This window comes from Streptomyces sp. NPDC012466 (assembly GCF_042955215.1).
In the GTDB taxonomy this organism is placed as follows: Bacteria; Actinomycetota; Actinomycetes; order Streptomycetales; family Streptomycetaceae; genus Streptomyces.
In genome coordinates, this window is sequence record NZ_JBIBEQ010000008.1 from 335,897 (window position 1) to 451,239 (window position 115,343).

Consider the following 115,343-nt stretch of genomic DNA (forward strand, 5'->3'; position numbering starts at 1 on the left):
TCATGGTGGTCTCGAACCGCCGGTCGCTCAGACGCGCCCGGAGGATCAGAGTGTGGTGGCCGCGGTGTACCTTGCCGTCCTCGGTGAGGGTGACCGGGACCCCGGTGGTGGTCAGGTCGTCCAGGCTCTGCGCCAGGCTCGGCCGGTTGAGCGCCTCCCGCACCTGACGGTCGTTGTGCAGCGCGGTCCGCATCCGCCCGTCGCCGTACCAGAACTTGGCCAGCCGAGGGTGGCGCAGCATCAGCGGCGGGACGAACAGCGACGGGTACGAACGGTGCAGCGTGTCCAGGACGGTGTCGGCGAAGGCACGCATCGGGTCCTGCGGTGCCGGTTGCCCGGCCGGGTCCTGTGCGGGTGCGGGTGCGGGTGCGGGTGCGGGTGTCGGCGGCGCAGGTGCGTGGGCGGGGGGCTGAACCTGTGGCCCGTTCTGCCCCCGCGGCTGGTTCCGTCCCTGGGGCCGGTTCTGTCCCTGGGGCTGGTCCCGGTCGAGCAGGCGGTCGTTCTGCGGGCGGTCGGGGCGGAAGCCCTCGGCCCGGACCTGGCCGCTGAGGTGGACGGGGTTTTCGCGGGTGAGGTACCACGGCACGGGCGGCTCGGCGTCCGGGTTCGGCCCGGCCTGGCCGGGCGTGCGGCTGTCCCAGCCCGCGAGGCGGCGGGCGTCCTGGGTGGACATCCAGTCCAGGCTCACCACCCGGACCGGACGCGCCGCCGACGCCGGCTCGCCGGGCTTGCGCACCATCAGGGTGCGCTCCACCCGGTAGAGCGCCACCGGGTGGTTGCGGACGCGGCCGGTGGTCTTGCGCGCCGCGTCCGCACCGAGGTAGTGGCCGCGCCCGCTGGTGAGGTCCGCGCGGACCAGCGGACCGCCCTGGAAGCGTACGTCCGTCTCCGGGCCGACGAAGGTGTGATTCGGCCCGGCGGTGACCTGGATGCCGAAGCGAGTGTCACGGACGTGTCCGCGTTCGTTCTGGTAGGTGGTCTGGGTGAGGTCGCGCAACTCGGCCTTGACCGACTCGGCGACCAGGGTGGCCCGGTGCGGCACCGACCGCTCCACGATCAGGTGCCCCAGCGGGTGCCGGCCGCCGCCCCGGGTCAGCTCGGGCCCGGTGACGGGGCTGGTCATCCGTCCGAACAGCGCGAGCAGCCGCGTCGGCCGGACGTACGAGACCACGGTGCGGTGGGCGGAACTGCCGGGCCGGGCGCCCGAGATGGCGAGGGCCAGGTCCTCCGGCGGGTCGGTCAGGTGCAGGCCGGTGATGTCGGTGACCCGCGGCTCGGCACCGTCCGGGAAGGCGAGCGTCCGGGGAGCGCGCCGGGGTCCCTTGAAGGGCACGGTGAGGTCGTCCGGCAGCCGCCAGCTGAGCCCGTCGCGCAGAGCGAAGCCCGCGGTGTGCACCTGGGTGCGCCGCCAGGCGGGCGACACGGGCGCGTCGGACGGCGTGGCGGACCGGGTGTTCCCGCCGTTGCTGTCGACGGGGCCGGAGGGGGGCTTCGGCCCCTCCGTGACGCGGTCCACCCGCACCCGGTAGTACACGTCGTCCAGGTGCAGGTGCGAGCCCTCGTGGGCGCGCCACTCGGACTGGTTGTACGCCTGCGTGCCCTGGGTGTAGTCGGTCCTGCGGGTCCAGCCGAGGGAGACACCGATCTTCAGCAGCCAGTTGAGCGGGGGACCCATGCTGAGCGCGCCGGCGATCCGGCGCCCGAATCCGACGCTGCGCCCTCCGCCCGTGCCGGCCTGGCCGCGCCGCATGGTGTCGACGCGCACGGTGGCGCCGTTGACGTCGGAGAAGCGCTCCCAGCGGTGGTACGGGACGGCTTCGACCGTCATCTCCAGACCGACGCCGGACTTCTCCCGCCCCACGAAGCGCGCACCGCGCGGGGCGGTGAAGGCACTGGGCTGATCGGTCAGCAGGCGCAGCAGCTCCGCCTCGTCGAACCGGGCGCGCAGGTGCTTGGGAAGTTTGTCGAAGATCTCGCGGGTGACCAGCTCGGGGGAGCGCAGTGTGGTGACGCCGGGGCCGTTGAAGAGCCCGGTCGCGACGTTGCCCGTGGTCCCGTCCGTCCGGCTGCCCGGGGTGCTGTCCCCGGGGTCGGCGTCGGGGCTGATCAGGACCGTGGGCAGGCGGCTGCCGTCCTCGAAGGTCACGGTGCGCGGCGCCGGATCCGGTGGTGGAGCGTCCTGGCCGGTCAGCAGGCGTGCCGGGCGGTGCCGTTCGAGCTGGGTCTCCAGCGGTACCGGTTCGCCCCGGTCGGCGGCCTGGGACTCCGGGTCGGTGCTCGGCTTCTGCGTGGCGGGGGCGGGCCCGACGGAATCCTGCGAAGGAAGGACAGGGGAGACGGAGTCCTGCGGAGTCGCCGGGTCCGGTACGGGGGTGAGCGGGGCCGAGGCCGGGACCAGGGCGTCGTAGTGATCGGTGCCGTTGTAGGCCAGGTGCAGGGTGCCGCCGCTGCCCCCGGGGTGCAGCGAGGTGACGAGTGAACGACCCGGCGACCGCAGGTCGGGCCGTACGAGCCGCAGGTCCAGGTCCAGGGTGTGGGCCAGCGCCTCCGGGAGCAGGTCGGCGAAGGGGGACGCCCACAGCCCGGGGCGCTCGGCGGCCGCCGCGACCAGGGCCCCGGAACCGAGCCGCCGCGCCTCCGCGGGCGTGGGTGCCACGTCGGCGAGCTGAGGATAGTCGCTGTCGCGCAGAAGCTGCCGCCACCGGCCGGGATCGCCGTCGGTGACGACCGCCTGCGCGATCCGGTTCCACTCATCGGTGATCCGGCCGCTCTCGTCGGCGTCGCGCGCTCCCGCGAGGGCGCGCACGCGCAGGTCGTCCACCACGGCGAACACCGGATCCGGGATCGCCGTGGCCGCGGCGGCGCCGAGTTCGGTGCCCGCGATCCGGTCGCGCAGCAGTCCACGCAGACCCGCGACGTTCCGCGCGGCCCAGGCGGGCGGGATCGTCCGACCGCGCGCGCTGTCGAGCAGCGCGCGGAAGAGGCAGTTGCCGCCGCCGGGGGTGTCCAGTCGCGCGAAGGCGAGTCCGTCCGCGTGCACCGTCTCCAAGGGACCGGGTGTGGTAGCACCCTTGCTGAGGAGGGTCAGATCCTCCGCGGGGCTCTCCGGCCGGCTCGGCGCGGGGGCCAGATCGGGTCTGCGGCGCGCGAGTTCCGCGGTGTCCTCGGGGCTGAGGGACAGCTCGGAGAGCGGCAGCGGGGTGTCGGAGAGCGACCAGGTGATCTGCGCGGAGGGCGCGTAGGTCAGTCCGCGTACGTCCTCGGGCGAGACCATGGTGGTCGGCGGGAGCGCGGGGGGTGGCGGTGGCAGCAGGGTGTCGAGCGTGGCGTCGGGACCCGTGGTGGAGCGCAGCCGGGCGGCCTCACGCAGGAAACGCGTGTACTGCTCGGGCGTGGGATCGGTCGCCGGATCGGTCGTGCCGCCCGTGGGGTCGGCCCAGTGGGTGACCATCCGGCGCAGCAGGCCGGGGGTCATGCGGCCGTCGCCGTAACGTGCCGCGGTGTCCGGGCTGAGCCAGCGCAGGTTGTCGACCAGGGCGAGCCCGGCCAGCAACTCCCGTACCCCCGGTCGCCGTTCGGCGTCGGGGCCGAAGACGTCGCGCAGGGTGCGGATCTGCTGGAGGGTGCGCGCGCGGGTGAAGGCGTCGGCGGGTTCCGGGCCCGCGTGCAGCCCTGCGTCACGGGCCAGGTCGTCGAGGTCGGCGCCGACGGGCTCGGGGGTGAACAGCCGCCAGCGACCCGGCCCGTCCGAGCCCTCGGTGAGCACCGCGCGGACGTTGCCGTCGCGGTCGCGGGCCGTGCCGACCTCGGTGGTCGGCGCGTACACCGGCCGTCCGGTGCGGTTCGCCACGTGCTGGGCCACCGGCAGGCCCGCCACTTCCGGCTGCCGACCGGTCTCGCAGGAGAACAGCACGATCGGCCGGTCCGGATCACCGTCCTCCGACCAGGACTTGAGCACCTCGCCGAACTGCACCCCGCTCACCTTCACGGTGGGGTGCGCGGCGTCGTCGGTGCCGAGCGTGACGGTGCGGGAGGTGCCGTGCCCGGCGAAGTAGTCGGCGCCCTCCTGCGTACCGGAGCCGGGCAGCGCGGTCGGCGGGCCGGTGAAGACCGTACGGGAGACGGTCGGCGTGGCGCCGGTGTCCTGGGCCGGGGGAGTGGAAACGGTGCGCACGCCCCGGAACGAGTCCTGCCCGAGCAGCGCGCGACGCCCCTCGCTGTGCGCCGTACCGTCCTCGGCCGGGCTCTGGGAGATGGTCAACGTCCGCACCGCACGCCCGGGTTGCGGCGTCATGGCGGTGTCGGGCATCCAGCGCCGCAGCTGCGCGACGGGCACGGTCTGGCCGGCGAGGGTGGTGACGACGGGCCGGCCGCCGGGACGTGCCGCGCCGTTGTCGGCGTCGGCCGTGTCGCCCGCCGGCCGCACGATGATCCGCCCTGGCGCCGGAGGCGCCACCGGAGAAGTCTGGGCGGAGTCATCCGGCGTGTCCGGCGTGTTCGGTATATCCGACGTATCCGATGTATCCGGAGTGTTCGCTGGGGGTGAGAGCTGAGGTGGTGGCGGGGGCGGGGTGCCCCCGCTGCCGAGTCCGCGGCCGCCGCCCGGACCGTCCCCGCGACCGGCGGAGCCTTCGCCGTCGCCCGACTCCAGGTGCAGATCGGTGGCGGTCTCGGTCCACGGGCGCGACAGGGTGGCGAGCTTGGCCGCAGCGGGCACGGTGAGCGTGGTGTCCGGTCCCGTCCCGCTGCCCTGTGCGGGAGGCGTCACCCCCGACAGCGCCTTGGCGGACGACGCATCCGCGCCCAGGGGCGCCGACTCGGTACGGACCGGCTTCTCACTCGGCGAAGGCGCGGCCGGGCTCCGGGTGCCGTCCGCCGGGGCGGCAGGGACCGTGGTCCGGGTGCCGTCGGAGGGCGCTGCGGGGCCGGCGGCCCGGGTGCCGTCGGCGGTCGGGCCGCTCTGGGTGGCGGGACGGGGAGCCGGCCCGGCAGGGGCGGGCGGGCCGAAGGCGTCGGACAGCGGCAGCAGCACGTCGGAGCCGGAGAAGCCGGCACCGGCGGTGCCGTCCGGCGCCGTGGCGGGCGGCAGGCCGCTGAGCGGGCGCACCTCGACCGGGTGGCCCGGCCCCTCGCGGGTCAGCTCGACGGCCGCGCGTACCGGATGCCCCACCTCGTCCACCGAGGTCGGTGGCCCGAGCACCACGGCCCGGTCGGTTCCGGCCCCGTCCAGCAGCTCGGTGGCTTCGGAAGAGCCCTGTACCGGCGGCGGCAGCTCCGAGACGACGATGGTCAGCGGGGGCGCCTCGGACGGCGCGGAGCCCACCGTGGAGACGGGACCGGCCTTCGCCTCGCCCGCGCCGCCGTCCGTCTCGCCGCTGTCTCGCACGCTCGGCGCGTCACTGCTGTCCTGTCCAACAGGAAGGTCCGGTACGGCCTCTCCCCGCGACGTACCCCACTGCGGCATGCCGTCCCGGCCGTCCGCCGTCGACTGTGAACTGTCCGGTGTACGGGTGCCCTGCGACGGCGCGCTGGAAGGCGCTGACGAGGCTGATGTCCCTGGCGTGGAGACACCACCAGACCTGCCGCCGGAGTTGGTTCCAGGGGAGGCGGACGCGGCGGAGCCACTGTTGGTGACGGGACCCGCCGCCCCCTGATCCGGAGGCGTCTCCGTGCGGTCGCCGACGACGGAGGCATCCGTCGAGAGCGAGGTGTCGCCGGACAGGGGCGCGTCCACCGTGACCGGCACGCCGAAGGAGTCGAGGGCGCGGCGGACAACGTCGGCGTCGATCTGTGCGGCCGGGCCGCTCCCCGTGGGCACCACCCGCACCTCGGGCAGCTGCGACAAGTTGCTGTGCAGCGTGTCACGGACCCCGATCTCGGTGCTGCCGGGCGGCTGGGAGCCACGCAGACCGGCGAGGTCGCGCAGCGCCTGCTCACGTATCTCCGGCGGGCCGTTGTGGACCTGCTGCCACAGTTCGTTCTCGGCGGCGGTCACCGGCAGCGGGCCGGGGGAGTAGGGCGGGGGGTCAACGGTCGTGTACGGCGGCGGGGGAGGGCTCTGCGTGAAGTCGGTGGCCGGCGACGGGCTGCCGGCGAAGTCGCCCGAGCCGGTGGTCTGCCGGGTGACGGGCGGCGGAGAGGCGAGGGTGGGCCTGTTGACGCCCGCACCGCCTCGTGAGGGGTCACCGGTGCTGTCGGCGCCGCCGCCGTCGCCGTCACGGGAGCGCGGCGAGTCGGCGGAGTCGCGGTCGCCGGAACCGGCGTCGGTGCCCGAAACTGTGGGCGGCTGGAGGCGCAACTTGTCGATGGCGTGCCGGAGTTCGGCGCCGCTGTTCAGCGCGATGTCCGTGAGGGTCGCCTCGACCTGGCTGCTGATGCCCGCACCGACGAAGGTCGACCAGCTCGTGGACCAGTCGCCGTCGAATGCTCCCTTGATCAGGATCTCCGCGAGGGCTTCGCCGGAGCCGGCAGCGAGGAAGTCGGCGGTTCCCTTGAGGCCGTAGTGGCCGGCCAGCGCGCCCGGCCGGTCGGCGTTGTTGCGCAGGAGCTGGTTGTTGCGCCACAGGTTGGTGTTGTTCCGGAAGGAGAGCGGGTCGTTCCGGAAGGTGGTCGGGGTGTCGCGCGGAGGGGTCGGGCCGTTCGGGGAGGGGGCCGGATCGGGTCGGCCGCTCGGGGTGTTGTCGCCGTGGGGGCCGGGGTTGGTCTTGAGGTCGAGATCCGGGTTGTCGCGTATTTTCGGGGGGTTCTTGAAATCGAGGTCGGGGCCGTTCTTGAGGAAGTTGTTGTCGTAGCTCTTGACGATGTTCTTGGCGAAGTCGTCGAAGACGCTGGTGAGGAAGCCCGCTGCCGCGCCGAACGCGGCGGACTTGAGGATGTCGTTCCAGTCGAAGCCGTCCGGGCGGCGGCCGTTGGGTGCGAAGTTCATCATGGCCAGCCGCACCGCGAAGGTGGTGAACGCCTCCGCGAACGCCTCCGTCAGGGACGGCGCGAGGTGCAGCCGCTGCAGCAGGTGGCTGAGCGTGGTGAGGATCATGAACCGGCTGCGCAGCTTGGCCATCATGATCTGGCTGGCCGAGGCGCCTCCGGTGAAGAAGGACATCGCCAGATAGATGGCGATCTCGATGAGCAGCCGGATGACCTCGGCGATGACCTGCCACTTGGACTCCATGATGTCCATGGAGGTCTTGCGCCGGCCCTCGGCGATCTTGTCGAGCTGCTCGGCGAACTCGCGCAGGTAGTTCTTGCCGTCGTCGTCGATGAGCATGCCCATCGCCTTGGCGTACGACTTGGACAGGTCGTCCGGCATGGACTCGGCGATGTCGTGGATCGACTTGTCGATCAGCGAGGAGAGCCGGTCCAGTTTGCGGCCCAGGCCGGAATAGGGTTTGCGGCTGTCGTAGGCCAGGTCCTCGTCCGCGTCGATGAGCTCCTCCCCGGTGAGGATGAAGATCATCGCGTTGACCTCGGGCGATGCCTGCAGGCTCATCGGGGGCCGTCCTCGAGGGTGTGCGGGCAGCGCGGAGCCGCCGCTCCCGGGGCGGTGCGGGAGCGGCAGGCGGTGGTGCTAGGGTCAGCGGCGGCCATGCCCGCCCGGGCCTCCGTCGCCGTTCAGTCCGTCGGTCTCGATCCGGCTGTTGCGCTGCTCGATGCCCTCGATGTTGCGGTCGCGGGTGTCCTTCATCATCCGGACCTGGCTGAGCGTGGCGTCGGTGATGCCCACCAGGGCGTCACGGATGGACATCATCGTGTCCTTGGTGGTCTGCCGCTCCTTCTGCTCCTGTGGCCTGGCCTTGTCGGCGAACTCCCCTTCAGTGCCGGGCCAGCGGACCGTGGGCGCCAGCTCGTCGAGGAACTCCTCGGTCATGCTCCTGGCGAGGGAGCCGATCTCCTCCAGCTGCCCGGCCAGGGCCTCGATGCGGTGCGGGTCGACGTAGTACCGCTGTCCCACCGTCAGTCCTCCCCGTCCTCGTCGAGCGCGTCCCGCCAGGCAGGGGCCTGCTCGTCGCCGCGTGCCGTGTCCTCGTCGTCGCGCAACACCTCGGGGCCGAAGATCCGCTCCCAGTCGAGCTCGAAGCCCTTCAGTTCCGGCACGTTGCTGCTGGGCTCGGTGAAGGGGGCCATCGCCTTCATCACGTGCCGGTTCATCTTCACGCGTGCCGCGCCGGCCGCTTCCAGGACGCTGGCGGCCAGCTCCTGCGGTGACATGTCACGGTACTTGCCGTCCAGGAACTCGATCCCGGTCAGCTCACCCTGCGGGCCCACGGTCGCCCTGACCGCACGGTCGGAGGAGAGCACCGCGAACGACGCCTGCCGCAGCTCGCGTTCGGTCCGTGCCACCGCCTCCTGGGCGGCCTGGAGCTCGGCCATCGCCTTCTCCAGGCGCTTCTCCAGCGGTTCCGTCACGCTCGCCCCTCCCTTCTCCGTAGGTCTGTCTGTCCGTGCGGCCGGCGCTCCGGCCCGTCACTCGTTCCGGCCCTGCGGACCGTCAACTGCGTTGCCGATCTTGCCTGGTGGCGGTCCCGGTGCGAAAGCCGGGGGCCGTACGGCGCCGTCGATCCGCGCCGGTCACCGGCCGATGACGGCCGGTGCGCCGCCCTCGTCGGTGCCCCACACGTCCGCGTCCTCCTCCAGGTAGTCGGCCGAACTGGTCGGCCTCCGGCCCGGCTGCGCCTCCTCCTCGGGGGACTCGCCACCGGTGGTCGCCACCCGGGAGGCGGGGGCGAGGAAGGTGTCGTCGTCCTCCTGGCGGTTCCACGGGCTGCGCCGCCGGCGGTTGCGCCGCTCGCTCTCCTCGGCCGCGTCGACGAGGACGGCGCGTACCCGCTCGCCGTTGCCGCGCTCTCCGCCCGCGCCCATGCCGCCCATGCCGCCGCCCATGGGCATGCCGGGGCTGCCCGGCATGCCGGGGGCGCCCGGGGTACCGGCCGGGGCGGCAGGGCTGAGCGGTGTGGCCGCGCTCTCCGAGAGCGGCGCGGCGCCGGAGCCAACCGTGGAGAACGAGTCGCCCGGGGAGAGACCGCCACCGGGTATCGCGGTGCTCGTGGTGGCTCCGTTGCCGCCACCGAGTCCCAGTTCGGACAGCGGAACGTCCCGGGAGGTCGTGGAGTTGTTCCCGCCGGCCCCGTTCAGGTCGCCCAGACCGTCGAGGATGTCGGAACGGTCCCATTCCGCGGGCGAGTTGAGGTCGTGCAGATCGACGGTCTCCGTACGGCCCTGCGGGTCGGTGACCGTGGCGATGCCCGTGTCCGGGTCGATGACCTGGGTGCTGCCGTCCGGGAAGGTCGTGGTCAGCATGCCGTTGTCCAGGACCGTGGTGGAGCCGTCCGGGTTGGTGACCTTCGCCCCGTGGGTGAGGTCGGTTGTCGTGGTGGAGCCGTCCGGTCGGGTGGTGGTGAGCATCCCGTCGTCGGGGTCGAAGACGCTTTCGCTGCCGTCCCGGAACGTGGTGGTGAAGTCGCCGTCGCCGTCGAGCGAGGTGTGCCCGCCGGTCGGCGTCTCCAGGCCGGACTGGTCGGTGTGGAGACCGCCCAGGTCTCCGAGGTCGCCGATCGACTCGGTCGTCACGTCGGGGTTGATGTCCCCGAGGTCGCCCAGATCGCCGAGCTGGTTGTGAGCATTGAGGTTCCCCAGGTTGCCGAGGTTCTCGGTGGTGGTCGTGCCGTCCGGGCGGGTGGTGGTCGCCTGGCCGGTGGTGGGGTCGACGGTCTGGGTGGTGCCGTCGGGGAAGGTCGTGGTCAGCTTGCCGCCGTCGCCCAGGGTGGTCGTGGAGCCGTCGGGGTTGGTCACCGTGGCGCCGTTGCCCAGGTCCGTGGTGGTGACGGAGCCGTCCGGGAGGGTGGTGGTGAGCGCCCCGGTGTCCGGGTCGAAGGAGGTGCGTCCCCCTTCGGGGAAGTCGGTGGTGAGCTCGCCGCCGCTGGTGAGCTGCGTGCTGCCTCCGGTCGGGGTGTCGAGCACCCCGTCGCCGCGGTTGATGCCCTCGAGGCTGCCCAGATCCGTCGTGGTCGTCGTGCCGTCCGGGTCGGTGGTGGTCGCCTGGCCGGTGGTGGGGTCGACGGTCTGGGTGGTGCCGTCGGGGAAGGTGGTCGTCAGCTTGCCGTCGTCGCCCAGGGACGTGACCGAGCCGTCGGGGTTGGTCACCTTGGTGCCGTTGCCCAGGTCGGCGGTGGTGACGGAGCCGTCCGGGTGGGTGGTGGTGAGCACCCCGGTGTCCGGGTCGAAGGAGGTGCTGCTGCCGTCCGGGAAACCGGTGGTGAGCTTGCCGTCGCCGAGTTGGGTGGTGCCGCCGGTCGGGGTGCGCAGCGCAGCTCCCGGGCCGTTGTTCAGCTGGCCGAGGCTGCCGAGGCTCTGGGTGACGGCGTTGTTGGCCGCGTCGTCGTCCGTCCCGCCGGGACCGTTGTTCAGTGCGCTGAGGTTGCCCAGGTTCGCGGTGACCGGGGGAACGTCACCCGCCGGACCCTGATCGCCGCCGCCGGTGCCGTTCAGGTTGCCGAGGCTCTCGGTGACCGGGATGTTCTGGTTCAGCAGCTCGTCGAGATTGCCGAGGTTCTGTTCCCTGAGCGCGTTGGGGTCGTTGAGACCGCCCAGGCTCTCCTCCATGGCCTTGCGCTGCTCCTCGGCCTCGCGCTTGGCCTCCTCCTGCTCGCGCCGCTGCTCCTCGCGCAGCTCGTCGGCGTACTTCTTGTCCTCGTCGCGTTGCTGGTTCTGTTCCTTGCGCAGCTCGTCCTGGTACCGCTTGGCCTCTTCCTGCTCGCGCTTCTGCTCGGCGCGCAGTTCATCCTGGTACTTCTTGTCCTCCTCGCGTTGCTGGTTCTGCTCCTTGCGCAGCTCCTCCTGGTATCTCTTGTCCTCTTCGCGCTGCTTCTCCTGCTCCTTGCGTAGGTCGTCCTGGTACTTGCGGTTCTCCTCGTTCTGTCGGTTGATCTCCTTCTTCTCGTCCTCCAGCTTCCGCTTCTCGTAGTCGTCCGCGGCCGTGGTGGTCGACTTCGGCTCGGGCAGGTTCTCCGAGAAGTCCTTGCCCAGGTCGAGGAAGTGGTTGTTGAGGCTCGACTGCACCTGGGCGGCGGGCTTGCCCAGGTACTCGTCGACGCCCTGGCTCCAGATCTTGACCGCCTTGTCACCGACCTTCGCCCAGTTGGCGATGTCGGTGAGGTCACCGTACTCCGGGTGCTCCTGGAGGAAGCCGGCCTTGGGCGAGTGGTAGGTGGAGCTGCCGTAGCGCGAGTACGTGACCTTGATGTCGGTCTCGGCGACGTTGTTCGCGTCGACCCACTGGGCGAGGTCGTCCAGGACGTAGCGCAGTACCTGGTGCGGGTCGTAGTAGGGCGACTTGGCCCAGTCCAGCCACGCCTTGAGCAGGGTGTCGGCGGCGTCCTCCAGGTACTTGCGGCCCAGGGACAGGGCGCGGGAGTAGACCGTGTTGCCGGTGCCGGTCTCACCGCCGGACCCGGCGGTGGAGTTGAAGGTCTCGACGTAGTTGTCGTAGTTCTCGCGGATCTTCTTCAGCAGGCTGCGGAAGACCTCGGCTGCCTCGCCCTTCCAGCTCGCGTCGTCCCGGCCGAAGCGGTCCTCCCAGTCCTTCAGCACCACCGCGTGGTCCTTGAAGAACTTGGCCGCGTAGTCGAAGGACTCGCCGGTGGTGTTGAAGGAGTTGAGGTCGACCACATCGCCGCCGCCCACGCCCAGGTTGCTGAAGCGGGCGTCCTGGGTGCTGCCGCCGAGCAGGGCGAGGAGCGCCGCCCGCGGCCCGTTCATGTAACGGGCGAGGGGGATGGTGCTCATCTTGTCCTTGTTGTAGTCCGTGAACTCGTTGCCCTCACGGACCTGGGCGTCGCGCACGTTGTCGGAGCCGGGGCTCGCGAAGATGATCTCCTCGCCGGCCTTCACCCGGCCCTCGAAGACGATCCGGGCCTGCTTGATCTGTGTCTTCTTGCCCCTGTCGAAGAACCAGATGTCGTAGTCCTCGCCGGTGTTCGTCAGGAAGCCGGAGTCCTTGACGAGCAGGCTGAGGCTGCGGTCCTTGATGTCCATCCGGAACAGCTTGCCGCCGTGGTCGGAGCGCAGGGTGTCGAAGATCGTGCTGCGGTCGGGGACCGGGTAGCCGGTGATGTGGGTGACCAGGGTGGCCCAGGTGTCGGACGACGGGTCGCTGGCGTTGTCGAACTTGTCGAGGTTCGCAACGGAGTTGGGATCGTACCGATCGGCCACCGGGCGCCCTTTCTGGTCGGTGCCTGTCATCCGTGCCGGTGCACGGCGTCCTCATGCCGGTGTGCAGCCGGGCATGCCGTACCCGGACCGGGCCGGCACGCGCGGCGCGATGTCAGGTGTCGTCGTTCGTCCCGCCGGAGCTGCCGGCGGTGAGGGAGTCGACCTCTTCGAAGGTCATGAGCAGCGTCTGCGCGTCGATCGCGCCGAGGTTCTTGTCCTTGGTCTTGTTGGCCTCGTCGATGGTGTCGCCGAGGGCCTCTTTGAGCTCCTTGAAGAGCTCCATCTGGTCACCGAGCAGCTTGTCGATCGACTCGGCCGCCGCGCGGATGTCCTCGATCAGCTTCGGCCCCGAGACCAGCGGTTCGGTGACCATCTTGCCGATGCGCAGGAGCTGCTGGTTCTGGTCCAGGTTGCCCGGGGTGGTGTGCCCGTCGATGAGCTGGCCGAGCGGGCGGATGTGGGAGCCGTCGCCTTCCTCGCGGTGCTTCTTGGCGGCGGTGTACACCGGCTGCACCTCGTTGTCCCGGAAGTTCTCCATCTGCTTGAGGTCGAAATGCTTGACGTCGGCCTTCTCACCGGCCATGGGACGTCCTCCTGGGGCTTGGTACCGGACGGGGTGGTGAGCGGCACCGGTACGGCCGGCCGGTGCCCGGGGCGCGGACGGCCGTACCGGTGGGTGGCCGGCCCGGTGCTGACGGGCCCGGACAGTGGTGCTAACGGGCCCGGACGTTGCCCCAGTTGTCGGCGCTCCTGCGCTCGTCGCGGGAGTGGTTGTCGTGGATGCTCTGGATCAGCTCACCGCTGTCGCCGAGCAGCATGGCCATGTTCTTGGTGGCCTGGTCCCACTCCGCCTGGACCTGGAGGTACATCTGCTGGTCGGAACCCTCCCAGGAGCTGACGAGCGGCTTCAGCTCGTCCTCCAGGTTGTTGAGGGTGTTGATGATCTGCTGGGTCTGGTCCTTCAGGTCCTCGATGGCCCGCTGAACCACGGGGTACTGCACGTCGATGATGCCGTCGGCCATGACGTCTCCTCTCGGGTGGCCGGGCGCCACGGCCCGGGAAGCTCACGGGGTCCGGCCTCGTCCGGGAGGGCCGACGCCGGTGGGGAAGTCAGAGCAGCGCTTGGAAGACGCCCTGGGTGGTCTTGCTGTTGAGGACCTCGGTCAGGTCCTGGTTCTCCTTCGCCAGACGGTCGGCGGAGGTCACGTTCTCCTGGAGCGCGTCGATCATCTTGCTGATCTGGACGACGACCTTCTGCGCCTCGGAGTTCCAGCTGCGGAACAGCTTCAGGAGGGCCTGGCCCTCGTCACCGCCGACGCCCGAACGCGAGGCCAGCTCGGCCACGTTGTTCTGGATCTTCTCGACCTGGGTCCGGGCCGACTCCAGGGACGAGACGCCCCCCAAGCCCTTGGCGTAATCCGCTTTCCTCGCGGCACTGTCCGCCATGTCGCGCTCCCTTCGTTCGAGCAAGCCTGATCGCCATGTGGCTCGCCGAGGCTAAAGAGAACCCCGCGTTCCGCGCAACGCGAGCGGGGTCGATTTTGAGCTTCGGTCCGCTTGCCCAAGAACCTTACATACCAGTGGAGTTGCGAGATGGTTTCACCGGGATGAAGGCATCGTGCTCTCCGGCCGACGAGTAACCGGTCATCATTCCGCCGGGCAGCGTGATTCGGGCGGGAAACGGGCACGCGGAGGCGGCAAACGGTCACGGCGACGGCTCGTTTCCGAAATGTCCGCGTCGCCCGCGGTGATTCCGAGGGGCCGTGCGCCGGTATTCTCTGAGCTTTTCTTGAGGTTCCTTCGCGGGCTCGGACATTCGTGTGCCGACTATCGGCGGGCAGGGGTCCGGCCGCGGTTGTTTTTCCCGCGGTCGGACCCCACCCCAGGCCCTGCCGACTACTGGCCACTGGAACTCAATTCGGCTGGATTTCGTCCCCGCCGTCGCCCCATTCCTTTTCGTTCGGTGCGTACGTGTTCCTTGTCCGACTCACTCGGCTGTGCCGACTGTGTCGGCCTTGTCCTGCCCGTTGTCCGCCGCGCGCTTCCCCGACTGCTGCGCGGCGCCGCACTCGGGGGCCGTGACCCTGGTCCGCGCGGCGCCCGAGGCCGCCGCCGGGTCCAGATCCGCCCCGGTCGGGAAGGCGGCGAGCAGCGGAGCCGGCACCGAGTCGATGTCCCCGGTCCCGTACCCGAGCGCCGAGAGGGCGTCCTTGGAGGGAAGCCGGTACTTCACACCGTTGTCCGCCACCAGGTAGGTGGTGCCCGCGTGGGCGGCGCCGCTCGCGTGCAGCGCCCGGACCAGCGCCCCGTGCCCGGGCCGTACGACCGCCGCGTCCGGCGGCGCGCAGGCGGGCTCCAGCGGCTGGTCGGTGCCCTCCGGCACCGCCACGGGGCCGAGCTGGGACAACGGGACCAGCACCGAACTGATCCGCACGCCGCCGTCGTCGCCGTCCACCTTCGCGCACAGCGCGGTGCCCCGCGGCACCGACCGCGGCGCGGGCGGCGCGCCCGGCAACTCGGCGGACCCGGCCGAAGGCGCGTCCTTCGCCCGGTGCTCGCGCAGGGTGTCCGCGCCGACCGTGCGCACCTCGGGCGACTGCCCCTGGTAGGCGTCCTCCTGAGTGGCCGGATCACCCAGCACCAGGGCGGCGCCGAGCCGGGTCAGCGGCACCAGGCCGTCCCTCCGGAGCAGGTGGTACGTGCTCCCGCCGCCGGGGACGCTCACCTTGAACACCTGGCCGACCCGGCTCGCCTCGCCGCCGAGTGCGGGGCCCTCCTCGCCGCGCCCCGGCACCTCGGGCGGGCTCAGGACAGGACCGGGGGCCAGCGCGTCCAGGAAGGCCGCGGAGACCGGCATCGGCCGTTCGGAGCCGTAGCCGAGGGCGTTGCGGGCGTCGGAGGCGCGGTCCAGCGGCAGCCTGCTGCCCCGCCACACCAGGTACTCGGTGCCGTCCGGGCCGCGCACCAGCACCGCTCCGTCGGCGTCCATGCCGCGGGAGTTCACGGGCGCCCCGGCGACGACCGTGGTGGCACCCGGCTTGTTCACCCCGGTGTCCGTCGCGGCCGCGGCGGTGCTGGGCAGCGCCCCCTCCGGACCGGTGACGCACATGTGCCAGGCCCCGCCGTCGAGTTGACCGGCCTCGGGCACGGTGTCCGGGGCGCCGGGGATGCCGACCGGGGCGCCCAGCGGGGTGTCCCGCAGCGAAGCGGTGCCCACGTCGCTCGTCTCCAGGTCGGAGCCGCCGATCAGCCGCGCGGAGGCGTAGTTGCGCACCGGGTGCAGCACGCCGTCGGTGCCCGTCCACAGATAGCGGGCACCGGTGTCGCGGTTGATCACCAGGTGCTCACCGTCGCGCCAGCCGTCGTTGCCGCCCGGGCGCAGCAGGCCGTAGACGGTGGCGCCCGCGCCGATCAGGACGGTGAACAGCACGCCGAAGACCACGCCGCGGGTGGTGCGCCCGAGCGGACTCTCCGGGGCGTCCGGGTCGGCCGTCAGCAGGCCCGAGCTGAGCCTGCCCATCATGAATGCGTGGGCCTGCACCTGGTCGCGTTTGGACTGCACAGCCTCTCCTCAACTCGTACTCGATGAAACGGCGTTCGGAGGTCTCAGCCGAACAGGCCGCGCAGCCAGCCGAACAGGCCCGCCACCCACAGGCTCAGCGGCAGCAACGCCACGGCGAGGCCGGTGTGCGCCAGCTCCGCCGCCCGGCCCCAGTACGGCAGCACCCGGCGGCCGGGCACCACCCAGGCGGCCACCACGAGGGCGGCAGCGGCGGCGAGCAGGACCGCGCAGACCACCGTGCGTCCGTCGCTGCCGCTGTCGACCGCCCAGGCACGGGCCAGCAACAGCAGACCCCACACCCCGGGCACCGCGAGGGCCAGCCGCTGGGCGATGTGCACCAGGCCGCGGCCGTGCAGGAGCAGCAGCATGCTCAGCGCGAGGGCGGTCAGTACCTCGGGCAGGTTCGGGTGCTCGGCGAGGACGGCCAGGGCGGCCGCGGCGACGACCCCGGTGGCGGCGAACAGCGCGGTGACCCAGCGCCCGGCCAGCTCGGTGCGCTCGGCGACCTCGCTGCCCGCGTAGGGCTCGATGCCCTCCTGGAGCTGGCCGGCGGACGACGGCAGCGCGGGCATCCGCATCCCGGCCAGCTTGAAGGCGAAGGGTGCCACCGCTCCGGCGCCGAGCGCGACCACCGTCGCCACCAGCGCCACCGTCGCCGGCACGTCCAGGCCGCTGTAGCCGATCAGGGCCCCCGCGGCCGCGGTGGCCCCCGCGACCACGGCGGTGGCCACCAGCGCCGGGGCACCGACCGCGGTGGCGGCCAGCGCGAGCACGGCCCCGCCCGCCCCCGCGGCGCCCGCCGCGAGCAGCCGCGCCCCGACGACCCGCGCGGCGTCCGGGCCGGTCAGGTCACCGCCGGGCAGCACCCAGCCGGCCAGTGCCAGGCAGGGCGCGACGAGCAGGCCGAGCGCCCTGGCCGAGAGCCGGTCGCCGACCGCGCGGCTGGCCGTGCCCGCGCCCGCCAGCAGCAGCAGCCCCGTCACCCCCGCGTGGGCCGGCCGCACGGACGCGCTCACCCCGGGCCAGAACACCAGCAGCAGGGCGGTCACCACGGTGGCCACCGCGGTACCCACCAGCAGGCCACGCGCCGCCCCCGGGTGCCAGTTGTGCAGCCGACGGCCGGCGGTGTCGGCTATCCCGTCCACGAGGTCGTCGAGGCGGGCCTCGGGCAGCGCCTCGGTATGGGGGCGCAGATAGAGCACGTCGCCGTCGGTGAGTCCGCAGTGGGCGAGCGTGGTCTCCTCGTCGAGCGGCGCGTCACCGAGGCGCTGGAGCACCCAGCCGGCGTGGTCGAGACCGGCCTCCTCGGCCTCCTCGCCGACGTAGCGCAGGAGCGTGGGCAGCAGATCGGCGACCGGCACGTCGGCGGGCACCGCCAGATCGACGGAGACGCTCGGCGCGCGTACGGTCAGGCGGCACAGTTCGGCCACCGCACTGTCGGTCATCAGCTGAACTCTCGTCTTCCGTGGGGGGCTTGGCAGGGAGACGTCCCCCGGGGAAAGGGGAACGGGTGAAGAGTACGTAAGCCATATGCGGCCAAGAACAGGGGGCCAGGGCACGGGAATTGGGCCCGCGGGTCCGGTAACCGCCCCTGTCACGTGGACAGGTCGCGTTCGGTGAATGCAGACTACTGCCGACGCCCGCCGGATTGTGCTGCGGACCGGACCTGCGCCCGGTACGGAGCCGATCGGCACGGGAGTTGCCCGCCCCTCTCCCCGCCCGGAACACGCAACCCGATTTCGCCGCCGGCCGGGAACCGCACGAGTCGGTACGGTGCGGCACTTTCCCGCTACCGCGTGTAGCGGTATTCGGTGCGGGCCGGAAAGTCCAGCGAACCCGGAGGTTCTGTCCCTTGAGCGTGGTGCTGTTTCGCCGGCCTGCCCGCAGGCGCGGACCGGAGATGCCCGAAGGGCAATTGACCCTCCAGGAACCACCGGTGCTGTCCGAGACGGTTCCGGACACCTCGGCGATATGGACTTATTTGCCGATGGCGCTGATGTCGGTGTCGATGATGCTGATGTTCCTGCGCCCCGGCGGCGGCAACGGCGTCTTCATCTACCTGGCGATGGGTGTGATGGCGCTCTCCGCAGGCGCCATGCTGCTGGGCCAGCTGATGCGCCGCTCCAGCGAGCGCAAGCAACGCCTCAGGGGTGAACGCCGCGACTACCTCCGCTACCTGGCACAGATCCGCAAGCGGGTCCGGGCCACCATCGTGGAGCAGCAGCGGGCGCTCGCCTGGCGCCACCCGGAACCCGCCTCGCTGCGCTCGCTGGCCCGCACCTCGCGGCTGTGGGAACGCCGCCCCGCCGACGAGGATTTCGGCGAGGTGCGGCTCGCGGTCGGTGAGCAGCAGCTCGCGCTCACCCTGCAACCCGTCTCCACCCGCCCCGTGGAAGACCTCGAACCGCTCTGCGCACACGCCCTGCGCCGCTTCATCCGCGCCTACTCCACCATTCCGGAGCAGCCCCTCGGCCTCTACCTGCGCTCCTCGGCCCGGATCCTGCTGCGCCCCGAGGAGGACTCCGGCGAGGTATCGGGCGAGCCGGGCGTGACGCCCCACACGGCCGGCACCCGGGGCGGCCGCGCCCCGGCCGGGGACGTGGGCGGCGAGGCCGTACGCGCCCTGGTGCGGGCGGCGCTCGGCCAGCTCGCGGTCTTCCACGCCCCCGAGGAGCTGTGGCTCGCGGTCTGCGTCAGCGACGAACGCCGGCCCGACTGGGAGTGGGTCAAGTGGCTGCCGCACGCCCTGCACCCGCACGAGGAGGACGGCGCCGGGCAGGTCCGCCGCATCACCGCCGACCTCACCGAGCTGGACGACCTGCTCGGCGCCGAGTTCGCCGAACGCCCCGGCTTCGACCCGGACGCCCGACCCGGCCGCGACGAGCCCTACACCGTCGTCGTCCTGGACGGCGTCACCGTCCCCGAGGGACACCGCTGGGAGGGGCACGGCTACCGCAACGCGGTGGTCCTCGACGTCTCCGGCGCACTGCGCTGGCGGCCCGGCCGCAACACGCTGCGGATGACCGTCGGACCGGACCGGGTGAGCCTGGTGCGCACCGACCGCAGCCGCAAGGAGCGCTCCGTGCCGCTCGGCCGCCCCGACCGGCTCGGCCCGCTCGGCGCGGAGTCGCTGGCCCGGCTGCTCACCGCACGCCGCATCAGCCTCGGCACCGACATCGCGCAACCCCTGGACACCGATGTCGAACTGACCACCCTGCTCGGCATCACCGACCTGCACCGGCACGACCCGCAGACCCTCTTCGCCCGGCACACCGGCTCCGCCCGGCTCCGGGTGCCCGTCGCGGTCGGCGTGGACGGCCGCCCGGTGGAACTCGACATCAAGGAGTCCGCGCAGGGCGGCATGGGCCCGCACGGCATGCTCATCGGCGCCACCGGCTCCGGCAAGAGCGAACTGCTGCGCACCCTCGTCCTCGGCCTGGCCCTGACCAACTCCTCCGAGACGCTCAACTTCGTCCTCGTCGACTTCAAGGGCGGCGCCACCTTCCTCGGCCTGGAGGAACTCCCGCACACCTCCGCCGTCATCACCAACCTCGCCGACGAAGTCGCCCTCGTCGAGCGCATGCAGGACGCCCTGCACGGTGAACTCATGCGCCGCCAGGAACTGCTGCGCGCCGCCGGCAACTACACCTCCGCCCTGGAGTACGAGCGTGCCCGCGCCGCCGGTGCCGACCTGACTCCGCTGCCCAGCCTGTTCGTCGTGGTCGACGAGTTCAGCGAACTGCTCTCCGCACACCGCGAGTTCATGGACCTGTTCGTCATGATCGGACGCCTCGGCCGCTCCCTCGGAGTGCACCTGCTGCTCGCCTCGCAGCGCCTGGACGAAGGCCGCATGCACCAGCTGGAGAGCCACCTGTCGTACCGCATCGGCCTGCGGACCTTCTCCGCCATGGAGAGCCGCGGCGTGCTCGGGGTCCCGGACGCCTACCAGCTTCCCGCCCAGCCCGGCAGCGGCTACCTGAAGTCCGGTGTCGAGGCACTGACGCGGTTCCGCGCGGCCTACTCCTCCGGCACCTACCGCCGTCGCACCGGCGCGGTGGTACAGGCCCGGGTGGCCAGCCAGGTCGTGCCCTGGACCAGCGGCTGGGTCGTGCCGCGCACCCTGGAGGCGGCACCCGAACCCGAGCCGGAGACCAAGGAGACCGGCGACGAGGAGCCCCTCCTCGACGTGGCCCTGGAGCGGCTGCGCGACTCCGGCCCCGCCGCCCACCAGGTGTGGCTGCCGCCGCTGGACGAGCCCTCCCCGCTGGACGCCCTGCTGCCCGGCATCACCCCCGACCTCGAGCGCGGCCTCACCGCCACCGGCTGGCCCGGCACCGGCAGGCTGCGCGTCCCCGTCGGCCTGGTCGACAAGCCCTTCGAGCAGCGCCGGGACCCGCTGATCGTGGACCTGTCCGGGGCCGGTGGTCACGTCGCCATCGCGGGCGGCTCGCAGAGCGGCAAGTCCACTCTCGCCCGCACCCTGATCAGCGCCCTCGCCCTCACCCACACCCCCGCCGAGATCCAGTTCTACTGCCTCGACTTCGGCGGCGGCGGCCTCTCCCAGCTCGCCGGTCTGCCGCACGTCGGCGGCGTCGCGGCGCGGCTCAACCCGGAGCGGGTGCACCGGGCCGTCGCCGAGGTGATGACGCTGCTCGCCCGCCGCGAGCAGTTCTTCGTCGACCACACCCTCGACTCCATGCAGTCCTACCGGCGCCGCCGGGCCGCCGGGGAGTTCCCCGACGAGCCCTTCGGTGACGTCTTCATGGTGGTCGACGGCTGGTCCACGGTCCGTCAGGACTACGACGACCTGATCCCGAAGTTCAACGAACTGGCCGCCCGTGGCCTGAACTACGGCATTCACCTGCTGATCACCACCACCCGCTGGGTGGAGCTGTCCGCCCAGGTCCGCGACCAGGCCGCCACCCGCCTCGAGCTGCGGATGGGCGACCCGATGGACTCCGAGGTCGACACCCGCAAGGCCCGCTCGGTGCCGCGCAGCGGCGGCCGCGGCATCACCGCCGACACCAAGATGCACTTCCTGGCCGGTCTGCCCCGCCTCGACGGCAGCGGCTCCCTCGACGACCTCGGCGACGGCGTCGCCCACCTCGTCGCCGAGGTCTCGCGGCACTGGTCCGGCGCGTCCGCCCCGCAGATCCGGATGCTGCCCCACCGGCTGCCGCTGGCGGAACTGCCCGCGCCCGAGGCCACCGAGGGCGGCGGCATGCGCCTCCCGCTCGGCATCGACCAGGACGCCCTGGAGCCGGTCTGGCACGACTTCAGCCGCACCCCGCACCTGATCGTGGTCGGTGACACCGAGAGCGGCAAGACCAACCTGCTGCGCCGCGTCACCGCGGGCATCACCGCCCGGTACGCCCCCGACGAGGCGAAGATCATCGTGGTGGACTACCGGCGCACCCTGGTGGACACCGTCCCCGCGGAGTACCGCATCGGGCACGTGATCTCCCTGGACAACCTCAAGGAGACCGTCGAGGGCGCCGCCCGCGCCATGAAGACCCGCATCCCCGGCGCCGACATCGCCCCGGCGCGCATGCGCCGGTGCGACTGGTGGACCGGTCCGCGCCTGTTCATCCTCGTCGACGACTACGACATGGTCTCCGGCAACTCCTTCCAGAGTCCCTTCGAGCCGCTCTTCGAACACCTCACCCTGGGCTTCGAGATGGGCCTGCACCTGGTCGTCGCCCGCAGCGCCATGGGAGCCGGCCGCGGTCTGGGCGACGGCCTGCTGCGCCGTCTGGACGAGGCCAACAACCCCGCCGTCCTGCTGTCCTGCCCGCCCACCGAGGGCCGGCTGTTCGGCAACGCCAAGCCGCGCAACCTTCCCCCGGGCCGGGCCCTGCACATCGCCCGCCGCCGCGAGCGGCTGATGCAGACGGCACTGGTGGAGGGGACCGAGGGACAGCAGGCCTGAGACGGCCCGGACACGGGGAGAACGCACGGACAGCGGGGGCCACCAAGGTGGCCCCCGCTTCGGGGTTCAGTGCCCTCGTGGCCGGCTCACCGACGGCCCGCCTCGTCCGGACCCGCCGGGCGCCACCCGCGGGCCCGGGCGCGGGGGAGGGCGAAGAGGGCCCACAGGACGGAGAGGACGGCGGCGCCGCCCAGGAGGACGAAGAGGGCGGCGCGGCCGGAGGCACGATCGGCGGCGGAGGTGTCGCGCAGGACCACGGGGCGCGCGCCGCCGTCGGCGCGGGAGGACCGAGGGGAGTCGCCGAGGACGGTGGAAACGGCGGCGTAGGGATCCAGTTGGGGGAGGTCGGCGGGGTAGGCGCTGGCGGTCAGCCGGCGGGTGACGGCCGCAGGGGAGGCGTCGGGGTGCGTGGCGCGCACGACCGCCGCGGTCCCGGCGGCGTAGGCGGTGGCCACCGAGGCACCCCCGCCGAGATAGTGACCGTCGCCGCGCGGACCGCCGGAGACCACGCCGGCACCGGGGGCGGCCAGGTCGATGCCCCCGGTGCGCAGCGAGCCGTCCGGGCGGGCCCCGTTGGGAAGCATGTCGGCGACCGACAGGACACCGGGTTCACCGGCCGGCCAGTAGGTGCGGGCCGGGATGTCGTCGCCTGCGCCCCGGGACGGCGGGTCCGGCGTGGCGGCCGCGAGGACCACCGCGCCCGCGCGGCGGGCGCCGGCCACCGCGCGGGTCAGCTCGGCGTCGCGGCGGGGCAGGGCGACCGCGACCGCGATCACCTCGGCATCGGCCCGGGTCGCGTCGCGCACCGCGGCCGCGACCAGGCCCGCGTCCGCCCGCCCGCGTTCGTCGGTGCCCCGCAGGGCCAGGACCCTCGCACCCGGGGCGACGCCGGCGAGGCCCGGCGTGTCCCCGCCGGTTCCGGCGATCAGCCCGGCCAGGAAGGTGCCGTGCCCCACGCAGTCGGCACCGGCCGCGCCCTGGGCGGTGACCCGGCCGTCGAGTCCGGCGGCGTCGGCGACCACCCCGGTGTCGATCAGGGCGACCGTCACGCCCGCGCCGGTGCCGTGCCGGTGCAGCCGGTCCAGGTCCAGTCGCTGGCGCGACCAGTCCTGCTTCTTCGCCCGCTCGTCGGAGGCGGGGGTGCAGGCCGCCTGACCGGCGTCCGGATCGAGCACGGAGGGCATGCCGGGCAGTCGCTGACCCTTCCCGTCGGCCGCGGGCGGCAGGGAGGGCGGTACGGCGTGCGCCGGGCCGGCCAGGGGCAGCAGCAGGGCGGCGGTGAGGCCGGCTCCGGACAGCAGGCGGGCGGTCCCGCGCACGGACGACTTCACCGGGGTGCCGCCTTCGAGGCCGCGGCCGTGACGTCCTCGGGCAGGAGGATGCGCAGGTCGTCCAGGGTGGGCGCGGCCAGTGAACTGAGCCGTCCCGCCTGGCGGGTGACCATCGACTCGACCACCTGGCGGGCCAGACGGGCGTTGCCGAAGGAGCGGTCCCGGGGCAGCGCGTCGAAGTACTCCTTGAGCAGCGGCCCGGTGCCCGGACCGCACTCGTAGCCCATGCTCGCGGCCTGGGTGCGCACGATGGTGACCAGTTCCTCGGAGGAGTAGTCGGCGAAGGCGATCCGGCGCGGGAAGCGCGAGGACAGGCCGGGGTTGGAGGCGAGGAAGCGTTCCATCTCGTCGGTGTAGCCGGCGACGATGACGACCACCTCGTCGCGGTGGTCCTCCATCAGCTTCAGCAGGGTGTCCACCGCTTCCTGGCCGAAGTCGGCACCGCCCTCGCGCGGGGTGAGGGTGTAGGCCTCGTCGATGAACAGCACCCCGCCCCGGGCCCGTTCGAAGACCTCACGGGTCAGCTGCGCGGTGTGGCCGATGTAGCGGCCCACCAGGTCGGCGCGGGCCGCCTCGACCAGCTGGCCCCGTTCGAGGATGCCGAGCTGGGACAGGATCTCCCCGTAGAGCCGGGCGACGGTGGTCTTGCCGGTGCCGGGCGGGCCGGTGAAGACCAGATGGTGGCTGAGCGAGGGCACGGGCAGTCCGGCGGCCGCGCGATGGCGGGCGGTGGTGATGAGGTTGACCAGGTCCGCGACGTCGCGCTTCACCTCGGCCAGACCGACCATGTCGCCCAGACGGGTCAGCGGGTCGTCCTCGGCGGCGGTGGTGTCGGTGGCCTTCGCGGCGGCGGTGGCGGAGACGTCCTCCGGCAGCAGCAGCCGCAGGTCGTGCTCGCCGACGTGCTGCTGGGAGGCGAGCCGGACCGCCTGACGGTCCACCATCTCCTCGAACACCCCGCGCGCGGCACGACCGTTGCCGAAACCCGCGTCGCGGGGCATCGCCTCGAAGTGCGCGGCCAGCGCCTCCGCGGTGCCCTCACCCAGCTCGTACTGGTGCTGGGCGCACATGTTCTCCATGATCGCGACCAGTTCGGGCACCGAGTAGTTCTCGAACTCCACCGTGCGCGAGAACCGCGAGGCCAGGCCCGGGTTGGAGCTGAGGAAGGACTCCATCTCGCGGGAGTAGCCGGCGGCGACCACCACCACGTCGTCGCGGTGGTCCTCCATCAGCTTCAGCAGGGTGTCCACGGCCTCGCGGCCGAAGTCGGCGCCGCCGTTGCCGCTGTCGGCGGCCAGCGTGTACGCCTCGTCGATGAACAGCACGCCGCCAAGGGCCCGTTGGAAGGTCTCGGTGGTCTTGATGGCGGTCCCGCCGACGACCTGGGCGACCAGGTCCGCGCGGGACACCTCCACCAGGTGTCCGCTGCGCAGCGACCCCAGCTCGGCCAGGATCGACCCGTAGAGGCGGGCGACGGTGGTCTTGCCGGTGCCGGGCGGCCCGGCGAAGACGAGGTGGCGGCTCATCGGCGGGGCCGCCATGCCGAGCTGTTCACGCCGCTGGGCGAGCTGCGTCAGGTTGACCAGGGTGCGCACCTGCTGCTTGACGTTCTCCAGACCGATCAACGCGTTGAGGGCGCCCAGCGGGCCGTCGGCACGGTCCGTCGGGGGAGCGTCCGCCGCGCCGGAGCCGGCCGGGTCGGTGTTCTCCGCGCTGCCGGTGCCCCAGGCGTCCCGCTTGCCGTTGCCGGTGCTGTTCAGGCCCTCCACGGCGAGCCGCTCACCCGGGGCGGTCTGCACCAGGCCGCCGCCCTCGTTCTCCCGGGCCAGGCAGTTGACCAGCGAGACGGGCGCGGTGGACTCCACCCGGAAGCCGTCCTGGGCGCCCCCCGTGACCTCGCAGCCGCTGAGCGAGGCGAGCGCGCCCTCGCGGAGCAGGAAGCCGTGACCCTGGGGGGCGTGCACCGCCGCGCGGTTGGCGGTCAGCTCACCGCCGGCGGCGACGACCACCCCTTCCTCCCCGGACATCTCGATGCGGAAGTCGCGGACGGTGACGTTCCCGCCGTCCTCGACGACCAGGCCACCGGCGGCGGTGTCGGACACCCCGCCACCGGCCAGGTAGAGGGTGCTGCCGGAGGCGACCCGCACCCCGGCGCCCTTCGGCCGGACGATCTCGCAGTCCTCGGCACGCCCGCGGGCGTCCTTGACGGCCGAGAGGCCGTCCCCGGAGGGCTCCACCAGCCGGGCCCGGCGCAGCAGCGGGTTGGCGCCGCCGCGCACCAGGACCGCCGGCGCGCCGCCGATCACTTCGAGGCGGTCCAGTTCCGGCGCCGAGTCCTCCTCCAGGAGCAGCCCGGTCTGGTCGCAGTCGCGGACCGTGAAGCCCGTCAGCGCCGGGGAGGCGGCCCCGGCCACTCTCAGGGCCGCACCCTGCGCGCCGTCCACCCAGCAGTCCTCGAAGGTGCCCCGGGCCCGGTCGGTGACCAGGACGGCGTGGCCGCGGGTGCGGGAGACGCGGCAGCGGCGCAGCACCGGGTCGGTGCCGGCGGCCAGCGTGATCCCGTTGCCGGAGGCCCCCGTGACGCGTACGTCCTCCAGTGTCGTACGGCCCGCGCTGCTCAGGTGCACCCCGGTACTGGTGTCGTGCACCACGGTGCGGATCACCGAGAGGGAGCTGTCCTGCTCCAGCGCGAGGGAGGGCTTGTCGGTGGAGGAGAGGTCGCAGTCCTCGACGGTGCCGCGGGACTCGCCGTTGGCCAGCAGGCCGTTGCCGCGGGCGTCGCGTACGGTGCAGCCCCGGATGCGTGCCTCGCCCTGCTCGGCGAGGACCACACCGCTGGTGCCCAGGTGCTCGAAGGTGCAGGACTCCAGGGTGGTGGGGGTGGTGGAGGTGATCACGACCCCCGCCCCCTGCGCGTTGCTCACGCGGCAGTCCCGCAGCGCGAGCGAGCCGGTGCCTCCGGCCAGCATCGCGGTCCAGGCGGCGCCGACGACCTCACAGCCGTCCAGCGCGGCCTGCCCGCGCCGCACGTCCACGGCCGGCTGCTCGGCGTCACCGCCGCGCAGGGTCAATTCGGAGAGCATCACGGCGTCGGCGCGCAGCGCGAGCACGGTGCCCGAGCGCGGCCTGATCTCCACGGTGCCCCGCCCCTCGGCGGCGGTGAGGGTGACCCGGGTGTGGATCACCAGATTCTCCGCGTACGTCCCGGGCCGGACGCTGATGAGCGCGCCGGTGCGGGCAGCCGAGAGTGCCTCACCGATCGTCCGGTAGCGGTCCCGGTCTCCCGGACCGACCGTCAGTACCTGGCGCGACACGCACCAACCTCCTTGCTACGACGTCGTCTTCAGCGTGCGCCCCGCTCGACCAGGGGGCGCGTGTCGGCGAGCCGACGGTGCCCTCATGTCTCGCTCCGGGGCGGGCGGGTGCCGGGAACGGTGCTCCCGGTCCGGAGGCGTCCGGTCAGACGCTCCACTTCTGGTTGTCGGTGCCGGCGCAGGTCCACAGTTGCAGCCCGGCCCCGTTGCCCCGGTTGTTGTCCTTGATGTCGACGCACTTGCCGACCACGGTGTTGACCAGGTCGTGGCTGCCGTTCAGCGTGAACTTCTGGGCGGCGTTGCCGCTGCACCAGGCGATCTGGATCGGCGTGCCGTCGTTGTAGTTCGCGCCCGCCACGTCCAGGCACTTGCCCCCGATGCGCACGGTGCCGTCCGAGGCGAACTGCCACTTCTGCGCGGGGCTGTTGTTGCAGTCCCAGACCCACAGCTGCTTGCCGTCGCTGAAGTCGCCGTCCGGAACGTCGACGCAGCGGCCCGAGAGATGACTGTGGAAGGACACGGGGGAGCTGAGTGTCACCCCCGAACCGGCTTTGGCGGGACGGTCGTTGCCGCTCTCGGACTTGCTGTCGCCGGCCCCCGCGTCCTGCCGGTCCGGCGCGGGCGCCTTCGGCCGGTCCTCGGCGCCGGTGTCCTTCTTCGGTGCGTCCTCGCTCTTGCCCCGGTCCGGGGCCGGCCCAGGGGGGTGGCGTACCGGCTTCTCGGGCTTGTCGGAGGCCTTACCCGCCTTGCCGGAGGGGCTGCTGTCGGGTGGTGAGGCCACCACGAACTCGCCCGGCGCCTCCTGACCGTCCTCACCGAGCACCGTTCCGGCACCGACCGACGTCTTGCGGTCGTCGCCGTCGTCGTTCCCGCCCAGCACCAGGAACGGCACCGACACCAGCAGCGCGCCTGCGACGGCCGCTCCGGCCAGCACCGCCTTGCCGGGCCGTCCGATGGGACCGGCCTGCTGACGGGGCCGGTCGATCGCGGTCTCGGTCATGGTCCGTACGAGCGCGGGCAGTCGGCTCTTGGCCGCCGCGGCGGCACCGGGGTCGGAGTCGCTCTCGGACCGGGCAGCGGGGACCACTCCGCCCTGGGGGCCGGTTTCGCCGGTGGGCTCGGAGGGCTGGGCCTGCGTGGTCTTCTCGGCCTCGGCGGTCTCCTCGGCCGTTCCGGAGCCGGATTGGGGCCCGGAGCCGGCCCCGGTCTCCGTCAGGGTCTCCGCTTCGGTCTTCGACTCGGGGCTGGACTCAGGGGGTTCGCCGTCGGGCCCGGGGGAGACGGCGGCGGCGGTCGCGGCGGCGGGCGCCGTCTCGCCCTCGGCACCGGACTCCGTGCGCGCCCCCGGGGAGGTGGGGGGTTGCTGGGCGGATCGCGTCACGGGGTTCTCCCTGTGGTGTGGGGCCAGGGTTCGAGTAAGTCGTCACTCCGGGCCGCGGCGGGGTCCGCGGCCTCGGCTGTGGTCCGGTCCGCGGTCTCGGGGCCGGGGAGGCTGTCTGCCGGGACGAGCAGGGGAGCCGCCGCTGCCGCGTTGACCATCAGCAGGGTGTTGGGACCGCTCAGCGAACGGACCAACTCCCGCACGGAAATGGTGTCGTGGTGAAGTGCCGGGGACATGAACTCATGGGCCGGTGAGGTGAACAACAGCACCACAGGCGCCCCGTCGCGTCCGGCGGCGGTGAGCGGACCGCCGTCCGGCCCGCGCACCACGGTGACCTCCGCCTCGGCGAGCGCCGCCAGCGCCTCGTCCGTCGAGCCGTAACCGGTGGCGGCGCGTTGCGCCGCGGCGTCCACCGGGTCGGTGGGCTCGGGCCAGCCGAGCATCCGTGCCGAAGGGCGGTAGGCCGGGTTGGCGCGGAACTCCGTGACCTCACCGCCGTCGTCCGACTGCCATTCCCCCAGCACCGCCCAGTCCGGCGGTGTCCGTTCCCCGGCCCACTCCGGGTCCACCACGCCGATCCAGTGACCCGGCGCCTGCCGAGCCGCCGTCCGTACGGCGTCGGGTATGGCGGGGATGTCGGCGGCCTCGGTGGTGCCGGGGACGGATGGCTCGGCGGCGGCGGAGGAGTCAGGTGACACGGGCAGGGCGCCTTGCCTGGCCTCTTGCCGTTCTCGGGGCCGCATCTCCACCTGAACTCTTGGGTGCCTACGCCTACTTGGGGTGCCGAACGGCATGTACACACGCCGACACTGATCAGCCGGGGGCCAACAGGATGCCACACGAACCCGGTTTGCGGGCGGCCGGGTTGGCTCCGTTTGGGCCGCTGGCGTGCCCGTTTGCCGCCCGGGTGGAGAACGTTCCGGGAGCAGCGAGGCGTCGACGGACAAAGCGGCAGGGGCGGTTGGGGTGGCAGCGCGGTCGTCGGCCGCGACAGGGGCTAAGTTGGCCCAGTCGTCGCAGGCGCCGACGTACAGCCTTCCGGCCGGACGTCCAGGCTGGGGCCGTACGGCGGGCCGGGTGACAACGGAAGGCATCGGATCGACTTCCGAGCGCCACCCGGCCCGGTCCCGCGGAACGTGACGACCTGGACGAGCCGAAGGCTCACCTTGGCGCACCACCCGCCGAACGTCCGCCGGGCGCCGTCGTGTTCGTCCGGCCGGGCCGCCGCGCGGGCCCCAGCTCACCACCGAGAGCTCCGCCACCGAGGAGGAGTAACCGCATGTCCCCCCAGCACCACACCCCTGGCGCGAAAGCGGAGAGGGCCACCGATCCCGGCGTGGAGGAGGCCGGGGCCTCTCCCGACCCCTCGGCACCGACCGCCCAGGAGGAACCCGGCGCGGAGCCGGCTGCCGTTCCGGCAGGGAAGCCCGCCGCCTCCGTGGCACAGCCGGGCAGCGCCGGGTCGGGTGCCGCGTCGGCCGAGAAGCCGGCAGACCCCGCGTCCACCGCGCCAGAGGCATCGACCGCGCCAAAGGCATCCGCCGCGGCAACGTCACCAGCCGCACCGGAAGCAACCGCGGCACCCGAGGCATCTGCGGCACCGGAAGCACCCGCGGCACCTGAGGCATCCGCGGCACCCGAGGCATCCGCGGCACCCGAGTCGACCCCTGCGCGCATCGGTGTGACGGCTGCCGTCGCCACCACTCCTCCGAGCGGGAAGTCCGACACCGGCGTCGGCACCGGACTGCCCCGCAAGCCGGTGCTGGCGGGAGCCGCGGTCGTGGGTGCCGTCCTGATCGCCGTACCGCTGCTGCTGGCAGGCGGTGCGCACGACGACGACCGCAACGCCTCCAGGACGGTGGCCGCGAAGGACTCCGACACCGTACTGACCCCGGAATCGGCCCCCGCCGCCCTGGACGACTACGTGGCCGAGAAGCCCAGCGCGTCCCCCAGCAAGAAGAAGCCGCCGAAGAGCGAGGCGCCGGTGGCCGCCGCGCCCCAGCCGGTGGAGGTCGCGCCGAAGCCGGGCAACTCGCCCGGCAAGACGGCCGAGCCGCAGACGAAACCCAAGCCGAAGCCGAAGCCGAAGCCCAAAGCGACCCCGAAGCCGAACTGGAGCACCGAGACCATCTCGGCGACCAGCGTCCTGGAGGTCAACCAGGCCTGGACCACCAACCGCATCCGGATGGTCATGCAGACCGACGGCAACCTCGTCGTCTACAACGAGAAGGGCAAACCCATCTGGGCATCCATGACCTTCGGCGAGAACCACCGGGCGATCTTCCAGGGCGACGGCAACCTCGTCATCCACAACGCCGCCGACCGCCCCATATGGGCCTCCCGGAGCCATGGCCACGACGGCGCACAACTGGTTCTGCGGGCGGACGCCAAGGTGGTCATCGTGCACAACGGCGCGGTCATCTGGTCGACCTGACACCGGGCAGTTCCCCGGGCCGGGTGACCGGTCTCTGCCGCCGCGCCGCGGGCCGATCTCGCGCGACGGGCCGCCCGGCTCGTCGCGCTCCCGGACCTGGCCCTGCACCGCACCCCGTCACACGTCACGAAAGAGAGCAGCCCGAGCAGCCGGAACGCCGCGATCGAGACCGCTCCCTCGCCGAAGTCCTCGTACGTCGTCCAGCTGGACCTGACGACGGTGACGCGGATGCCGTCGCCCACGGCGGCTCGCGGCCACGCCCGCCCGGGAAGCAAGGGGCGCCCGGCCCCGAGGCGCCGATACCCCATCGGTTGCGACAAGCTCACCGACGGGTGAGCCGATCAGCCGGCCGCCCGGAACACTCCTTGCACCTCGCCCGCGCGGCGGTCAGGAGGACTCGCGCACCACCAGCTCCGTCGGCAGCGTCACCTGCTGGCGAGGCGCGCCGTGCTGCGTGATGTCGGTCAGGATGCGGGCCATGGTCCGCCCCAGTTCCTCCACCGGCTGACGCACCGTCGTCAGGGGCGGGTTGGTGTGGCGGGCGAGGACGGAGTCCTCGAAACCGACCACGGCGACATCGCCGGGCACCTGGCGCTTCCGCCGGCGCAATTCGGCCAGGGCGCCCACCGCCATGAGGTCGGAGGCGGCGAAAACGGCGTCCAGGTCCGGTGCGCGTTCAAGAAGCAAACGCATGGCGCGGGCGCCGCCCTCCTCGGTGAAGTCGCCCGCCTCGATCATGAGTTCCGGTGCGGGAACGCCCGCTTCCTCGTGTGCGGTGCGCCAGCCGGCGAGCCGGCTGCGGCCGACGTCCATGTCCAGCGGACCGGTGATCGTGGCCACCCGTCGCCGTCCGCGCTCCAGCAGATGGTGTACCGCCGCTGCCGCGCCGCCGGCATTGTCGGAGTTGACGTAGCTCAGCCGCTCGCCCGCGTCGCGGCGGCCGGCCAGCACGGTGGGCAGCCCCATCTCCTCCAGCATGCCCGGCAGGCGGTCCTCGGAGTGCACGGAGACCAGCAGCACACCGTCCACGCGGCGGGTCGCCACCGACTCGGTCAGCTGATCCCGTTCGGCCTGGTCACGGACGAGCATCAGCTGCAACTGGGTGCGGCTCCCGGTGAACGCGCCGCTGACACCCCGGATGAGCGCGGCGAAGAACGGCTCCGAACCGAGCCGGCTCTCCGACTCGGGGATCACCAGGGCCACGGCGTCGGTGCGGTTGGTCACCAGGCCGCGGGCGACCGAGTTGGGGACGTAGTTGAGTTCCTTGATCGCCGCGAGGACCCGGGCGCGGGCGTCGGCACTGACCAGCTCCGAGCCGTTGACGACGCGGGACACCGTGGTGCGGCCCACGCCTGCGCGGGCGGCGACCGTTTTGATCGTGGGACGGCGGTTGCCGCTCATGTGCTCCCCCCTCGGCGCCGCGGAGGCTGGACCTGCCGCGGAGGTGACCTGCGGCAATTCTTGCAGATCCGGTCCTCGCCAGAGCACTCCGGGAGCCGCGGGGGAACCGGCCGGGCCACAGCGCCGCGACGACGAGTTGCGTTCAAGTCATTGACAGATGCGTCCGCTCCCATGAGTCTTCGATGCGCGGTGGGAACGTGCCCACCCAGGATTGGGCACGTTCCCACTCCATTAAATCCATACAAAATGTCATCGCTGTAGCCATCGCAGTAGTCAGCGCAGAACTCGTCACTCCGATGTGCCAGCAGCCGTCGCCAGGAGGAGATCCATGGGCACTCTCGGTTCGTTGCGTGGAAAGGCGGTGGCGACGGCCGCGACCGTCGGCGCACTGGCGCTCGTCGCCGGCTGCGGCGGCAGCGACGGCTCCGCCACCGGCGGCGGGAAGAAGGACGGCAAGGTCACCATCACCATGGGCCTGTACGGGGTGATGGGCATCAAGGAGACGGGTCTGCTCGAGCAGTACGAGAAGGAGAACCCCGAGGTCGACATCAAGGCCGAGATCGCCGGTGACGAGCAGACGTACTACACCGCGCTGCAGACCCGGCTCGCCGCCGGCAAGGGCCTGAAGGACATCCAGGGCATCGAGATCGGGCGGGCCAAGGAGATCACCGACACCCAGGCGGACAAGTTCGCCGACTTCGGCGACGTGTCGGGCACCGACCACTTCCTGCCATGGAAGCAGTCGCAGATCAGCACGGGCGACGGCAAGGTGCTCGGCCTGGGCACCGACATCGGCCCGATGGCCGTCTGCTACCGCAAGGACTACTTCGAGAAGGCGGGCCTGCCCACCGACCGCGAGGAGGTCGCCAAGCTCTGGGAGGGCGACTGGAACAAGTACCTCGAGGTAGGCCGCACCTTCAAGAAGGACTTCAAGGGGGACGGTGTCGCCTACATGGACGCGGCCAGCGGCCTGTTCAACGCCATGATCTACGGCCACCCCGAGCAGTTCTACGACGAGAAGGGCGAGTTGATCTACGACAGCAACCCTGTCGTCAAGGACGCGTGGAGCCTCGCCGCCGACGCGGCGGAGGACGGGCTGACGGCCAAGCTCCGCCAGTTCCAGCCCGGTTGGGACCCCGGTCTGGCCAACGGCACGTTCGCCACGGCCGTGTGCCCGGCGTGGATGCTGAGCCACATCAGCGAGAAGGCCGGCCCGGCGAACAAGGGCAAGTGGGACGTGGCCAAGGCCCCCAAGGGTGCCAACTGGGGCGGGTCGTTCCTCGGTGTGGTCGAGCAGAGCCCGGTCAAGGAGGAGGCCAAGAAGCTCGTCGCCTGGCTGACCGCCCCTGAGCAGCAGGCCCACATCTTCAAGGAGATCGGCAACATCCCGTCCTCGCGCCAGGCGCTGAACAGCGCCGAGGTGAAGAGCGCCGAGTCGGAGTACTTCGGCGGCGCGCCGATCGGCCAGATCTTCGGTGCCGCCGCCCAGGAGATACCGGACAAGCAGGTGCTCGGCCGCAAGGACGGCACGATCAAGGACACCTTCTCCCAGGGGCTGACCCTGATCGAGCAGCAGGGCACCGCCCGTGACAAGGCGTGGGAGACCACCGCGGAGCGCATCGAGAAGGCGGTCGGCTGACCCCTGGCCCCCTCGCGGCCGTCCGTGCCCGCCGGCTCCGCGCCGGTGGGTATGGACGGCCGGCTCACCCATCCGCTCTCAGGAAGGAAATCCGGTGGCCACCTCCACCACCAAGGCTGTGACCGGGGCCGAGCCCCCGGTGCCGTCCCCGGAAGACGGCAATGCCCGGCGGCGCGGGGCGCTGCTGCACCGGCTCGACATCAAGGGCGCCCCGTACGTGTTCGTCGCGCCGTTCTTCGTGGTCTTCGCCGCGTTCAGCTTCTACCCCCTCGTCTACACGTCGTGGATCTCCCTGCACGACGTGGAACTGGCCACCCTCGACGTCATGGAGTGGGTGGCGTTCGACAACTACGTCGAGCTGTGGGGGGACTCCAGGTTCTGGAACGCACTGCAGAACACGATCACGATCGGCGTCATCTCCACGGTGCCGCAGCTGCTGATGGCCCTGGGGCTGGCGCACCTGCTCAACTACCGGATGCGCGCCTCGCTGTTCTTCCGCGTCGCCTCGCTGGTGCCCTACGCGACCTCGGTCGCCGCGGCCGCCCTCGTCTTCACGATGATCTTCGAGCGGGACTTCGGGATGATCAACTGGGCGCTCGGTTCGGTCGGGATCGACCCCGTGGACTGGGAGGCCGACAAGTGGCCCGCCCAGGTCGCCATCTCCACCATCGTGATCTGGCGCTGGACCGGCTACAACGCGCTGCTCTACCTGGCCGCGATGCAGGCCATCCCCGCCGATCGCTACGAGGCGGCCGCCCTCGACGGCGCCTCGCGGTGGCAGCAGTTCACCCACGTCACCGTCCCCGGGATCCGCTCCACCATCGTCTTCACCATCGTGCTCTCCACCATCGGCGCCACCCAGCTGTTCGGCGAGCCGTTGATCTTCGGCCAGGGCCCCAACGGGGTGAGCGGCGGCGCGGACAACCAGTACCAGACGCTGGGACTGCTGCTGTACGAGGAGGGCTGGAAGAACTACCAGATGGGCCGCTCGGCGACCGTGGCCTGGGCGATGTTCCTGCTGCTCGTCGTCGTCTTCGTCGTGCAGCGCCTCGTCAAGCGCGCACGTTCCCGCACGTCCTGACCTGGAGTCATCATGACCACTCAGAGTCTCCCGGCCCGGACCGGCGCCGCGGCCCGGACCTCCGCCGACAAACAGGCCGGGCGCGGGGGCCGCCGGCTGCTGCGCGGGCGCGCCGGCCGCCAGCACCACGCCGGGCCCCTCGCCTACGTGCTGCTCGCCGTCATGGCGCTGCTGTCGATCTTCCCGCTGTACTGGACGATGGTGGCCGCCTCCACCGACAACACCCGGGTCAGCCAGACCCCGCCGCCCTTCCTGCCCGGCCCGAACCTGTTCAGCAACCTCGCCCGGGCCTGGGACGAGGCGGCGATGGGCAAGGCCATGATCAACAGTTTGATCGTGGCCGGGGTGATCGCCCTGTCCACGGTGATGTTCGCGACGCTCGCCGGGTTCGCCTTCGCCAAGCTGCGGTTCAAGGGCCGCAACGCCCTGCTCATGCTGGTCATCGGCACCATGCTCGTGCCGCCGCAGCTCGGCGTCGTACCGCTGTTCATGATGATGGCCGAGCTGGGCTGGTCGCAGCAGCTGCCCGCCGTCATCTTCCCGACGCTGGTGAGCGCGGTGGGCGTGTTCTTCATGCGGCAGTACCTGTCGGAGGCGCTGCCGGACGAACTCGTCGAGGCCGGACGCGTGGACGGGGCCCACTCGCTGCGGATCTTCTGGAGCATCGTGCTTCCGGTCGCCCGGCCCGCGATGGCCGTTCTGTTCATGATCACGTTCGTGCACGCCTGGAACGACTTCTTCTGGCCGTTCGTGGTCCTCGACATGACCAACCCGACGGTCCCCGTCGCCCTCACCCAGCTCAGCGCGGGGTATGTCCGCGACCAGTCGCTGATCATGGCCGGCGCGCTGCTCGGCACCCTGCCGCTGCTGGCGATGTTCATCGTCTTCGGTCGTCAGATCGTCAGCGGCATCATGGCCGGCGCCGTCAAGGGCTGACCCGCCGCGCCCGGACCCGCACACCGACCCCCTCATCAGGCATCCGCCTGTGAACTCCCTTACGCCGAAAGGACTTACGTGGTCATCGCACAGCAGACCGCAGCCGCCCCGGACGCCGCCCGCACCTTCCCCAAGGGTTTCCTCTGGGGTTCCGCGACGGCCGCCTACCAGATCGAGGGTGCCGCGGCGGAGGACGGTCGGACGCCGTCCATCTGGGACACCTACGCCCGCACTCCCGGCCGGGTCCGCAACGGCGACACCGGTGACATCGCCACCGACCACTATCACCGTCGAAGCGAGGACGTCGCCCTCATGGCCGAACTCGGCCTGGGCGCCTACCGCTTCTCCCTCGCCTGGCCCCGCATCCAGCCCACCGGCCGCGGCCCCGCCGTGCAGAAGGGCCTGGACTTCTACCGGCGCCTCGTCGACGAGCTGCTGGAGAAGGACATCCAGCCCGTCGCCACCCTGTACCACTGGGACCTGCCGCAGGAGCTGGAGGACGCCGGCGGCTGGCCCGAGCGTGCCACGGCCGAGCGGTTCGCCGCGTACGCGGCCCTCGCGGCGGACGCCCTCGGCGACCGGGTGAAGACCTGGACCACGCTCAACGAGCCCTGGTGCAGCGCCTTCCTCGGCTACGGCTCCGGCGTGCACGCCCCCGGCCGCACCGACCCGGTCGCCGCCCTGCGCGCAGCCCACCACCTCAACCTGGGACACGGCCTGGCCGTCCAGGCGTTGCGCGACCGCCTCCGCGCCGACGCACAGGTCTCGGTCACCCTCAACATCCACCACGTCCGCCCCCTCACCGCGACGGGCGCCGACGCCGACGCGGTCCGCCGGATCGACGCCCTCGCCAACCGGGTCTTCACCGGTCCGATGCTGAACGGCGCTTACCCGGAGGACCTGTTCAAGGACACCGCCGAGCTGACCGACTGGTCCTTCGTCCAGGACGGCGACCTGCCGCTGATCCACCAGCCGCTGGACTTCCTCGGCGTCAACTACTACAGCCCCACCGTGGTCTCCGAAGCGGACGACAGCGGCACCCACACCTCCGACGGACACGGCCACAGCGCCCACAGCCCGTGGCCGGGAGCCGACCGGGTCGCCTTCCACCAGCCGCCCGGCGACACCACCGCGATGGGCTGGGCCATCGACCCCAGCGGTCTCCACGAGCTGCTGCGCCGGCTCGCCTCCGACTTCCCGGGGCTGCCGCTGGTCATCACCGAGAACGGCGCCGCCTTCGACGACTACGCCGACCCCTCCGGCCAGGTCAACGACCCGGCCCGGATCGCCTACGTGCGCGGTCACCTGGCCGCCGTCCACCAGGCGATCCTGGACGGTGCGGACGTGCGCGGCTACTTCCTGTGGTCCCTGCTGGACAACTTCGAGTGGGCCCACGGCTACAGCAAGCGCTTCGGCGCCGTGTACGTCGACTACCCGACCGGCACCCGCATCCCCAAGGCCAGCGCCCGCTGGTACTCCCAGGTCGCCCGCACAGGGGTACTGCCCGCAGTCTGACCGGACCGGTGCGGCACGCCCGGCGTCGCGCTAGGTGCCGCACCACCGGTCCGCCCCCGTCCGCCGCACGGGCGGGGCACGGAGGCCCGGGCCCGGCGCGCTTCCGGTGACCCCCGAAACGCCCCGAACGTCTTCCTCTCAGCGGGCCGGTCGTGTCGGCGCCGGTGTGTTGCGGTGCCGCACGAAGACCGCGGTGGGGATCGCGATGACCAGCAGGGCGCTGCCGCCGATGAGCAGTCCGAGGTGGACGGCGTCGGTGAAGGCCTGTGCGGCGGACTCGGTGACGGTGCGGGCGAGCGTGGCCGGCATCTCGGCGGCGGTGTCCCCGTGGAGGGCGCCGGCGGTGACGCGGGCGGCGTCCGGGCCCGGCACGCCGGCGGAGACCAGCCGGTCCTCCAGGTAGTGGGGGAAGCGGGTGGTGACGATGGTGCCGAGGATGCTGGGGCCGAGGACGGACCCGATCTGGCGGAACATGTTGACCGTGGCGCTGGCCATGCCCGCCTGCAGCCGCGGAACGCTGTTGACGGCGGCGGCGGTCGACGGCGCGGTGAGCATCGCGGATCCGATGCCCGCGATGAGAAGCCCGGGCCACAGCGCGCCGTAGCCGGTGAAGGGGCCGACGGCCAGCAGCGCGAGAGCCCCGGCGCCCATCACGACGAGGCCCGCGGTCAGCATGAGGGTGTAGCCGATCTTCTGGACGAGGCGTCCGGCGAGCGCGCTGACCAGGATGTACGTGGCGAACATGGCGAGCAGCCGGACGCCGGTGGCCAGCGCGGACAGTTGCTGCACCCGTTCCATGTACAGGACGGCGAGCAGGGAGGTGCCCACGAAGCCGAACATGGACGCCGCCGCGACGCCCATCACCGCGGTGTACGAGGCGTTGCGGAAGAGCCGCAGGTCCAGCATGGGGTCGTGGTGGCGGGTCTCGGCGATGAGGAACAGCGCGAGGGACACGGCGAAGACGGCGTACACGGTGATGATGCGCGGAGAGGCGTAGCCGGAGGAGCCGCCCTCGATGATCGCGTAGGTCGCCGAGGCGATCGTGACGGTGCCGAGCAGGACGCCGGCGAGGTCAAGGCGTCTCGTCGGGTGCTTGGACTCGCTCACCAGGAACGGCGTCAGGATCACGGCGAGCGCGCCGATGACGACGTCGATCAGGTACACCGAGTGCCACGAGAAGTGGCCGAGGAGCAGCCCGGCGCCGAGGGGCCCGACGGCCAGGCCGAGGCCGGAGCAGCTGGCCCAGACGCCGATCGCTTTCGTCCGCTGGTGCGGATCGGCGAAAGAGTGGCTGACGATCGACAGGCTGGAGGGGAGCACGGCCGCGCCACCGAGGCCCATGACCGCCTGCGCGGTGATCAGCAGCCCCGTGCTGTCGGCGGTGAAGGCGAGGGCGCTGCCCGCGGTGAAGACCACCGCCCCGCCGAGGAAGACCGTGCGGCGCCCGACGAGGTCGGCGAGGGTGCCGGCGGACATCACCAGGGTGGCGACGACGAGGGAGTAGGCGCTGGTCACCCAGACCAGCGCGCTGGCCGAGGGGCGCAAATCCTGCTGGATGGCGCCGAGCGCACCGATGGTGGACGAGACGTTGACGAACGCCATCATCACGCCGAGGCACACGGTGAGCACGCCCCGCCAGGGGCGGGCGGGTATGCCGCTGTGTCCGGCTGCCGAGGCCGAGGCCGGGGGCGTTGAGGCAGCTGGGACGAGCGGACGTGCGGTCCCCGCCACGGAGGGCTGACTGGTGTTTGGCATAGCCAGGAACGTAACACCCTGACTGTTCCAAAGGCTAGCCAGGCTAGAATGGCGGCATGGAACGCGTTGACCTGCAGGGCGAAGACACGGTGTTCACGCGCACGGGCGACTTCGCCGACCGGGACGCCTTCACGGCGGCCGGCTGGTGCGCCATGGAGCGGTCGCTGGAGGTGGTCGGTACGCGCTCGGCGATGATGCTGGTGAGGGAGGCGTTCTACGGCGGGCGCCGCTTCGACGACCTGGTCCGGCGAACCGGCCTCGCGGAGACGGTGGCCTCCAAGCGGTTGCGGCAGCTGGTGGCCGACGGGCTGATGGAACGGCGGCCCTATCGGGTGCCGGGGTCGCGCACCCGGCACGAATACGTCCTGACCGACCGGGGCCGGGCCCTGTTCCCGCTGTTCGTCGCGTTGATGCGGTGGGGGCAGACCGGGGACGGCAAGAAGGGCGGTGTCGAGCTCGTGCACGCCGGCTGCGACGCCCCGCTCGTGCCCGCCGTGCGGTGCGAGGCCGGACACGACGTGCCCATCGAGGAGACCGAGGCACGGCTCGCGGCCCGCTAGGGGGCGGATTCGCGTCGTTCGCCGCTGCACGGACGGCCGAGGCGTTCGCGCCCCTGACGCCCGACTGAATTCAGCCATCCCACCCCCCGGGGGCCCGCTCCAGAAGCAGGTCTTGTCACCGTCTGCCGGTTCGGAGGCGGCGGCGCGGGCGGGCCGAAATCCTCGGACGCTGGGAGCACCCCTGCCCGCACGGGCGCTGGCAGGCGGCCGGGCGGTTCGGCTTGTCCACCGTCCAGCGACCAATCCCGGCCGTCCCGGTCCAGTACGGCCACCGCCGCCGTCCACTCAGCCCGCACTTTCTGAGACAGTGTCATCACTATGGGCAGTCAACATCGCAGCGGGACGGCTCCGGCGGACGCTCCCGAGCCGGTCCTCGACTCCGCACCGGGTCCCGTTCCCGAGCCGCTCACCGTCGGGATCGAAGAAGAACTCCTCCTGATCGACCCGGCCACCCGAACCCCCAGCCCTCACGGTCCCCAGCTGGTCGGGGAGGCTTCCGGCGAACTCGGCGACCGGATCAGTACCGAGCTGACCCGCTACCAGGTCGAACTGCGCACCGACCCGCACATCTGCTTGAAGGAGGCCGACGACCAGATCCGCTCCACGAGGAGGACGGCAGCCCGCGCCGCCGCCCGACTGGGCCTGCGCATCGCCTCCACCGGCACCCCGGTACACGGCCAGGCAGCCCCCGTACCCATGACACCAGGGGCCCGCTACGCACAGAGCGTGGCCCACTTCCGCGCCCTGGACGACGAGCAGATCGTGTGTGCCTGCCACATCCACGTCGGCCTTCCCGACCCCCGCGACGCCGTCCACGTCAGCAATCACCTGCGGCCCTGGCTGCCGACGCTGACCGCGCTGACGGCGAACTCCCCGTTCTGGGCGGGTCGGGACACCGGGTACGCCAGCTGGCGCACCACCACCTGGGGACGCTGGCCCGTGGCCGGTCCACCGCCCTACTTCGAATCGCCCGCCCACTTCGACGACCTCGTCCGCACCCTCCTCGCAGCAGAAGCACTCATCGACCGTGGCGGGCTGTACTGGGACGTACGCCCCTCCCACCACCTGCCCACCATCGAGATCCGCGTCGCCGACGCCGCCCTGACCCCCGACGACACGCTCCTGCTCACCGCTGTCGTCCGCGCCCTGACCGCCACCGCCCTCGCCGCCGTCCGGGCCGGCGAAGCGGCCCCGCGTCCGGCACCGGAGGTCTTACGCGCCGCCAGCTGGCGGGCGGCCCGGGACGGACTGTCCGGCAAGGGCATCGATCCGCTCACCGGTGACCTGGTGGCCCAAGTCGTCCTGGTCGAAAAACTGCTGAACACCGTCACCCCGGCGCTCCGCCGGCACGAGGACCTCGACCTGGTGCGCGAGCAATGGCGGCGCCTGCGCACCGAAGGAAACGGCGCCGACCGCCAACGTGCCGCCCACCGGCAGCGCTCCAGCGCGCAGGACGTCGTCGACTACATCGTCTCGGCCACCTGCCGGCACTAGTGCCGCGGCAGGCAACGTTCGCCCCGTCGCGACGCCCGGCACGCACTCTCGCCGTACCGGCCGAAAGCCCAAGTACATCCAGTACGAGGACTGCCGGCCGGCACGCCGAGAGCACGCACCGGACGCCGCTCCTCAACGGGCAAACGTTGCCTGCCGCGGCACTAGGAAGAAGTCGGTGCCGCCGGTGGGGAGGCCCGGAGAACCCCTCCGTGAAAGACCGGGAACCGCGGCGTTCCGGAGACGGACACTCTCCCTTTAGCATGGAAATCGCAACCTCTGCCGGGCCTGCGGCAGCGTCATGCCGCAGCCACCTGCCGGCCCAGCCGGCACATGCGGAGGTGCGCCATGCCCGATGACCGCAGGATCCGTCACCGCACCGTCGGCGCCGGGGTCGCCGAGACCCTGGCCACCGCTCGTGGATGGCTACGGGAGGCCGCCTGCCTGGGCGAGGACCCGGAGCTCTTCTTCCCCCTGGTGGAGCGGGAGACCGATGCCCAGGTCGCCCAGGCCCGCGCGGTGTGCCGTCGGTGCCGCGTCCTGCTCGCCTGCCGTTCCTGGGCCATCGAACAGGGCGAGGACGCCGGTATCTGGGGCGCGACCACAGCGCGGCAGCGTCGCGCCATCAGCCGCGAGACGCGCGGCGGCATCGGCCGACGATCAGCGCCGTAGGACGACACTCCGCACATGACGTAAGGGGACGGATCGATCGCCGAACATGGCAAGCCGCGTGCCCCGCGAGCGGGCGGCCCCTCGCGGGGCACGGCGGCCTCCGTACGGCCGTTTCGGACGGGCAGCCGTACGGGCGCGGTGGTTGTCTGGCCCGGAGGACGTTCTTCCCGCCTGCAGGAGAAAGGCACGGCCGTGGCTTCTGAGCCTGCCTCCAGTACACCGTCCCAGGCATGTCCGCCGAGGACGGTTCGGCCATCATCGAGCTGCTCCAGCGGCGGCTGCATTCGCTGAACGATCTGCACCTGACTCTGAGCAGCGGCGGGCGCCTGAGCACCGCCGACGCCAAGACGGAACACGCGGCAGCCGACCAGGCCGCCGAACAGGCCCGCCGACAGCTCTGACCGGCAGGCACCCGGCGGGTGAGCCGCACCCTCTCAGGACGCGACGGGAATGTGGACGTGGACAAGTCGCAGCTCAGCGAGTTGACCGTACGCCGTGCCGCCGACGGCCCCGATGGTCCGCAACCGTCCGAGGGCGATATCGGAAGGGTCCTCGACCTGCTGTCCGGCACCGTGGAGCAAGCGGGAACCATCGCCGAGACACTCAAGGCCGGGGAGGCGGTCACCCTCGGCAGCTTCGGGGGATTCCAGGCCGCTGACGGCGTCGCCTCGTTCCGGGCGGGCACCGCCCTCACCGAGTACCTGCGCGATCAAACCCGATGAGCCGTACGCGGATCACCAGGGGTGCCTCGCGGCTGCCGGGATCGTCATGGGGCACCTGACCCTCCACGCGGCCGGCCCGGCGACCCCGGAGACGGTCTGGCGGCGCTACGCATGCGTGGACGAGTGGGCCTCGTGGTCCCCGCAGATCGAGAGCGTCCAGGCCGCCGGCCGCCGGCCGCCGGCTGAGGGCCGGCCTGCGCGGAACGGTGACCTCGCATGGGGGGCGTCCGCGCCGCGTTCGCCGTGGACGCGGTCGACCATGACCGCCGCACGTGGGCCTGGCGCGTCCGGCTGGGGCCGATCGTGCTCCGACTGCATCACGAGGTGCGAGCGGACGGAGGCGGCAGCGCCACGAGGCTGACGATGGACGGCCCGAAGCTCATGCTCCTTGCCTACGCTCCGCTCGCGCGACTGGCCCTCCGCCGTCTCGTCCGACCCTGAGGACGGTGGCGTCGCCGGGTCGAGCCGACCGCGGGCGCCCGGCCTTCTCGCGCGGCGCGCGGTGGCCTGTGGGAGGGCGCACTCCCCGGTCACAGTGACGGGACCGCGCCGGATTCACACAGGCTTCCTGTCTCCCCGTCGTGGTCGTGCCGCCGGTCAGGCGGGTGTGGGCTGCGTCCGTGTCCGGGCGGGCGTGGGTTCGAGGCGGACGATGATGCCTTTGGACGTGGGCTGGTTGCTGATGTCGGCCACGCTGTCCAGTGGCACCAGGACGTTCGTCTCCGGGTAGTAGGCGGCGGCCGAGCCCTTGGCGGCCGGGTAGGGCACGACCTCGAAGTTCTCGGCCCGGCGCTCCGTGCCGTCCGCCCAGACGCTCACCAGGTCGACGCGATCGCCCTGGGCGAGGCCGAGTTCGGTCAGGTCGGCCGGGTTGACGAGCACGACGTGGCGGCTGCCGTGGATGCCGCGGTAGCGGTCGTCGTTGGTGTAGGGGACGGTGTTCCACTGGTCGTGCGAGCGCAGCGTCTGCAGCAGCAGGTGACCCTCGGGTGCCCGGGGGACCACGTGCTCATTGCAGGTGAACAGGGCCTTGCCGACCTTGTTGTTGAAGACGCCCTCGTTGACCGGGTTGGGCAGTTGGAAGCCTCCGGGGCGGGTCACCCGTGCGTTGAAGTCGTGGAAGCCCGGCACGATGCGGGAGATGCGGTCGCGGATGGTGCCGTAGTCGCCCTCGAACTCGGCCCAGGGGATGTCCGCCTTCCCGTCCAGGGTGCGGCGGGCGAGCCGGCTCAGGATGGCGACTTCGCTGAGCAGCAGCGGGGAGGCCGGTTCGAGGCGCCCCTGAGAGGTGTGCACCTCGCTCATGGAGTTCTCGACGGTGACGAACTGCTCGCCGTCGGCCTGGATGTCACGCTCGGTGCGCCCCAGGGTCGGCAGGATCAGCGCGGTGTCGCCGCAGACGGTGTGCGAGCGGTTGAGCTTGGTGGAGATGTGGGCGGTCAGCCGGCACGAGCGCATCGCCTCCTCGGTGACCGCGCTGTCGGGAGCGGCGCGGACGAAGTTGCCGGCCAAGGCGAGGAAGACCTTGACGCGGCCCTCGCGCATCGCCTTGATCGAGTCCACCGAGTCCAGACCGTGCGGGCGCGGCGGGTCGAACCCGAACTCCTTCTGCAGGGCGTCGAGGAAGGTGTCCGGCATCTGCTCCCAGATGCCCATGGTGCGGTCACCCTGGACGTTGCTGTGGCCGCGCACCGGGCAGGCCCCGGTCCCGGCGCGCCCCAGGTTGCCGCGCAGCATCAGGAAGTTGACGATCTCCCGGACGGTGGGCACGCCGTGCTTGTGCTGGGTGATACCCATCGCCCAGCAGACGATGACGCGTTCGCACTTCAGGACCTCGTCGCGGACCTTCTCGATCTCCTCACGGGTCAGTCCGGTCGCGGCGCGCACGTCGTCCCAGTCGACGGTGCGGGCGTGCTCGGCGAACTCCTCGAAGCCGGTGGTGTGGGCGTCGATGAAGTCGTGGTCCAGCACGGTGCCGGGCCGGGCGTCCTCGGCCTCCAGCAGCAGGCGGTTGAGGGCCTGGAACAGGGCGAGGTCGCCGCCGGGCTTGATGTGCAGGAAGCGGTCGGCGATCTGGGTGCCGCGACCGACGAGCCCGCTGGGCTTCTGCGGGTTCTTGAAGCGCCGCAGCCCGGCCTCGGGCAGCGGGTTGACCGCCACGATCCGGCCGCCGTTGCGCTTGGTCTCCTCCAGGGCGGTGAGCTGGCGCGGGTGGTTGCTGCCCGGGTTCTGCCCGACCAGGAAGATCAGGTCGGCGTGGTGGAGGTCGTCGAGGCTGACGGTGCCCTTGCCGGTGCCCAGGGTCTCGCTCAGGGCGAAGCCGCTCGACTCGTGGCACATGTTGCTGCAGTCGGGCAGGTTGTTGGTGCCGAAGGCGCGGGCGAAGAGCTGCAGGACGAAGGCGGCCTCGTTGCTGGCGCGGCCGGAGGTGTAGAAGACGGCCTCGTCGGGGGAGGGCAGCGCTTTCAGTTCCTGCGCGAGGACGCCCAAGGCGTCGTTCCAGCTGATGGGCTCGTAGTGCTCGGAGCCCGGCCGCTTGATCATCGGCTCGGTGAGCCGGCCCTGCTGGTTGAGCCACATGTCGGAGCGGGCGGCCAGGTCGGAGACGCTGTGCTCACGGAAGAAGTCGGCGGTGATCCGGCGCGTGGTGGCCTCGTCGTTGATGTGCTTGGCGCCGTTCTCGCAGTACTCGTTGCGATGACGCCGGCCCGGGGCCGGATCCGCCCACGCGCAGCCGGGGCAGTCGACCCCGCCCACCTGGTTCATGGTCAGCAAGTCCACCCCGGTCTTGCGCGGGGAGGTCTGCTCCAGGGAGTACTCCAGCGCGTGCACGACCGCGGGGACTCCGGCCGCCCACTTCTTCGGCGGTGTCACGGAGAGGGTGGTCTCCGGCTCCTCGCCGGGCGGGTTCTGCATCGGTTCGCCTTTCTCTTGTCCGGTCCGCGGGTCAGCCGACGGGCCACTGGGCCACGCGGCTCCTGGGCGGTTCCGGGTGCTCGTGCTGTACACGGCCGTTGCGGATGGTGCCGCGCCAGGCCCCGCCCTCCTGCCCCAGTCCCTCGATGAACCGTTTGAAGTTCATGAGCTCGCCGCGCACCAGCCGCGCGATGAGCCGGGCGGCCCGGGACGAGCCGGTGAGGATCCTCGTGGCTCCCTGCGGTTCCAGGAGCATCCGGACGGTGATCGCGGTGCCGCCGGAATCCGTCGGCGCGAACTCGATCTCTCCCTGGTGGGAGGGGCTCTGCTCCAGACCGCGCCAGGCCAGGTAGGCGTCGGGGTCCTGCTCCACGATCTCGACCGCGAAACGGCGGCGCAGGGGGCCGTAGCCGATGGTCCAGGCGGTCATGGTGGGCCTGATCTGCTCGACGCCGTGCACCAGGGTCGAGAAGCGAGGGAAGGTCTTGAACTGCGTCCACTGGTTGTACGCCGTCCGCACCGGGACCGCGACCTCGACCGTCTCCTGGACGTGCCGCTCGCGCAGCGGACGGCGGCGCGTGACGCCGTCGCCGTCCGGGCGCATCCCCTGCGTGTTCGGCACGGCCTGCTGGGCGTCGTCTTCATGCGCCATCGTCGTCTCTCTTCCGGTGACGGAGCCGGGCGTCCGGGAACCCGGCCTCCCCTCGTGCGTCAGGGCTTCTCTTCCGGTTCCCCCGTCGTGTTCTTCGAGTCGCCCCGGCGCGTCGGTGTGTGCGGTCCCGGCTACGAGAGGGCGGGTCTGTCACAGGCGCTTACCTGCGGCGGCTGAGCCCGCGGTCAGCGCCGGCCGTGCGGACGGTGCGGGGAGTCGTCGCGCGCGCCGGCGACGATCGTGTCGCCGGGGTCGGCCTCGCCGCCCGGCGAGAAGTGGGCGATGCGGTTGTCGAGCTGGGTGTGGATGGTGGTGCAGCGGTGACCGGGCGCCGAATCCCGGCCGGTCGCTTCCTCCAGCTTCACCCCCTGGGCGTCCACCCGCCACTCACCGTGATCCGGCAGGTGATCGCATCTCTAGCCCAGGGCGTCGGCGGGGGAGGGCGCGGAGGACGATCATGTTGACGCGACAGTCTCCGCCCGTCATGCCATGCACCGTCGTGCCCGGTGACTTGCGCGCACCGTTCGGCCACGGACATGGTGGCGTCATCGCCGAGCCGACCGCAGGTCTGGTCTGGCGATCGAAGATCAACCGAATGCCGTGACCGCGATTGTGCTGGAGTTCACCGTGGACCGCCGGCCCGCTCATCCCAGCACGACGACCACCGCCAACGCCCCCACGAGTGAGTCGACGCGGTCCAGCAGCCCTCCCGCTCCCGCCAGCCACTGGCCCGAGTCCTTGACCCGGGCGCCGCGCTTGACGAGGGACTCCACCAAGTCGCCCGCCGGTCCGCCCACGGCCACCGCGGCCGCCGCCGGCCAGCTCCACGACGACAGCAGCGCGAGCACGGCCAGGCCCGCCGCCGCGCCGCACAGCGTTCCGCTCCATCGCTTGGCCGGGGACAGCGGCGATAACCGGGGCCCGCCCAGTCGCTGCCCGGCGAAGTACGCCACGACGTCGGCGACCGACACCGCGGCGAAAAGGGCCAGGCCGAGCGTCCCCAGCGGCACCAGCACGGCCAGCACTCCCAGCCAGACCAACCCGAGCAGGCCGGTGCCGAGCCGACGCAGTCCGTCTTCGGCATCGCCGGCCGCCAGCGGTACGGCGACCAGTGCGAGGGCCCCGAGGGCACCCACCCGCCAGACCTGGTCCGGCGCCGTCGCGGCGGCGATGATCAGCCCTGTCACGGCGGCGGCGAGTACCGCTCTGTCGGTGCGAGGCAGCCGGGTCAGCGCGCCGAACTCCAGCACCGCGATCACCGCGACGATTCCGGCGAGCAGGGCGATGCCGGGCCGCCCCCACCAGAACGCGGCGGTCGCCACCGGTACGCCCACCGCCCACGCACACCACCGGACCAGCAACTCCCGCCGTCGTGAAGCCCCCACCACCATGCCGCTCACCAGCAGCGCGCCGCCCAACCACGGCGCGAGCACGGCAACCGAGGTCACCGCGCCGCCCCGAGCCCCGGCGCGGCGAAGGAGTCCGCGCGCAATTCACCGAGGGCGGCCCGGTAGGCGTCCACGATGCGCGCGTTCTCGCCGGTGTCACGGACCGCGACGCGCACCGTTCGGCCCTCGTACGACGCCGACAGCGGCGACAGGTCCCGCAGGTACACACCGCGACGCCGGCACTCCGCGACCAGCGACGCCGCGCTCGGGCCGCCCAGCGGCAGGGTGAGCGTCAGGAAGTTGGCCACCGACTCCTCGACGGTGACCGACGCGTCCACCGCGGCCAGGTCGGCGGCGAGGCTGCGGCGCAGCTGGTGCGTGCGGCGCAGCACGCCGGTGTAGTACGCCGGGTCGCGCAGTGCCGCCACCGCCGCGAGCTGGGCCGGCAGCCCGAGGGCCCACGGCGGTGTCCACCGGCGCAGTTCCTCCGCCGTTCCCGGCTCGGCCACCAGGTATGCGGCCCGCACGCCGGAGAGGGCGTACGTCTTCGACATCGAGGTGCAGACCACCACGCGCGGGTCCCGTGCGGCGAACGGGGCGAGCGACTCGGCGGGATCGACGTATCCGAGGTATGCCTCGTCGATCCACCAGCGGGTGCGGGCCGGTGCGGCGGTGATCACCGCGCGCAGCTCGGCGGCCGGTGCGTGGCGGCCGGTCGGGTTGTTCGGGTTGACCACAACCACGAGGTCGTAGGACCCGCCGGCGACGACCGCCGACAACCTGACCGGATCGATGCGCCAGCCCTCCTCGCGCCGCAGCCGGAACCGGTCCACGCGGCAGCCGATCACCCGCTCCGTGACGTGGGCGTACTCGCCGTATCCGGGGTCCATCAGCAGGACCCGTCTGGCCGGCGTCAGCCACCGGCCGAAGGCCCGGAAGATCAGATCGGAGGAGCCGGCGCCGACCGCGAGCGCGTCCGGGGGCAGGTCGCGGACCGCGGCGAGCTCCGCGAGCAAGCCCTCCGCACCGGTCGGCGGCGAGGTGCGGGCGATCCACCCGGCGTCCTCGGCGAGCGCCGCCCGAGCCCCGGGGGCGGGCGGGAACCAGGCGTCGAGCACGTCGGCCGCGACCACCTCGTGACGCCGTTCCAGCGTGCGGAAGTCCGCGCCGACCGCGGTGAAGGAGGCCCCACCGTGCTCGCAGCCGTCCGGCCGGGGCGCGAACGGCGCGTCCAGCCGCCAGTCCACGCCGGCCGCCAACCGGGCGAGGGCCGCCGCGTGCCGCCCCGACACACCCCGCGACAGCTCGGACACCTCCCCGGTGAGCACCTCGAAATCGACCGCCCCGCTGCGGACGCCGAGGCCGACGGGACGCAGCCCCGCCGCCCGGTACATGCCGACCAGGTCGGCGCGGCCCATCGCCACCACCCGCCGCCCGCCCCGGGACGCGATCCAGCGCAGCGCCGCGTACATCAACAGCGCGCCCGCCGCGCCGGCCCGCGCCTCGGGCTCGACGGTGAGCAGCCGCACCTCGAAGACGTCGGCCTCGTCCAGGAGCGGAAGCTCCGCCCGGGTCAGGTACTTGTCCAGCCCGTACCGGCCCACCCACGGAGGCGTCACGCTCACGAACCCGACACGGTCCGCACCCCGCGCCGCGACCAGGTAGACGTTGTCGCCGTCCAGCCCGTCGACCAGCCGCCCCTCGGCGTTGGGCACGTGCTGGCCCAGCTCCTCGGCGTAGACGCGGTGCCGCAGTTCATGAATCCAGGACATGTCGCCGGGGGCGGCGGAACGCAGGCTGAGCAGACGGCTCATCAAGACCTCTTCGTACGGGGACAAGGCGGCCCAGTGTGGCTGCTACCGGCATGCGGGGAGCAGGGGCGAACAGCTCGGGCGGTCTGAGTACGCGTACTCAGGCGCTTCCGGTGGCCCATGTCCAGGCAGCTGCAATGGTGTTGGACGAAATGCGCGTGACCTGACGAAGCGCGGGGCCCGGACACACCGGACCCCGCACAAGAGGGTCTGCACAGTCCCTCGTACCTCGCGCTTACGGCTTGTCCAGCACCGTCCCCGTCAGCACCGGCCTGTCGGGCAGCGGCTCGGCGTTGTTGTCGGTCAGTGCGAGGCGCATCGACTCGGTCGGCTCGGCCACCTGGTCCCGCACGGTCGGCACGACGAAGTCCGCGCTGGAGCTGCCGGGCGGGATGTGCATCCACACCCACAGGCTCGCGTCGGACAGCGGCCGCTCGGGGTCGGGCACGTCACCGGAGGAGTCCTTGAGCCACTGCGGGTCCACGTCCTTGGTGGACAGCTCGCTGCCCTCGGTGACCGGAAGGACCCGCACCGGCTGGTAGATGTCCACCGCCGTGGGCGTGTCCACGGACAGTCGCCAGGTCAGCGTCTCTCCCTCGGTCACCCGGTCCGCGACCGGCGACAGGGTGATCACCGGCTCGGGGTCGTCGTTCTGGACGGTGAGCCCGCCCCGGTACTTGCCGACGACGGCGTTGCGGACGGCCTTGACGGCGATGTCGTGCTCCACGTCGTCGCCGTAGACCGTGTCGCCCTTCACCTCGACCGGCACGTCGATCGCGGTGCTGCCGGGCCGTACGGTCAGGAGGCGGTTCTCCGCCCGGCCGCTGTCCGGGTCGAGGACGTACACGCGGACCTGCCCGCTGCCGTGCCCGGAGATCTCGACCGGGATCCGGTAGGTGCGGGAGCCCGAGTCGCCCTCCTTGACGATCGTGCGGCCCACGTCGACGCGCGGCAGTGCGGCCGCCTTCACCGCCGAAGTGCCGGGCGCCCAGCCCCAGGCGTCCATCAGCCAGGCCCGCCCGGACTGCGAACGGGGCGTCAGCTCAAGGGACTTGACGCGCCTGAGATCGAGCCCGACCCGGGTCGCGGCCGACAGCGGGACGCGCAGCTCCTGAGCCCAGTAGGAGGCGGTGTTCGCGGAGCCCGGGAGCCCGTCCACCCGGACCGAGGCCAGCGTCACCCGACGGTTGGAGGAGTCGGTGACGGACACGTCGAACTTCGTGCCGGTCGTGTTCGGCGGTACGAAGACCCGCAGCGCGAGCTTCTGGGAGCCGCGGAGGGAGAGCGGCTTGGCCGCAGTGATACGCGCGGCCCTGCCCGGCGCGGACCACTTCAGGTGCACCGCGCTGCGGCCGGTCTCCTGTTTCGTCTCCCACGACGCGAAGTGCGGTGACGATCCGGGGGTCTCCGGGTCCAGACAGGCCACGGCCGGGTCGGGGTCGATCGCCGAGCACAGCCGGGCGCCGGTCACCTTCGCCCGGCCGTCCGGCAGGAAACCACCGCTGCGGCGGCCGCCGACCGCGTGGGTCAGCACCCGGGCCGGGTCCGCGGACGGGGCACGCTTGCCGGAACCGTCGAGCAGCGGACGCACCCGGTCGTCCCCGGCGAGGAAGAGCCGGGCCGCGGCGGCGATGTACGTGGCGCCCGCCTTGTGCTGCTGGGCGGCGGTGAGCCGGGTCGCGGCACCCGGCGTGCACACCGGGTCCGGCTGCTCCGGGTCGGTCCAGAAGTCGTCCATGGCCGGTGCGACGGCCTCGCCCGGGGTCCACTCGCTGTTGAAGTAGTTGTGGTTGGCGCCGACCATGTAGACGGCGCTGTGCAGTGCCGTGCCCCGGCTGACCCCGCGCGTCCCGTCGACGAAGTCCTCGCCCTGCAAGTCCGACACGTCGCCGTCACAGCCCGGCAGCAGTGTCACGGACGGCACGTCGGCGACCGGATTCTGGCCGAAGATCGTCGGTCCGATGAGCACGGTCCCGCGCACCTTCCAGCGCACCGGGCCCCGGTAGCCGTCCTCGGCGGCCGGCGGCGGGTAGAGGCTGTCCATGGCGGCCCGGTTGACGCCCTCACCACCGCGCGAGTGGCCGACGAGCAGGACTTGGGAGAGGTCCGCCTTCGCCGCCTCGCGTACGACGGCCGGGGCCGAGGAGCGATGGGCGGTCCAGTCGGCCCAGCGGGCGAGGTGCTGCCGTACCAACGAGGAACGCGCCTGCGCGCCGGCGTCCTCGGCATCCCAGTCCTGGGCGTTGATGGCGTTCGCCGAGATCGACACCGTCACATAGCCCTGGGAGGCCAGCAGTCGCTGGTCGCGCTGATAGCCCAGGTGGCTCGGGATCGGCTTGTAGCCGTCCGCGCAGGGCCAGTCGCCGGTCACGTCGTCCTCGGAGCCCGGCTTGTAGCAGGTGTTGTGGCGGCCGTGCAGGAACAGCGCGAGCGGCCGGCTGCCGGTGGCGCCCTTCGGTGCCACCACCTTGGCAGTCATCTCCACCGGGGTGTCGAACCCGGGCAGGCGCACCGGGTCGAGGTCATACCCCCCGGTGACCGTGCGGTACGAGCCGGGTTTGCCGGGATCGACGCCGTTCGCCGGCGCCTTCGCGGGCATCCGCGCCCCGCGCGAGCCGGACCTGCGCGTATCGTCGGCCGCCGCGTCCAGCCGCCGCCCCGCTGCCGTTACGTGAAGGTCCGTCAGCTGCTCGGGCCGCATCTCGCCGAGGGGGAGCCGGAAGGTCCGCCCGTCCCTCGCCGGCTTCGGCACCCCGAGCAGCCGGTCCCCGGTACGGAACTCCACTCGCGCATTCCCCATGGGCACGGCCTTCGGCGCACGCCAGACCAGCTCGGGCGCCCCGCCCTCCCCGTCCATCCGCCACCCCGGCGGAAGTGGGTTGTCGTCCGTAGAGCTCAACAGCCCCGGTCGGTGGGGCTGTTCCGCCTGTGCCAGTCCGGGCGAGCCCGCCAGGGCCGCCAGCACCGCCACGGCGGTCACACATATTCGCCGGGCACGGATCAATGATCCTCTCCTCAGTAACCCTGTGCGCAGACGTCCCGTCGGTCCCGGGCGCCTCTCGCGTCACCTAGGACGGGGAGGAGTGTCTGTGGGTTGTCTGTGAGGAGACTGCCGATGGCGGGCGAGCGACATGATCAAGTCAGTGCAGCTGATAGCTCTCCGATACATCGCCGCGCGGCACGCTGGTTGCCACGTCTTCGATGGCCTCGGGGAGAGACGTCGACCTCCGCCGAAGGTCCACCTCGCCCATGACTCGCACGTGCGTTTGATCTCAGGGGGGAGGGGTTACCCGCATGCAAAGGCTGCGTCGCAGCGGCAGACAGTGCCGGTGGGACTACGCACACACGGACAGACGACAAGGGGTGCCGCGATGACCATCGCGACGCAGCAGGGTGGCGGAGGCGGATCCAGCGGCCTCTACGACGTTCTGGAACTCATCCTCGACCGCGGGCTGGTGATCGACGCCTTCGTGCGGGTCTCCCTTGTCGGTATCGAGATCCTCAAGATCGACATACGGATCGTGGTCGCCAGCGTGGACACCTACCTGCGTTTTGCCGAGGCGTGCAACCGTCTCGATCTGGAGGCGGGGCCTCGCAAGCCGGCCGGGCTCACGGAGCTCACGGGCAAAGTCACCGAGTCCGGCGCCCGCGGCAAGACCAAGGGGGCTCTGTCCGGTGCCGCGGAGGCGATCTCCGACGCCTTCCAGCAAGCCCGCGACGAGCGCCAGGGTGCACAGCGCCGCGCATAGGAGACAGAGCCTCTTCGGGGTACTCCTCGGCGATGCGCTGGGGAAGCGCTCACGGCACGGCGGTGGAGCGGGCGCCGTCGCCCGGAGGACGGGGTGGGGCCGGGGTCTCGAAGAGCGGGGGCGTTCGGCTGTGCGGCGCGGATCACTTGCGGATCACCTCGGATCCGAGCCATTCCCACCTCAGCTCTGATTGGCTGGTGCCCCTGACAGTCACAGGAGGTCGATACGCATGGCGCTCACGCACTGGGCTTTCATCTACACGGCGGACGGCAGTGCGGCTGGTGGCGAGGTCAACGTCGTCGACACAGGGGCGTGCCGCAGTGTGTTCGTCGGGGTGGCGAAGCCCGAGGAGGGCATCGAGGTGGCACGCCGTCTGGTGGCCGAGGGCGTGCAACTCATCGAAGTGTGCGGGGGGTTCGGGCCCGTATGGGCCGGGCGTGTCATCGAGGCGATCGACGGCGCGGTCCCCGTGGGTGTGGTCGGCTATGGGCCCGAAGCGGTTGATCAGGTGCACGCGATCTTCGCTTGACGCGTATGGCGACGAGGTAGGCGTGCGCCAGGACAGCACCGCGCGGCCACGGCTGGCCGCGTAGTTCGGCTGCCGACTACCGCCCTTGGGTCGGGCAGCTCCTTGACACCCGCGGAACGTGCCGAGGGACGCCGGGAGTTGAGCAACTGAGTTCCCTTGCTAGGGTGCGCCGATGTCATCGATCAAGCAGTTCCAAGTGACCTTCGACTGTGCTGCACCCGCGCGACTCGCCGGTTTCTGGTGCGAGGTGCTGGGCTACGTCGTACCGCCGGTCCCGGAGGGGTTCGCCACTTGGGAGGACTACCATCGCTCGCTGCCGCCTGAGGAGCAGGTCACCTATTTCGCATGCAGTGATCCCTCGGGTGTGGGCCCGCGCCTGCTCTTCCAGCGCGTTCCGGAAGGGAAGATCGTCAAGAATCGGGTGCATCTCGACGTGCGGGTCGGCACCGGACTCGTGGGTGAGGAGCGCCTGGCCGCTCTGGAGGCCGAATGCGCACGACTCGTGGCGCTCGGTGCCGTACACGTGCAAACGCAGCCGGCCGACGACGACAACGAGTCGTGCATCCTGATGCAGGACATCGAAGGCAACGAGTTCTGCCTCGACTGAGCATCCTCCAGGGTCTTCGCTCCGGCCGCTTTCGTGGTGGTGCGGGCCGGGCCGGTCCCTGAGGCCGATCGGCGGGAACCGGTGATGACGCTTCGGCACCACGCCGAGCAGGGCGGGCCCGCGTGGGCAGAATCGGTCATGTGGAAGCACACCAGTCACCGGAGTCAACCCCCGACGGGCACTTCGTCATCATCAAGGGACGGAGATGGCGGGCAACCGATCCGTCCCTTCCCGAGGAGACCGCTGCTCGACTTCGACAGCACCTGATGTCGGCTCGTCGGGCGGTGCGCTCCGCGACCACTGCGGGCGATGCGAGCGCCGAGCGGGCAGCGCGTGCATGCGTGCACCGGGCCAAGGTCGCGCTGGGCGAGAGGGGAACGCCTTGGTGGGAACAGCCTGAGGACGAGCGCCGGCGACGCTGGGAACAAGGGCTCGCCCGCCTCGATGCGGAGGCGCAGGACTGAGGGCGCGGGAAGCACGACCCTCCCGCTGCCGCCGGGCCGGAAAGCATCACCATCGGTGCGGGTGAGCCCGAGGGCCGCACCCGACTCCTCCACACCGGCTCTGGACCGCCCCCTGACCGGAAAGCGCGGGTCCACGCGATGCGCCTCCCTACGATGCCCTGTGTGGTCACAGGTTGACGGACCGTCATACGCCGGCGGTGGGCTGGAGGGCATGTGAACGCTCGGGACGCGCGAGCCGGGGCCGCGGCGTCGGACAGGGCGCACGACATCGCGCCGAATCCGGCGCACCAGCTCAGGGCCACCGCGATCGGCGCCGGGGCCGTACTGCTGTGGGCGTCGCTGGCCCTGTTCACCACGCTCACCGGGCGGATTCCGCCGTTCCAGCTCACCGCGATGGCGTTCGCGGTGGGCGGCCTCCTCGGACTGCCCCGCGCGCTGCGCGGCGGCGGGGAGCTCGTCCGCGCGGTGCCCCGCGGAGCCTGGGTGCTCGGTGTCGGGGGCCTGTTCGGCTACCACTTCTTCTACTTCGTGGCCCTGCGCAACGCCCCCGCGGTCGATGCCGGCCTCATCGCCTATCTGTGGCCGCTGCTGATCGTCGTCTTCTCCGCGCTGCTGCCGGGTGAACGGCTGCGCTGGTGGCACGCGGCGGGCGCGGTGCTCGGACTCGGCGGCACCTTCCTGCTGGTCACGGGTGGGCAGGGCGTCCAGTTCCGCGGGGAGTACCTGCCCGGGTACGCGGCAGCCGCCGTCTGCGCGGTGGTGTGGTCGGCGTACTCGGTGGCCAACCGGCGGTATCCGAAGGTCCCGACGGACATGGTGGCGTTCTTCTGCCTGGCCACCGCGGTGCTCGCGGCCGTCTGCCATCTGCTGTTCGAGGACACGGTCCGGCCGGACGGCGGCCAGTGGCTCGCGGTGCTCGCGCTGGGCCTCGGGCCGGTCGGCGGCGCCTTCTACATCTGGGACCACGGCACCAAGCACGGCGACATCCGGCTCCTGGGCACCCTGTCGTACTTCGCCCCGCTGCTGTCCACCGCTCTGCTGATCGCGACGGGACGGGCCGACGCGAGCTGGCCCGTCGCCGCCGCCTGCGTGCTGATCACCGGTGGCGCCATGCTCGCATCGGCGGACGCGCTGCGTGCGGCGCGCCGCCGGGGCTGAGCCGGTCGCGACCGCGTCGCGAATCCGTCAGGCGTCCACGGGCCAGGTCCCGCGGCGGACCATTTCGGTCACCTTGTCGGCGCCGTTGGCGCGCACCAGCAATTCCAGCCGCATGCGTTCGATGTCCTCCGCGCTCCACCTCTCCGTCGCCATGGTCGCCTTCTCGTGCGACCAGCCGTTGTCGTAGTGCCGTACGACGTAGTCCTTCTGGAAGTCCCACATCTTGGTGCCCGGCAGCGGGGTGACGATGAAGGGGTTGGCGTACGCCATCCCGTGGCGCATGAGCGTGACCGCGTAGTCGATGGTCTTCTCGATCTGCTCGAGCGACTCGATGTACGGTTCGGCCCCGGGCCGCTCGGGCGGGTTGACGAAGCCGAGCATGAATCCGCCGGTGACCTGGATGCCGTACTCGGTGAACATCTCCACTATCTCGCCGGTGGCCTTCTGGAAGGCGTTGAGACGGGGCTTGCCGGACTGCTCCAGGCTGTCCTCGTTGGCGCTCTCGACGGCGAGGTAGACGCTGTAGCAGCCGCCTTCGGCCATCGCCCTGATGAGGTCGCGGCAGGTCAGTCCGGAACGCATCGCGGAGAGGACGTTGCGGAAGTTGGGGTTGCGCCGCTCGGCGTCGGCCATGCCCTTCGCGAACTCCTCGCCCAAGTGCAGCAGGACGAGGTTGAACAGGCTCAGGCCGCCCTCCTCCACCCACGGCAGGTCGTGCTTGCGCAGCAGTTCGAAGACGCGCATCGCGTACAGCGGGTCGTGCAGCAGATGGTCGTCCTCGATGAGCACCTCGGTCACACCCTGCTTGGTGATCTCGGCGAGGTGCAGGTCGAACCAGTCGATGCCGAGCGCCCGCCAAGGGCCGTTCACCATCGGGATGTAGCAGAAGTCGCAGCCCACGTTGCAGCCGATGGTGGAGAAGATCTGCGCCCAGGAACCGTGCTCGCGCACCCGCTTGCCCGACGAGTGGTACGCCTGCTCGTACTGGCGCATGTCCAGCATCCCGAAGTCGGGCAGCGGCATCATGCCGAGCCGCTGGTCCAGCCCCTGCCGCTTCGGCAGGATGCGCATGTACGGCGACTTGGCGGTGGTACGCACCACGGCGAGATCGGCCCGCCGGTAGGCGACGCCGGGCACCGCGTCGATGTCGCCGCCCTCCTCCGTCAGCGCCTGCAGCAACGCGGTGAACGTCTGGTCGGCCTCGTTGATGACCACGTGGTCGAAGGGGGAGTCCGGTACGGCGTACTGCCAGTCCCCGCTGGGATGGGCGCCGCCCGTGATTGTCACGATCGCCGGGTCGATGTCCTTGACCAGGTCGGCCAGGGCGCGCGCATTGCCCCACTGGACCGTGTAGATGCACTGGACGCCGACGACGTCCGGCTCGAACTCCTCGATGATCGCGCGCAGTTGCGAGTCGTCGAGACCGTAGCGGACCAGGCTGCTGCCGGCGCCGAGGTCGACGAGCCGACGTTCCTGCTCCCAGCCGGCGAAGGGCGAGTCGACGATGCGGACGTCGAAGCCGGCGAGGCGGGCGTTGGCAGCGATGCGCAGAAGTCCGATCGGGGTGCCGGCCCGCTTCATCACCTCGAAGGTGTCCAGCCCGAGCGCCCGGAAGCTGCTGCGCTCGGGGGAGGGCTCCACGACCCGCGTGTACGAGGGCACGACGAGCAGAACGCGGGGCGCCTGACCGCGGGAGCGCCGCCGGGCGCCGGAGACCGAGGTGCGCAGGGAGGGCCTGCCCAGATGCCGCAGGGGCGGGCGCTGAGGGGCGCTGGAGAACTTGACGACCGGATTCTCGACCACCACGGGTAAGGGGGGTACGGCGTGAGTCACGAGCACTCCTTCTGACCGGTTGACCAATGGACCGATGCGAACGGGAGTTCGCTCGCCATCGTGGCGTGCCTCACATTGCCGCGAGCGGCATTCCCGTAGAAATGGCGTGAAGCGGACCCTCGGGCCGAACCGGGGGGAGACGCGGCAGGAGGCCCGTCCTGGTCCGGGAGCGTGCTCCCGCGGCGCTGTGGCATGCGGCCTGCCCCGGGCCTACCGGTCCGGCGTCCGCATCCCGCTCCGACGGCACGCCTGATGGTGGTCGGCCTCATCGCCGCGAGACTGGTCGTCGCCGTCCTCGCGTTCCTCGTCCCGCGCCTGTTCCCTGGACCCGCAGTACCGGGACCGCAGGTGAGATCGACTGGGAGGGGACATCGTGGTGGACTCCACGGTCGTGCGGACCCGTCATCACGCGGCCGGTGCCCGCTCGGATCGGCCGCCGACTCTGGTGGCGTCAAAAGGGGCCGGTGACGCCGAACACCAGAAGCGGTGTCGGTGCATGCCGCTCACTGCGTGATCTGAAGGACCGCTTTCCCGGAGACACGGCGCCCGCGGAGGGCCTCGGCGGCCTCGGTGAAGCGGTCCCAGGTTCCCTGCCAGCCGATCTCGACCGTGAGGGCCCCCGCAGCGGTCAGCTCGGTGAGAACGGCCAGGTCCCGGCCGGCATCGCCATCGATGACGAAGGACGTCAGCGACTTGGCGGGGCCGACGGTCGCATACGGAGGGAAGACCGCCGGCTCCCCGGAAGTCCAGCCGACGCTCTGTGCGCTGCCCCCGGGGGCGAGAAGGCTCCATGCCGCCACCAACTGAGGGCCGCCGACGCTGTCGATGACCACGTCGACGGCTTGCTCGAGTCCCTCCAGGCCGATCAGCACCTCGTCGGCGCCCAAGTCGACCAGTCCCTCCCCGCGGGCCGTCGAACCCACGGACGCGATCACGTGGGCACCGGCCCGCGCCGCCAACTGGACGGCGAACCGGCCGACCCCGCCGGAGGCGCCGGTGACCAGCACCCTCTTGTCCGGCCCGAGCCCGGCGGCCCGCAGCGAGCGCAGTGCGGCCACTCCGGCGACGGGCAGGGCGACCGTCTTCACCAGGTCCAGGCCCGTGGGCACCTCGGCAAGCGCACCCACATCGATCGCGACGCGTTCAGCGAACGCCCTCGAGGTCAGGGCCACCACCCGGGTTCCCACCTCCGGGCCGGTTCCGTCGGCCGCGGCCCGGACCACCACCCCGGCGGCGTCCGAACCGAGCACCGCACCCGTGGGCACCCGGCCGGAGCGAGCGTCGTTGAGGTCGCCGTGGTTCAAGGAGGCATGGGAGACATCCACCAGGACCTGGCCCGGTCCGGGCACGGGGTCGGGAATCTCGGAGAGACGGACGGCGGCGGGTGCGGACGGATCGACGACGAGAGCACGAACAGGCATGTCTTCCCCCTTGGTTCACGACTTGTAACAGCAGCCATCATCGGTAACCATGCTGCCCGGCGGAAGGAGGCACATTCATGTCACTCAGTCACACCCGTGTCGCAGAAGCGGTGAGGGGTGAAGCCTGCCCGGTCACCGAAGTGCTCGACCGCGTGGCGGGCAAGTGGAGCATTGGGATCCTGATTGCCGCCGCCCACGGCCCGGTCCGCTTCACCGAACTCGAACGCGCCATCAACGGCATCAGCCGGCGCATGCTCACGCTCAACCTGCGCCGCCTGGAGCGGGACGGGCTGCTCATCCGCACCGTCTATCCGACCGTGCCGCCCAAGGTCGAGTACAGCCTCACACCCATGGCCCGAGAACTCCACGCCTCACTGACCGGACTGGTGGGCTGGGCCGAGCGCCACCGGTCCGCCATCGCGGAGGCCCGCGCCGCTTACGACAGCGCGGCGGAGCAGGAAGCCGACGCCGAGTGACCGGCCCGGACTGGCTCTCGAGCTCCCGTGCTCCCACGACCGCCGGAGAGGAGCAGAGCGCTCACCACCGGCATCACGAGCCTCTTACGGGATCGCCCGGACAGGTCCCAGTCCCGTCAGTGCGGCGATGCCACGGTGCCTGACGCGACCGAGGGCATGGCCCCGGGGCCAGTGATCCACAGACCGAGGGTTGTTATGACCGCTGTCATGATGGATGCTGCCTCTCGGCGTTCGCCGCAGCGAGCAGGACGAACCGGGAGGGCCTGAGGATGAGCGAAAACGTCGCACGGGCGATGTGGGAGAGGTTCGAACCGGTCCACCAGCTGGTCTACTTCACCCCCGAGGTGCGCGAGGCCGCGGACGGCCTCGGCCTGCGCGGCTACTGGATGGGTTATTTCGCCCTGCGCGCGGCGCCTCTCGGCCCCGTTCCCGCCTCCGTCGTCACCAGCTCCTTCTACGTCTTCCACCCCGACCGGGCGGCGAGCGCGCTCCCGGGCGCCTGGGCTGCCGCGTCTCCGCAGCAGGTGATCGAGGCGCGCGAGCGGGCCATGGGTGCCGCGATGACCAGCTTCTTCGGTCCGGACGTCGTCGCCTCCGCCGAGCTGGCCGAGGCCGCCGACCTCGCCTGGGAGGCCGCCCGCGCCGCGGACACGGCGGGACGGGTGCTCGGCGCGGCCAACCAGGCCCTGCCCCGCCCGGCCCAGCCCCACGTCAGGCTCTGGCAGGCCGTGACCACCTTGCGCGAACACCGCGGCGACGGCCATGTCGCCGTGCTGGTGGGCCGTCGTCTGGGACCGGTCGAGGCGCTGGTGCTCAAGAGCGCCACAGGGGAGACGGACGCCGAGTTCCAGCAACGCATCCGCCAGTGGAACGTCGAGGAATGGCGTGCGGCGCAGGCGGAGTTGCGTGAGCGCGGCTGGATCGACGAGGAGGGGCGCCTCACCGGGGCCGGCGCGACCGCTCACGCGCAGATGGAGGCGGACACGGACGCGGCGGCCCTGACGCCGTGGCAGGCGCTGGGGGCCGACGCCACCACCCGCCTCGCCCACCTGCTCGAACCACTCGCACGGAGGGTCCTGGACTCCGGAATCATCCCGACCGGTAACCCGGTCGGACTCACCGAGGGCACGTGGAGCTCCACGGGCTGACCTTCGGTTGGCGTGGGCCCCTGCCCGGCCGGGAAGCGAGAATAACCGCTGACGGGACGAACTCGCCGAGGGGCGCGCCCGTTCTCGCCGGCAGTCCGCCGGGGCACAACGGCTTCGCGGGCTTCTTCCGGCCCGCTCTCCGCTGCATGGGGATCCCGGGGGTAACCGCTCGGCATGACTGTTTACGGGTTACACGCCTCGCACGAGCAGATCCCGCCCGCGGACCTGCTCGCCGCCGTGGTGCACGCGGAACAGGCGGGATTCACCGCCGCCATGTGCTCGGACCACTTCTCGCCGTGGAGCGTCCGTCAGGGGGAATCCGGATTCGCCTGGTCGTGGCTCGGCGCCGCCCTCCAGGCCACCGGCCATCTGCCGTTCGGCGTGGTGAACGCGCCCGGCCAGCGTTACCACCCGGCGATCATCGCCCAGGCGGTCGCCACCCTCGCATCCATGTACCCAGGCCGGTTCTGGGTGGCGCTCGGCAGTGGTGAAGCGTCCAACGAACACATCACCGGGGCCGGTTGGCCCCGCAAGGAGGTCCGCAACGCGCGGCTGCGCGAGTGCGCCGAGGTCATCCGCGCCCTGCTGCGCGGGGAGGAGGTCAGCCACGACGGTCTCGTCACCGTGGACCGGGCCAGGCTGTGGACGCTGCCGCCCGCCGTACCGCCACTGATCGGAGCCGCGTGCAGCACGGCCACAGCGGCCTGGTGCGCGCAGTGGGCGGACGGCCTGATCACGGTCAACGCCCCCCGGGAACGGCTGCGTGAGATCGTCGGTGCCTACCGCGAGGCGGGAGGGCGCGGGCCGGTGCACCTCCAGGTGCACCTGAGCTGGGCGCCCGACGACGACCGGGCCCTCGCGCTGGCGCACGACCAGTGGCGCACCAACGTGCATGCTCCTCCCGTCAGTTGGGACCTGGACTCCGCTGAACTGTTCGACATCGTCAGCGAGCACGTGACGCCCGAGCAGGTGGCGGGCACCGTGAACGTCTCGTCCGACCTCGGCCGGCACACCGCCTGGCTCCACGAGTACGCCGAACTCGGCTTCGACGCGGTGATGCTGCACCACGTCGGCCGTGAACAGAGCGCGTTCATCGACGCGTTCGGCGCCGAGGTGCTGCCACAGCTCGACGTCACCCGCCCGCTGCCCGCCACGGCCGAGGAGTACCGATGCGTCTGACCCGCACGTCCGACCTGTGGTGGAAGAACGCGGTGGTGTACTGCCTGGACGTCGAGACGTACCAGGACGGCAACGGCGACGGGATCGGAGACTTCGCGGGCCTCACGCAGCGCATCGACCATCTGGTGCGCCTCGGCGTGACCTGCGTGTGGCTGATGCCCTTCTACCCGACGCGGGAACGCGACGACGGGTACGACATCACGGACTTCTACGGTGTCGACCCCCGCCTGGGGACGCTCGGCGACTTCACCGAGTTCGTCCGCACGGCCCGGGACCGCGGCATCCGCGTGATCGCCGACCTCGTCGTGAACCACACCTCCGAGGACCATCCCTGGTTCCAGGACGCCCGATCCGGTCGGGACTCCGCCCATCGCGACTGGTACGTCTGGAAGGACGAGCCTCCCGAGGACGGGCCCCACGGGGTGGTCTTCCCCGACGCGGAGGACGGCCTGTGGGAGTACGACGAGGGCAGTGGCCAGTACTACCTGCACCGCTTCTACAAGCAGCAGCCCGACCTCAACGTCGCCAACCCCGAAGTGCGCGACGAGATAGCCCGGATCATGGGCTTCTGGACACAGCTCGGACTGTCCGGGTTCCGGGTGGACGCCGTGCCCTTCCTGCTGGAGACGGACGGGCAGGACGACGCCGACGCGCTGCCCGACCCGCACGAGTTCCTCGCCGACCTGCGCGCCTTCCTCGGCCGCCGCAACGGCGAATCCGTACTGCTCGGCGAGGTCAACCTGCCGTACGACGGTCTCTGCCGGTTCTTCGGGGACCCCGACTCGGACCGCGGGGACGAGCTGACCATGTGCTTCGACTTCGTCGGGATGCAGCAGATGTACCTGTCGATGGCGCGCGAGGACGCGGGCCCGCTCGCCGCCGCGCTGCGGGAACGGCCCGCGGCCCCCCGCGACGCCCACTGGGCCACGTTCGTGCGCAACCACGACGAGCTGACCCTCGACAAGCTGAGCGACGACGAACGCGCCGAGGTCTTCGCCACCTTCGGTCCCGACAAGGACATGCAGCTGTACGACCGCGGTCTGCGCCGCAGGCTGCCGCCCATGGTCGACGGCGACCGCCGACGTGTCGAACTCGCCTACAGCCTGCTGTTCACCCTGCCGGGCACCCCCGTGCTCTTCTACGGCGAGGAGATCGGCATGGGCGAGAACCTTGCCGCCGAGGGCCGTCAGGCCGTCCGCACGCCCATGCAGTGGACCCCGGAGCCCGGCGCCGGGTTCTCCACCGGCGCACCCGACACCTTCCCCAACCCTCTGCCGGAGGGCGCGTTCGCACCGCAGCGGGTCAACGTGTACGAGCAGAGCCACGACCCCGGCTCCCTGCTGAGCCGCATGCGCCTGTTCGCCGAGCGCTACCGGGAGGCTCCCGAGCTGGCCTGGGGCGAGTACCGGCTGGTCGAGAGCGGGGAGCGCTCCGTCCTCGCCCACGTCAGCCACACCACCGACGGGAGCGTCCTGGCCCTGCACAACTTCGCCGGCCGGCCGGTCACCGCGCGGGTACGGCTGCCCGAGGCGGGGGCCGGTGGGAGGCTGACGGATCTGCTCGACGATGGGCACGCGGGTTCCACCGTGCCCGACGACGGTCGGTTCGCCGTCGAACTGCCCGCCTACGGGTACCGGTGGCTGCGCGTCGGCACCCCGGCTGACGACCCCGACACCATCGCCTCCGACTGAGACGGCGCCCACCCGAAAGCCTGGTGAGGTGATAGAGGCCCACGGCACGGACGGAGACAGGCGACAAGCGCGTGCCGACGCCGCGCGCCGGGAACAGTTCCGCCGCCTATTGGCCGCTGGACGATCCGCCTGCCCCCACCGCCGGCCCGACATCATCTCCGCATCGTCGACTGAACATGCGGCCCGCGATCTGTGACGGACCGCCCCCACAGGTGAGGGGAACCCGGCGAATTGCCGGGTTCCCCTCAGCCGTGTGCCTGTAGGTGTGCATCGGACGGTCCCGGTGCCGCGTTCTCCGGGCAGACTGGGTGTATGACAGCGACATCGATGACCAAAGGCGGCAACCTTCCCGTGGCCGCCACGGCGGTGCAGGTCGAGCTCGGCTGGTCCGGGGGCCCCGGGGCGCCGGACGCCGATGCCTCGGCGCTGCTGCTCCGTGCCGACGGGCGGGTGAGGGACGACGGGGACTTCGTCTTCTACAACCAGCCCCAGCATGTCTCGGGTGCCGTGCGTCATCTGGGTAAGCGGCGGGACGGTGGCGGTACGACGGACACCGTCGGCGTGGACCTGAGGGCCTTGGAGCCGGAGATCGAGCGGGTCGTTCTCGGTGCTTCCGCGGACGGGGGCACCTTCGGCCAGTTGACCGGTCTGCGGCTGCGACTGCTCGATGCCGGGACGGGTGGGCAACTGGCGTCGTTCGACATGGAAGCAACGACGGAGACGGCGTTCATCGGCGGAGAGCTGTACAGGCGGGCCGGTCAGTGGAAGTTCCGCGCGGTGGGACAGGGATACGCGTCCGGACTCGCGGGCCTGGCCACCGACTTCGGGATCAGCGTGGACGAAGAACCGGACGCCACCGCGTCGACGGCTTCCTCCACGGCCACGCCCGCACCCATGTTCCCGTCCGCCGCCCCGCCGCCCCCGCCCGCCGTCCCGAGCGCCGCGCTCCGGACCGGCCCTCCCACCCTGCCCCCGACCCCGACGACCCCCGCCCCGAACACCCCCTCCCCGCGCCTCGTCAAGGGCGAGGAGCAGTTGCCGGTGGACATGCGCAAGCGGCTCTCCCTGCGCAAGGAGCAGGTCGCCGTCAGTCTTCGCAAGCACGGGGCGGAGGGAGTGACCGCGCGCGTCATCCTGGTCCTGGACGCCTCCGGGTCGATGTCGTTCCTGTACTCGAAGGGTGTCGTCACCGACGTCGTGGAGCGGATGGCCGCGGTGGCCGCGCAACTCGACGACGACGGTGAGATGCAGGCCTGGACGTTCGCGTCGAACCCGGCCCGGCTTCCGGACCTCGCCCTGGGTGACCTGCCGGAGTGGCTGCAGCGTCATGTCCGGGTCGGTGAACTGGCGTTGTTCCGGCGCAAGAAGCCGCGGAAAGGTCTGCTGCCGGGCCAGGTGGACATGCGCGCGGTCGGGGTCCAGAACGAGGAGCAGAAGGTGATCGCCGAAGTGCGGACATACGTCCGCGAGCACCCGGCCGCAGCCCCCACGCTGGTGCTCTTCTTCTCCGACGGTGGCGTCTACCGAAACAAGGAGATCGAGGCCGAACTGCGAGCGGCGGTGGACGAACCGATCTTCTGGCAGTTCGTCGGACTGGGGCGCTCCAACTACGGCGTACTGGAACGGTTCGACACCCTGCCGGGCCGGCGCGTCGACAACGTGGGGTTCTTCGCCGTCGACGACATCAGCGGCGTACCGGACGCGGAGCTCTACGACCGGCTGCTGTCCGAGTTCCCGTCGTGGATGCGCGAGGCGCAGAGACTGAACATCATCTGACCCGGGCGACCGGTCCGCCGTCAGGACGCCCAACCCCCCACCGGGTGGCTGCCCTGGCACCGGTCCACCGTTGTCGTCGACGCCTTGGAACCCCTCCACCAACCCGGGGTGGTTCGTCAAGATGAACCTTGAAGAAGGAGTGGGCATTCTGGGACTGAGCGCCGTACCTGGCCAGACCGGTCAGGTACGGCGCTCAGTTTGGTGCGTCAGCGGCGAGAGAGGTGACCGAGAGCAGTTGGCGGCGTCATCGCCCGGTCGTCCCGAGGGTTCGGTCGGCCGTCGCGAAGCTGTGCTCCGTCGGCTTCAGCACGTCGTAGAGGTGACCGAAGTACTCCGTTTTCGCCGTTCCGGTGAGCACCGCCAGCAGGAAGGACAGGCACCCCATGTCGTGGTGCTCCCACAGAGGGCCGCGCCCCTCGTTGTAGAGCACGGTCCACTCGTCGGGGTGCTGACCGGGCCGCGCGAGCCAGTACAGGAACGCCCCTGTGCCCTCCTCGAATGCCCACGGCAGGACCTTCGCTCCCGCTTCCCGCAGGCCGGCTGGCTTGTCCTCGAACTCCCACAGGTCGGTCAGGATCTCGTTCCGTTCCGCCGTCTGCGCGTGCAGGTCGCAGTCGTCGTAGGCGGAGTCCGGTACAAGCAGCCAGATCGTCTCGTCGAAGACGCCGTCGCCGTATGTCTCGACGAGCTGTTTGTAGTCGGCGGGCAGCGCCGTACCGAGGGCCAGTTCGGCCTGCGCCCAGTCCACTGCGGGCGGTGGATCGGCGGGCGGCGGGCAGAGATGGACGAGCGCATCAAGGGCGATCATGGAAAGGACGCTACCGGAGAACCCGCAGGGAGCCGTGGGGGAGTCGGCAGGCCATGCGAAGACCCGCAGCGGAGCGGGCCCAAGCAGCCGGCCGCCGTGCTTGAGGACCTCGGCACGCCGAGAGCCGCACCTGCCGGGCGGTCTCCGAGCGCGCACCTGGCGGATGGGGCCAACTACGACGCTCGGTGGCCGGTTGTGACTTCGGCCGATAGCTGGCCAGTTGTTGCGCGAAAACAGGCTCAAGTCCCTTCTGTCTTGTGCGCATCGCGAGGGTGGTCGCCCGCAGGGTTCCTGGGGCGATGCCGAGGTGGCAGCGTGGGAACGTTCCTCGGGGCCGGTGCACGTTCGGTGCCCGGTGCCAGGCGTCCGGCCCCGTACACGGCTCTCGAAGCCGGCCCGCGACGTGAGCGTGTGCGCAGGCCGGCCCGGGTGGGGCTCGGAGGCCCTCAGGTTCCCGGAGACGAGATCACTGGCACCTTCGGCCGGTGTTGATGCACTGGACCATCCGGTTCATCAGGCTCTCGTCGAAGACGTTGATGAAGTCGCCGTGGTCCGTGATCGGCTTGTGCATCTGCTCCGGGAAGCCGTCCACCGCGTAGAACGGGCTCGACTTACCGTTGTCCTTGAGGCTTGGGGCGTCCACGTCGTAGACGAGGCGCTGGACCAGCTGCGGGATGGCCTTGAAGCCGTTCGGGCAGGCACCGGTCCTCGGGTCGGCGAACGCGACGTGTGCGCGGTGGTTGGCACTGTCGATGCTCCGGCCGTCCCAGCAGCTCTGGAACTTGGACGTACGGACCAGGCTGCTGCCTTCGGGGCAGACCGGATACTTGTCCGTCAGCTGCCGGTTCTCGAAGCCGGTGCAGCTCCAGGCCGCGTTGGCGTTCGCGATGCCGTTGGTGAAGGCCTTGGCGTCGCCGGTGATGATCCGCAGGAACCTGGGCATCGCCACGACCTTGCCGCGCGGGTTGCCGACGAAGTTCAAGGTGACCTTCGAGGCGGTCAGGATCCGGCCGGTGTTGCCCTCGGCACCCCCGCCGAGCTGCTTGGCGTCGAACTCCTGGGTACCGTCCTGCAGACGGAGCACGGGCCAGTAGTACGTGGACTTGTCCCCCTGGTTGCGGCAACTTGTCGCGGCGGCGGTGAACTCCTCGTTGGTGGTGAACGCGTCGTTGTCCTGGTTGCCGACGTAGTCGTGCGTATGGTGCGCGCCGTTGTCCACACCGGGGGCGACGATGATGTTGTCGGAGTTGTACAGCTTGTTGGCGTTGACGCCGCACCGGGTTCTGAAGGCGCCCTTGGAGGCGCCGCGCGAGGGGCGGGGGCCGCGCACGTTCGGCTGGACGGTGGTGATGTCCACGAAGTCGGCGGCCACCGGACCGTTTCCGCCCTGGCCGTTGTTTCCGTCCTGGCCGGCGCCCTGACCCTGGCCTTGCCCCTGGTTGCCGTTCTGCCCCTGGCCGGTGCCACGCAGCGAGCAGGCGGCGAGGGATGCGAGGCCTGTCGGTTTCTGGCCCGGCCTGCCGATGGCGATCGCGATCCGGTCGATGGTCGCGACCCGCTTGTCCCTGAGCGGTGTCATGATCGCGTTGTTGGCGAAGCCACTGTCCTGCTGGATGGCCCTGGCCGAGTTCTGCAGCCGCTGGTAAGCCTCGGCCACCTGCCGGTCGAGGAGCGCGAGCTCCCTGTCGACCAGCGCTCTGGCCTGGTCGGGGACCGAGGTCAGCTTCGCCCCGACATCCGGGCAGCTGATCGTGGCGGCTCCGGCCGCCAGGACGTGATTCGCCTCCTGGGACGGGCGTTTCGTCGAGTTGCTGTTGCCGCTCTCATGGGCGGAGGCATACACGTTGACCGCGATCAGCCCTCCCGCCCCCAGAGCCAGGCCTGCCGCCGCGGCGATGGCTCGCTGCGTTGTCTTCGATCGTTTGCGCATGGTGCGTCGCATGGGATTCCTCTGAGGATTGCGGAACAAGCGGGTTCGTGCGAAGTTCGGATGACGCCGCGGTGGCTCCCGGTGTGATGCCTGACTAAGCAGGTTGCGCCCATGCTTACGGGTGGGATCAGCGTGACGGCGGGAATGCGTCGTCCTGTCATGCCTTCGTAAGAACTGTTGCGGCCGGGGAGTTACGCGACAGTCGTCCGCACGGCGAACCTTGACGTCCGGGGTGTTTGCCAGTGCGCGAGCGGGGCCGAGCGGCCGCCGGCGCCGGGTCAACTGCACGTCCCCGTTTCGTAAGAGTTCCATCGTTCCGGAACGGCCGTGCGCCCAGTGGGATGGAGACATGAAACTGAGCGTCTCCCCACCGGTGTTCAAGGGCGGATTGCACGATGCCCGCACGGCGACCGCGATCGGACGGTGGCTGGGTCCGGCATTCGTCCTCTGCTTCGTCACCGGTCTGGTCAGTCACCTCATGCAACATCCCCCGGGCTGGCTGGCCGACAGCCTTCCGAGCCGCCCCATGTGGGGCTACCGGCTCACCCAGGGACTGCACGTCGCCTCGGGTATCGCGGCGGTACCTCTGCTGCTGGCGAAGCTGTGGACGGTGTATCCGCGGTTGTTCGCATGGCCGCCGTTGCGTTCGGTACCGCATGCACTGGAGCGGCTGTCGGTGGCGGTGCTCGTGGCAGGTGCCGTCTTCGAGCCGGCGACAGGGTTGCTGAACGCGGCCCAGTGGTATCCGTGGCCGTTCTCGTTCGTGCCTGTGCATTACGCCGTGGCGTGGCTGGTCGTCGGGGCCCTGCTACTGCACATCGCGGTCAAGGCCCCACAGATCAAGGCGCATTGGGGTCGCCGATCACCCGGGACGCTCGCCCTGCCCGCGCAGGACGGCCCGGACCGGCGGTCGCTGCTGGCCGCGGTGGGCGCTGCCGTCGGGGCCGTCACCCTCACCACCGTGGGGCAGGCGTTCACCCCGTTGAAGAACTTCCTCCTGTTCGCGCCCCGTCACCCGGACAAGGGGCCGCAGTCCCTGCCGGTCAACCGGACCGCCGCGGCGGCCGGGGTCGGCCGGATCGCCGACGAGGAGTACCGCCTGGTGGTCGCGGGCCCGCGGTCGTACACCCTGACCCTTGATGAGCTGCGAGCCCTGCCGCAGCACGAGGTGGAGTTGCCGATCGCCTGTGTGGAGGGCTGGAGCAAGTCGGCACGCTGGACCGGTGTACGCGTCGTGGACCTGCTGGAGCGGGCGGGCGCGCCGGAGCATGCGCGGGTGCGGGTGGTGTCGTTGCAGTTGCGCGGCGGCTACCGGGTGTCGGAGTTGGGTCACGAGCACGCCCGTGACCCGCTGACCCTGTTCGCCCTGCGCCTCAACGGTGAGGAACTCGACCCCGACCACGGTTACCCGGCGCGGCTCATCGCCCCCAACCGGCCGGGTGTGCTGCAGACCAAGTGGGTCGGTCGGCTGGAGGTGCTGTCGTGAAGGCGCTGCGTGTGACGGCGGGTGCTGCGGGCTTGGCGCTCATGGGAGTGGGGGTGTCCCTGCTGATGGATGTCCGCGGCCTGCCGGGTGTGCTGCTGTGGCTGGGCGGGGCGGTCGTGCTGCACGACGTGGTGATCGCCCCGATGGTGCTGCTGATCGGGCCGGCGCTGGTGCGGGGCGGTGTGCGCGGGCCGGTCCGCGCGGCCCTGGTGGTCGCGGGCGCGCTGACGACGGTGGCGCTGCCGGTGCTGCTCCGGCCGGGGAGGAGGGCCAACTCGTCGGTGCTGCCGCTGGATTATCCGCGCAACTGGCTCGTCGCGCTGGTGGTCGTGGCCTCGGTGACGGCGGTGTGGCTGGCCGTGCGGAAGTTCCGGGACGGTCGTCGTCGGCCCGTCGCGTGAGCTCCTCCCTCTCACCGACGGGCCGGCCGTCTTACGAGGGTCTTACGCGTGGTGAGCGGGGACGGCGGAGTGGCGGGCGGTCGCCTAGCGTGACCGGATGCGATCACTCCGTACCCTGCGCGTGACAATTCTGGTCACCGCGGCTCCGCTGCTGTTGGCCGCCGCGGGTCTGATGCATCCCCGGCATCTGACGGCATCGACGGCCGGCCACTGGGCCGGGCTGCACATCGTCCTGCTGCCTGTTTTCCCTCTGCTCGTCCTCGGACTGGTGGTCCCTCTGTGGGGCAGGCCGGGTCGTGATGCGGAGGGGGCGCTGACGCTTCTCTCCTGGGCCGGGTGCCTCTGGTTCGCCGCGTACTACTCCGGTCTGGACGCGGTGGCCGGCATCTCCGCCGGCACCGTGGTGGACCACGGCGTCCACGGCGCGGCCGGGCCGTTGTTCGTCGTCGGAGACGAACTGGGCCGGGCCGGGGTGTACGGACTCGCCGTGGCCTCGTTCGCCACCTGTGCGGTGCTCTGGCGCCGGCACGGGGTGTGGGTGCTGCCGGGCGCCGCCGTCCTGTTCGCCGCCTGCTGGTCGTTCGTCGACAGCCACATCTTCTGGCCCAAGGGGGTCTTCACCATGTTCGGCTTCGCTGCCGCCTTCGCTCTCCTGACGGTGACGGCGGCCCGGGCCGCCGAGGCCGCGCCGACGCGGTAACGCTTACGAACCCCTGACGTCCTCCGTTCAAGCGGCCCGCGACCGGGTGCACGGCCCTACGGTCGGTGGCATGTTGATCCTGGTCACTGGAGGTGCGGGCTTCATCGGCTCGCACATCGTCACCGCCCTCACCGGCGCCGGGCATGAGGTGCGGGTCCTCGACGCGCTGCTGCCCGCCGCCCACCGCACGGCCCCGCCGATCCCCGACGGAGTCGACTGGCGGCATGCCGACGTCCGCGACGGAGCGGCCGTGGCCGACGCCCTGCGGGGAGTGGACGCCGTCTGCCACCAGGCGGCGATGGTCGGCCTCGGCAAGGACTTCGCCGACGCCCCGGACTACGTCGGTTGCAACGACCTCGGCACCGCCGTGCTCCTGGCCGGTATGGCCGACGCCGGTGTGCGCCGCCTGGTGTCGGCGAGTTCGATGGTCGTCTACGGCGAGGGACGGTACGCGTGCTCGCGGCACGGCGTCGTACGGCCCGGACCGCGTCGGCCGGCGGATCTGGAGGCAGGGCGCTTCGAGCCGCCGTGCCCGCACTGCGGTGAGCCGCTGACCGCCGGTCTGGTGGGGGAGGACGCACCGACGGATCCGCGCAACGTGTACGCGGCCACCAAGCTGGCACAGGAGCATCTGGCCGCCGCGTGGGCCCGGTCGACCGGCGGGCGGGTCGCCGCCCTTCGCTACCACAACGTGTACGGTCCGGGCATGCCGCGGGACACTCCCTACGCCGGTGTCGCCTCCCTGTTCCGGTCCGCGCTCGCGCGGGGCGAGGCCCCGCGCGTCTACGAGGACGGCGGGCAGCGACGGGACTTCGTCCACGTCCAGGACGTCGCCGGCGCCAACCTCGCGACGCTGGACGCTGTCGACGGCTTTCCGGAGGGCGGCCTGCGGGCGTACAACGCCGGCAGTGGGGATCCGCACACGGTGGGTGAGATGGCCTGCGCGCTGGCCGTCGCTCACGGCGGCCCGAAGCCGGTCGTCACGGGGGAGTACCGGCTCGGCGACGTCCGCCACATCACCGCCTCGTCGCAGCGGCTGCGTGCCGAGCTCGGCTGGAAGCCCCGGGTCACCTTCGCCGAAGGGATGGCGGAGTTCGCGGTGGCGCCCCTGCGGGCGGAGTGAGCCCTCCGGTGCCCGTGTGACCGCGGCGGGACCGGCCCGGCATTTCCCCGCGGGCCGGTCCTGCCTCTGGGCCGTTCTCAGAGCGCTGCGGGCAGGTGCACCTCGAACCGGCAGCCGCCCGGCACATTGGACACGGCCGCGCTTCCCTGGTGGGCCTCGACGATGCCGCGCACGATGGCGAGGCCGAGTCCCGCGCCGGCCGGTGGGGTGCGGGCGTCGGTGCCGCGCCAGCCGGTGTCGAAGACGCGGGGCAGGTCCTCGGGGGCGATCCCGCCGCAGCCGTCGGTCACCGACAGCACGACCCGGTCGGCCTCACGGCGGGCCGCGACAGCGACCGTGCCGTCGGCGGGCGTGCGGCGTATCGCGTTGACCAGCAGATTGGCGAGGACGCGCGACATCTCGCGGCCGTCGACCTCCACCGGCACGGGCTCGACCCCGTCGCCCACCAGCCGGACTCCGTGTTCCCTGGCCAGCGCGTCGACGCCGGCGATGGCGTCGCCGACGAGGTCGTAGACCGACATCCGGGCCGGAGACAGGGCGAGCACCCCGGCCTGGATGCGGGACAGTTCGAACAGGTCGCTGACCATGGCGCTCATGCGTCCGACCTCCGCACGGATACGGGTGTGGTAGACCCGGGGATCGCCGACCATGCCGTCCTCGAGAGCCTCGGCCATCGCCTGCAGGCCGGCCAGCGGGGTGCGCAGGTCGTGGGAGATCCAGGCGACCAGTTCCCGCCGTGAGGCTTCCAAGGTCCGCTCTCGTTCCCGGGAAGCGGCGAGCTTGGCGCTGGTGGCGACCAACTGCTGGCTCAACTGCGCGAGTTCGGCCATCGGCACGGCGGCAGGCGGAGTGAAACTGCCCTCGTCCCCGAGGGCGCGGGTGGCCTCGGTCAACTCCCGGCTCCCCTTCACGACGCTGCGGCCCAGCAGGAGCGCCACGAGGAGCGAGACGACCGCGGCCATGGCGCACACCATCGTCACCACCCACAGGTCGTGGTCGGACAGGAACATCGCCTGGGCCACCAGGATGGTCCCGGCGAGCATCGCCCCCACGGTGACGGCGGCGACCACCGTCAGGGACAGGGCGACGGACCGGTTCCGCAGCGCCCGCAGGGCCAGCGCCCCCAGCAGTCCGGCGGCCGCCGCGCCGATCGCCGCGTAGAGCGCGATGAGGATCGCGTCACCGACCATGGCCGACCTCGGCTTCAGTCGACCGAGGGGGGTCGAAACGGTAGCCGACACCCCACACCGTGCTGATCAGACGAGGGTGGGCCGGGTCGTCCTCGACCTTCTCGCGCAGTCGCCGCACATGCACGGTGACGGTCGACAGGTCGCCGAACTCCCACCCCCAGACCCGCTGCATCAACTGCTCCCGGCTCGTGGCCTGCCCGGGATGCCGGATGAAGAACTCCAGCAAGTCGAACTCCCGGACGGTCAGGGCCAGTTCACCGCCGTTGCGGGTGGCGCGCCGACCGGTGGGATCCACAGCGAGCGGGCCGGCCCGCAGCCACGGCTCCTCCGTCGCGCCCCGCGTGGCCGACGCCGCACCGGCGCGACGGAGCACGGACTCCACCCGCAGCACCAGTTCGCGGGGACTGAACGGCTTGGTGACGTAGTCGTCCGCACCTACCTCCAGTCCGAGGACGCGGTCCTCCTCGTCGCCGCGCGCGGTCAGCATGATCACCGGGAGGGGTCCGGCCGCACGGATGCGTCGGCAGACCTCCAGCCCGTCCATGCCGGGCAGCATCAGGTCCAGCACCACCAGGTCGGGAGGGCGCGAGGCGGCCCGGGCCACGGCGGTGGGACCATCGGCGGCCACGTCGACGGCGAAGCCCGCCCGGTCCAGATATCCGGCGACGACCTCGGAGACGGTCGGGTCGTCGTCCACGACGAGTACGTGTTTCACACCACCGAGTGTCACACCGGCGTGCCGCTGCGACCGGTGGCGATGAGCGACGTCAGCGATCCGTAAGGACCCGACGCCCTTTATGTCTGTTTCGCGTCCGTAGGGTGAGTGAGGTGATCGAGACCTCCCCTTCCCCCGTGGACGTCGTGCTGCCCTGCCTCGATGAAGCCGAGGCCCTGCCGTGGGTGCTGGAACGCATACCGCCCGGCTGGCGGGCGATCGTCGTCGACAACGGTTCCACCGACGGTTCCCCGGACATCGCCCGCGACCTGGGCGCGCACGTCGTCCACGAGCCGCGGCGCGGCTTCGGCGCCGCCTGCCACGCGGGCCTCGCCGCCGCCACGGCGGACATCGTCTGCTTCTGCGACTGCGACGCCTCCCTCGACCCGGGACTGCTGCCGGCCGTCGTCGACCCTGTCCTGGACGGAACCGCGGAACTGGTCCTGGGCCGTCGCCGGCCCACCAGCCGAGGCGCCTGGCCCCTCCACGCCAGGCTGGCCAACCTGGAGCTTTCCCGCCTCATCCGCCGCCGCACCGGCCTGAGCCTGCACGACCTGGGCCCGATGCGAGCCGCCCGCCGCGAGGCGCTGCTGGCCCTGGGGCTGACCGACCGGCGATCCGGCTATCCGCTGCAGATGGTGGTGCGCGCCGCCGACGCCGGCTGGCGCGTGGCGGAGACCGACGTGCCCTATCGCCCGCGTACGGGACGTTCCAAGGTCACCGGTACCTGGCGCGGTACCTGGCAGGCCGTACACGACATGCGGGCCGTCCTCACGGAGCGGCCGGACGCCACCCCGGCGATCGGGACGAGCTTCGCGGGAGGCCCTCGGTGAACGCCCGTCCCACGAAGGAGGCTCCGACCACCCTGCTGGTCATCGCCAAGGAGCCGGTGCCCGGGCGGGTCAAGACCCGGCTCACCCCGCCCTACACCCCGCTGGAGGCGGCCACCCTGGCCGAGGCCGCTCTGACCGACACCCTCCACACGATGCTCCGGGTTCCGGCCCGGCGCCGGGTCCTCGTCCTCGACGGAACCCCTGGTCCCTGGCTGCCGCCCGGCTTCGCGGTCGTGCCCCAGGCGTCAGGCGGCCTCGACGAGCGGATCGCCGCCGCCTTCGCGCTCTGCGACGACGGCCCGGCGCTGCTGGTCGGCATGGACACTCCACAGCTCACCCCGGACCTGTTGGCCGCTGTCGGCCGCGGCGGGCACGACGCCTGGTTCGGCCCCGCCGCCGACGGCGGATTCTGGGCCCTGGGCCTCGCCGACCCGGCCCGCGCCGGGGCCCTCGTGCGAGGTGTGCCGATGTCCACGAACCGCACCGGCGCGATCCAGCGCCGCAGGCTCACCGAGGCGGGACTGTCGGTCGGCGACCTTCCGCTGCTGCGCGACGTGGACACCGCGGCCGATGCCGCCTCGGTGGCCGCCTGCTGCCCACCTGGTTCCCGCTTCGCCTCCGGCCTGGCCCGTCTCGCGGAGTTCGCCCGATGAGCGGCACGGCGCACGGGACGCGCACTGCCGCCGCCCGCCGGACCGATCCGCCGGAGCCGTCAGCGGCCGGAGACAACGTTCTGCACGTGACGCTGCCTCACCCGCTCCAAGGGCGCGAACACCGCGCCGGTCAGCGCACCCGCGTCGAGCCCGGGGAGCCCTGGACGGACGATCCGTACGGCCGTGCCCTGCGCGCCGGGCGTGGCCGGTTGTACCTGCGCCGCATGTCACCGGCGCCCGAAGGGGCGGTCGACCTGCTGCCCCTGGACGTGGAGCGCTTCTGCGCGGCTCCCGACGCCGCCGACACGGCCGTACTGCACCGTTGCACCGGGCCCGTGCTGGACGTCGGCTGCGGGCCGGGACGCCTGGTGGCCGCCCTGGCCGCTCGTGGCGTACCGGCCCTCGGAGTGGACGTCAGCCCGGCCGCGGTCGCCCGGACCCGCCGCCAGGGCGGAGCCGCCGTGCAACGGTCCGTCTTCGACCGCATGCCGAGAGAAGGCCGCTGGGGCACGGCCCTGCTGATGGACGGCAACGTCGGCATCGGCGGCGATCCGGCTGCCCTGCTCACCCGCCTGAGTGAACTGCTCCGCCCCGGCGGACGTCTGCTGGCCGAAGCGGCACCGCAGGACGTGGACGACCGCCTCACCGCCCGTGTCGAGGACGCCCAAGGCCGCCACGGACGCTCCTTTCCCTGGGCCCGCGTGGGCGTCACCGCCCTGCTGCACGCCGCCGATGCCGCCGGCTGGATCCTCACCGGCCGGTGGACGACCGATGACCGCCCCTTCGTGGAACTCCACCGCCCGTACGCCGGGTTCGACGCCGCATGCCCCCTGCCCGGCGAAGGAACGGACGACCAGTGACCGACACCGCCACCTCACACCGGCGGAATCCCGGGCGCTCTGTCACGCACCCCTCTGCGCGTTCCCCCGCCCGCAGAGCCCGGATCCGAGTGGCCGTGACCGCGCTTCTCCTCGCAGCACTCACCGCCGTCGTGGTCACCACACTCCAACAGGGCGACGACCGCAGCGCCCCCGGCCGCCTGCTCGGCGGATACGCCGTCGCCTGGTCCCTGTTCGCCGCCGCCGTGTGGACCGTGCGGAAGGTTCCGGCCCGGGCCGCCACCGTCCTCGTCCTGGCCGGATCGGCCGCGGTCGCACTGGCCGGGCTCACCGCGCAGCCGCGCACCAGCAACGACATGTACCGCTACGCCTGGGACGGACGGGTCCAAGCCGCAGGGATCTCCCCCTACGCCCATCCGCCCGCCGCACCCGAGCTCGAGCGCCTGCGCGACAACTGGTTGTTCCCCCCACAGGAGGACTGCAAGGGATGGGGGCTCACCCACACTGCCGGCGGCCTCTGCGTCCGCATCAACCGGCCGGCCGTCCCCACCATCTATCCGCCCGTCGCCGAGGGTTGGTACCTCGCCGTTCACACGCTGTCTCCGCCGGACAGCCGTCACAAGCCGCTCCAGATCGGCGGCGCGGCCCTGGCCTTCGGCACGACCCTGGCCCTGCTCCGTGTACTGCGCAGGCGCGGTGATCCGCAGCGGGCCCCGGCCCGGGCCGCGCTGTGGGCCTGGTGCCCGGCCGTCACCCTGGAAGCGGTCAACAACGCCCACATCGACACCCTCGGCGTCCTGTTCGTCGTGCTCGCGCTCGGCACGGCCACCGCCGGGGCCCGCCGCGGTGCGCTGCTCGGGGCAGCGATCGCCGTCAAGCTCCTGCCCGTCCTCGCCCTGCCCGGCGCACTGTCCGGGCAGCGCGGCCCTGCGCGCGTCCTGCGCGTCGTCGCGGCCGCCGTCACCGCCGTCGCCCTCGCCTACCTGCCCTACGTCGTCGCTTCGGGCGCGGGCGTCTTGGGCTACCTCCCCGGTTACCTTCACGAGGAGGGCTACGAACCCGGCCACGTACGCCGCTTCGCCCTGCTGAGACTTCTGCTGCCGGACGCCGCCGCCGGCGTGACCGCCACCGTGCTGCTCGCCTTGGTCGGCCTGTACGTGTGGTGGCGCGGGGACCCGGCCCGCCCCTGGCGCGGAGCCCTGCTGCTCACCGGCACCGCCCTGCTCCTGTTCTCCCCGAGCTATCCCTGGTACTCCCTGCTCGTCGTCGCCCTCGTGGCCATGGACGGCCGCTGGGAGTGGCTGGCGGTCACTCTCGCCGGGACCACCCTCTACCTCGCCGACCGGCTCCTGCCCGGTTTCCCCCTCCAGGCATGGGCCTACGGCACCGCTGCCATCGTGATCACCACCGGAGCGTGCCTGCACGCCGGCCTGCTACGCGGAATCCCACAGCGCCTCGGCATCCACCGGTCGTCCGGCGACGGGCGGATCGGGGTCTGACCGACGAGGCACATGCCTCGGCGTCGATCACCGGCCCGCGGCACGGTCCGCACGTGTGCGGACGACTTTGCGAGACCCACCCGGTGAGCACCGCTCCACGGCCGACTCGGCCGCCACCGGCCCGCCCATTGTCAGGGCTGTGGGGCGTTGCCCATCTCCGCGGTGAAGACCGTGGGGTCGCTGTCGAACCCGCGGACCATTTCGTGAAACTCCCAGGCTCCGGAAGCATTCCGGGTGAACTCCGCGACGGTCGCCGCGGTGGATCCGGAGACCTGCGCGAAGTCGTCCTTCAAAAGCTCCTTGTATCCCTCGACGACCAGTACGCCGGCGTTCGATACGTCACCGAAGGTCTTGGGGCCGTTGTTCTGGTGGATCGCCACGCCCACGACCACCCGTGCGAAGGAGGAAGCGAGGCGATCGAGCTCGAGGGTCATGACTTCGACGTAGCCGAAACCCTGACCGGTCCGGCTGTGCCGGCCCATGTTGATGGTGCCGTCCGGTGAGCGGCTGTCGAAGTGGACGACGTACACGGGCCGGCCGTAGGGGTCGTCCGCCGAGTAGGTCGTGGCGATGATGTCGAGATGGTGAGACGGCTGGTTCCAGGGACTCGGGTCCCACTTGAGCCGTACCTCGGCCTTGCCCACACCCTGATTGTCGCTGTTCACCGGATTGCTGCCTCTCCCGAGTCACGTCACCACGGGATGGCCCCGCATGGTCAAGTATGGCCGTCGGTCGACCTGTTGAAGCCGGTGGACTCCTTCGTCTCGGTGTGACCGTCCGGAGACGGCTCGGCACGTTCCGGGTCCGCACGTCGTCCTTCCGATTCTCGACGGGCCGGTGACGGCTTCATGGCGGCGAACCGGCGTGCGGGCACTCATGAATCCTGCCGGGATCCGGCAATGCGCGGCCGGCGTCGGATCGTGCGGCATGAATCGCGCCGAGCACGGCGGATGGTTCCGGTGCCCTCGTCGTGGCTGTCTGCTTCTGGCTCCTGGCCGCCGTGGGCGTCCCGGCAACCGGTCCGGAGGCCGCGCACACGGCCAATGAGAGTGGCCGCTCCGCCACTCAGGGACCAGGCGAGTACCGTCAGGGTGCGCTGGCTTCGTGCGCCGTGCAGCATGGCGCTGTGGCTGATCTGCTGTGGGATGACGTGAGCTGCTTGTTCGACCCTGACTTGATGGGGTCGTTGCCCGACGTGCGTGTTCCGAGTACCTCGGTGGACGACTGGCAGGAGCTCCTCGATCTCGTCGCGGAGAAGGGCTGGAAGTGCCAGTACTCCGAGGGGGAGAGGGTGCTTCCGGTGCCCCGGGCAGAGGCCGTGCTGTCCTACCCGGCGGATACCGAGTGCAGGGATCTGCGGGTCTGGCCGGCTGCCGATGTGTTGGTGATCTTCCGTTTCCGTGCCGAGGATGAAGTCGACTTCGACGTGGATCTGCGGGAGTTGCAGGGTCAGGAGCGACTTGATGTGTTCTGCGGCTTTCTTCGCGAGATCGGGCGGCGGTTGGGCAAGCCGGTGCTGATGGACCCCGAAGGCGACTATGGCCATCCGGTACTCGGCTTCGATGTCGAGGCCGATCGGGTCGTCGTACACACGGACCCGCCGGTCACGTGACGGGGACCGACAGCCGAGGTGCGTTGAGGGTTCCATCGCGCCGCATCGCGAACAGGATGTCGGCCCGGCACCTGGCGAGGCACAGCGGCAGGTGGTCGGCGGCAGGGAAGGTGCTGCCGTCGCCGACCTTGACCAAGATCCTGGCTCCAGGCCTGACGCCGACGCCCGGCATCGCGGTCAGAATGTCGGAGGTTCGGCCAGGCCACACCTCCATGATCGGCTGAGGTCGCGCAACCGCACACGCATGGGGCCTGCGCCGTTACTCCGCGGGCAGGGCGAGCGCCACCTTGCCGGTGGTGCGGCCGTCGAGAAGGTGCCGGACGGCTGCGGCAGTCTCGGCGAGCGGGAAGACACGGTGCACTACAGGCGTGAGCGTGCCCGCGTCGATGAGAACGGTCAGGTCGCGCAGCCCATCGGCGTGCTCGGAGGAGATGAAGGTGCCCAGGTGCTGTCCGGTGAACGGGGACAGCATGTGTGCGCGCAGCTGCCGGTCGGTGCCGCCGAGCCAGCGGCCCTCCGTTTCACCACCGGTGATCACCAGCCTGCCGCGGGGCGTGAGGGCCCGGCGCAGATCCCGCAGACCACGCCGGCCCGCTATGTCGATGATGGCGTCGTAGCGTCGCGGGGCGGCAAGGAAGTCCTCGCGCGTGTAGTCGATCACGTGGTCGGCGCCCAGGGCTCGTACGGCGTCGAGTTTGGGGGTGCTTGCGACGGCGGTGACCCGGGCGCCGAAGGCGTGGGCGAGTTGGACGGCGAAGGTGCCCACACCGCCGGCGGCTCCCGTGATCAGGACCCGCTGGCCTTCTTGGATCTTGGCCCTGTCGCGCACTGCCTGGAGTGCGGTGAGCGCGCTGACGGGCACCGTCGCCGCCTCCTCGAAGGTGAGTCCTGGCGGCTTGGCGGCGATTCTGTCGGGACGGGTGGCGGCGTACTCGGCGAACGCGGCCACTGCCGTGCCGTAGACGTCATCGCCGGGCGCGAAGCCGGTCACTTCGGCGCCGACCGCTTCGACGACACCGGCGATGTTGCGGCCGGGATTGGGGAGCCGCGGCCTGCGCAGGCCGCTCACAGGCCGGACCGCGTACGGCAGGCCGGCCATCATGTGCCAGGTGCCCCGGTCCACACTGGAGGCGCGCACACGTACCAGCACCTCGGTCGGCTCGATGCCGGGCCGAGCGAGCCGCCCCGTGCGCAGCACGGCTTCCGGCTCGGCGCCGTAACGCTCCTGTACGACTGCCGCCATCGTCGTGGTCTCGTCGGCGGTCGCGATCCGCTCACTCATGTTCCGCATGGTTCCTGCTCCCACTCGTGTCGGTCGCATACTTACGCCGTAAGTGCAGCACTTACGGCGTAAGCTTGTCAATGCTGGGAGACCGAGAGGAAGTGATGTCCACCGTGACCCGACGTACCGGTCGGCAGGCGACCCGCGAGACGCTCACCCGGCAGCGGGTGCTGCATGCCGCAGTCGAACTCGCCGACGCCGGCGGCCTGGAGACGCTCAGCATGCGCAAGCTCGGTGAGGCCGTCGGAGTCGAGGCAATGTCCTTGTACAACCACGTGGCCAACAAGGAGGACCTGATCGACGGCATGGTCGACCTGGTGTTCGCCGAGGTCGAGCTGCCCGCGCCGGGTGACGGATGGCGACAGGCCATGCGGCAGCGGGCCGTTTCCATGCGTCTCGTGCTGTCCCGCCACCGCTGGGCCATCGGGCTGATGGAGTCGCGGTCCACTCCCGGCCCAGCCACCCTGCGTCACCATGACGCCGTTCTCGGCTGCCTGCGCGAGAGCGGTTTCTCCCTCGCGCTGACTGCCCACGCCGTGTCGGTTCTCGACAGCTACATCTACGGGTTCGCCCTGCAGGAGAAGGCCTTGCCCTTCGACTCTCCGCAGGAGACCGCCGAACTGGCGGATTCCATCATGAGCGGTTTCGGCGATGGTGAGTACCCCCATCTGACCGAGATGGCGACCACACACGTCATGCGGCCGGGGTACGCCTTCGGCGACGAGTTCGAGTTCGGGCTGGACCTCATCCTCGACGGCCTCCAGCAAGCGTCGAGTTGACGGGCGGGCGGTGTACCGGCCGCATCCGGTTCGTCGTCGTGTCGAAGTGGTGAGCCGCTGCCGGAAACGGCACGCTCAAGAACCGTTGCCGCCGCGGCCGAGGTCCTTCAGGAACTGTCGCTGGTCTTCCAGGAATCCGTTCACGAAGAGCGAGCGGGGGGAGAAGAGTGCGGTGAGCGTGGTCTTGACGTCCGACTGCTCGACGGACTGTTTGAGCATCGAATGGGACCCGTGAGGGTAGCGTTCGACCGTCAATGCCCTGCCGGGGTCCAGCATTTCGCGGTAGACGCGCTCCGTGTCGGCGGTGTCCACGTTGATGTCATGGCCCGCGAGGGTCAGCAGCACCGGTATGCCGCGCAGGGCGCGCAGATCTTGCGTGGCGTCCGCGGTGTAGTTCTTGGAGATGAAGCCCCAGCGGTCGGCGGTCATGCCGTCCGTGTCACCGCGCGTCGCCTTCACGTACTCCTCGAAGGTCGCGTGCCGCGCGAGCAGTCGGCGGGTGGTATCGCTCTTGGCGATCGCGGCCTTGGTGCGGGCTGCCGACGCGCCGTCGGCGCGTAGTTCGGCGAGGAGATTGTGGCGGCCCTGCCGGAGCCAGTTGATTGCGGGGGAGACGGCGATGACGAAACTCACCGGGGTCTTGGCCGCGATCTTCGGCAGGACCCAGCCCGCCTGACTGGCGCCCCAGAGCCCGATGCGGTCGGCGTCGATGTCCGGGCGGGCACGCGCCCAGGCGATTGCGGCGGCTGCTTCGTCGGCCCGGTCGTCCATGGACTGGTCCAGCCAGTTGCCAGGTGCGCCTGCGACGCCGGGCTTGTCCCATGACAAAGAGGCGTAGCCGGCCTTGGCGTTCGCTTCCCACAGGGGCTTGTACCCGTCGTCGTGGGTGGCGTCGATGGGGCCGTCGCCGTGGACGTAGACGACCAGGCCGTAGGACTTGCGGCGGTCCTTGGGGGTAGCCAGTACGCCGGTGAGGGTGTGGCCGCCATGGCGGATCGTGACCCGCTGCTCGTCGAAGTCGTAGGAGTTCTGCCACAGCACCACACCGGCGAGCCCAGCCGTCAGGACCAGGACGGTGACGAGTGACCACACGGTGATGCGGAGCCCGCGCCGTCGGGGCTGGGTCTTCGGACACATGGGACGGCCGCCTCTGTTCGGGTGTGCGCAGGGATCTCAAACTATCATTGTGAGAACGATCGTAGTGAGTCTGATAGATTGGATGCCGGTTTCCGAGGCGAGGGGAGGGGCGGCATGGGACTGGAGGAGGCAGACCCCGGGATCGGGCCCGTGATCGTCCAGCGAGGTGTTCCGGTGGGATCCGAGTGGCGGGCGGCCGAGCTGTACTGGGACGCCTTCGGCCGAAAACTCGGTCCCGCGCTGAACCCGCCGGGCAAGGCGGTGGCCTTCATCGCCGCCCATCTGAACGCCGACCGTGCGGTCTGTGCGATCTCCGGAGGGCAGCTCGTCGGCCTCGCCGGCTACCAACTCGACGGGCGGGCGCTCACCGGGGGGTCGGCCTTGGCCGTGCTGCGCACGTACGGATACCTGGGAGGGCTGTATCGACTCCTGCTCCTCGCCCTGTTCGAACGCCGGCCGGCCCCCGGGCAGCTCGTCATGGACGGCATCGCCGTCGACCCGGACGCGCGCGGCCGCGGTATCGGAAGCCTGCTCATCGAGGAAGTGACAGCCGTCGCGGCCGAGCAGCACTGCAGGGAGATCAGACTGGACGTGATCGACACGAATCCGCGCGCCAGGGCCCTGTACGAGCGGCGCGGTTTCACGGCCGTGCGGACCGAGCACACGCCCTGCCTCCGCGGACCGCTGGGGTTCGGCGCGGTGACCACCATGCACCGCCCTGTCGAGGCGGACGAGCCGAGAGGACTGTGCGCGCCGTGACCGACCACGTCGAGATTCCCACCCGCATGCTCGTCCACGCGCTGATCCGGGAGGACGGCACGGTCAGCGCGAACGACCTGTACACCGTCGCCGCCACCCTCGGCATGAGTGACCAGCAGGTACGACTGTGCGTCAAACGCCTCGTGGCCGAGAGCCGGTTCACCTCCCAAGGCCGCGGTCGTAAAGCAGTGCTGCACGCCACGGACGACACGACACAGGCCCTGGCCCCCAACGCGGACTTTCTGCGGCTCGCCTTCCGTCAGGATGCCGGGCTCGCCCCCTGGGACGGCGTCTGGCACCTGGCCGCCTTCGCCGTGCCCGAATCGGCGCGCACGGCCCGGGACGCCCTGCGCGAGACGCTCGTCCACCTCGGTGGCGCCCCGCTCCAGGGCGGACTGTACGTCTGCGCCAACGCTTGGGAGCCGTACGTCGAAGAAGCGGCGCACCGCCTTGGCGCCCACAGTGCGCTCACCCTCCTCAGCACGACGGATCTACGCAGGGGCGACACCCAGGATCCTGCCGAACTCGTTCGCCGCCTGTGGCCCCTGCAGGAGATCGCCGACCGTTACCACCGCCTCAGCCGCATCGCTCGACCCCGCCTCGACCGGCTCACCGGCTCCGCCGAGCCCTCCCCGTCCGCCCTGCTCACCATCGCTGTCGAGCTGGCGGCCGAACTCACCCGCGCCATGGAGCCCGACCCGCTGCTGCCGCCTCAGCTGCTGCCCCCGTCCTGGCCCGGTAGCCAGGCTCGGGAGCTCGTCGCCCGGTGCTGGGCGGCGCTGTCCGAACGTGACCACGGCGAAGCCAGGCCGACCCTCTTCCGTCATTACGCCGACATCACCCGAGAAGCGGCGGACCGGGCCACGCGCTGAGGACGCGACAGACCGCGCCGCTCATGCCTGCCGGACGAGATGGCTGCCGGCCCGCAGGGTGCGCACGACCTCGCGTCGCGGACGGAGTCCCGGCCGTCAGCGCCCACGACAGTCGGGGCATCGAAGTCGCAGAACAGGGGGGTGTCCCCACCCTCGACCGACCCGTTGCCCGGATGGTGAGGCAGGCTTCGGGCAACGAGGCTGCATGCATACGGATCCACCGAGCAAAAGGGAACCCTCTGTGTTCAGCTTCCAGCCGCCGCGCCGCCCTACCACCCGTGCCGCCGCAGTCGGCGCTCTCGCAGCCGTGGCCTGCGCCACCGTCATGGTCGGCAGCGCCGGAGCCATCGTCAACGGAGCGGACTCCACCGAGAGCTACCCGTTCATGGCGGTCATACCGGCGTCGGCCCCGGACCAGGGTCTGCACGACGGGAACTGCGGGGCATCGCTGATCGATCCGCAGTGGGTGCTGACGGCGGCTCATTGCGTCAAGGGTGAGGGTCTCAAGCTGGCCGGCATCGTGCGGGTCGGCAGTGACCACCGCAAGTCCGGCGGCACCGTCCGGAAGATCGACCGGACCTTCGTCCATCCCGGCTATACGAACGGAGAGAACAAGGCTGCCAACAAGAACGACATCGCGTTGATACGACTGGATCACCCGGTCACCCGGCAACCCGTCAGGATTGCCGAGCAGGCAGCACCGCCTGGCACTCAGACCCGGCTTCTGGGCTTCGGCACCACCGTTGACACCGAGTTCACGTTCCCGGACCGGCTGCAGGAGCTGAGCACCCGCAGGGGCGCCGCATCGGAGTGCGCACCCGGCTACGCGGACCGGACCCGGCTGTGCACGATCTCCACCGTGCCCAGGGCGATGGCGTGCTTCGGGGACTCAGGGGGACCGCAGGTCCAAAAGGGACGGGACGGCCGCTGGGAGTTGATCGGCGTCACTTCGGGGCCCGGCGCCCCGAAGGTGCCGTGCTCGCAGGGCCCCGGCCTCTACACGAGTGCGCCCGCCTACAGGGGCTGGATCGACAAGACCATGAAAACCAACAGCGCAACGGCGGGTGTGGCCGACGGCTCCGACCTCGCCGAGACCGGTGCGAACGACAACACCGCAGGGATCGCAGTCATGGCCGCCGCGCTGCTCGCCGTCGGTGGCGGCACCGCCCTCGCAGTACGCCGTCGAACGGCCCGCCACGCCGCCTGAGCGAATCCGCCGCAACGCCAGGGCGGCCACCCTCGCCAGCGGCTGCGCACCGGGGAGCTGCGGGACGTCGAGATCCTGGCCGGCGCCGCGCTCCACCCCGGTGATCCATGGTCTTCCGCCCAACGTGATGTCGGCTGCTCGGCAGAGTGTGATGCCACGGCTGTGTCACCAGTGCGGAGCGGGCCGAAGCTCTGTGAACGCGGTGGCTTACACCTCCTTGTGAGGGGCACTTGGTTTCTGCTTGACGCTGCGATGGAGATGCGCGGCGTCAGATGGGGTTCCAGTGCCCGTCGGTGGATGGGTTGTGAGGGGAGAGGTATCACCATGATTCTTCCGGCGGAGAAGCAACTGCGCGCGGTGCTGGCCCGGTTCGCCCAGGCACGCATCGAGCACGACGTGCGCCCCACCGGGCGCACCAGCCGGGCACTCGAAGACTCCACGTACACGCTGTGCGTCATGACCGGATCGCGCACCGCCGAGCAGGCTCTGCTGGCGGCCGATGCGTTGCTTGAGCAGTACGCGGTGGGCCGTGAGAGCGTCACCCAGAAGGACGAGACGCTGGCTGCGTAGGGCGGGCAACCGGGTCTGCTCCCTCACGTCGGCACGCGGTCGCCGGCCAAGGTCGTACTCACCGCCATGACCGGCTCGTAGTGACGTCGGGCAACCGGCCCGGCCCACGACCTCGCACGGCACGAAGCACCCCGGTGCACGGGGCCTTCGTCGTGCACCGGGGTGCGCTGATCGTGCGCGGGCTCGCGGCAAGGCAGTCCCGCAAGCGGCTCGGCGGCGCCCGCGTGGTGAGTACGGGCGCCGCCGGAGCGACATAGAGGGCGAGGAAAGCGAAGGAACTTGTTTCAGGAAAGGAGTGAGAAGGAAGTCCCTTCATGGCCTCGCCGACGGTAACGCTAGCACTCAGCCCGGGATCAGGTCGCGCAGGTTTTCGAGGGTGACGACCCGGGAGCCCGCGGGGAGCCTCTCGGGGCGTGCGAGCCCGATGTACGTGACCGGCTCGTCCAGGACAGTCTCCTCGTCCCACAGCTCGACGGCCGTGGCGCCGTCGGACATCAGGTCGACCAGGTAACGCACCGTCAGGTACTCGTGTTCCACGAGGGCACGCACCACCTTGGACACCGACATCTGGTTCTCCTCCACCCGGTTGGCCGACGAGATGCCCCTCAGGTACAGGTGCAGCCACTTCGCGCGCCACCGGCCGTCGTCCTCGCGCCGGAACACCAGTGGCAGCGCCACTCGGCCCACCCCGCGCAGCTCCGATTTCATCCGCACCGTGCGCGGCTCGAACGGCCGGCCCTTCTGCTCGCCGTCGCGCACCATGAAACCGAAGAACGACTCCTCGGTTTCCTCGAAGCCCTCGCCGGCGTAGATGTTGACCTGCGGAACGATGAAGGTGCTGCGCACCCGGTCAAGGGAGAGGTCGATGAATTCCGAGGCCCCGTCGGGCGCCTCGGTGACATCGCCCGAGTGCTTGCCCCCGACAGCCTTGAGGGAGGTGTAGGAGAGCCAGGAATCGGTGCTGTAGTCGGTGTGGAGAAGCAGGGCCGAGAGATCGTAGTCGGTTCGCTTCTCGGTCTGCTTCCAGTACACGAAGAAGCGCAGATGCTCGCCGTCGACCGCCGAGATCGAACCGCGCGGCAGTACACCGAGCCCGGCCGCGGTCGCCCTGCCGCTGAGCGGGAGCGCCACGTCGAGGACATCGGGGTCGAGCAGCAGCCGGCCCGGTGCCGGGAGCCTGCGGCGCATCTCGGCGTCGAGGGCGGTGATCAGGCGGTCGCGGTCGGCGGCGGGTACCGGCGGCCGGGCGTCGGGAGCGACCCAGCCGCGGCCTCGGCGGTTGACGAAGATCCGGGGCCGGTCGCTCGCCCGCTCCCGGTTCTGGAAGTGTTCGCGGACGGACAGCACGACCCGGCCGGAGACCTCGGGAGCCATCTCCACCGCGGCGGCCACCACCGCGTCGCGCTCCTCCTGGTCGGCGGCAATACGCAGCAGAAGGTCCAGCGCGCGGAACAACTTGCCGGGAGCGGACTTCAGCAACTGCACGGCACCTAGGACGTCGGACGCGTCGAGCAGCTTCTCGAAGCGGCTGTCGAAGGACCGCGCCTCCTTCTCGCCCCGGGCCACGGCGAACACGTCGGCCGCGCTCGGCCACTGCGGGTATTCGTGCGGGTGAAGGCGCTCTCCGAGTCGCTTGAACGGCTCGCGGTAGGCGTGTACGTCGGCCAGCTTGGCGGGGTTCGCCGCGACCAAGGCATCCAGGCCCGCGAGCAGCTTGCGGCGCACCGATCGGGGGAGGCCCCGGAACCGGGTCGGTTCCTGCAGCGTCACGTCGCCGCCCGAAAGCGCGCAGGCCAGCCGCAGCACATCGACGACGGTGTCGAGCATGAGGTCCGCGCCGACGGCAAGACGTGCCTCGTTGACGATCGCGCGGTTCTCCCTGACCGGGATCGACTCCGGCTGGGGTCCGAGTGCGCACCGCTCCGCGAGGACCTTGAGATCGCCCAGGTGGTCATCGCCCAGTGGCGTCGTACTGCCCGCGAGGGCCAGGTACAGGTCGGTGAGCTCGTCGTCCAGGTCGCGCCCGAGGTGCAGGACGGTCACCCGGTCGCCCGCCGAGGCGATCAGCTCGTCCTGCGCTGCGAGCATCTCCTCGTAGGTGTGCTGGTAACGGCCGTACGTGGGCAGGCTGAGCAGGTCCAGCACTCCGTGCGCCAGCTGCGTCAGTACGTTCCCGCGCGACGCGTCGTCGGCGAGCGCCTTGGTCACACACCGCATCCAGAACTCTTCGGTGTCCGGCACGTTCGCCGGGAAGTCGATGAAGTACGAGTTGTGCCGCACGTGGTCGCCGACCATCTCGCTCACGGTACGCAGCGTCCGCTTGGCGGTGTGGACGACGGCGGCCTCCGACAGCCCGGACAGCCGTTCCAGCGCCTCCGCCGAGAGCTTGAAGCCGACGGAGGCCAGCGTCGCGTCGAACTGCCGCGCGGCGGTGGCGCCTTCTCCGGCGGAGCCCTTGGGGGAGGGGATGCGATGGGTGTGTCGGATGACCAGTGATTCCAGACCGTGCGCCATTCGGGGATGATCGCAGATCTGTGCGAACCGACGCGCGGGGTTTCCTGGACGCACCCTGCTTCCTCCGGGCTGTTCGTCCGGAGGGTTCGTCGGCCGGCCGGCGTCAGGCGAAGGGCTCGTAGCAGTCGTAGTTGCGCTCAGCGACGATCTTGCCGTCCCGGAATTCGAGGAAGGGCCGCGATGTGCGTGCGTATGACATGGCCGGCGGGCAGGTGGCCGAAGCCGGAGGCCAGTGGGCCGGACCCTCTGACCTCCAGCGCGACCTGGTCGCCGGAGGCCACCGCCCGGTCAGGCACATCGTGGCGGCCGGGCGCAAGGGGCCGCGGTGGGAGAGGTTCTGGCTGCGCTGAGGGAGGCCGCTCCAGCCGTACGGCGCCTGAGGCGGCGGCGTGAACCCGTTCGCCGCGACTCGGCAAGTACAGGGTGTGAACACCCACCACCATCCTGACACCCACCGACCCCACCGACGGACGGACTGTCCATGACCGACCCGGCCGGCGGCGACGCCGAGCTCATCGCGGCCTCACTCGAGGAACCCGAGCGTTTCGCGGCGCTCTTCGACCGTCACGCCCCGGCGATCCACCAGTACGTCGCCCGACGGCTCGGACGGGACGCGGCCGACGACGTCACCGCCGAGACGTTTCTGACGGCCTTTCGGATACGTGCCCGGTTCGACCCGGCACGCGCCGGCGTCCGGCCCTGGCTGTACGGCATCGCCGCCAAGCAGATCGGCCGGCACCGCCGGGAGGAGGTCCAGGCGCTGAAGCTGCTCGCCCGCACCGGTCACGACCCGGTCGCCGACAGCTGGACCGACTCCGCCGACGACCGCCTCGTCGCCGAGGCCGCCGCCCGCCCACTGGCCGGGGCGCTGGCTCATCTCTCCGCGGGCGACCGGCACGTCCTGCTGCTCTACGCCTGGGCCGACTTCGGCTACCAGGAGATCGCCGAAGCCCTCGGCATTCCCATCGGCACCGTCCGCTCCCGACTCAACCGCGCCCGTAGGAAGCTGCGCACCGCAACCGGCGCGGCCGACGGCTCCCTGATCGAAGCTCGCATACACGAAGGCGACCCCGCATGAACGAGCTCTCCGAATTCCGCGGCCTGCGCGCCGACGCCCCCCTTCCCGACGCCGACCGGCTCGCCGCGCCGCGGGCCCGGCTCACCGCGGCGTTCCGGCAGGAGACCCGCCCTGAGCGCGCCGCCCTTCCCAGGCGCCGGATGATCCTGGTCGGTGCCGCCACCGCGGGGGCCCTCGCCGTGACCGCCGGGATCGTCACCACCCTGCCCGAGGACAGCACCCGCGCCTCCGCGGGGAGGGGCCCCCAGGTGCTGTCGGCAGGCGCCTCCGCCGACGCCCTCGAACTGGCCGCCGCGACCGTCGAGAAGCACGACGGCACCGAGCCCGGCCCGAAGCAGTGGGTGTACGAGAAGAGCACCGTGTTCGTCCAGGGCAAGCCGCAAAGCAGCGAGGAGTGGACCCGCTGGGACGGCACCGGACACGCCAATCTGCCCGGCATCCCCCCGGCCGGTGACATCTCGGACTTCGACCCGGACGAGCTCCAGGTCTGGTACGGCCCCAACCAGGAGGCCAAATGGAAGAAGGAGGGCTACGACGACCGCTCCCAGCGGCAGTTCTACCGCTTCCTGGCCACCCTGCCGAGCGATGCCGACCGCATGATGAAGCGCATCCGCGAGGAGCACGCCATCGACTCCATCAAGGGGGAGACGCGCGCACAGCGCGACTGGCGGGAGATCGACGTCCTGTACCGGTCGGTGCTGATCCCGCCGAACGTCCAGGCGGGCCTGTTCCGGGCTCTGGCGAAGATCCCCGGCGCCCGGGTGACGACCGGCGTGAAGGACCCGCTCGGCCGCGCGGCGATCGGCGTGAGCGTGACCTACGCCGAGAAGACACCCTCGGGCTGGCAGGGCAAGCAGGAGATCTTCTTCGATCCCGAGAGCTACGCCTACCTCGGGCAGACCCGGGACGACAGGGAGATGGTCAGCGCCCGCGCCGCCTGGGGCGTCGTCAACAAGCCCGGCGCCCGCCCCTGAGCACCCGCGAGGGGCGCCCGGTGTGACACCGGGCGCCCCTCGTCGTCGTACCGGCTGCTCTGGGTCACCGCGTCCGAGGCCTGGGACTTCCGTGGGCGCTTTACGCCCGCGCCAGGACTCCGAGACCAGGCGGCGCAGGGCCGTGAAGGCTCGGGCCGCCGCTCGACGATCCGGGCTCTGCGCCCTGTGGTCATGGGCCTGCCGTACCAGCGCGAGGCCGGTCGGGCTCGCCCCGACGACCAGCTGTCCGCCGTCATGGCCGGGTCTCGTCCGTGACGCGGCACCCATCCGGGGCGCCGTCCCGTGTCGCACCCTCGGCTTCCGGCGTGTCCGTCTCCGCGTGATCCCGACTGCGCGAGGAACGGGCCGGTCATGGCGAGCATGCTGTGTCGACGACGACAACCGCACCGCACCCGGTCCCGCCCGAGGCCGCCCTTGCAATCCCGCGATCCGGTTCCACCGCTTGCTGAGCTCCACACGCTCGTACGCATTGATGTTCCGCGCGATGGCGAACCGGCGGCGCATCTCCTCGTCAGGGAAGATCAGCGGGTTCGTCGAGAGGCCGGGCACGGTCACCGGACACCTTGTCGATCCACCGCGCCGAAGGACTGCTGCCGTCAGAGGCGGTGCACCGGAACCACCCGCCCTTGCTCAGGTCCCACCGAGCAGAACCACGAGCACGCTACGGAGCCTCATCTTCCGTATAAGGCCTCTCATGTGGCGGCATGTCGCATCACCCCGGGGGAAGCCGAAATGTCCCAGAGACGCACTCTCGCACCCCGGAGGAACATCGATGACCCGACGGAACGCGCCGCAGCAATCAGAGCTCGGAAAGCTCGAACCCGGCACCAGACAACGCGCCCAGTTGCCCAGTCGGATCGCTGACATCGCCTGGACCGCGCTGTGGGTCCTCGTCGCCCTGTGGGCGGTCTGGGCCTCCGTGGGCGTCGTGCGCGGGGTGACGGCGTGGAGCTACTGCGTCGGAGCCTGGGTGCTGCTGGCCGTCGCCCTGGCCATGCGGGTCGTGGTCGCCCGCCGCCGGGCCCGGACCTAGGCAAGGGGGTAGCTCATGGAGCACGTCAACTCCTATCTCGGCAAACACCTGTGGCTCCAATACCTCCTGTCTGTCCTTGTCGCCAGCGCCGTGGTCTGGCTGTTGTTCCCGGGGCGCTCGCTCGTCTCGGTCGTGCCCCGCATGGCCGTCGCATCCCTCGGCAGCGCCGTCGTTCTGCTGGTCGTGCGGAGGAAGGAGAAGCGCGCCGCCGGTGGCTCAGCGGACGACCTCGTGTCGCTGGACGGGATGTTGCGCCGGGGTGAGGCACCCAGCGATCCGCAGACGCGGCAGGCCATGCGCGACCTGGTCGATCAACGTCTGCACCGCACCCGCCACCGTATCGCGGCCCAGATCGTCCTCGCCGTCATGTGGTCCACCCTCGTGATCCTCATGGCCCTCACCGCGGGCCTGCGCCAGACCCTCGGCATGGCCGTGGTGGCCGGAGCCTTCCTGACCTGGCTCGTTCTGTACGGCAACCTCCAGCACCGACGCCTGCACACCATGCGCGAGATACTTCAGACGCATAACTGATCCTTACACCCGATGTGCATGGCTCTGGCAGGACGGGCGCAGGCATCGCCGCGCCTCATCGGGGGAAGCAGCCCGCAACACATCTGACGACCATGCGGGCCCGACCACGGCACGGTGCCCTCACACCCCTGACGCCTGCCGGGTGCCGAGGGAGCGGCGTCGTGAGAGCTTGATGGCAACCGTGCCCGAAAGCCATATGCAGGGATTCGTCTGGTGCAGCCGGGTACCCGGCGCCGGATCTCGGAGCACCCCTACCGATGTGGCCGCACCGGCCTTGGCCGGTCTGAAGCAGAGGACGATAGAGATGAGTGGGCCCAATCCCATCAGGCGGGCGGCGGACAAGGTGACCGAAGCCATCCAGGGCGGAGCTGGACCGGAGGAGGGAATCCCCGGGAAGCCGGCCCCACAGTCCCCGAGTGTCGCGGAGCCGGTGGAGCCGCGCGAGCCCCTGCCGCCGAAGCCGGACCAGAGCGGGCCGGACACGATGTCGCCCACAGGACAGGCGACCGGTGCGGCCCAGGCCCGTATGGCCCAGTCGGGCGCCTACCTGACAGACGCGCAGGGGACACGGCTGTACGACACCGACCACTCGCTCAAGGCCGGCCCGCGCGGGCCGGTGCTGTTGCAGGACCATCACCTGCGCGAGAAGGTCATGCACTTCGACCACGAGCGCATCCCCGAGCGGGTCGTGCACGCCCGCGGCGCGGCGGCGCACGGCGTCTTCAAGAGCTACGGCACCGCGGCGTCCGTGACGAAGGCGGCGTTCCTGGCCGAGGGCGCGGAGACGCCGGTGTTCGTGCGCTTCTCGACCGTGCTGGGATCCAGGGGCTCCGCCGACACGGTGCGGGACACGCGCGGGTTCGCGACGAAGTTCTACACCGAAGAGGGCGTCTTCGACCTGGTCGGCAACAACATGCCGGTCTTCTTCATCCAGGACGCCATCAAGTTCCCGGACATCATTCACGCCGGCAAGCCGCACCCGGACCGGGAGATCCCGCAGGCGCAGAGTGCGCACGACACCTTCTGGGACTTCGTCACCCTGCACACCGAAGCCACCCACCACACCCTGTGGAACATGTCCGACCGGGGCATCCCGCGCTCGTACCGGATGATGGAAGGCTTCGGCGTCCACACTTTCCGCCTCGTGGCCGCCGACGGTTCCACGACACTGGTGAAGTTCCACTGGAAACCGAAACTCGGTGTGCACTCCCTGGTGTGGGAGGAGGCACAGATCGCAGGTGGCGTCGACCCCGACTTCCACCGCCGCGACCTCGCCGACGCCATCGAAGCAGGTGCCTACCCGGAGTGGGAGCTGGGCATCCAGACCTTCCCGGACACCCCGGAGCAGACCTTCGAGGGCATCGACCTGCTCGACGCGACCAACCTCGTTCCCGAAGAGCTCGCCCCCGTACAGCCGATCGGGCTGCTCACCCTCAACCGCAACCCGTCGAACTACTTCGCCGAGACCGAGCAGGTCGCCTTCCACGTCGGTCACCTCGTGCCCGGCATCGACATCACCGACGACCCGCTGCTCGCGGGGCGACTGTTCTCGTACCTGGACACCCAGATCACCCGGCTGGCAGGCCCGAACTTCCCGCAGATTCCCATCAACCGGCCGCACTCGCCGGTCAACGACATGCTGCGGGACGGCTTCCACCAGGACGCCGTGCATCGGGGCGTCGCTCCGTACCGGCCCAACTCGCTCGACGGGGGCTGCCCGTTCCTGGCGGGAGCGGACACCGGGGCGTACATCGAGACACCGGTACGGGTGCCGGAGGCGACGAAGGTCCGTGAGGCGCCCGAGTCGTTCTCCGATCACTTCAGCCAGCCGCGCCGTTTCTGGCTCAGCATGAGCGCGGTGGAGCGCGAGCACATCATCGGCGCCTACACCTTCGAGCTCGGCAAGTGCTACGAGCAGGCCGTAAAGGAACGGGCGCTGCAGGTGCTGGCCAACATCGACGCCGAGCTGGCCGCCCGGGTCGCCGAGGGCCTCGGCCTGCCGGCACCCGAGCCCACTGTGGCGCCGGCTGACGTCGAGCCGAGCCCGGCGCTGTCCCAGGTCGGGCAGTCCTGGCCCACCGACGGCCGCCTCATCGGCATCGTCACCGGCCCGGACGGGGATCTCGACGGCGTGCGCGCGGTGCGCGACGCGGTACTCGGCGCGGGCATGGTGCCGCTGGTCATCGCCCCCACCGGCGGCAAGCTCGGCACGGGCGACGACGCGGTCACCGTCCAGCGGACCTTCGTGACCGCCCGGTCCATCGAGTTCGACGCCCTGCTGGTGGCCGCGGCACCCGCCGCCGGCAGCGACGCCTACGGCTCCCGCGACGCCAAGGCCCTGCCCACCGGTCCGCCGGGAGCCGTCGACCCGAGGGTGAACCTGCTGCTGTCGGAGGCGTTCCGCCACGGCAAGGCGATCGGCGCCTGGGCGGGCGGGGACGCAGCGCTCGAGGCGGTCGGGATTCCCACCGACGCGCCGGGCGTCGTGGTCGGACAGAACGGCACCTCCGTACTGGAGCAGTTGCAGGAGCTGATGTCCAAGCACCGTGCGTGGGAGCGGTTCGGCACGACCGCCTGATGCGGCGGGGATAGGAAAGGGGACGGTCACCGCTCGGGCCGTCCCCGTCCCGTCCCGCCCCGCACAGAACTGCTCCGGTGGCTTGCGCGCATGCAGCGCCATGCGCCGGGCTGGACGCGCGGAAACCCGCTTGTGGCCGTTCCCGCGTCCGCTGGGATGCAGGACGACCTTGGTCCAGCCCTCGCCACGGGCGTCGAAGTGCTCGTAGGCGGCGGGGGCCTCGTCCAGGCCGAGTGCGTGCGAGACGACCAAGCTCGGCCTCGCCTTCTCGCCGGCGATCAGATCCCGCAGCGCCCGGTTGTCCTTCTTCACCGGCGCCTGCCCCGGGCCCATGCGCTGGCCCTTGAACCACATCATGCCGAAGTCGATCGGGGCCTTGCCCAGCGCCTCCAGCTCCCCCTGGGCCTCCTCGCTGCCGGGGTTCCGGGGACGGAACACGCCCACCACGCCGATGTCGCCCGTGAACCTGGCCGAGCCGATCGGATCGGCATGCCGCAGGTCGGGCTGTGCTCAGGGCGAAGAGAGGCTCCCTCGGTGTGGCGGCGGGCGCCCGGGCCTGCGGGCGATGCGGTCAGGGAATGCGGATCCACCCGGCTCGGTGAACGCGACGTCCACCGCCGCCCCACGTGAGCCGTGTCTCACCTGGGCAGCGCCTCTTGGCTATGCAACGAGTTGCATATGAGGATCACGGTATGGCGCTCGAGCACGCGATCCTCGTCTCCCTGCTGGAGAAGCCGGGCTCCGGCTATGAGCTGGCCCGGCGGTTCGAGCGGTCCATCGGGTACTTCTGGACTGCCACGCACCAGCAGATCTACCGCGTTCTCAAGCGCATGGAGAGCGAGGGCCTGCTGGCCGTCCGCGAGTTGCCGCAGCAGAGCCGACCGGACAAGAGGGAGTACTCCGTGGTGGCTCCCGGCCGCGCCGCCCTCTCTCAGTGGCTGCACGAACCGATCCAGCCCGAAAGCATCCGGCACGAACTCGCCGTGAAGATCCGCGGTGCGGCCTTCGACGATCCCACCGTGCTGATCCGTGAGGTCGAACGGCACCGCCAGGTGCACAGCGACCGGCTCGCGCACTATCTGGCCGGGGAGCTGCGCGACTTCACCGGTCCGGCGGCTCACACCCCGCTCGACGCGGGTCAGGAACTGCAGCATGTCGTGCTGCGGGGCGGCATCGCGTACGAGCGGATGACCATCGCCTGGCTCGACGACGTGCTCGCCACTCTCCGACGGATCGGCACCTCACACCGGCATGCCTGACCTGCCGGCCCCCGCCGCTCGCGTTACGCGACCTTCAGCCCTAGCCCTTAGTCCTCAACCCTCAACCCCTGGAAGGCGGTTCTTCATGGCCGACCCCCTCCTCTTCAACCCGCGCACGTACGACCCGGCGCAGTTCGACCCCGAGACCCGCAGGTTGCTCCGTGCCACCGTCGACTGGTTCGAGGACCGCGGCAAGCGCAGGCTCATCGAGGACTACCGTTCCCGCGCCTGGCTGGCCGACTTCCTCGCGTTCGCGGCCAAGGAAGGGTTGTTCGCCACCTTCCTCACCCCGGCGTCCGTCGCCAGCGGCAAGGACCAGCGCTGGGACACGGCCCGGATCGCCGCCCTCAACGAGATCTTCGGGTTCTACGGTCTCGACTACTGGTACGCATGGCAGGTGACCATCCTCGGTCTCGGCCCGGTCTGGCAGAGCGACAACACCGCGGTTCGCGCCCGCGCGGCGGACCTCCTCGCCCAGGGCGAGGTGTTCGCCTTCGGTCTCTCCGAGAAGACCCATGGCGCGGACATCTACTCCACCGACATGCTGCTGACGCCGGACGGCGACGGCGGCTTCAGGGCGACGGGCTCCAAGTACTACATCGGCAACGGCAATGCCGCCGGGCTCGTCTCGGTCTTCGGCCGACGCACCGACATCGAGGGCCCGGACGGCTACGTCTTCTTCGCCGCCGACAGCCGCCACCCGGCCTATCACCTCGTGAAGAACGTCGTCGACTCATCGAAGTACGTCAGCGAGTTCCGACTCGAGGACTACCCGGTGGGCCCGGACGACATCCTGCACACGGGCCGCGCCGCCTTCGACGCCGCCCTCAACACCGTCAACGTAGGCAAGTTCAACCTCTGCACCGCCTCGATCGGCATCTGCGAGCACGCGATGTACGAGGCGATCACCCACGCGCACAACCGCATCCTGTACGGCCGTCCCGTCACCGCCTTCCCGCACGTGCGTCGGGAGTTGGCCGACGCGTACGTCCGCCTCGTCGGCATGAAGTTGTTCAGCGACCGGGCCGTCGACTACTTCCGTTCCGCCTCGCCGGAGGACCGCCGCTACCTGCTCTTCAACCCGATGACGAAGATGAAGGTGACCACGGAGGGCGAGAAGGTCATCGACCTGATGTGGGACGTGATCGCCGCCAAGGGCTTCGAGAAGGACACCTACTTCGCACAGGCCGCCGTCGAGATCCGTGGGCTGCCCAAGCTCGAGGGCACGGTGCACGTCAACCTCGCGCTGATCCTCAAGTTCATGCGCAACCACCTCCTGCACCCGGCCGAGTTCGAGCCCGTGCCGACCCGCCTCGACGCCGCTGACGACACGTTCCTCTTCGAGCAGGGCCCGGCCCGTGGGCTCGGCTCCGTGCGTTTCCACGACTGGCGTCCCGCCTACGACGCATACGCCGGCGTGCCGAACGTCGCCCGCTTCCGGGAGCAGGCCGACGCCCTGTGCGAGTTCGTCACCACGGCGGCCCCCGACGAGGAGCAGAGCCGCGACCTCGATCTCCTGCTCGCCGTCGGCCAGTTGTTCGCGCTTGTGGTGCACGGCCAGCTGATCCTGGAGCAGGCCCGCCTGACGGACCTTGACGAGGATGTGCTCGACGAGCTGTTCTCCGTCCTCGTCCGCGACTTCTCCGCCTTCGCCGTCGAACTGCAGGGCAAGGACTCCGCCACTGAGGATCAGCAGCGCTGGGCGCTCGGTGCCGTCCGGCGTCCCGTCGTCGACGCAGCGCGTTCGGAGCGTGTCTGGGAGCGTGTGGAGGCACTGTCCGGGTCGTACGAGATGGCGCCGTGACAACCCGTTCAGTGGGCTCGTCGACATGTGACGGTCAGGGCCCCTGGAGGCGGTGAGACTCGTGCCGTGGCCCTCTGCGTGCCTGTCACGCGGAGGGCCACGGGCACGTGGTGCCGTGCCTCGCCCCCTCCTCACCGGAAGGGAGGGACGAGGCCGGCTGCGGGACGTACGCGTGGCGGCTGGCCCCGTGGTGCATGTGCGTCCGGGATGGAGCGGGGTGGCCGGTGCCGCGCACCCGGTCTGTGGAGGGGTGGGGCTCGTGGCTGTGATGTTGCGGCGCACGCGCGGGGGAGTGTGGTCGCGGTGCGGGCAGCAGCCCTCGCGCTCGAGGGCCATCACCTGGTGTGCGGAGCCGTAGCGCGGCACGGGGCGCGCTCTCAGCAGCCGACTGAACGGATCGACCGGCAGCGCAGTGAACGTCTCCACCCACACCCGCTCGGCCCTCAACCCCAGCCGAACAACGGCGTCGTCTGGTTCACGGCCTTCTGTAACCCCCTTCAAGGGCCGTTGCGGTACTAACCGCCGCCGGGGGTGCGCGGGTTCACCCGATAGGTCAGTTCGTAACGCGCACCGGCGTCGTCGAAACGGGCCACCTGGAAGCCGGCCCCCGCGAGTGACGTGTCCAGTTGCACCGAGCCGATGACGTCCTCGACGCTCCCGTCCTCGTTGGGTCGCACCACCACCTCGACCGTCGCCGGTCCGGGCAGGGGCCGCGTGACGTCCAGGGACCAGGTCTCCCCCTGCTCCATCTCCCGCCGGGCGACCTGTTCGCCGTTCCACCGCAGCGTCACGACGTCGAGCTCCGGAACGCCGGGGATGTTGTGGTTCGAGCGCGGTGACTCGCAGAAGATCCAGCTGAGGACCCCGTCAGCCGGCGCGGGGGCCGGGGCGGGGTCGGGTACGTCGTCGATCTGCCGGACCTTGTAGGTCAGCTCGTACTGGGCCCCGGCCTCGTCGAAACGGACCTCGTGGAAGTCGGTGGCGGAAATGCCCGTGCCGACGTCGGCCGCGCTCAGCTGCACCGATCCGATGACGTCCTCGACGCTGCCTTCCTCGTTCGGCCGGACCACCACCTCGACCGTGGCCGGGGCCGGCAGGGGCCGTGTGATGTCCAGGGACCAGGTCTGTCCCGTTTCCATGTCCCGCTGTGCGACGGTCTGGCCGTTCCACCGCAGGGTGACGACATCGAGTTCCGGCACCCCGGGGATGTTGTGATTCGAACGGGGCGACTGGCAGAAGATCGAGCTGAGGATTCCCTCGTGGGACGGCATGGGCGTGCGCCTCCGGGCTCCGACGGCGTGTCCCGAACACCGTCCGCCCTTCGGCGACGCCCCGCCACCGGGCCTCCGCCATCCGGAGTTGCCGGAGGATCACCGCCGTCCGCGTCCCCTCTGGTTCGTTCCGGCGCGCGGGCCGTGGCCGCGGACGCGGCCAGTAGGCTCTGGTCGCGGTGGAGACCCGCGAGCCGCCGCCCAAGGCCTTGCCGACGGCCGGTGAACCGCCGCGCCACGGCCATTCGGGGAGGGGAAGCGTGATGATCGCTGCGGAGTACGGCTACGAGGTGCTGCCGGGAGTGGCGGTGGACACCCCGGGCGTCGAGGACGTCCTGCGGCGGCGTGAACGCGGCCTCCGGTGGGGCATCCTCGCACTGACCGCCGAAGTGCTGCTGCTGGCGGCCGTCCTCTCTCTGACGGGCCCCGGCTCCGCCCCGGGCTTGGTCACCGCCGCCTGCCTGGTCCCCGTCATCGCGCTCACGGCCGGCCTGACGCTGCTGTGGCGCCGGGCGCGACGCCGGGAGCGGCTGGTGATGTCCACCTACGGCTGGCAGGTCTGGCCTGTGCGGACACAGGACGTCCGGGTGGTCGCCGCCGAGGGCGAGCGGGTGCAAGGCCGCCGCTGGGGTACGGACGGGCGGGTGGTGCTGCTCCAGCCGGACGGCCAGAGCCACTGCTCGTTCCCCGTCCCCGCCGACGGCTGGGACGGCCCCCGTCCGCAGGGGCCCCGCCCGGCGGACCGGGTGTGGTTCGCCGGCGATACCCGGTTCGGCGGCATGGTCGCCGAACCGGGCGGGCTGCCCTTCCGCTACGTCGTCCGCTCGACGCCGGGCAAGCGCCGTGGCATCGGACCGGAGGACGAACTGGCCCGCCGCACCGGCCTGATGCCCCGGAACCGGCGGCGGTAGGCGTTCCCGATGCTTCTCAGCCGCATGTCGGGTGCTGGAAGAAGAACCTGCGCTGCCCCCGCCCACCGTCGGGCATCGACAAGCACTGCACCCATGAACAGAGCAACGACCGAGCAGTCCAGCCGTCAGGACAAGGGGCCGTGGTGACGCCGGCGAGGGCTTGTGCGTCTCGCGCCGGCATCCAGTGTGCGGAGGTGATGCATGCAGCGCGGAGAGCCCCGCAGAAGGGGCTGGGACCGGCGGCACGAGGGCCGTCCGTCTGGACGGTTCAGGCCGCCGTGGGCGGTGCACCACCGCCAAGCCGGCGGGCACGCGAGGGTGGGAGTCCCTGATGAGGGGGTCACAGACGAACCGGTCCGGTGGCGCCGGCCACGCTGCACTTCGCGCGCCAGGTGGTGGTGCGGCAGGCACTGCCACTGTCCCTGTGAGGGTGACCCGCGGATCAGGCCGCGTACCCTCGGCCGCGTGCCTCGCCGTTCAAGGAAGCCCCGCCGACTGGTCGCCGACGGACGTGTCTACCTGTGGACGATGCGCCACAGCCACCGAAGAGACGAAGACGGCCGGTCCGTGGACTGCCGCCAGATCCTCACCCTGTTCCCGCAGCCTGCCCGCACCAGCGGCCCGCTGCGCATCGTCTTCGCCGACGGCCCCGGCCGCTACGTCCCGGGCGGGGCGCCCTTTGGCTCTGGGGACGTGGGCTTCACCCGGGGCGCGGAGTTGAACCTTCACGAGCCGGGCGCCGTGCGGGCCCTGCTTGACGTAGCGCTGGCCCGTGGGTGGCAGCCGGGGGAGCAGCGGGCTGTGGATGTCGACGGCTGGTCGCTGCTGGAGGCGGCGGCCGCCGAGCGAGCCGGGGACACCGACTCCGAGGGCCCGTAAGGGGTGGACTCGCATGTCCAGGAGGCCGGCGCCACCAGGCGTCAGACGCTTGCCCGTGACGCCTGGAGAGTTGCTGGAGCGCCCGACCCTGTCCGGTGGGCCGGGCGCTCCAGCAGGGCCCAGACTCATGACCTAGGTGCGCCCGGGGCCATGCTTGCGCTTTCGCACGGAGGGACGGCATTGGCGCGATCACCAGGCCAACGCCGGGACCGTTCACCGCGTTGAGCGCCGTCGGTCAGAACCAGCCGGTGCATTCGATGCTGCCGCCCCGGCCGTTCGTGCCACAGGCGCGCATCACGAGGCCGGAGTCGTTCCACTGGGTGGTGTACGCGTCGTTGCCCGAGGTGACGGTGGTGTAGCCCAGCATCGGGTCCCAGGTTTTCCCTCCGTCGGCACTGCGGTCCACCCAGATCTCGTCGCCCACGGTGCCCCCGGTGATGCGGCCCCAGGCGCACTCGGTGGTGCCGTTGTAGCGGAGCTCCACGGTACGGCCGAAGACGGTGGTCGACTTGGCCGTCCAGGCACCCGCGGAGTCTGGCTGAGTACCGTCGCCGCAGGACGTGTTGTTCTCCGCGCCGGCCAGAGTTCCGCCGATCGCCGGGAAGTCACCGCAGGACGGCACGTCCTTGAGCAACGCCGGCCCCTGGACGAAGAGATTGCTGATCCAGCTGTGGTAGTCCGGCAGGAACGACCAGACGTTGTTCACCATGCCGTCGACCGTGGCCCGCTCGCCCACCCGCTGGCACAGCACCCGCACCTGCACGGAGATGCCGTTGCCATTGGTGAAGTTGATGGGGCTTCCGGTGTTCGAGTCCTGCCGCAGATTGGGCTGGCCCCATGTCTTGTGGTACGAACCGCGGCCGTCGAAGGACCAGACCATCGGCACGGCGTCGGCGTGCGGGCGGAACGCGCCCTGGTAGCGGTCCCAACGGGCGCTGATGGAGTTGACCTGGATCTTCATGCCGGATTCCGGTGCCTCGACCATCAGTCCATTGCCGAGGTAGAGCGCGACGTGCGTCGGCCCGAAGCCGTCACGGCCGAAGTACATGATGTCGCCGGGCAGCAGCACGGCCGACCCTTGCGACTTCAGCAGCTTCGTGTGCGCGTACCCCGGCGCCGCGAAGGTCGCCTGCGTCGTGCGCTCGGTGATGATGTCCCGGCCGGTCGCCTTGTACCAGGCCCAGCGCACCAGGCCGATGCAGTCGAAGCTCCAGTACGTCGGGTCCGCGGCGGTTTCGGGGTAGAAGCGGTCGTATATGCCTTGACTGGGACCGGGCATCCCCTGCGCGTGACCGCCACCCCAGGCGTACTGCTGCCCGACGTAACGGCACGCGACCTGGACGGCCGCCTGCGCCGCCTGGCTCGCACCGGCCTGCAACGGCGCGCATCCCGTGGCGGCGGTCGCCGGAGCGGCCGAGGCGACCGGCAGGCCGAGACTCACCACCGTCACGAGCGCGGCCAGCAACAGCCGCACCCGGCGCCCCCATGGGCGCTCACCCCGCCCCGCTCTCCCCGTTCCCCAAGATCTTCGCACTCTGCCCACGGCACTCCCCCTGGTCTCGGTGGTCTCCCGCGAACGTACGCACTCGCGCCGCCCACCGGGCCCTGACATCTGTCAGGACCTGCCACGCCCACCCGCTCCGTAAGGTCTCCGGTCATCACCCCATCTCCCAGCGGAGGACTCACCTACCATGCGCACCAAGCTGAGGCGCGCCGCCGCACTGGCCTTCGCCAGCGTGACCGCGGTCGTCGTCGCGACGGGCACCGCACAGGCCAAGCCGGCCGACACCTGGGCAGGCTGCCCGTCCGGCGCAGTCTGCATCTACCCGCAGAACCAGAACCCGGCCGTGTCGCCGAGCCACATCTACTGGACCTACGGCGCCCACAACCTCAGCAACCAGGTGGGCAACCACTGGGTGCTGAACAACCAGTACGACGGCGCGGTGGTCGAGCTGTGCCTCAGTTACAACGCGAACGACTGCACGTCGTCGATCGCGGCCGAACGCGGCGAGTACCGAGACCTGACGCCCATCAACTCGCTGCACCTGAGGCCGCACTACAACTAAAAGGACGGGCATGGCCTGCGCGACGTCGGAGGCCGGGTTCGAAGCCTCCCCCGGTCGCCGGGTGGAGGCTTCGTCACTTCTCCAAAGATCACCCGGCTACGGTCGCATCGGAGGTGAACGCGTGTTCTGGCCGTCTGTGATCATCCTTGTCCCGGCGGAACAACGCCCGTCGTTGGAAGGGCGAATCCGTTCCCTGGAGCTCGTGCCGGATCCTGTGACGGGCGACGAAAGGCTGCACTGGCACGGGTACTCGTACCACATCGGCCTCTCGGGCAGGATCCTGGCTGACTATGAACTGGAAGAGCTCGAGCAGGTGAAGACCCGGATCGGTGAACCGCACGCGGTGTATGTGGCCTGCCAGTCCATGGATGCGGCCCGGGCCTTCCTCCAGCACGTCCTGGCTGGTGTCGACGGTCTGCTCGACACCAACCATGACGGGTCCTGCAGTCGAGCAAGTTCCTTACGCTGGTGGACCGTTACCCGGGGTGGGGCTGGCGTCGCCAATCAAGCGCCGAGCTCCAGTAGACCGGCTCAGGTCCGGCACCGGCACGGGGGACCGGAGTAGCTGATACCGCAGATCGGTCCCTCGGGTGTCATTGCGTTGACCCGGCACTCTCGCCCGCATCCGACAGCACGTCAGCAACTTCTTCGGGGGCGCGTCTGGCACAGGTAGGTGTCGTCAGCGGTGACGGGCAGACCGCACCGCCCGATGACAGCCCGCACACATCTTCAGCGCGTCGTGCTCCATGCCTCGGCACGCTTTGCAGACGGGTCCCCCCCCGGGCGTCGCTCCTGGATTCTGCGGCCTGGACCCCAGTGCCCGCACTCGGCTTCGAGCAGCCGCCCCGCGCATCGTGACAGAGCCGTCCCGCATGACCGGTTCTGAAGGGCAGCGCCGCGATCGGCGCAGGCCACCGGCGTGACTTTGTCGCCGTGGCCAGCACCCACCGACAGTGGCAGCAGACGAAGTCGCCTGATCGGCATCGGAGCCGAACGCGCAGTTCGCCGCCTTCAAGCGAGAAGCAGACGCCCGCCGCCGTGCTGCTCCCCGAACGGCAGCAGCAAGATCAGCAGACAATCCCCGGCCTCCGGCCCGATCGATCAGATCCTAGGTTTGACAAAGTCTAATCTTAGGCCTAGTTTTCAAGCTCCTTGAGCAGGTGTGTGTGGCCTGGGTGAGTTTGTTCGTGTCGGCTGGCCGCCGCCCCGGCTCCCTACTGAATCGGAGTTGGACATGAGGTGCTACGACTGCCTCCAGGAGGCGCGCAGCGACACCACCGGTATCGGTGTGTGCTCGCGCTGCGGCTTGGCTACCTGCGAGAACCACGCCCGCGTACGTCAGGCACAGGTCACCCGCCAGATCGGCATGGGCGCTTCGTACGGCCGTATCCCGGCGCGCAGGGTGGTGTGCCACACCTGCGACATGGCCGAGACGGCGCACTGACCCCAATGGTGCGCTTATCGCACCCGCCCCGGTCGCCGAATGCGCGCTGCCCGTACCGAGCACGCGCTCTGGCCTGCTCGGACGCCGCCCCGGGTCACGGGCGCGGCGTCCAGGCCTCAGCCATGGTCACGGCTCGGTGCGCCCTGCTGGAAGGTCCTACCCGGCAGGCCGGACCAGCGCCGGCGGGCACGGCTCGCGGCCGCCCGCGCACACGGGCTTCCTCAAGGTCCAGGGCCCGCAGGACCCGCTGTTGTGGGAAGAATGGTCGCCATGAGGTATGAAGGCTCTTCCATCGACCCGACCAGGCCCAGCATTGCCCGCGTCTACGACTACCTGCTCGGCGGCAAGGACAACTATGCCGTGGACCGTGAGATCGGCGACGTGTTCAAGCGCGACCTGCCCGGTTCGGTGGCCATCGCCTTCGCCAACCGCGCGGCCCTGACCCGGGCGGTCAGGGAGATCGCGAAGACCACCGGCATTCGGCAGTTCATCGACCTGGGCAGTGGCCTTCCGACCGCGGACAACGTCCACCAGGTCGCGCAACGGCACGCTCCCGAGTCCCGGGTCGTCTACGTCGACATCGACGTCCAGGTGTTGGTCCACGGCCGCGCCCTGTTGGAGAACAACGACCGGACGCGCGTCGTCGCGGTCGATGTGCGCAACCCCGAAGGCATCCGCTCTCACCCCGCCACGCTCGAGATCATCGACTTCACTCGTCCCGTCGCCGTCATCCTCAGCGCCATCCTTCACCACGTCAACGATGACGAGGACCCGGCCGGCATCGTCCGTTACTGGCGCGAACAGGTCCCGTCCGGAAGCTACTTCTTCATCAGCCATTTCCGCTCTGGCAACAACCCGGAGACCATGGAGGCCGAGAAGGTCCTCCAGCAGACGTTCGGCCGCGGCCGGTGGCGCACGGACGCGGAGATCGCCGCCCTGCTGGACGGCCTGGAGATCCTCGACCCCGGGATCGTCCCGGCGTCCTTGTGGCGTCCCGACGAGTCCGACAATCCGTGGAACGGTGGCGAAAGACGAGAGCTCACGGTCTGGGAAAACCTCATCGCCGCCGGCTTGGCCCGGAAAGCCTAGACGTGTTGCCCCCGATGGCGAACGCCGGGCGGTTGCGTCTTCGGCCGCCGGACCGCTGCTGCTGCGAGACCCGTCCCGGCGCCCCCCGAGACGGGTCTCGCGGGCGACGTGGCTAGCGGGCCATGGCGCGGTGCCGGTCGCCTGTCCCTGTCGAGGCCCGGCAGGCACGGCATCCGTCGACGGAGCATGTGCGCATGCGAAGGTCTTTGGTTCGTCGGGACCTGATACCGGCGAGCGCCCGCCCCGGCCGCGCCAACCCTCCTGGCCGCCCGGGCCGCACCAACCCTCCTGGCCGCCCCGGCCGTCCGGACCGTGGCGGCCCGAACCCGTCGTCACCGGCCCACGGGATCACCGTCGGCACCGTCGTCGCGGCTGCGCAGTGTCATGTGGCCGCCGTGGTGCAGCGGAGTACCCGGCCGCAGACGGGTCACCTCGTGCCCCGTCTCCGCGTCGACGAGGTGCACCTCGCCGTGGCCGCCCCGGCTGACGGCGATCCAGTCGGAGCCCGGTGAGGCGGCCACTGCCCGGCGCTGGACGCCCTCCCAGGGGGTGCCGCCGCGGCGCGGAGCGCCCTCCATGGCCGGCAGGGGAATCCGGCGGACGGTGCCGTCGGTGTCCAGGAGGACCAGCTCGTCGCCGTCGGGGTGGATGCGGGTGAAGGCGGTGTGGCGCCGGGCGAGGGCCAGCCGGAAGACGAGCCCGGGGCCTAGTTCCGTGTGGAGCGAGCGGCCCGTCTCCAGGTCGTGCTGCCACGCCTGGTTGGTCCATTCCGGCCAGCGCAGCGGGTTCGGGTCGCCGCCGCGCAGCGTGCTCCACAGCGCCCGTCGACGGGTATCGAGCCGGAGGTACCAGCCGCGGGCGGGCGACTCCCAGGGGAGGACCGCCTCGCTGACGAGTACATCGCCCTTCCTCCGGGCCCGGTGCACTCCCTCGCCCGTGGCCGCGAACACGTCTCCCGTGCCGGGTGCCTGCGCGTCCCCGTGCCCGTCGTCCGGCAGCGGCAGGACCGCGTGCGGTGTGACCGGGGGGCAGCCGGGCGGAGTCGCGAGGAGGTCGGCGAACCTGTGGACGGCCAGCTCCCCGGGCTCTCGGTGCCGGAGCACGACCAGCGGATCGTCGCCGCCCAGCACCGTCACGCCCGGTTCGCCGACGCGGGTGCGCACCCTCGCCGTGTCTCCCGTGGCCAGGTCGAGGACGGTCAGCAGGTCCGACCACGGTTCGGTGTTCTCGCCCAGTCCGGTGGTGACGGCCAGCCGGCGACCGGACGGGTCGCAGGCGAGGTGCTCGGCCGGCACGGCGACCGGGACCGCGCGTTCCACGAGCTTCTCGGCGAACGGATCGAGTACCAGCAGCTCCCCGCGACGGTCGTCGACGCAGGCCACCCGCCCGCCCGGCAGCGCCAGGAACCCGGCGTGCTCGGAGAGATGACGGCCGGTCAGGCTTCCCACGACGGCGCCGTCCGGCACGGTCAGCACATGGACGCATCCGTCCACATGGTCGGAGACGAGCAGAACGGGTGCGGGCATGGGTCCTCCAGAAACCGGTCTGGTGAAAACGATTATCATGTATCTTCGGTGCGTTCCCGGTATCTGAGAAAGAGCGAGGGCATCGATGCTGCGCGCACCGTCGAGATTCGTCCGTGGTTGGATCACCGCAGCGGTGGTGGGTTCCGTTCTGGTCGGCTGCGGCTCGTCGTCCGGAGAACCCGCGAGTGACAAGGCCAAGCCGGCGGCGAAGACGGACGTCACCGTCGAACCCATCAAGGCGTCCACGGAGTTGACCGACACCAATGGCGTCAAGGTCTCTCTGAAGAAGGAACCCGAGCGGATCGTCTGCCTGTTCGCACTCTGCGACGACATCCTGACCGAGCTGGGCATCGTCCCGACGGCCACCAACAGCGCGTTGCTCGCCCACCCCGACTTCCTGGGGGAGGAGAAGGCCAAGGGGGTCGACGTCATCCCCGGCGGATTCATCGCCCCGGAGGTGGAGGCGATCCTCTCCCACAAGCCCGACCTCGTGATCGGCCTGGGAGACACGCACGGCAAGCTCGCCCCGGCGCTCAAGGGCGCCACGACGTTCTGGGCCATGCAGCCCGAGACGTGGGAGGACAGCGTGGGGTACCTGCGTGACCTCGCCGCGCTCACCGGGCGCACCGCCGAGGGCGAGAAGGCCGAGAAGACCTTCCGGACCAAACTCGCCACCGCCGAGAAGGCTCCCAGCGACAAGACCGCTCTCATCATCTACGGCAGTGACGAGAACTTCGGCGTCGCGACCCCGGAGGCCGACGTGACCGCCAGCCTCTTCCCCAAGATCGCCGAATACCCCTGGAAGTCCCGTGGCGTGGAAGGCAGTTACAGCCTCGAAGAGATTCTCGCCCAGGACGTAGATGTGCTGTTCGTCGAGACGCTGAGCTTCGGCGACGCGGACGGCAAGCTGTCGGAGAAGCTGGCCGAGAACCCCCTCTGGGGCAAGATCCCGGCGGTGAAGAACGGCGACGTCCACGAGGTGAACCCGGAGGTGTGGGCCAAGGGCCGCGGCACCCGCTCACTCGGCATCGTCCTCGACGAGGCCACGGCCGCCCTGCGGTGAGGAAGCCCCTCTCGGCGCCCGTCGCGTCGGGCGGACAGCGGGCGTCGCGCGGCGCGCGGAGGGGGCAGCCGCTCCTGGTGGTCGTCCTGCTGGCCGTCTCCTCGGTCTGCGCGCTCAGCCTCGGCACCCCCTACGTCCCACCGCACCGGCTGGTCGCCGCGGTGCTGGACGGGGACACCACGCTCGCCGGGATCGTCGTCACCGAACTCCGCGTGCCCCGACTGGTGCTGGCGCTCGTTGCCGGAGCCTGTCTGGGCGCGGCCGGGCTGGTGCTCCAGGAGGCGCTGCGCAATCCCCTGGCGGTGCCGGAGATGCTGGGCGTGTCGTCCGGTGCCGCGCTGGGGGTGGCCGCGCCCCTGGTGCTGAGCCTGTCGCTGCCCGCCGCCGTCCAGCCGATGCTGGCCATCGCCGGGGCCGCGCTCGGCGGCGGTCTCACGCTCCTGGCCGCCGGGCTCGGCCGCAGTCCGTCCGCGGTGCTGCTGACCGGCGCCGCGGTGGCGGCCGCCTTGCAGGCCGCGCTGCTCGTCCTGATGGTCATGGCCGACCAGTTGGACCTCCAGCTCATCTACCGTTACCTGCTCGGCTCCCTGTCCGCCCGGACCTGGGACGATGTGGCGGGTCTGTGGCCGTGGCTGCTCGTCGCGGCCCCCGCGCTCGTGCTGTGCGCGCCGGTGCTGTCGGTGATGCGGCTGGGCGACGAGGACGCCGAGGCGCTGGGTGTGCGCGCGCAGCGCGCCCGGCTGGCGGCACTGGCCATCGCGGTGGTGCTGATCGCCCCGGTGACTGCCGTGTGCGGGCCCGTCGCGTGGGTGGGCTTCCTCGCCCCGCACCTGGCCCGGTGGTTCAACCCCGCGGCGGGGGCGGTGCGCTGGCTCCCGTGGTCCGCCGTCTGGGGCGCGGTCGCCGTGGTCGTCGCCGACCTCCCGGCCCGGCTGGCATTGGCGCCCGTGGAGACACCGGCCGGTGCGTGGACGGCCCTGCTGGGGGTGCCGGCCGGGGTCGCGCTGATGCGGTCGGGCGGTCGCGGCCGGGCGGCCCGGCGCCGGCCGGCCGCCTCGGCCGCGGTGCGCGAGCCGCTGCCCGGACCGAGGAAGGCGGCTTCCGGTGCCGCGGACGACATCCCTCGCGCCGGGGTGTCGCACGACGTCAACGCAGACGCGCCCGGGCACGGCGGGCTCGACGACGGCTGCCCGCCCCCTTCCGGGGCGACCAGAACGGAGGACGTACGGTGACCCGGCGATTCACGGCTCTCGCGGCACTGGCCGCCGTGTGCGCCGGAGTGGAACTGGTGGTCGGGCGCGGCATGTCCCCGGGCGTGGCCTGGGACGTCCTGATCGGTGGCGGTGATGTGACGGAGCGTCATATCCTGTTCCAACTGCGCCTGCCCAGGCTGCTGGTGGCTCTCGTCGCCGGTGCCTGTCTCGCCGTCGCGGGGCTGGTCCTGCAGTCCGCCCTGCGCAATCCCCTCGCCGGGCCGGAGGTGACGGGCGTGACCCCGGGGGCGGTGCTCGGAGCCGTCACCGCGACCGCCCTGGGGCTCGCCGGGTGGGACTCGCCCCTGGCCGTGATCCTCGCCGCGTGCGCGGGCGGGTGTGCCGGAGCCGCGCTGCTGTGGCTGCTCGCCGGCCGCGGGCGCGGTGACCCCGCGCAGACCGCCGTGCACGGGGTGCTGGTGTCGGCGGTGCTCGGCGGACTCACCGCCATGGTGCTCCTCGTGGAGCCGGGCCAACTCGGCAGTGTCGTCCAGTGGCTGGTGGGCACCACGGAGGGCCGGGTGTGGCAGCACTGGCACCTGCTGTGGCCGTGGGCCCTCGTCTGGGGGGCCGCAGCCTGGTTGTTGGCCGGGCCGTTGACCCTGCTGCGCTGCGGGGACGACATCGCCCTGGCCGCCGGCCTCTCGGCTCGCCCGGCCCGGACCCTGGCCCTGCTGTGCGCGGTGGCGCTGACGGCGGGCGCGGTGGCCGCCGTCGGAGCGCTGGGCTTCGTGGGACTGCTCGTTCCGCACCTGGCCGTGGCCGTCTTCGGTGCGGACCTGCGGGTGAGCCTGCCCGGCGCCGCCCTGGTGGGCGCGGTGGTGGTGTGCGGGGCGGACGCGGCGGCGCAGCTGTCCTCGCGGCTGCTGGCGCTGGCGCTGGACTCCGGACGGCTCACGCTGCCGGTCGGGGCGCTCACCGCCTGCCTCGGTGCCGCGTTGCTGCTGGTCGTCGTGCGCCGCACACCGAGCCGTACGTTCTGACGTCGAATCGAGGACAGAGCATGACCGAGTCCGTGGGGATCCACGTCGAAGGGGTCCACTTCGGCTATCCCGGGCGACCTGTACTGCGGGGCGTGGACCTGACCGTCCGGCCGGGAGAACTGACCGCCCTCATCGGGCTGAACGGCTGCGGCAAGTCGACCCTGCTGCGGCTGGCGGCCGGGCTGCTGCAACCGGACGAAGGGCGAGTTCGCCTCGGAGGGGACGACCTCGCCCGGCTGTCCCGGCGGGCCACGGCCCGGAGGGTGGCCCTGCTGCACCAGTCCGCTCCGGCCGTTCCGGGCATGACGGTGCGTCACCTCGTCCGCCAGGGGCGGTACGCGGCGCGCGGACCGCTGGGCATGCTGCGCGAGGGCGACGATCCCGTCGTGCACCGGGCGCTGCGGGACGTCGGGGTGGAGGAGTGGGCCGACCGTGACGTCGACGCGCTGTCCGGAGGCGAGCGGCAGCGGGTCCGGCTGGCGATGGCGCTCGCCCAGGACACGCGCGTCCTGCTGCTCGACGAGCCGACCACCTACCTGGATCTGCACCACCAGCTCGACGTGCTGCAGACGGTGGTCCGCCTGCGTCAGGAACGTGGGCTCACCGTGGTGATGGTGCTGCACGACCTGGCCCACGCGGCCCGGTTCGCCGAACGCGTCGTCGCCCTGCGCGACGGCCGTGTGGTGGCCGACGGAGCACCGGGCGAGGTGGTGACCCCGGGATTGCTGGCGGACGTGCTGAAGGTGGCGGGACGGGTCGGTCGGGACCCCGAGGGAGGCTGGCCGGTGTGTTACCCAGATCACCCCCTCCCAGCTCTAGAATATGAAAATCAAATTCATTAACGTGTGTCACGGCGCTCACTCGAACGCCTTAACTCCCGGATGTACAAGGAGAGTTCATGGACAACGAGCAGATCTTCACGCCGATCGCCGACCAGGGTCAGCTGGCCCACGCCTCGGCCTCCCACTCCAACGCGCTCGTCGAGAACCCCTTCGACGACAACGAGGAGTAAGCGAGGGTCCGGCCACCCTCGACCGTGGGCCCGCCCGTTGCCTTCCGGGCGGGCCCACGCCCATCCCCCACCTTTCGTCAGGAGGATCGCCGTGTCCCGCAGCCGACTCGTCGCCGGTGTCGAGGTCGTCGCCGTGCCCGGGCGAGGGCTCGCCGTCCGGACCCAGGAAGGGGAGTTCCTCAGTGTCAGGACAGGGAGTGCCGACGAAGACGTTCTGCTCTCCCGGCTCACCGGCGTGACGACGGGCTCGGTGGGCGAGGGACTCGATCGTGTGGTGCGGGCGTTCGAGGAGGCAGGTTATCTGGCGGAAGGGCCGCAGGAATCGCGGTGGCCCGCCGCTCGCCGGGACATCCGGATCCTCGGCGACCCGGTACTGACCGAACCGCTCGCCGCGCAGCTGGCCGCCCTGGGAGCCAGGCCTCTCACGACCGAGACCGTCACCGCCTCGGGCGGATCACCGGTGGGCGTCGAGGACCTGCTCGACTCGGACCCCTCCGCGGTCGTGTGGTGCCTCGACGGACCCGTGCCGGACGGGCTGTGGGACGCCGCCGACACCCTGCCCGACCACGGCGTCGCGTGGCTGCGCTGCCACCGCGAGGGCTGGCAGGCGTACGTCGAGCCGGTGGCCGCCGCTCCCGGAGACGTCACCTCGGCGCACGTCCGATCCCGCCGGCTCGCCGCCACCCCCGCCCACCGCGAACTGGCCGCGTACTGGAGCGGACCTCGTACCTCCGGCGCGCCGGTCCGGCTCGCCCCGCCCGCCGCCACGCTGCTCGCGGCGCTGCTGGCGGACGATCTCGGCCGGTGGGCCACCGGCGCCTCGCACACGGCCGGCCTCCCGGCCCGTCGCCGCCTCCGCCGCGTGGACCTGCGTACGCTGACGGTCACCGAACACCCCGTCCTCCCGGTGCCCGACGTCGCACCGATGCCGAAGAAGGACGGATGACAGCGCTCGACGCGACCGTGGAGGAACTCGCCACCGACGTGCTCCTCCCGGCCGGCGACGGCCCCTTCCCGGCCGTCCTGGTGCGCACTCCCTACGACCGGACCCGGCACCGGGCCGAGGCGCGCGGCTGGGCCCGCCGCGGATTCGCCACCGTCGTCCAGGACGTGCGCGGCCGGTTCGCGTCACCGGGGGAGTGGCACCCCTACGCGAACGAAGCCGCCGACGGCGCGGCGGCCGTCCGCTGGATCCGGCGCCAGCCGTGGAGCGACGGCCGGCTGGTGGCCGTCGGCGCCTCCTACGCGGCCCACTGCGCCCTCGTCCTCGCTCTCGACGTGGCCGAGGACGCCCGGCCCGACGCCGTTCTCGCGGCCGTACCCGCCCTCGGCCTGGCGGAGACGGCACGCGAGGCGTCCGGCGTGGAGCGGCTGCTGTCCCGCGCCGGATGGTGGGCCGCCCACGGTGACCGACCGGACTCGGACGAGAGCGCGCTGGGCAAGGCCCTCACGGCGGACCCCGGTCTCCTCACCCATCTGCCGCTCACCGGCCTCCCCGAACGGCTGGGCCGCGGGCTGCCCTCCTGGGCGGGCCTGTGGCGGCACCGCGACCGCGGACGCCTGATCGCGCGGGCGGCGCACGCCACCATGCCGTTGCTCGCGGTGGGCGGCCACCACGACCACTTCACCGAGGACACCGTCGCACTCTGGCACGCCTGGGGCGGACCCTCGGCGCGGCTGCTGCTGGGCCCCTGGGGCCACGGCCTCGGTTCCACACCCGGCCCCGACGCCGGCCCGGCCCACCGGGTGAACCTGGGCGAGCTGTACGTGCGCTGGACCCGCCGCGCCCTGGCCGGCGCACTGGTCCCCGGCCGCCACGGCTCCCAGGCGCTGGGCGGATCCGATCTGTGGCTGCCCGCCGGTACGGAGGGCGAACCGCGCACCCGACGGCCGCGGCTGCTGCACGGGCCCGCGTTCACCGCCGATCCCGGCCGGCCCGTCCGCTCCGACGATCTGACCGTCCCCACCGACGGTCCGCCCGACCGCTGCCTGTTGGTCACCCCGCCGCTCCCGCGTCCGCTCGACGTGGTCGGCCCCGTGAGCGTGCACCTGCGGGCCACGGCCCACACACCGTCCGCCGACTGGGCCGCTCGGCTGGTCGCCCTCCCACCGGAAGGGGTCGCCGAGAGACTCGCCGTCGGAATCGTCCGGCGCGACGAACGGGCAGGCCGCGAGGCCGCGTTCACCGTCGGCCTCGGCCGGATCGCGCGTCGGCTGAGCGCCGGCACCCGGCTGCGCCTGGAGATCGCCGGGCACCATTTCCCGGCCCACGCCCGCAACCCGCACACCGGGGAGGACCCGGTGACGGCCGGCCGGCTGCACGCCTCCCGACGCGAGATCGATCCGGACAGCGTGGTGCTGAGCCTGCCTGTGCTCCCGTCCCGCCCCACCCCTGTCGACCCCGCGGAGGAGATCCTGACATGACGACGCTGACGCTGGAAGCACTCGTCGACCCCGTCTGCGGCATCGTCCGCAAGGTCGAGCCCGTCGAGCACCCCGCGGGCGCCCCGCCCCGCTACACCGCGCTCACGGCCGAGATATCCGACGCCCGCAGACACGGCCTGTGGCCCGCCGACCGGGTCTCCCTCGGCACCACCTTCGGCGACCCCGGCCAAGCCCGTGTCGCCGCGATAGCCGAAGGGGTGGAGCGGTACTGCGGCAACCGCGTTCCGCCGCCCGGCCACCCCGAGGCCCCCGTGCGGGCCACCGCCACCGAACTGGCCGGCAAAGGCCTGCGGCTCTACGGCCCGGGGGACCTGCCCGCGTACGGCGACTGGCAGTACGCCCGGGAGAAGTTCCCCTACCGCCCCCTCACCCCCGACACCCCGGCCCTGTGGACGCGCGGCACCGAACTGCTGCCCGGCGGACTGACGGCGGACGTCTGGGCGCCCGTCGCGCTCACCCACCTCAACTGGCGCCAGGGCGAACTGCGCGAGCTGCCCCGCACCCACCACCTCAACTACGCCGGGATCGCCACGGGACAAGGTCTCGACGACGCCGTCGAACGCGGCCTGCTGGAGATCGTCGAACGCGACGCCCTGGAACTGTGGTGGCATCTGGACGGCCCGGCCCGCGGCATCGACCCGGCGAGCGTGCCCGGCCTCGCCGAGGACCTCGCCGGGTCCGCGTTCGACGTCCACATCGTCGAGATGTACTCGGAGTTCGCCCCCTGCATGGCCGCTCTCGTGCACGACCCGCGCCTCGGCCTGTACGCGGCTGGGTTCGCCTGCAAGTACGACCCGGCCGAAGCCGCCCGCAAGGCCGTCCTGGAAGCCGTCCACACCTGGGTCTTCACCCAGGGCCTGACCGGCTCCGGCGGCTGGGTGTTCCAGGCCGTGGAGGCCGGGCTGCTCGCCCGCGGGCTGTACCTGGACCACCGGGCCGACGGCCGCTATCTCGACGTGTGCGGTGAGCAGTTCGAGCACGTGAGGGACCTGGGCGCCCATGTGCAGGTGTGGCTGGACGAGAGGATGGCCGCCGAGGCCAGGCGGTTCACCGAGCCGGCGCTCGGGACCGTGTCCCTCGACGAGGTCGAACACGGCAGCCGGCATCGGCTGGACAGCACGCTGCACGCGGGCGGCCACCGTGTCATGACCTTCGACCTCACCACGGAGGACGTGGCCGAGACCCCCCTGCGTGTCGCCCGGGTGCTCGTCTCCGGGCTGCTGCCCAACGCCCCGGCCGCCTTCGGCTACTTCGGCTGCCCGCGCCTCGCCGAGGCCGCCGTCGCCCGGGGGTGGCGCACGAGCCCGCCGAGCGCGCCGGAGGACTTCACGCTGGCGCCTCCGCCGCACATGTGAGGGCCGCACCCGTGGAAGACCTCTGCGAGGACCGCCCGGTGGACCTCGTCGCCGCCCTCGCTCGCGCCCGCTCCCCGGAGCCACCCGGACCCGACACACCCGCCGGGGGAGCGGTCCGGGCCTGGCCCGGACCGCCGTGCCCCCTCCCGCCGGCGGACCCGGCCGCCCTGGACCTGGGGGCGTTGCTGCGCCACTCGCTCCGCGCGGCGGACGACTCCGGACGCCTCAGGCCCGTGTCCTCCGCCGGTGCACTGCACCCGGTGGACGCCGAACTGCACGTGGGCGCGGGCTGCTCCCTGCCGCCCGGCCGCTACGGCTACGACCCGCTGCGGCACCGCGTCCACCGCCTCGGCCGGCAACCCGAGGGCACACCGCCCGGCGTGACCGCCGAACTCTCCGTCACCGCACGGCGCACGGTCTCCCACTACGGCCACCGCGCCTGGCCGCTGCTGCTGCTGGACACCGGGCACGCCGCCGCGGCCCTGTTCCTCGCGGCCCGCGCGCTGGGCACGGACGAGCCCGAGGTACGGCTGGACGGTCTCGCCGAGAGCCCACTGGCCGCCGTGCACATCCCGCCGCCCGGCGGGCGGGGCGGCCCGGTGCACCAGGAGGGCGGGCGGGGCCAGGCGCACCCGGACGGTGGCGCCCGCGTCCTGGACCCGCCGGGGGGCTCGGCCACCCCCGCCGAACTGCTGGCGCGCCGCAGTACCCCACCGCCTCTGCCGGGCGCCCCGTCCCAGGACGCGCTGCTGGCGGTCCTCACCACTGCGGAACGGGCGGTCACCGGCGCGTTGCGGGAGGTCCTCACGACCGCCGCACGGCCGGGCGGCGGCGACCTGCGCTGGTGCGCCGCCGTGGGCCCGCCACGACCCGCCCTGATGGTGCTGTCCGCCGACGGCACGACCCTGCGGCGGCACGCGGCGGGAGAGGCCCGCCCGACCCTCGCGGCCTGGGCCGCGGGCCAGACGTGGATCGCGGACGCGGGCGCCGTCCTGCTCGCCCACGGCTGCCCCGCGGACGCCGACGCCGTGCACATCCGCCGCGCCCACCTGCGGGCCGGCTTCGCCGTCCACCTGGCCCATGTCACCGCCCTGCGCCACGGGCTGGCGGCTCGGCCCGTCGGCTCGTGGCAGC

The 115,343-nt window shown here is 71.5% G+C and carries 93 protein-coding genes and 2 pseudogenes (2 of these 95 running past the window's edge); 58 read left to right on the forward strand and 37 right to left on the reverse strand.

All coding sequences use genetic code 11. The annotated features are described in order from the left end of the window. The 9 genes from ACFY9E_RS29055 to eccD all read right to left on the reverse strand — a co-directional run. Positions 1-7,486, reverse strand: partial view of a hypothetical protein gene (locus tag ACFY9E_RS29055; RefSeq protein WP_390988890.1) — the beginning only. The gene continues 10,256 nt to the left of window position 1, outside the view; the window shows 7,486 of its 17,742 coding nt (coding positions 1-7,486); the start codon lies at positions 7,484-7,486; its stop codon lies off the left edge, out of view. 84 nt (positions 7,487-7,570) lie between these two features. Beyond that, on the reverse strand, positions 7,571-7,948 hold the full coding sequence (locus ACFY9E_RS29060; protein WP_390988891.1) for a hypothetical protein: 378 nt from the start codon (positions 7,946-7,948) through the stop codon (positions 7,571-7,573). Between the two features lie 2 nt (positions 7,949-7,950). Continuing rightward, entirely contained in the window at positions 7,951-8,403 is a 453-nt protein-coding gene (locus tag ACFY9E_RS29065) for a YbaB/EbfC family nucleoid-associated protein (protein WP_390988892.1), read from the reverse strand. A 162-nt stretch (positions 8,404-8,565) separates the two neighbouring features. Then, positions 8,566-12,204 carry an AAWKG family protein gene (locus ACFY9E_RS29070; protein ID WP_390988893.1) on the reverse strand — a complete coding sequence of 1,213 codons (3,639 nt, stop codon included), beginning with the start codon at positions 12,202-12,204 and terminating at the stop codon, positions 8,566-8,568. A 112-nt stretch (positions 12,205-12,316) separates the two neighbouring features. Further along, complete coding sequence (locus ACFY9E_RS29075; protein WP_390988895.1) at positions 12,317-12,787, reverse strand: type VII secretion system-associated protein; 471 nt, start codon at positions 12,785-12,787, stop codon at positions 12,317-12,319. A 130-nt stretch (positions 12,788-12,917) separates the two neighbouring features. Then, positions 12,918-13,226: a WXG100 family type VII secretion target gene (locus ACFY9E_RS29080; RefSeq protein WP_390988897.1), complete on the reverse strand. Its 309-nt coding sequence runs from the start codon at positions 13,224-13,226 to the stop codon at positions 12,918-12,920. An 88-nt stretch (positions 13,227-13,314) separates the two neighbouring features. Continuing rightward, positions 13,315-13,650 carry a hypothetical protein gene (locus ACFY9E_RS29085; RefSeq protein ID WP_283974234.1) on the reverse strand — a complete coding sequence of 112 codons (336 nt, stop codon included), beginning with the start codon at positions 13,648-13,650 and terminating at the stop codon, positions 13,315-13,317. A gap of 541 nt (positions 13,651-14,191) precedes the next feature. Continuing rightward, positions 14,192-15,766 carry a type VII secretion protein EccB gene (gene eccB / locus ACFY9E_RS29090; protein WP_390988899.1) on the reverse strand — a complete coding sequence of 525 codons (1,575 nt, stop codon included), beginning with the start codon at positions 15,764-15,766 and terminating at the stop codon, positions 14,192-14,194. A 44-nt stretch (positions 15,767-15,810) separates the two neighbouring features. Then, a complete protein-coding gene (eccD, locus tag ACFY9E_RS29095) occupies positions 15,811-17,211 on the reverse strand; it encodes a type VII secretion integral membrane protein EccD (RefSeq protein WP_390988900.1) in 1,401 nt (466 codons plus the stop codon). A gap of 455 nt (positions 17,212-17,666) precedes the next feature. Here eccD and eccCa point away from each other — a divergent pair, with 455 nt between their 5' ends. Beyond that, positions 17,667-21,695: a type VII secretion protein EccCa gene (gene eccCa, locus ACFY9E_RS29100; RefSeq protein ID WP_390988902.1), complete on the forward strand. Its 4,029-nt coding sequence runs from the start codon at positions 17,667-17,669 to the stop codon at positions 21,693-21,695. Positions 21,696-21,781: 86 nt separating this feature from the next. Here the strand turns inward: eccCa and ACFY9E_RS29105 are convergent, their stop codons facing one another. The 4 genes from ACFY9E_RS29105 to ACFY9E_RS29120 form a co-directional block, all read right to left on the reverse strand. After that, positions 21,782-23,014: a S8 family serine peptidase gene (locus ACFY9E_RS29105; RefSeq protein WP_390989179.1), complete on the reverse strand. Its 1,233-nt coding sequence runs from the start codon at positions 23,012-23,014 to the stop codon at positions 21,782-21,784. A gap of 8 nt (positions 23,015-23,022) precedes the next feature. Further along, entirely contained in the window at positions 23,023-26,340 is a 3,318-nt protein-coding gene (locus tag ACFY9E_RS29110; protein ID WP_390988904.1) for a right-handed parallel beta-helix repeat-containing protein, read from the reverse strand. A gap of 145 nt (positions 26,341-26,485) precedes the next feature. Continuing rightward, positions 26,486-27,721 carry a ricin-type beta-trefoil lectin domain protein gene (locus tag ACFY9E_RS29115; RefSeq protein WP_390988906.1) on the reverse strand — a complete coding sequence of 412 codons (1,236 nt, stop codon included), beginning with the start codon at positions 27,719-27,721 and terminating at the stop codon, positions 26,486-26,488. Continuing rightward, the gene (locus ACFY9E_RS29120) at positions 27,718-28,464 is read right to left on the reverse strand and encodes a type VII secretion system-associated protein (protein ID WP_390988907.1); all 747 of its coding nucleotides are present in this window, start codon (positions 28,462-28,464) and stop codon (positions 27,718-27,720) included. Before ACFY9E_RS29120 ends, ACFY9E_RS29115 begins: the two co-directional genes overlap by 4 nt. Before the next feature lie 938 nt (positions 28,465-29,402). On the opposite strand from ACFY9E_RS29120, the gene ACFY9E_RS29125 reads away from it, so the two are divergent. Then, on the forward strand, positions 29,403-30,155 hold the full coding sequence (locus ACFY9E_RS29125; protein ID WP_390988909.1) for a mannose-binding protein: 753 nt from the start codon (positions 29,403-29,405) through the stop codon (positions 30,153-30,155). A gap of 387 nt (positions 30,156-30,542) precedes the next feature. Here the strand turns inward: ACFY9E_RS29125 and ACFY9E_RS29130 are convergent, their stop codons facing one another. Continuing rightward, the gene (locus tag ACFY9E_RS29130; protein WP_390988911.1) at positions 30,543-31,556 is read right to left on the reverse strand and encodes a substrate-binding domain-containing protein; all 1,014 of its coding nucleotides are present in this window, start codon (positions 31,554-31,556) and stop codon (positions 30,543-30,545) included. A gap of 328 nt (positions 31,557-31,884) precedes the next feature. On the opposite strand from ACFY9E_RS29130, the gene ACFY9E_RS29135 reads away from it, so the two are divergent. The 4 genes from ACFY9E_RS29135 (at position 31,885) to ACFY9E_RS29150 (ending at position 36,727) form a co-directional block, all read left to right on the forward strand. Then, a complete protein-coding gene (locus tag ACFY9E_RS29135) occupies positions 31,885-33,195 on the forward strand; it encodes an extracellular solute-binding protein (RefSeq protein WP_390988913.1) in 1,311 nt (436 codons plus the stop codon). Between the two features lie 94 nt (positions 33,196-33,289). Continuing rightward, a complete protein-coding gene (locus tag ACFY9E_RS29140; protein ID WP_390988915.1) occupies positions 33,290-34,276 on the forward strand; it encodes an ABC transporter permease subunit in 987 nt (328 codons plus the stop codon). 12 nt (positions 34,277-34,288) lie between these two features. Beyond that, entirely contained in the window at positions 34,289-35,212 is a 924-nt protein-coding gene (locus ACFY9E_RS29145; protein WP_390988916.1) for an ABC transporter permease subunit, read from the forward strand. Positions 35,213-35,290: 78 nt separating this feature from the next. Beyond that, complete coding sequence (locus tag ACFY9E_RS29150) at positions 35,291-36,727, forward strand: GH1 family beta-glucosidase (RefSeq protein WP_390988918.1); 1,437 nt, start codon at positions 35,291-35,293, stop codon at positions 36,725-36,727. Between the two features lie 138 nt (positions 36,728-36,865). Here ACFY9E_RS29150 and ACFY9E_RS29155 read toward each other — a convergent pair whose 3' ends face one another. Next, positions 36,866-38,482 (reverse strand): MFS transporter, encoded by a 1,617-nt coding sequence (locus tag ACFY9E_RS29155; RefSeq protein ID WP_390988920.1) that lies wholly within the window; start codon positions 38,480-38,482, stop codon positions 36,866-36,868. 56 nt (positions 38,483-38,538) lie between these two features. Here ACFY9E_RS29155 and ACFY9E_RS29160 point away from each other — a divergent pair, with 56 nt between their 5' ends. The 6 genes from ACFY9E_RS29160 (at position 38,539) to ACFY9E_RS29185 (ending at position 42,368) form a co-directional block, all read left to right on the forward strand. Further along, positions 38,539-39,042, forward strand: coding sequence for a winged helix-turn-helix transcriptional regulator (locus tag ACFY9E_RS29160; RefSeq protein ID WP_390988922.1), 504 nt, complete (start codon positions 38,539-38,541; stop codon positions 39,040-39,042). Positions 39,043-39,360: 318 nt separating this feature from the next. Beyond that, positions 39,361-40,536 carry a glutamate--cysteine ligase gene (locus ACFY9E_RS29165; protein ID WP_390988924.1) on the forward strand — a complete coding sequence of 392 codons (1,176 nt, stop codon included), beginning with the start codon at positions 39,361-39,363 and terminating at the stop codon, positions 40,534-40,536. A 345-nt stretch (positions 40,537-40,881) separates the two neighbouring features. After that, positions 40,882-41,205, forward strand: a complete 324-nt coding sequence (locus tag ACFY9E_RS29170) for a WhiB family transcriptional regulator (protein WP_390988925.1) — start codon at positions 40,882-40,884, stop codon at positions 41,203-41,205. A gap of 230 nt (positions 41,206-41,435) precedes the next feature. After that, the gene (locus ACFY9E_RS29175; RefSeq protein ID WP_390988927.1) at positions 41,436-41,606 is read left to right on the forward strand and encodes a hypothetical protein; all 171 of its coding nucleotides are present in this window, start codon (positions 41,436-41,438) and stop codon (positions 41,604-41,606) included. Positions 41,607-41,663: 57 nt separating this feature from the next. Next, complete coding sequence (locus ACFY9E_RS29180) at positions 41,664-41,927, forward strand: hypothetical protein (RefSeq protein WP_390988929.1); 264 nt, start codon at positions 41,664-41,666, stop codon at positions 41,925-41,927. Between the two features lie 216 nt (positions 41,928-42,143). Then, positions 42,144-42,368, forward strand: a complete 225-nt coding sequence (locus ACFY9E_RS29185; protein WP_390988931.1) for a hypothetical protein — start codon at positions 42,144-42,146, stop codon at positions 42,366-42,368. Positions 42,369-42,524: 156 nt separating this feature from the next. On the opposite strand, the gene ACFY9E_RS29190 is transcribed toward ACFY9E_RS29185, so the two are convergent. The 6 genes from ACFY9E_RS29190 to ACFY9E_RS29215 all read right to left on the reverse strand — a co-directional run bounded on the left by ACFY9E_RS29190 (position 42,525) and on the right by ACFY9E_RS29215 (position 51,698). Beyond that, complete coding sequence (locus ACFY9E_RS29190; protein WP_390988932.1) at positions 42,525-44,843, reverse strand: FdhF/YdeP family oxidoreductase; 2,319 nt, start codon at positions 44,841-44,843, stop codon at positions 42,525-42,527. A 31-nt stretch (positions 44,844-44,874) separates the two neighbouring features. Beyond that, a complete protein-coding gene (locus ACFY9E_RS29195) occupies positions 44,875-45,495 on the reverse strand; it encodes an SRPBCC family protein (protein ID WP_390988933.1) in 621 nt (206 codons plus the stop codon). Positions 45,496-45,680: 185 nt separating this feature from the next. Next, the gene (locus ACFY9E_RS29200) at positions 45,681-45,875 is read right to left on the reverse strand and encodes a hypothetical protein (protein ID WP_390988935.1); all 195 of its coding nucleotides are present in this window, start codon (positions 45,873-45,875) and stop codon (positions 45,681-45,683) included. 264 nt (positions 45,876-46,139) lie between these two features. Continuing rightward, on the reverse strand, positions 46,140-46,943 hold the full coding sequence (locus tag ACFY9E_RS29205; protein ID WP_390988937.1) for a phosphatidate cytidylyltransferase: 804 nt from the start codon (positions 46,941-46,943) through the stop codon (positions 46,140-46,142). After that, the gene (locus tag ACFY9E_RS29210; protein WP_390988939.1) at positions 46,940-48,697 is read right to left on the reverse strand and encodes an aminotransferase class I/II-fold pyridoxal phosphate-dependent enzyme; all 1,758 of its coding nucleotides are present in this window, start codon (positions 48,695-48,697) and stop codon (positions 46,940-46,942) included. The genes ACFY9E_RS29205 and ACFY9E_RS29210 overlap by 4 nt, the downstream gene beginning before the upstream one ends. A gap of 232 nt (positions 48,698-48,929) precedes the next feature. After that, positions 48,930-51,698 carry a hypothetical protein gene (locus tag ACFY9E_RS29215; protein ID WP_390988940.1) on the reverse strand — a complete coding sequence of 923 codons (2,769 nt, stop codon included), beginning with the start codon at positions 51,696-51,698 and terminating at the stop codon, positions 48,930-48,932. A 367-nt stretch (positions 51,699-52,065) separates the two neighbouring features. On the opposite strand from ACFY9E_RS29215, the gene ACFY9E_RS29220 reads away from it, so the two are divergent. The 5 genes from ACFY9E_RS29220 (at position 52,066) to ACFY9E_RS29240 (ending at position 55,201) form a co-directional block, all read left to right on the forward strand. Further along, positions 52,066-52,443: a gas vesicle protein GvpJ gene (locus ACFY9E_RS29220; protein ID WP_390988941.1), complete on the forward strand. Its 378-nt coding sequence runs from the start codon at positions 52,066-52,068 to the stop codon at positions 52,441-52,443. A 229-nt stretch (positions 52,444-52,672) separates the two neighbouring features. After that, the gene (locus tag ACFY9E_RS29225) at positions 52,673-52,972 is read left to right on the forward strand and encodes a DUF6506 family protein (protein ID WP_390988943.1); all 300 of its coding nucleotides are present in this window, start codon (positions 52,673-52,675) and stop codon (positions 52,970-52,972) included. A gap of 172 nt (positions 52,973-53,144) precedes the next feature. Continuing rightward, the gene (locus ACFY9E_RS29230; protein ID WP_390988945.1) at positions 53,145-53,579 is read left to right on the forward strand and encodes a VOC family protein; all 435 of its coding nucleotides are present in this window, start codon (positions 53,145-53,147) and stop codon (positions 53,577-53,579) included. Between the two features lie 140 nt (positions 53,580-53,719). Beyond that, positions 53,720-54,043, forward strand: a complete 324-nt coding sequence (locus tag ACFY9E_RS29235; protein WP_390988947.1) for a hypothetical protein — start codon at positions 53,720-53,722, stop codon at positions 54,041-54,043. 213 nt (positions 54,044-54,256) lie between these two features. Then, on the forward strand, positions 54,257-55,201 hold the full coding sequence (locus ACFY9E_RS29240) for an EamA family transporter (RefSeq protein ID WP_390988949.1): 945 nt from the start codon (positions 54,257-54,259) through the stop codon (positions 55,199-55,201). Positions 55,202-55,228: 27 nt separating this feature from the next. Here the strand turns inward: ACFY9E_RS29240 and ACFY9E_RS29245 are convergent, their stop codons facing one another. Then, on the reverse strand, positions 55,229-57,034 hold the full coding sequence (locus ACFY9E_RS29245; RefSeq protein ID WP_390988951.1) for a cobalamin-dependent protein: 1,806 nt from the start codon (positions 57,032-57,034) through the stop codon (positions 55,229-55,231). Positions 57,035-57,537: 503 nt separating this feature from the next. Next, positions 57,538-58,455 carry a zinc-binding dehydrogenase gene (locus ACFY9E_RS29250; protein WP_390988953.1) on the reverse strand — a complete coding sequence of 306 codons (918 nt, stop codon included), beginning with the start codon at positions 58,453-58,455 and terminating at the stop codon, positions 57,538-57,540. 77 nt (positions 58,456-58,532) lie between these two features. Here ACFY9E_RS29250 and ACFY9E_RS29255 point away from each other — a divergent pair, with 77 nt between their 5' ends. From ACFY9E_RS29255 to ACFY9E_RS29275, 5 genes are all read left to right on the forward strand, one after another. Next, positions 58,533-58,931, forward strand: coding sequence for a winged helix-turn-helix transcriptional regulator (locus tag ACFY9E_RS29255; protein ID WP_390988955.1), 399 nt, complete (start codon positions 58,533-58,535; stop codon positions 58,929-58,931). Positions 58,932-59,200: 269 nt separating this feature from the next. Then, complete coding sequence (locus ACFY9E_RS29260) at positions 59,201-60,079, forward strand: hypothetical protein (RefSeq protein WP_390988956.1); 879 nt, start codon at positions 59,201-59,203, stop codon at positions 60,077-60,079. A 174-nt stretch (positions 60,080-60,253) separates the two neighbouring features. Further along, positions 60,254-61,258 (forward strand): TIGR03885 family FMN-dependent LLM class oxidoreductase, encoded by a 1,005-nt coding sequence (locus tag ACFY9E_RS29265; RefSeq protein ID WP_390988957.1) that lies wholly within the window; start codon positions 60,254-60,256, stop codon positions 61,256-61,258. Further along, complete coding sequence (locus ACFY9E_RS29270) at positions 61,249-62,949, forward strand: alpha-amylase family glycosyl hydrolase (RefSeq protein WP_390988959.1); 1,701 nt, start codon at positions 61,249-61,251, stop codon at positions 62,947-62,949. Before ACFY9E_RS29265 ends, ACFY9E_RS29270 begins: the two co-directional genes overlap by 10 nt. A gap of 312 nt (positions 62,950-63,261) precedes the next feature. Next, entirely contained in the window at positions 63,262-64,725 is a 1,464-nt protein-coding gene (locus ACFY9E_RS29275; RefSeq protein ID WP_390988961.1) for a VWA domain-containing protein, read from the forward strand. Between the two features lie 244 nt (positions 64,726-64,969). Here the strand turns inward: ACFY9E_RS29275 and ACFY9E_RS29280 are convergent, their stop codons facing one another. Both ACFY9E_RS29280 and ACFY9E_RS29285 read right to left on the reverse strand, forming a co-directional pair. Next, on the reverse strand, positions 64,970-65,533 hold the full coding sequence (locus ACFY9E_RS29280) for a hypothetical protein (RefSeq protein WP_390988962.1): 564 nt from the start codon (positions 65,531-65,533) through the stop codon (positions 64,970-64,972). Between the two features lie 466 nt (positions 65,534-65,999). After that, entirely contained in the window at positions 66,000-67,475 is a 1,476-nt protein-coding gene (locus tag ACFY9E_RS29285; RefSeq protein WP_390988964.1) for a DUF1996 domain-containing protein, read from the reverse strand. 337 nt (positions 67,476-67,812) lie between these two features. Between ACFY9E_RS29285 and ACFY9E_RS29290 the strand changes: the two genes are divergently transcribed. The 4 genes from ACFY9E_RS29290 (at position 67,813) to ACFY9E_RS29305 (ending at position 71,173) form a co-directional block, all read left to right on the forward strand. Next, positions 67,813-68,949 carry a molybdopterin-dependent oxidoreductase gene (locus ACFY9E_RS29290; protein ID WP_390988966.1) on the forward strand — a complete coding sequence of 379 codons (1,137 nt, stop codon included), beginning with the start codon at positions 67,813-67,815 and terminating at the stop codon, positions 68,947-68,949. Further along, complete coding sequence (locus ACFY9E_RS29295) at positions 68,946-69,350, forward strand: hypothetical protein (protein ID WP_390988968.1); 405 nt, start codon at positions 68,946-68,948, stop codon at positions 69,348-69,350. Before ACFY9E_RS29290 ends, ACFY9E_RS29295 begins: the two co-directional genes overlap by 4 nt. A 121-nt stretch (positions 69,351-69,471) precedes the next feature. Further along, positions 69,472-70,050 carry a hypothetical protein gene (locus tag ACFY9E_RS29300; RefSeq protein ID WP_390988970.1) on the forward strand — a complete coding sequence of 193 codons (579 nt, stop codon included), beginning with the start codon at positions 69,472-69,474 and terminating at the stop codon, positions 70,048-70,050. Between the two features lie 70 nt (positions 70,051-70,120). After that, the gene (locus ACFY9E_RS29305; protein WP_390988972.1) at positions 70,121-71,173 is read left to right on the forward strand and encodes an NAD-dependent epimerase/dehydratase family protein; all 1,053 of its coding nucleotides are present in this window, start codon (positions 70,121-70,123) and stop codon (positions 71,171-71,173) included. Positions 71,174-71,250: 77 nt separating this feature from the next. On the opposite strand, the gene ACFY9E_RS29310 is transcribed toward ACFY9E_RS29305, so the two are convergent. After that, on the reverse strand, positions 71,251-72,363 hold the full coding sequence (locus tag ACFY9E_RS29310; RefSeq protein WP_390988973.1) for an ATP-binding protein: 1,113 nt from the start codon (positions 72,361-72,363) through the stop codon (positions 71,251-71,253). After that, the gene (locus ACFY9E_RS29315) at positions 72,353-73,078 is read right to left on the reverse strand and encodes a response regulator (RefSeq protein ID WP_390988975.1); all 726 of its coding nucleotides are present in this window, start codon (positions 73,076-73,078) and stop codon (positions 72,353-72,355) included. Before ACFY9E_RS29315 ends, ACFY9E_RS29310 begins: the two co-directional genes overlap by 11 nt. Positions 73,079-73,191: 113 nt before the next feature. Between ACFY9E_RS29315 and ACFY9E_RS29320 the strand changes: the two genes are divergently transcribed. From ACFY9E_RS29320 to ACFY9E_RS29335, 4 genes are all read left to right on the forward strand, one after another. Further along, the gene (locus ACFY9E_RS29320; RefSeq protein WP_390988977.1) at positions 73,192-73,911 is read left to right on the forward strand and encodes a glycosyltransferase; all 720 of its coding nucleotides are present in this window, start codon (positions 73,192-73,194) and stop codon (positions 73,909-73,911) included. Continuing rightward, positions 73,908-74,564, forward strand: coding sequence for a DUF2064 domain-containing protein (locus ACFY9E_RS29325; protein WP_390988979.1), 657 nt, complete (start codon positions 73,908-73,910; stop codon positions 74,562-74,564). Before ACFY9E_RS29320 ends, ACFY9E_RS29325 begins: the two co-directional genes overlap by 4 nt. 86 nt (positions 74,565-74,650) lie before the next feature. Then, the gene (locus ACFY9E_RS29330; protein ID WP_390988981.1) at positions 74,651-75,424 is read left to right on the forward strand and encodes a methyltransferase domain-containing protein; all 774 of its coding nucleotides are present in this window, start codon (positions 74,651-74,653) and stop codon (positions 75,422-75,424) included. Between the two features lie 95 nt (positions 75,425-75,519). After that, entirely contained in the window at positions 75,520-76,902 is a 1,383-nt protein-coding gene (locus ACFY9E_RS29335; RefSeq protein WP_390988982.1) for a glycosyltransferase 87 family protein, read from the forward strand. Positions 76,903-77,033: 131 nt separating this feature from the next. Here ACFY9E_RS29335 and ACFY9E_RS29340 read toward each other — a convergent pair whose 3' ends face one another. Then, a complete protein-coding gene (locus tag ACFY9E_RS29340) occupies positions 77,034-77,567 on the reverse strand; it encodes a TerD family protein (RefSeq protein ID WP_390988983.1) in 534 nt (177 codons plus the stop codon). Positions 77,568-78,028: 461 nt separating this feature from the next. Here ACFY9E_RS29340 and ACFY9E_RS29345 point away from each other — a divergent pair, with 461 nt between their 5' ends. Next, positions 78,029-78,514 (forward strand): hypothetical protein, encoded by a 486-nt coding sequence (locus tag ACFY9E_RS29345; RefSeq protein ID WP_390988984.1) that lies wholly within the window; start codon positions 78,029-78,031, stop codon positions 78,512-78,514. Here ACFY9E_RS29345 and ACFY9E_RS29350 read toward each other — a convergent pair. Together ACFY9E_RS29350 and ACFY9E_RS29355 are read right to left on the reverse strand one after the other, a co-directional pair. Further along, a pseudogene (locus ACFY9E_RS29350) lies at positions 78,507-78,704 on the reverse strand (hypothetical protein); the annotation flags it as partial. The gene ACFY9E_RS29345 and the pseudogene ACFY9E_RS29350 sit on opposite strands and share 8 nt — an antisense overlap. 69 nt (positions 78,705-78,773) lie before the next feature. Beyond that, complete coding sequence (locus ACFY9E_RS29355) at positions 78,774-79,796, reverse strand: zinc-binding dehydrogenase (RefSeq protein ID WP_390988985.1); 1,023 nt, start codon at positions 79,794-79,796, stop codon at positions 78,774-78,776. A gap of 104 nt (positions 79,797-79,900) precedes the next feature. On the opposite strand from ACFY9E_RS29355, the gene ACFY9E_RS29360 reads away from it, so the two are divergent. Beyond that, the gene (locus ACFY9E_RS29360) at positions 79,901-80,575 is read left to right on the forward strand and encodes a TetR/AcrR family transcriptional regulator C-terminal domain-containing protein (RefSeq protein ID WP_390988987.1); all 675 of its coding nucleotides are present in this window, start codon (positions 79,901-79,903) and stop codon (positions 80,573-80,575) included. A gap of 75 nt (positions 80,576-80,650) precedes the next feature. Here ACFY9E_RS29360 and ACFY9E_RS29365 read toward each other — a convergent pair whose 3' ends face one another. Next, positions 80,651-81,712 carry a serine aminopeptidase domain-containing protein gene (locus tag ACFY9E_RS29365; protein ID WP_390988989.1) on the reverse strand — a complete coding sequence of 354 codons (1,062 nt, stop codon included), beginning with the start codon at positions 81,710-81,712 and terminating at the stop codon, positions 80,651-80,653. A 114-nt stretch (positions 81,713-81,826) separates the two neighbouring features. On the opposite strand from ACFY9E_RS29365, the gene ACFY9E_RS29370 reads away from it, so the two are divergent. From ACFY9E_RS29370 to ACFY9E_RS29385, 4 genes are all read left to right on the forward strand, one after another. Continuing rightward, positions 81,827-82,471 (forward strand): GNAT family N-acetyltransferase, encoded by a 645-nt coding sequence (locus ACFY9E_RS29370; protein ID WP_390988990.1) that lies wholly within the window; start codon positions 81,827-81,829, stop codon positions 82,469-82,471. After that, the gene (locus ACFY9E_RS29375) at positions 82,468-83,343 is read left to right on the forward strand and encodes a PaaX family transcriptional regulator C-terminal domain-containing protein (protein WP_390988992.1); all 876 of its coding nucleotides are present in this window, start codon (positions 82,468-82,470) and stop codon (positions 83,341-83,343) included. The genes ACFY9E_RS29370 and ACFY9E_RS29375 overlap by 4 nt, the downstream gene beginning before the upstream one ends. Positions 83,344-83,584: 241 nt before the next feature. Beyond that, a complete protein-coding gene (locus ACFY9E_RS29380; RefSeq protein ID WP_390988993.1) occupies positions 83,585-84,550 on the forward strand; it encodes a trypsin-like serine protease in 966 nt (321 codons plus the stop codon). A 324-nt stretch (positions 84,551-84,874) separates the two neighbouring features. Further along, the gene (locus ACFY9E_RS29385) at positions 84,875-85,120 is read left to right on the forward strand and encodes a DUF5133 domain-containing protein (RefSeq protein ID WP_390988994.1); all 246 of its coding nucleotides are present in this window, start codon (positions 84,875-84,877) and stop codon (positions 85,118-85,120) included. Between the two features lie 342 nt (positions 85,121-85,462). Here ACFY9E_RS29385 and ACFY9E_RS29390 read toward each other — a convergent pair whose 3' ends face one another. Then, the gene (locus ACFY9E_RS29390) at positions 85,463-87,634 is read right to left on the reverse strand and encodes a TerD family protein (protein ID WP_390988995.1); all 2,172 of its coding nucleotides are present in this window, start codon (positions 87,632-87,634) and stop codon (positions 85,463-85,465) included. Positions 87,635-87,831: 197 nt separating this feature from the next. Here ACFY9E_RS29390 and ACFY9E_RS29395 point away from each other — a divergent pair, with 197 nt between their 5' ends. From ACFY9E_RS29395 to ACFY9E_RS29420, 6 genes are all read left to right on the forward strand, one after another. Beyond that, complete coding sequence (locus tag ACFY9E_RS29395; protein ID WP_390988996.1) at positions 87,832-87,984, forward strand: hypothetical protein; 153 nt, start codon at positions 87,832-87,834, stop codon at positions 87,982-87,984. Between the two features lie 131 nt (positions 87,985-88,115). Then, the gene (locus ACFY9E_RS29400; RefSeq protein ID WP_390988997.1) at positions 88,116-88,712 is read left to right on the forward strand and encodes a sigma-70 family RNA polymerase sigma factor; all 597 of its coding nucleotides are present in this window, start codon (positions 88,116-88,118) and stop codon (positions 88,710-88,712) included. Further along, the gene (locus tag ACFY9E_RS29405) at positions 88,709-89,686 is read left to right on the forward strand and encodes a CU044_5270 family protein (RefSeq protein ID WP_390988999.1); all 978 of its coding nucleotides are present in this window, start codon (positions 88,709-88,711) and stop codon (positions 89,684-89,686) included. Before ACFY9E_RS29400 ends, ACFY9E_RS29405 begins: the two co-directional genes overlap by 4 nt. Before the next feature lie 793 nt (positions 89,687-90,479). After that, positions 90,480-90,740 carry a hypothetical protein gene (locus ACFY9E_RS29410; RefSeq protein ID WP_390989001.1) on the forward strand — a complete coding sequence of 87 codons (261 nt, stop codon included), beginning with the start codon at positions 90,480-90,482 and terminating at the stop codon, positions 90,738-90,740. Between the two features lie 15 nt (positions 90,741-90,755). Then, the gene (locus tag ACFY9E_RS29415) at positions 90,756-91,271 is read left to right on the forward strand and encodes a hypothetical protein (RefSeq protein ID WP_390989003.1); all 516 of its coding nucleotides are present in this window, start codon (positions 90,756-90,758) and stop codon (positions 91,269-91,271) included. Between the two features lie 304 nt (positions 91,272-91,575). Further along, positions 91,576-93,849 (forward strand): catalase, encoded by a 2,274-nt coding sequence (locus ACFY9E_RS29420; protein ID WP_390989005.1) that lies wholly within the window; start codon positions 91,576-91,578, stop codon positions 93,847-93,849. Between the two features lie 126 nt (positions 93,850-93,975). Here the strand turns inward: ACFY9E_RS29420 and ACFY9E_RS29425 are convergent. After that, a pseudogene (locus tag ACFY9E_RS29425) lies at positions 93,976-94,329 on the reverse strand (aldehyde dehydrogenase); the annotation flags it as partial. Positions 94,330-94,541: 212 nt separating this feature from the next. Here ACFY9E_RS29425 and ACFY9E_RS29430 point away from each other — a divergent pair. Together ACFY9E_RS29430 and ACFY9E_RS29435 are read left to right on the forward strand one after the other, a co-directional pair. Next, positions 94,542-95,108 (forward strand): helix-turn-helix transcriptional regulator, encoded by a 567-nt coding sequence (locus ACFY9E_RS29430; protein ID WP_390989006.1) that lies wholly within the window; start codon positions 94,542-94,544, stop codon positions 95,106-95,108. Positions 95,109-95,193: 85 nt separating this feature from the next. Next, the gene (locus tag ACFY9E_RS29435) at positions 95,194-96,912 is read left to right on the forward strand and encodes an acyl-CoA dehydrogenase family protein (protein ID WP_390989008.1); all 1,719 of its coding nucleotides are present in this window, start codon (positions 95,194-95,196) and stop codon (positions 96,910-96,912) included. A gap of 515 nt (positions 96,913-97,427) precedes the next feature. Here ACFY9E_RS29435 and ACFY9E_RS29440 read toward each other — a convergent pair. After that, complete coding sequence (locus ACFY9E_RS29440; RefSeq protein WP_390989010.1) at positions 97,428-98,183, reverse strand: hypothetical protein; 756 nt, start codon at positions 98,181-98,183, stop codon at positions 97,428-97,430. A 263-nt stretch (positions 98,184-98,446) separates the two neighbouring features. On the opposite strand from ACFY9E_RS29440, the gene ACFY9E_RS29445 reads away from it, so the two are divergent. Further along, positions 98,447-99,094 (forward strand): hypothetical protein, encoded by a 648-nt coding sequence (locus tag ACFY9E_RS29445; protein ID WP_390989011.1) that lies wholly within the window; start codon positions 98,447-98,449, stop codon positions 99,092-99,094. A 465-nt stretch (positions 99,095-99,559) separates the two neighbouring features. Then, positions 99,560-99,973: a hypothetical protein gene (locus tag ACFY9E_RS29450; RefSeq protein ID WP_390989013.1), complete on the forward strand. Its 414-nt coding sequence runs from the start codon at positions 99,560-99,562 to the stop codon at positions 99,971-99,973. A 235-nt stretch (positions 99,974-100,208) separates the two neighbouring features. Here the strand turns inward: ACFY9E_RS29450 and ACFY9E_RS29455 are convergent, their stop codons facing one another. Then, entirely contained in the window at positions 100,209-101,447 is a 1,239-nt protein-coding gene (locus ACFY9E_RS29455) for an NlpC/P60 family protein (RefSeq protein WP_390989015.1), read from the reverse strand. 217 nt (positions 101,448-101,664) lie between these two features. Here ACFY9E_RS29455 and ACFY9E_RS29460 point away from each other — a divergent pair, with 217 nt between their 5' ends. After that, positions 101,665-102,039 (forward strand): hypothetical protein, encoded by a 375-nt coding sequence (locus tag ACFY9E_RS29460; protein ID WP_390989017.1) that lies wholly within the window; start codon positions 101,665-101,667, stop codon positions 102,037-102,039. 88 nt (positions 102,040-102,127) lie between these two features. Here ACFY9E_RS29460 and ACFY9E_RS29465 read toward each other — a convergent pair whose 3' ends face one another. Continuing rightward, entirely contained in the window at positions 102,128-102,472 is a 345-nt protein-coding gene (locus ACFY9E_RS29465) for a hypothetical protein (RefSeq protein ID WP_390989019.1), read from the reverse strand. Between the two features lie 801 nt (positions 102,473-103,273). Here ACFY9E_RS29465 and ACFY9E_RS29470 point away from each other — a divergent pair. Together ACFY9E_RS29470 and ACFY9E_RS29475 are read left to right on the forward strand one after the other, a co-directional pair. Continuing rightward, positions 103,274-103,483, forward strand: a complete 210-nt coding sequence (locus ACFY9E_RS29470) for a DUF2180 family protein (protein ID WP_344456402.1) — start codon at positions 103,274-103,276, stop codon at positions 103,481-103,483. 261 nt (positions 103,484-103,744) lie between these two features. Then, positions 103,745-104,572 (forward strand): SAM-dependent methyltransferase, encoded by an 828-nt coding sequence (locus ACFY9E_RS29475; RefSeq protein WP_390989021.1) that lies wholly within the window; start codon positions 103,745-103,747, stop codon positions 104,570-104,572. Positions 104,573-104,904: 332 nt separating this feature from the next. On the opposite strand, the gene ACFY9E_RS29480 is transcribed toward ACFY9E_RS29475, so the two are convergent. Then, the gene (locus ACFY9E_RS29480; RefSeq protein WP_390989022.1) at positions 104,905-106,098 is read right to left on the reverse strand and encodes a hypothetical protein; all 1,194 of its coding nucleotides are present in this window, start codon (positions 106,096-106,098) and stop codon (positions 104,905-104,907) included. A gap of 85 nt (positions 106,099-106,183) precedes the next feature. On the opposite strand from ACFY9E_RS29480, the gene ACFY9E_RS29485 reads away from it, so the two are divergent. The 9 genes from ACFY9E_RS29485 to ACFY9E_RS29525 all read left to right on the forward strand — a co-directional run. Continuing rightward, positions 106,184-107,161, forward strand: coding sequence for an ABC transporter substrate-binding protein (locus ACFY9E_RS29485; RefSeq protein ID WP_390989024.1), 978 nt, complete (start codon positions 106,184-106,186; stop codon positions 107,159-107,161). A gap of 77 nt (positions 107,162-107,238) precedes the next feature. Next, the gene (locus ACFY9E_RS29490; RefSeq protein WP_390989181.1) at positions 107,239-108,393 is read left to right on the forward strand and encodes an iron chelate uptake ABC transporter family permease subunit; all 1,155 of its coding nucleotides are present in this window, start codon (positions 107,239-107,241) and stop codon (positions 108,391-108,393) included. Further along, positions 108,390-109,397: an iron chelate uptake ABC transporter family permease subunit gene (locus tag ACFY9E_RS29495; protein WP_390989026.1), complete on the forward strand. Its 1,008-nt coding sequence runs from the start codon at positions 108,390-108,392 to the stop codon at positions 109,395-109,397. The genes ACFY9E_RS29490 and ACFY9E_RS29495 overlap by 4 nt, the downstream gene beginning before the upstream one ends. Positions 109,398-109,417: 20 nt before the next feature. Then, complete coding sequence (locus ACFY9E_RS29500; protein ID WP_390989028.1) at positions 109,418-110,239, forward strand: ATP-binding cassette domain-containing protein; 822 nt, start codon at positions 109,418-109,420, stop codon at positions 110,237-110,239. Positions 110,240-110,295: 56 nt separating this feature from the next. Then, positions 110,296-110,409 (forward strand): streptamidine family RiPP, encoded by a 114-nt coding sequence (amiA, locus tag ACFY9E_RS29505; protein ID WP_240797855.1) that lies wholly within the window; start codon positions 110,296-110,298, stop codon positions 110,407-110,409. A 91-nt stretch (positions 110,410-110,500) separates the two neighbouring features. Next, positions 110,501-111,355 carry a hypothetical protein gene (locus ACFY9E_RS29510; RefSeq protein WP_390989030.1) on the forward strand — a complete coding sequence of 285 codons (855 nt, stop codon included), beginning with the start codon at positions 110,501-110,503 and terminating at the stop codon, positions 111,353-111,355. Next, positions 111,352-112,833: a CocE/NonD family hydrolase gene (locus ACFY9E_RS29515; RefSeq protein WP_390989031.1), complete on the forward strand. Its 1,482-nt coding sequence runs from the start codon at positions 111,352-111,354 to the stop codon at positions 112,831-112,833. Before ACFY9E_RS29510 ends, ACFY9E_RS29515 begins: the two co-directional genes overlap by 4 nt. Further along, positions 112,830-114,209, forward strand: a complete 1,380-nt coding sequence (locus tag ACFY9E_RS29520; RefSeq protein ID WP_390989032.1) for a YcaO-like family protein — start codon at positions 112,830-112,832, stop codon at positions 114,207-114,209. Before ACFY9E_RS29515 ends, ACFY9E_RS29520 begins: the two co-directional genes overlap by 4 nt. An 11-nt stretch (positions 114,210-114,220) precedes the next feature. Then, a protein-coding gene (locus ACFY9E_RS29525) for a SagB/ThcOx family dehydrogenase (RefSeq protein WP_390989034.1) crosses the window boundary here: on the forward strand, positions 114,221-115,343 show its 5' portion. 104 nt of this gene lie beyond the right edge of the window; the window shows 1,123 of its 1,227 coding nt (coding positions 1-1,123); the start codon lies at positions 114,221-114,223; its stop codon lies beyond the right edge, outside the window.

What these genes read in the sequence shown, in the direction of transcription:
- ACFY9E_RS29075 (WP_390988895.1), bottom strand. Translation starts at nt 12,787, where the DNA reads ATGGCCGGTGAGAAGGCCGACGTCAAGCATTTCGACCTCAAGCAGATG.
- ACFY9E_RS29080 (WP_390988897.1), bottom strand. Translation starts at nt 13,226, where the DNA reads ATGGCCGACGGCATCATCGACGTGCAGTACCCCGTGGTTCAGCGGGCC.
- ACFY9E_RS29085 (WP_283974234.1), bottom strand. Translation starts at nt 13,650, where the DNA reads ATGGCGGACAGTGCCGCGAGGAAAGCGGATTACGCCAAGGGCTTGGGG.
- eccD (WP_390988900.1), bottom strand. Translation starts at nt 17,211, where the DNA reads ATGACCGACAGTGCGGTGGCCGAACTGTGCCGCCTGACCGTACGCGCG.
- eccCa (WP_390988902.1), top strand. Translation starts at nt 17,667, where the DNA reads ATGCCCGAAGGGCAATTGACCCTCCAGGAACCACCGGTGCTGTCCGAG.
- ACFY9E_RS29120 (WP_390988907.1), bottom strand. Translation starts at nt 28,464, where the DNA reads ATGCGGCCCCGAGAACGGCAAGAGGCCAGGCAAGGCGCCCTGCCCGTG.
- ACFY9E_RS29130 (WP_390988911.1), bottom strand. Translation starts at nt 31,556, where the DNA reads ATGAGCGGCAACCGCCGTCCCACGATCAAAACGGTCGCCGCCCGCGCA.
- ACFY9E_RS29135 (WP_390988913.1), top strand. Translation starts at nt 31,885, where the DNA reads ATGGGCACTCTCGGTTCGTTGCGTGGAAAGGCGGTGGCGACGGCCGCG.
- ACFY9E_RS29145 (WP_390988916.1), top strand. Translation starts at nt 34,289, where the DNA reads ATGACCACTCAGAGTCTCCCGGCCCGGACCGGCGCCGCGGCCCGGACC.
- ACFY9E_RS29155 (WP_390988920.1), bottom strand. Translation starts at nt 38,482, where the DNA reads ATGCCAAACACCAGTCAGCCCTCCGTGGCGGGGACCGCACGTCCGCTC.
- ACFY9E_RS29160 (WP_390988922.1), top strand. Translation starts at nt 38,539, where the DNA reads ATGGAACGCGTTGACCTGCAGGGCGAAGACACGGTGTTCACGCGCACG.
- ACFY9E_RS29165 (WP_390988924.1), top strand. Translation starts at nt 39,361, where the DNA reads ATGGGCAGTCAACATCGCAGCGGGACGGCTCCGGCGGACGCTCCCGAG.
- ACFY9E_RS29170 (WP_390988925.1), top strand. Translation starts at nt 40,882, where the DNA reads ATGCCCGATGACCGCAGGATCCGTCACCGCACCGTCGGCGCCGGGGTC.
- ACFY9E_RS29175 (WP_390988927.1), top strand. Translation starts at nt 41,436, where the DNA reads ATGTCCGCCGAGGACGGTTCGGCCATCATCGAGCTGCTCCAGCGGCGG.
- ACFY9E_RS29185 (WP_390988931.1), top strand. Translation starts at nt 42,144, where the DNA reads ATGGGGGGCGTCCGCGCCGCGTTCGCCGTGGACGCGGTCGACCATGAC.
- ACFY9E_RS29190 (WP_390988932.1), bottom strand. Translation starts at nt 44,843, where the DNA reads ATGCAGAACCCGCCCGGCGAGGAGCCGGAGACCACCCTCTCCGTGACA.
- ACFY9E_RS29195 (WP_390988933.1), bottom strand. Translation starts at nt 45,495, where the DNA reads ATGGCGCATGAAGACGACGCCCAGCAGGCCGTGCCGAACACGCAGGGG.
- ACFY9E_RS29210 (WP_390988939.1), bottom strand. Translation starts at nt 48,697, where the DNA reads ATGAGCCGTCTGCTCAGCCTGCGTTCCGCCGCCCCCGGCGACATGTCC.
- ACFY9E_RS29220 (WP_390988941.1), top strand. Translation starts at nt 52,066, where the DNA reads ATGACCATCGCGACGCAGCAGGGTGGCGGAGGCGGATCCAGCGGCCTC.
- ACFY9E_RS29225 (WP_390988943.1), top strand. Translation starts at nt 52,673, where the DNA reads ATGGCGCTCACGCACTGGGCTTTCATCTACACGGCGGACGGCAGTGCG.
- ACFY9E_RS29230 (WP_390988945.1), top strand. Translation starts at nt 53,145, where the DNA reads ATGTCATCGATCAAGCAGTTCCAAGTGACCTTCGACTGTGCTGCACCC.
- ACFY9E_RS29250 (WP_390988953.1), bottom strand. Translation starts at nt 58,455, where the DNA reads ATGCCTGTTCGTGCTCTCGTCGTCGATCCGTCCGCACCCGCCGCCGTC.
- ACFY9E_RS29255 (WP_390988955.1), top strand. Translation starts at nt 58,533, where the DNA reads ATGTCACTCAGTCACACCCGTGTCGCAGAAGCGGTGAGGGGTGAAGCC.
- ACFY9E_RS29260 (WP_390988956.1), top strand. Translation starts at nt 59,201, where the DNA reads ATGAGCGAAAACGTCGCACGGGCGATGTGGGAGAGGTTCGAACCGGTC.
- ACFY9E_RS29265 (WP_390988957.1), top strand. Translation starts at nt 60,254, where the DNA reads ATGACTGTTTACGGGTTACACGCCTCGCACGAGCAGATCCCGCCCGCG.
- ACFY9E_RS29270 (WP_390988959.1), top strand. Translation starts at nt 61,249, where the DNA reads ATGCGTCTGACCCGCACGTCCGACCTGTGGTGGAAGAACGCGGTGGTG.
- ACFY9E_RS29275 (WP_390988961.1), top strand. Translation starts at nt 63,262, where the DNA reads ATGACAGCGACATCGATGACCAAAGGCGGCAACCTTCCCGTGGCCGCC.
- ACFY9E_RS29280 (WP_390988962.1), bottom strand. Translation starts at nt 65,533, where the DNA reads ATGATCGCCCTTGATGCGCTCGTCCATCTCTGCCCGCCGCCCGCCGAT.
- ACFY9E_RS29285 (WP_390988964.1), bottom strand. Translation starts at nt 67,475, where the DNA reads ATGCGACGCACCATGCGCAAACGATCGAAGACAACGCAGCGAGCCATC.
- ACFY9E_RS29290 (WP_390988966.1), top strand. Translation starts at nt 67,813, where the DNA reads ATGAAACTGAGCGTCTCCCCACCGGTGTTCAAGGGCGGATTGCACGAT.
- ACFY9E_RS29305 (WP_390988972.1), top strand. Translation starts at nt 70,121, where the DNA reads ATGTTGATCCTGGTCACTGGAGGTGCGGGCTTCATCGGCTCGCACATC.
- ACFY9E_RS29310 (WP_390988973.1), bottom strand. Translation starts at nt 72,363, where the DNA reads ATGGTCGGTGACGCGATCCTCATCGCGCTCTACGCGGCGATCGGCGCG.
- ACFY9E_RS29355 (WP_390988985.1), bottom strand. Translation starts at nt 79,796, where the DNA reads ATGAGTGAGCGGATCGCGACCGCCGACGAGACCACGACGATGGCGGCA.
- ACFY9E_RS29360 (WP_390988987.1), top strand. Translation starts at nt 79,901, where the DNA reads ATGTCCACCGTGACCCGACGTACCGGTCGGCAGGCGACCCGCGAGACG.
- ACFY9E_RS29365 (WP_390988989.1), bottom strand. Translation starts at nt 81,712, where the DNA reads ATGTGTCCGAAGACCCAGCCCCGACGGCGCGGGCTCCGCATCACCGTG.
- ACFY9E_RS29370 (WP_390988990.1), top strand. Translation starts at nt 81,827, where the DNA reads ATGGGACTGGAGGAGGCAGACCCCGGGATCGGGCCCGTGATCGTCCAG.
- ACFY9E_RS29385 (WP_390988994.1), top strand. Translation starts at nt 84,875, where the DNA reads ATGATTCTTCCGGCGGAGAAGCAACTGCGCGCGGTGCTGGCCCGGTTC.
- ACFY9E_RS29390 (WP_390988995.1), bottom strand. Translation starts at nt 87,634, where the DNA reads ATGGCGCACGGTCTGGAATCACTGGTCATCCGACACACCCATCGCATC.
- ACFY9E_RS29395 (WP_390988996.1), top strand. Translation starts at nt 87,832, where the DNA reads ATGGCCGGCGGGCAGGTGGCCGAAGCCGGAGGCCAGTGGGCCGGACCC.
- ACFY9E_RS29400 (WP_390988997.1), top strand. Translation starts at nt 88,116, where the DNA reads ATGACCGACCCGGCCGGCGGCGACGCCGAGCTCATCGCGGCCTCACTC.
- ACFY9E_RS29405 (WP_390988999.1), top strand. Translation starts at nt 88,709, where the DNA reads ATGAACGAGCTCTCCGAATTCCGCGGCCTGCGCGCCGACGCCCCCCTT.
- ACFY9E_RS29410 (WP_390989001.1), top strand. Translation starts at nt 90,480, where the DNA reads ATGACCCGACGGAACGCGCCGCAGCAATCAGAGCTCGGAAAGCTCGAA.
- ACFY9E_RS29415 (WP_390989003.1), top strand. Translation starts at nt 90,756, where the DNA reads ATGGAGCACGTCAACTCCTATCTCGGCAAACACCTGTGGCTCCAATAC.
- ACFY9E_RS29420 (WP_390989005.1), top strand. Translation starts at nt 91,576, where the DNA reads ATGAGTGGGCCCAATCCCATCAGGCGGGCGGCGGACAAGGTGACCGAA.
- ACFY9E_RS29430 (WP_390989006.1), top strand. Translation starts at nt 94,542, where the DNA reads ATGGCGCTCGAGCACGCGATCCTCGTCTCCCTGCTGGAGAAGCCGGGC.
- ACFY9E_RS29435 (WP_390989008.1), top strand. Translation starts at nt 95,194, where the DNA reads ATGGCCGACCCCCTCCTCTTCAACCCGCGCACGTACGACCCGGCGCAG.
- ACFY9E_RS29440 (WP_390989010.1), bottom strand. Translation starts at nt 98,183, where the DNA reads ATGCCGTCCCACGAGGGAATCCTCAGCTCGATCTTCTGCCAGTCGCCC.
- ACFY9E_RS29445 (WP_390989011.1), top strand. Translation starts at nt 98,447, where the DNA reads ATGATCGCTGCGGAGTACGGCTACGAGGTGCTGCCGGGAGTGGCGGTG.
- ACFY9E_RS29460 (WP_390989017.1), top strand. Translation starts at nt 101,665, where the DNA reads ATGCGCACCAAGCTGAGGCGCGCCGCCGCACTGGCCTTCGCCAGCGTG.
- ACFY9E_RS29465 (WP_390989019.1), bottom strand. Translation starts at nt 102,472, where the DNA reads ATGGTTGGTGTCGAGCAGACCGTCGACACCAGCCAGGACGTGCTGGAG.
- ACFY9E_RS29470 (WP_344456402.1), top strand. Translation starts at nt 103,274, where the DNA reads ATGAGGTGCTACGACTGCCTCCAGGAGGCGCGCAGCGACACCACCGGT.
- ACFY9E_RS29475 (WP_390989021.1), top strand. Translation starts at nt 103,745, where the DNA reads ATGGTCGCCATGAGGTATGAAGGCTCTTCCATCGACCCGACCAGGCCC.
- ACFY9E_RS29480 (WP_390989022.1), bottom strand. Translation starts at nt 106,098, where the DNA reads ATGCCCGCACCCGTTCTGCTCGTCTCCGACCATGTGGACGGATGCGTC.
- ACFY9E_RS29485 (WP_390989024.1), top strand. Translation starts at nt 106,184, where the DNA reads ATGCTGCGCGCACCGTCGAGATTCGTCCGTGGTTGGATCACCGCAGCG.
- ACFY9E_RS29500 (WP_390989028.1), top strand. Translation starts at nt 109,418, where the DNA reads ATGACCGAGTCCGTGGGGATCCACGTCGAAGGGGTCCACTTCGGCTAT.
- amiA (WP_240797855.1), top strand. Translation starts at nt 110,296, where the DNA reads ATGGACAACGAGCAGATCTTCACGCCGATCGCCGACCAGGGTCAGCTG.
- ACFY9E_RS29515 (WP_390989031.1), top strand. Translation starts at nt 111,352, where the DNA reads ATGACAGCGCTCGACGCGACCGTGGAGGAACTCGCCACCGACGTGCTC.
- ACFY9E_RS29520 (WP_390989032.1), top strand. Translation starts at nt 112,830, where the DNA reads ATGACGACGCTGACGCTGGAAGCACTCGTCGACCCCGTCTGCGGCATC.